The following is a 93,586-nucleotide window of genomic DNA, read 5'->3' as shown; positions in this document are numbered from 1 at the left end:
GAGCGAATAAACCTCAAAACCGAAAAGCTGCGGGATAAATACGAGCGCACATTTAAATTTGATAAGATAAACACGGCGTGGGTAAGCGATATTACCTACATCGCAACGGATGAAGGCTGGCTGTATCTGGCGGGGATTATGGATTTATGAGGCAAGGAAATCGTCGGCTGGGCTATGGACGCCCGGATGACGAAGGCGCTTGTCATAAGATGCTTTGCAAACGCCAGAAGGAAGCGCGGCAGCCCCAAGGGTGTGATTTTGCACAGTGACCGGGGCAGCCAATATTGCAGCAAGCAATATCAGAGGCTGCTTAAAAAGCATGAATTCAAGTGCTCGATGAGCCGGAAGGGCAACTGCTGGGATAATGCTCCCATGGAAAGCTTTTGGGGCAAGCTCAAGCAGGAATGGCTGAACGACCAGCATTTCCGAACCCGTGAAGAAGCGAAGGTGGCGGTCTTTTGGTACATAGAGGTTTATTATCACCGGAAGCGGCTGCACACCGGGAACGGCTATCGGACCCCGGCTTCGTTTAGCGGCCACGTTGCTTAAAGCATTAATTAGAGCCGCTGCAATCTTATGGTAAAAGCCAATGGCATCGAAATGCTGAAATGAACGCAACTGGGCTTAATTCAGAGCAAAGCTGCAATAAATAACGAAAACTTGATGTTTTCTTTGTCTTTAAAACTTAGGCCGGGCCAGATCCATCTTTATTAGTATAACTAGAAATTTTATCATAGGCATCTACAACAGCTTTCATTATCACCAAAACCTTGGCCCAACCATTATTACCATTAGGATCGAATCCAAACTTTTTCCACCCAGGAATATGTTTTCCTTTTGTACCTTTCAAAATATGGTTTTTATCCGTGGATTTGGTACCAATTCTTTGGCTCATAGGGCGGTTTTGGTAGGCTTTAATCTTTTCATTGATATATTTAATTGTCTTTGTATAAATGCTTTTAAATGCAGTACTTAACACTAAACAGAAATTAGACCAACTTCGTATTCCGCTTGGCGACGAAAAGTAGGTTATAAGTGTTTGAAACGTAACCAGAGCACCTGTAATTATAAAAAAGGCTGCTATAGCGGCTTCTTCAATTCCAGTAAAATAGCCAGAAGGATCACTCATATTTGTTGGATTATTTAAGCAGTAAGTAAATAAGTTATATTGAATCAGACTATCTTGGTCAATACCTAATATATTCGTATCATCCGCATTAATGAACCTACCAATCTCCGGCTCATAATACCTGCTATTAAGATAATACAGCCCCGTCTCGGTATCATACCGGTACCCGCGGTAGGGGTTCTTTACACCAACAGTATCGGCAAGCGAACCTGTAATCCCAAGCAGCTTGCCCCAAGTATCATAACTGTATGATACAACCTCGCTTCCGCTGGTGTCAAGGATGCCGGTAATATCATTCTGCCCGTTGCGGATATAGTAATACTCGGTGCCGTTCAACTTAAAGCCGTAAAGGTTGCCATCGGCGTCATAGAAAGAAGCTGCGCCACCATAAAGACGACGCAGTTTACTTATCTATCACTATTTATTGTTTGCTTGTTCTATTAATACTTTAATTAATCAGAATCATCATTCCAGTCTATTTTTTTACAACGTATAAATACCTCATTTGATTCGTTAAAGATAAAATTATGTGTCCATGAATCTTGATTATTCAGTATTTCGCCATATAAATATTCAGAAAGGCTAATATACTTATCAAAGTTTGCCATTTTAATCCAATACTCAGTCACTCCATAATGTGTAAAACTACCAGAGAATTTCTCGTTTCTAATTTTAACAATTACATTATAGCTTATTTTAGTTTTTGAGTAGTCGCGTACATAAGTAATACACTCTATCTCTGAGTCATGTAAATGTTTGCTGGAAAATTTGTTAACAAGTCTTTTAGGTAATTTATTGCTAATCTTATTGAATTCCTCCCAATATTCATTTAAATTTTGTAACCAAGTGTTCTGCTCTAATCCAATTAAAAAATACCTCAATTTTTATCCTCCTAGAAAATAAAAATAGGATCACCAAGAGGGCCAGGGATAAAATTAAAGTCAGGAATAGAGTAAGTTCCGGAACCTGGTACAGGGGCATAAATGAAACCCGGTAACCCGTAGGGTACTTCTATGTTGACTGCAATTTTATTTACATTAGCATCCCAATCCCAGCCCGTTTTTTCTTTTATTTCTTTCTTAATGCTGTTAGGCGGCTCGCCTTTCTTGTTCTTGTTTTTATGATGTGGCGTTCCGTCTTCATTTTGATTGGCTACTTCTGATTTATTTTTTTCTACGTGAATATGCTTTTGATCATTTTTTACACGCGGTTGATCAATCCGGACTGAATATCCCTTTGATAGGGGTATGGAAGTACCAATGATAGCAGGTGCAGCAGATGTAATTGCATCAACTTGTTTATCATCAATACCAAAAAACGACTTTATAAAACCTAAAAACTGATCCCACAATTTAAAATGTCCTGATGGATCACGATATATTATGGGGTTATTATCACAATATGCGAATAGATTATAAGAAATAATACTCCTATTGGAACCAAGGTATGCATCTACATTAATGAACCTACCAACCTCAGGATCATAATACCTGCTATTCAGGTAATACAACCCCGTCTCGGTATCATACCTATACCCGCGATAACGGTAGGGGTTCTTCACACCAACCGTATCAGCTAAAGAGCCAGTAATCCCCAGCAGCTTACCCCAAGTATCATAACTGTATGATACAACCTCGCTTCCGCTGGTGTCAAGGATGCCGGTAATATCATTCTGCCCGTTACGGATATAGTAATACTCGGTGCCATTCAGCTTAAAGCCGTAGAGGTTTCCGCCGGCGTCGTAGAAACAAAAGCGCCACCCACAAGGGCAGCGCTTTTTTAAAACCGACAATTCTTTTTGTTGCTTCTCTTATAATCATTTTACATGATTAGGTTTCCAGTAATAATGTAACAAATATTAGAGTGAATTTTTCTTTGACTCATGAGATTAATAAACTCATTGACTGTAAAAGTTCCTAAAACAATTTCCTTATCATAAGATTGATAGCGTGCAAGAACATAAATCATTTTAACTGGTGATTGTTGTACTAAGTGATTGAGTATGGCTATAAAACTATCCATATATTGATTTTCAATTGTATATGGCGTAATATCTTCGAGATACTTTTTTTCAACCCAATCAAGAGTAAGGCTGCATTTTTCGTCTATATATTTACATATTTTAGTCCCACCCACTTCATCTTTGTCGGCTGATAAATTATACCATGTTCCATCTGATAAGGTCATAAACTTCCAAATGTCACAATATTTTTGATTGTATTCTAGATAGATATTTGTATTATTAAGTATCTCCTTGCTCTTTGTTTTTTGATTAACAGAAAGGATTATTAAATCAAACATATAACACCTCAATACCATTTGATGTTCAAATCTGTAACAATGCTAACCCCTTTATTAACAGTAGATACCAGTTGTATTACCCCCTTACTATTCACATAAATATCTGGATTTTTGCCAACCTTTTTCAAAATACTTGGCGATACATCTTTTAAAATGGCGTTTTTTGCCCCACTAACTCCATGAAAATTACCAGATACCATTTTTGATAGTTGTTGTGCTGAATATTTGGTAAAACCGCCACCACTACAAGAGTTATGTACCAAAATACTTGAATTTGACACATAATAAGTATGGAAATCCTCAACTTCAAAATTATAGACTGTTGCAGGCGTTTCCAAGATTTCATGCTGTACTTGTTCAACAATTACAATTTTCCCAGATTGCAAAACTAGCTTGTCACCAGCATTAAGTTCTATTGCCTTAATCCAGCCCTTTTGCGGAACATAAAATGGGTGTTCTGGCGTTGTTGTTATATTTTGCCCGTCAACTTTTAAGTGAACAAATTCATCTGTTTGACGTATAAAGTTTTGCACAACCCGCTTTAGCCCTTTTTCACCTGTTTCCGGATTTTCAGACCAAACCAAATCTCCAGTTTTTATCTGCTCTATTGGCTTATATCCATCTTTTGCAGCAACCAAGGTTCCGGCGACGAAACAGGCTGCAGTAAGTGCTTTTGCAGTCTTAGCACCTTTAATTGCTTTACCTACAACCGAACCAGCTGCACCAATACCGCCCCACATAAAGCCATCTGCGGCACCATCTATTAGTCCTTTTTTTAGCCCCATCTTTCCGCCGGTTGCATATCCAACGGCTCCTCCGATTGCAGCACTTGAAACTGTACTTATTGCAACTCCTATTAGTAATGGTGCTAATGCTCCGCCAGAACCAACCGTTAAAACTATAGCAGCAGTTAAGGCAACTGCTCCGATAGCCAGTTTAGCCCAGTTCGGCAATTTCCAAGTACCCTCAAGATCTAAATGGTTGACAGGATTATTGGTACAATAAGCGAACAGATTTCCACTTAAAAGGTCATCGCTGTTCTCAATAGTATTATCAAGAGTATCCGCATTAACAAACCTGCCAACTTCCGGGTCATAATACCTGCTATTCAGGTAATACAACCCCGTCTCGGTATCATACCTATACCCGCGATAACGGTAGGGGTTCTTCACACCAACCGTGTCAGCCAGAGAGCCGGTAATCCTCAGCAGCTTACCCCAAGTATCATAACTGTATGATACAACCTCGCTTCCGCTGGTGTCAAGGATGTCGGTGATATCATTCTGCCCGTTACGGATATAGTAATACTCGGTACCATTCAGCTTAAAGCCGTAGAGGTTGCCGTCGGCGTCATAGAAGTAGTCAAGCGTATCAGTGCCGTTGGTTTCACGAACCACATCGCTGCCGTTTAAATAGTAATTGGTCGTTACGCTGTTGAATACCTTCTTAGTACGGATGCCGCCGTCGTTGTATTGATAGGTGAGGGAATCGCCGCTGCCGCTGTCTGAAAGCGCTGTGAGCTGTCGGCCCTCCCATGTGAAGGTCTTGGTACCGAAGGTGAGCATGTTGCCGATCTCATCGTAGGTAATGGCCTGCCCGTTGTAGGTCGTCAGCTTGTCCTTCCAGTTGTTATCGCCATAGGTGTAATTGATAGTGTCGGTGGCGTTCGCAGGCTCCACCGCCGGGTCGGTATATGCGTATGTTGTTTTACTCTGAATGTTACCGCCGACATCGTAGGCGTAAACGATGGTTTCATCCTGCCACAGGTTGTCCTCTCGGGTCAGCTGGCTTAACGCGTCGTAGTGGTAGGTGGCCTTCAGATTAGCATTCTCGCTGATGGTCTCGATGTTCCCCAGCTTGTCGTAGGTGTAGCTGAGCGTACTACCGCCGTTGTTAATGCTGGAGAGCAGGGTAGTCGTTTTGCTGTCGGATACATCCTCATAACTGTAGCCAACCGCGTAGTTGTTCGCCCCGTTGATGGTCTTGGTGGTTAATCTTGCAAGAGAATCGTAGGCATACGAAAGCTTCTGTACATCGTTGAGCTTAATGCCGTAGATTAGGGTGGGCGACTGCGTTGCGGCACTACCGTATACATAGCTGGTTTTGTACGAGGTGGTGCCGAAGATGTTAAAGAAATCTGCCAGACGGTTTTTGGTGTCGTATACAAACTTCATGCGGTGACCGTCGCTGCCGCTTACGCTTTGCAGCCTCTTTGCGAGGTCGTAGGTGTAGCTGTAGGTCGTATTTGCCTGCAGGTTCTGAGAACTGTACAGGTTGAACTTCCTATAATGAGTAGAGAATTATCCGAGCAAAGGCAGAAAAAAGGCAACTGAGAGAAAGAGCTCAGATGCCTTTGGTTGGATAATTCCATTGCGCGAAACCGCGGATGGATTGGCAGAGGCTATGGGGAAAGTATCTTTGAATTTCACACAAAAATGTTTTGATAAGTTCATAGCGCAGGTATTTCGATATTTGTTATTGTAAAACTGTGCCATTCTCTGATAAAATGGATACAGCAAAGCAAGCCTGTCGTGTTAACAGACTTCAAAAGCTTTGTAGTTTTAGACCGCAGGTGGAGATAGACCGGTTCTGAGCAAACCGGAGTATCCGCACCTCGGGCACTGTGAGGGCTTTCTGCCGATGAGTTTTTGGATCAGCTGCTCGGCAGAAAGCTTTTCTTTTGGAATCAGCTTAGTTCCGGTTTGCAGCTTGCAGATTCTCAGCTTTTTCTGTTTTCCACGGCTGGAGAGGAAACCATAGTGACGAATTTTTGTGAAGCTAGACGGCAAGACGTGCATCAGGAACCGCCGAATAAACTCCTCTGCACTTAACGTCATCTCTTTCCAGTGGCTACTGTCCCGGTAATCCCTCCATTTGAACGTAACGACACCATTTTCAAGCTTGAGGATTCGGTTGTTGGAGATGGCTACCCGGTGGGTATAACGACCAAGGTATTCCACAACACAGGCAGCATCCTTAAACGGCGGCTTGCAGTAAACCACCCATTCCTTCCGGTAACAGACATTCAGCAGATTCTGGTCAACATCCGGAAACTGCAAGTTCAGTAGCGCCAGAAACTTCCCCCGGAATTTGCGGGATAGTACTCGTACCGGGAGAAAGAACTTCTTCCGTGAAGCTTGCCATCTGCCCAGAGCGGTCAGTCCGCCGGACGGAACAATGCAGTGGATGTGGGGGTGAAAGCAGAGACTCTGTCCCCGGGTGTGCAGAATAGCGGTGTGACCAATTGTTGCTCCCAAATACTTCTTGTCTTTGGCTAACTCCTGTAACGTCTCTGCCACGCAACGAAACAGCAGATTGTAGCAGTCCCTTTGGTTTCGGTGAATTAGGGAATTGAGCTCCTGAGGCACCGTAAATACCACATGAAAATAGCTGACATCCAACAGATCCGCTTTCCGGGCGTCAATCCAACGCTCTTTGGCAAGGGTTTGGCATTTGGGACAATGCCGGTTACGGCAGGAATTGTAGGAAGGCTTTGTATATCCGCATTCAGGACAATAATCCATATGTCCGCCAAGGTGGGCGGTTCGACAGTTCTGGATAGCATTCATGGCTTTGAGCTGTACAAGGGACAGTTTATGGCCTTGGCGGTAAGCCGCACCGTATTGTGTAAGGATATCCTGTACCTCAGGCATCGGACTTCACCCTGGGGTTGCGTCCTTGCCCTTTTTGTAGCGAATCCAAAGGGCTTTCAATTGCCTGATTGATATTGCTTAAATGCAGATAGAATGCTGTGGTTTGGATAAAGGTATGTCCCAGCAGCTCTTTGATTTGGCATACTTCCACACCGGACTCCAACAGATGCGTGGCAAAGCAGTGCCGTAATGTATGAACAGTAAACGTGTCTGGCAAATTGGCCTTTTTGCAGTATCGATGGAATGCGTCCTGAATAGCCCGCGTGGTCATGATGCTATTCTTCCGTCCTCTGGAATAGAACAGATATCCATCTGGATGACTGGGACGATATTGTTTCCAATACGTACGCAGAAGCTCCAGATTGCGCTGCGAAAGCACAGTAAAGCGGTCTTTGCCGCCTTTTCCGTGAAAGACAAAGATGCGCATTTGTTCGCTGTCAATATCCTGAACGCGCAGGTGTGCAACTTCAGATATGCGCAATCCTGCGCCGTAAACAGTCTCAAACATTGCTCTGTCCCGCAGGTTGTCTATCACAGAAAAGAAACGCGTAAGCTCTGTTTTGCTCATGATGGAAGGGAACTCACGGTATTGGCGGCGTCTGGGAATGATCTGATAATTCAGATTTCGACCCAATACAGCGCCAAAGATAAAACGGAGAGCGCTGTTGTGGATATTTACTGTGCCAGAGGCTTTTCCGCAATCCAATTGGTGTAGCAGAAACTCTCGAATTTCAACCTCACCCATTGTTTCTATTGGACGGTTATCAAAGTAGCGGAGAAACATCGTAAGCTTGCCGAGATACTGTTCTACCGTACGGGGTGACAGTCCTCGCAGTTTCACCTCGTCATATGCTCGCTGATAGACCTCTTCGTTTGTCATGGAATCATCTCCTTAAAAAGTGATGCTTCCATTGTAATATACATGCGAAAAACCTGCCGCTCTTGCAGCAGGTTTCGTAGAGTTGTGAGTTATGGCCGTAATAACCACCGCGTTAGCGGTTTAGTGCTATGTTTATACAAGAAAATATACCAAAAAGCAGGGATAAGTACAGCTTTTGTACCTATCTCTGCTTTTTTCTGGGGCTGACTTTTGAGCTGCCTCGCTTTTTGCAAAAGTTACAGTTAATTACTGGCTAATAACACAACGAATCACTCCAATATTTTCTATGATGCTTATGTGGCAGACACCTTAAAAAAATAGCGGTTAAATCAAACCAATAAAACTTGAATAATGTGCGCCACAGTGCAAATAATACTATCAACAACAATACTGCCGGTATACTTCAATGTAAACTCTTAATATTCTAAAATGAAATGAAATAAGGGAGGAACTATAATCAATGAAAGCTACCGGGATCGTGAGACGTATTGACGATTTGGGCCGGGTTGTTATCCCAAAAGAGATAAGAAGGACGATGCGAATCCGTGAGGGCGACCCCCTAGAGATATATACCGATAACGACGGCGAGGTTATCTTTAAAAAGTATTCTCCTATCGGGGAGCTATCCTCGTTTGCTACACAGTATGCCGATGTGCTTTATAAAACGGGCGGCGAACCAGTTGTGGTGTGCGATCGTGACCATGTAATCGCTGTATCCGGAATTCCCAAGAAGGAGCTTCTGGAACGCCGGGTTTCCCCGCAGCTGGAGGAGCTCATGGAGCAGCGTAAAACCTACTCCTTTACATCCAAGGAACAGCGGAAGATGCAGCCGGTGGAGGGCGTGGAGCGTTATGCGCTGGTTTGCGCGCCCATTATCGCGGCAGGCGATGTGGCAGGCTCGGTAATGTACTTGTGTAACGAGAACCAAAACCCCGCGGGGGATGTAGAGGTAAAGCTTGTGCAGGCGGCAGCGGCCTTCTTAGGCAAGCAGATGGAGGAATAACAGCCGGAATATTTAAGTTTTGTGCGTATTTCTGCCGTTTAGCCCTTGCATTCGCAGTATAAATGTGGTATCTTTATTAAGGTAATGATGTTCGTATTGAAAGAGTGGGTTGCCCCACTCTTTCATGCGTATTACGGGCTTATACTAAAGCCCGCGGCAGACATCTGATACTTATATTCGTCTAAGAAATGTACAAATAATCGAGCAAAAGCTTTGATATATGCGTTATGCAAAGATTATTTCGCTGCATCTCTAACGAGGACTAGTATCAAATTAGGCGGTTGTGAATCGTCAGTGAACGGAGGGTTTGCTTGGCAAAGAACAAGGAACGGAAAAGCACGGTTGAGGTGGTCTACGACCTTTGCGCGCCTGTTGCGGAGCGTATGAGGTTTGAGATTTGGGATATCCGCTTTGAAAAAGAAGGCGCGTCGTGGTTTTTGCGCGTTTTTATTGATAAAGAGGGCGGTATCACCATCGACGACTGTGAGGCCTTCAGCCGAACCATTGATGCGATGCTTGACGAGGCCGATCCTATCGAGCAGAGCTACTATCTGGAGGTATCCTCACCGGGGCTGGACCGGGAGCTGATAAAGCCCGAGCACTTTGCCCGCTATCTGGGAAGTCTGGTGGATGTTCGAACCATACGCCCGGTTGACGGCATGCGCGATTTTACAGGCACGCTTACCGGTTATGAAGACGGGCAGGCCTTTGTAAAGCTGGAAGACGGCGAAACCTATACCTTTAAAAAGGCTGATACCGCGTTTATACGCTTGAATATTGATGATATCGATACCGATATTAATTTTGGAGGAATAGACGACAATGAATAACGAGTTTTTCGACGCGCTGAATCTGCTCGAAAAAGAGAAGGGTATCCCCAGCGACCTTTTGATTGAGAAGATACGAAATGCCATACTCAACGCCGTGAAGCGTGATTACGGCGCATCCGATAACGTCATCGTAGAGATCGACCCTGCCGAGGGCACTTTTAACGTAGCCATCCGCAAGCAGGTGGTAGAGGTGGTTGAAAACAATGCCACCCAAATTCAGCTGGAAGAGGCCAAGAAGTACAGCAAACGCGGCAAGCTTGAAGATTATGTCGATGTTAAGCTCGAAACCAAGCAGTTCGGGCGTATTGCCGCGCAAACAGCAAAACATATTATTCGTCAGGGCATCCGCGAGGCAGAAAGAAGCCAGACGTTTAAAGATTTTCAAAGCAAGCACCACGAGATAGTTACCGCTGTGGTGCAGAAGGTTGACCCTAAGAAGGGCAATGTTACCCTTGAGATCGGCAAGAATGAAGCCGTTCTGCCAAAGAGCGAGATGGTACCCGGCGAGGTGCTGCGTGAGGGCGACCGCGTGAAGGTGTACATTGTTAATGTAGAAGAAGGCGATAAAGGCCCGAAGGTGATGATTTCGAGAACCCACCCTGGGCTGGTGAAGCGCCTGTTTGAGATGGAGGTGCCCGAAATCTACGACGGCACCGTTGAGATCAAGGCCGTTTCGCGTGAGGCCGGTTCCAGAACCAAGATTGCCGTTTACAGCAAGGATGAAAACGTAGATCCGGTAGGCGCCTGCATTGGGCCCAAGGGCACCCGCGTTTCCCGTATTGTTGATGAGCTGGGCGGCGAAAAGATCGACGTGGTGCGCTACAGCGACAGCCCCGAAAAGTTTGTGGCCGGTGCGCTTTCACCCGCCGACGTGGTGAGTGTGGAGGTATTAGACCTCAACGCCCGTTCCTGCCGCGCAACCGTGCCCGACAGCCAGCTTTCACTTGCTATCGGCAACAAGGGGCAGAATGCAAGGCTCGCAGCAAGGCTGACGGGCTATAAGATAGATATCCGGCCGGAAAGCGGCCCGATCGGCGAAGACCTGCCCAAGGGCGAACAGGAGTAATTGATAAGGTGTCGGGGGCAAAACCCAGTCAATCGTAAAAGAAGGAATCTTCAAACTCCGGAAAGGTATGATTTAGACTATGCAGACAAAACGTGTGCCGCTGCGCATGTGCACCGGGTGCGGCGAAATGAAGCCGAAGCGGGAGCTTGTTCGAGTGGTGAAGAGCGCCGAGGGCGAGGTGTCGCTGGACCTGACGGGGCGCAAGGCGGGCCGCGGAGCGTATGTATGCAAAAACCCCGACTGTTTGAAAAAGGCACGTAAATCAAAGCGTATTGAGCGGGCATTCGCAAGCGCCATTCCCGACGAGGTTTACGACCGGCTTGAGGAGGAATTGCGAAAAGATGGATAGCGATAACGCAAAGCTGCTTGCAATGATTGGCATGAGCAGGCGAGCAGGCAAGCTGGTGCTGGGCTTTGATGTTGTGGCCGATACGGTTCGCTCCGGTAAGGTGCAGAGTGTATTCTACGCCTCGGATATCTCCCCAAAAACATTAAAGGAGCTGCGCTTCTTGTGTGAACGGGAGAGTGCCGAAGCGGTTGCGGTAAACGCCACGATGGACGAGATTGGGCATATCACCGCCAAACGGGTGGGGATATTTGCGGTAACCGACGCGGGATTAAGACGTAAGATCAGTGAACTGGCTGAATGTGGAGGTAAGATATGATAAAACATAAATTATTCGAGGTTGCAAAGGACTTAGGGCTTCAGAGCAAGGATTTAATGGATTTTCTTGCTCCGCGCATGGAGCTTGATAAAAAACATATGACGTTGCTCGATGAGCCGACGATGAACCTTATTTACGATCATTTTACAAAGCTTTATGCGGTGGAGGGCTACGAGCTGCCACTGCCTTCTGGAGCAGCCCCGGCGGGTAATCCCCAGGCAGGCAATACAACAGCAGCCACTTCCAGTACGGCACCTGCCGCGGCCACTCCGGTTGCTGCTGCACAGCAAAAGGCTCCTGCTAGCGGCTTTCAGGGGGGGCAGCCTAACAGGCCCGCACAGCCGAAGCCCGATCAGCCGCAGCAGAATTCCAGCAAGGGGCAGCCAAAGGTTACCCGCCATGTGGATACCCGCGCCGCAAACGTAGACCTTGAAAAGTATAACGAGAAATACGAAAAGATAGCCCCTGCCTCCAACATTGTCAAGGACAGCGTGCAGAATAACAAACAAAAGCTCACTCAGAAATCCGCGATGAGGGGCAAGCAGAAATACGGCAAACGCGAAACAGAGGCCGATAAGCTCAAGAAGCTTGAGATGATTAAGAAAAAGCGGCAGGAGATTAAGGTTGTTATACCCGATATGATTACGGTAGGGGAGCTTGCCTCCAAGCTGACGGTAACAGCCTCCGAGGTTATCAAAAAGCTGATGCACCTCGGCATTATGGCCAGCATTAACGAGGAGATCGATTTTGATACTGCTGCGACGATTGTTTATGAGTTCGGCGCGAAGGTAGAGAAAGCGGTTGTCGTTACCATTGAAGAGCGTTTAATCGACATTACCGAGGATGCCGAAGAGAATCTGGTGGAACGCAGCCCCGTTGTGGTGGTTATGGGCCACGTAGACCACGGCAAAACCTCGCTGCTCGATGCTATCCGCAACGCGAACGTTACCGCTACCGAGGCTGGCGGTATTACACAGCATATCGGTGCATACCGTGTAATGATTAACAACCGTTATATTACCTTCTTAGATACCCCGGGCCATGAGGCGTTTACCGCAATGCGTGCACGCGGCGCTCAGGTTACCGATATCGCCATTCTGGTGGTGGCCGCCGATGACGGCATCATGCCGCAGACCGTAGAGGCCATCAACCATGCCAAGGCAGCCGGCGTTTCAATCATTGTAGCCATCAACAAGATGGATAAGCCGGGCGCCACCCCCGACCGCGTAATGCAGCAGCTCACCGAATACGAGCTGGTGCCCGAGGAATGGGGCGGCGACGTAATCTGTGTTCCCGTTTCGGCCAAGAACCATACGAATATCGATAAACTGCTGGAAATGGTACTGCTCGTTACCGACATAAAGGAACTCAAGGCCAACCCCGACCGTCTTGGCAGAGGTACGGTTATCGAAGCGAAGCTTGATAAGGGCCGCGGCCCTGTTGCTACGCTGCTGGTACAGAATGGTACCATGAAGGTGGGCGACTTTGTAATCGCAGGTACCGCTGCGGGGCGTGTCCGCGCCATGCTCGATGACCGCGGCAATGCTTTGGCCTCCGCCGGCCCCAGCGTTCCTGTCGAGATCACCGGTCTTGACGAGGTACCCAGCGCGGGCGATGTATTTAACGTAGTAGAGGATGAACAGCTTGCCCGTAAACTGGTGGAGCAGAGAAAAGATACCGCTCAGGAAGAGAAATTCAGCCGATACACCAAGGTTACACTCGATAACCTGTTTGCCCAGATAGAACAGGGCGCAGTAAAGGATTTAAATATCATCGTAAAAGGCGATGTGGCAGGCTCGGTAGAGGCAGTACGCCAGACACTGGAGAAGCTTTCGAATAACGAGGTGCGTGTTCGTGTCATCCACGGCGGCGTAGGTGCGGTAAACGAATCAGACGTGATGCTTGCCAATGCCTCCAACGCCATTATTGTAGGCTTTAACGTTCGTCCCGATCCGGTGGCGCGCGCCAATGCCGAAAGTCTGGGCGTAGAGCTTCGCCTGTACCGCGTAATCTACGATGCGATAGACGATATCAAGGCCGCAATGAAGGGCATGCTTGCGCCAAAGTTCAGGGATGTAGACCTTGGCCGCGCCGAGGTGCGCCAGACCATCAAGATTACCAATGTAGGCACCATCGCGGGCTGCTATGTGGTGGATGGCAAGATTACCCGTACTGCGCAGATACGCATTGTGCGTGACGGTATTGTTATCGCCGACGATAAGATATTGTCGCTGAAGCGTTTTAAGGATGACGTAAAGGAAGTTGCGCAGGGCTATGAATGCGGCATCGGCCTTACCAAGTTCAACGATATTAAGGAAGGTGACGTACTCGAGGCCTACATGACGGAAGAATACCGCGAAGATTAGTTTTTAACTGCGGCTTATACTTATCTCAATGATAAAAAGGTTTAATAAGAGATTGGTATTGTCTCCGTATTTTGCAGGAAAGGGCATGGATCTTAAAATGGGAAACCATAAAGTAGAACGAATCGGCGAGGATATCCGCCGCGAGCTTACTGATATCATGCGTTCCCTCAAAGACCCGCGTATCACCGGCTTGCTCAGTATTGTAAAGGTGGATCTATCCGGCGATATGTCTCACGCCAAGGTATATGTCAGTTCGATGGACGGCTTTGAAGCCGCCAAGGAGGCGGTGAAGGGCCTTCAGCATGGCGCGGGGTTTATTCGCCGCGAAATCAACGAGCGCCTCAGTCTTCGAACCTCTCCGGAGCTTAAGTTTATTGCCGACAACTCCATTGAGCACAGTGCGGAAATCAGCCGCCTGCTCAAAGAGGTGGAGCCCGCGTCCCGTGCCGAACAGAGCGGGGAGAATGCGCAGCAATAGCCCATATAACCATACATGCTATTTTAAGGGCGCGCATTGTCGCGCCCGCGGTTTATCTCTCGGGTTTTCATATGCGTAATTAAATTCGTATCTTAAAGGTGGAACTGCTGAATGAATATCGGCTTGAAAAAGGTCTGCGAAGCACTTCTTGCACACGACAGGTTTCTGATTATTACCCATCAAAGCCCGGACGGTGACACGCTCGGCAGCGGCTTTGGCCTTTATTACGGGCTCAAGCAGCTGGGCAAGCGCGCAAGGGTGGTTTGCTCCGATGAGTTTCCGGCTAGGTACAATTTTCTGTTTCAGGATTATCAAGACGATTCCTTTGACCCCGAATTTATTGTAGCGGTGGATTTAGCCGATAAACAGCTGTTCGGCTCCCAATATGCAAGCCTTGCCGATCGTGTGGATATCTGCATCGATCATCACCCCTCCAACACCCGCTATGCACGCGGGGTACTTTTAAAGCCCAAGGCTGCGGCCACCTGTGAAATCATCTATGAGGTGCTCAAGGGCATGGGGGTTACGTTTGATGAGCGCATTGGCACCTGTATCTACACCGGCATTGCCACCGATACCGGCTGCTTCCGCTTTTCGAACACCACTGTAAACAGCCACCGCATTGCCGCGCATATGATGCGGTATAACGTAAAGATCGGTAAGATTAACCGCCTGATGTTTGAAACCAAAACTCAGAGCCGTATTGCCATTGAACAGCAGGTACTCAATTCAATTGAGTACTATTTTGACAACCGCTGCGCCATGATCTCGGTAACAGGCGATATGCTCAAAAGCACCGGTGCCACCGAGTGCGAGCTGGAGGGGCTTTCCACCCTTCCGCGGCAGATTGAGGGCGTACAGATCGGTGTAATGCTGCGCGAAAAAGAGAACGGCGATTTCAAGGTTTCCATCCGCTCCAACGACGGCTTCGATGCCTCAAAAATCTGCGGGCTGTTAGGCGGCGGCGGTCATGTGAAGGCGGCCGGCTGTGTGGTTAAAGGCGGGCTGGAGAATGCTAAAAAAGTTCTTATAGAAACGATAGCGCAGTTTGTTTAAAGGGCTATACCCATATAAGATAACACATAAGAATCTTGCTGTAATATCAAGGAGGAAGTAAAAATGGATGGCATTCTTTTAATGAACAAGCCGCAGAACTTTACCTCCTTTGATGTTGTGGCCAAGCTACGGGGTATCTTGAAAACCAAAAAGCTCGGGCATGCCGGAACGCTTGACCCGATGGCAACCGGCGTGTTGCCGGTGTTTGTGGGAAGTGCCACCAAGGCATGTAACCTGCTGCCCGATTCCGATAAAACCTACATAGCCTCCCTTCGGCTGGGTATTACCACCGATACGCAGGATATCTGGGGTAAGGTAACGGCCGCGCGTCCCCACTCTGTAACTGCCGCTCAATTTAGGGCAGCGGCGGCACGGTTTGCCGGTGAGATTACCCAGCTTACCCCGATGTACTCTGCCGTAAAGGTAGACGGGCAGCGGTTGTATGATATCGCGCGTAAGGGCGGCGAGGTAGAGCGCCCCACCCGCACCATTTATATCCATAGCCTTGCTGTTTTGAATGAGGACGAGCAGGCAGGGGAATATACCATAGAGGTATCCTGTTCCAAGGGCACCTATATCCGCACCCTGTGTAGTGATATCGGCGAGAGCTTAGGCTGCGGTGCCGCAATGACCTCGCTTGTTCGCACCAAAGCGGCGGGTTTTACACTAAACGACTGTCTTACCTTTGATGATGTTCAGCGGCTGATGGAAGAAGGAGCTCTTTCTGAGCAGCTGATTGATGTAGAGCGGGCGTTTATGAGCTTACCCTCGGTAAGGCTCAGCGAGGAAGATACCCGTCGGTTTAAAAACGGTGTAAAGCTGGATATAAGCGCACTTACCGTTCCGCTTACCGAGGACAATATCAGGGTTTATGGCTTTAACGAAGAGTTCATAGGGCTTGGTTATATTGAGCAGGATACACAGCTCTTAAGGGTACGTTCATTCTTTGAGAACAATATGTATAAAAAGTAAGAATAATGGAATAATATAAGTTGTATGGGCTAAAATTCACTTGCATTCTAAAAAGAAAGGGCGTTTGCAACGTTGATTACGATAACAACCTTAAAAGGCAAGCCCCCTAACGTTCCGTGTGCTGTAGCACTTGGTTACTTTGACGGGTTACATATCGGGCACAGGGCGGTTATCCGTAAGGCCAAAAGCTATCAGGCCAAAGGGTTGAACACCTGTGTTTTTTCATTTTCCACCACCACCGCTAACCCCAAAAGCGGTAAAGGCAGTCAAAACCTTATCACCCTTCCCATGAAAGAAAGATTACTGCGGCGTATGGGCGTTGATTACCTCTATGTACCTGATTTTACCGAGTTTAAAGACCTTGAGCCTGAACAATTCGTTAAAAAGATACTGCAGCAGAGGCTCTGCGCTAGGGTAGTGTGCTGCGGTATCAACTTTCGCTTTGGCAAGGGGGCACAGGGGGACGTAAAACTGCTGGAACGCCTTTGCAACGAGCATGGTATTACGCTTCATGTGGTGCCTGATGTGCTGGTAGATGGAGAGACTGTCAGCACCACCCGTATACGAACGCTGATGGAGGAAGGCGAGACGGTGCTTACTGCCAAGCTGCTGGGCAGGCCGTTTTCCTACGACTACCCGGTGGTAACAGGCAGGCATATCGGCCGAACCTTAGACTTTCCCACCATCAATCAGCAGTTTTCAGAGGGGATGTTCCTTCCGCGCAAAGGGGTATATGCCTCTTATGTAACTCTTGGCAGCAAGCGCCTGCCGGGGGTTACCAACATCGGCGTGCGCCCCACCATCGAGGGAGGTCTTCAACCCAACAGCGAAACCTATATCATCGGTTATACCGGAGACCTTTATGGCAAGCGAGTGGAGGTGCACTTGATTAAGTATCTGCGAGAGGAGCAGCGGTTTGAAACTCTTCAGGCGCTTAAAGACGCCATTGCCAACGATACCGCCGCCGTACAGCAGAATTTTGACCGCTGGTTAAAGGAAGTACGGTGGAAATGAAATGATAGCATTTGGGCTGGGTGCGGGGTATTTACTTTGTCCTTCAGTTGTGCTATAATAAACCAATAATGTGTGCCGTAAAATTGGCCGCATTCCATGCCACGTCTTCTTGGCTTAGGGGTTAAGCCTTGTATTCAAGGAGTTTTGCCCGCCCTAGGCTATGATTCAGTGGACTATTTTAAAGAGGTGAAAGCTATGTTAAAAGAGCAGAAGACACAGGTTATTCTTGAGAATGCCAAGCATGAGGGTGATACCGGTTCCCCCGAGGTACAGATTGCGATTCTTACCCAGCGTATCAACGACCTCACCGAGCATCTCAAGGAGCACAAAAACGACCACCACTCCCGCAGAGGCTTGCTGAAGATGGTTGGCCGCCGCCGCAATCTTTTAAACTATCTGATGAAGAAGGATATCGAGAGATACCGCGAAATCATCAAGAAGCTCGGCATTCGTAAGTAATTTTATGAGTATGAAGGCAGGCGGAATCTCCGTCTGCCTTCAAACAAATAGTGTAAACATCACCCAATGTTTATTTTGTACGGCGTTTGTGCAAAATAAAAATAATAAGTTTGTTTTTTGGGTTGTGCCGCTTAGGTTTTAGCAGTGAATCGGGTGCTTAAGCACTCGGCGTTTAAGCATCGGATTTATTGCTAAACCGCGGCTGCCCCAATACAATATAAATTTAAGGGGGCGCCCTGTGCTTTTAGGGAGCCCTGAAAATTGGAGGTAGCATATGTCACAGTTCAGAACCTTTGAAACTACCTATGCAGGCGGCAAGCTTGTAATAGAAACCGGCAAGATGTGCGGGCTATCCAACGGCTCCTGCCTTGTTCGTTACGGTGAAACCGTGGTGCTGTGTAACGTTACGGCATCCCAAAAGCCCCGCGAGGGCATCGACTTCTTCCCCCTTTCGGTGGATTTTGAAGAGAAGCTTTACGCGGTAGGCCGTATCCCCGGCTCGTTCTTAAAGCGCGAGGGCAGGCCCACCGATAAGGCCATTCTTGCCTCCCGCCTGGTAGACCGCCCCATCCGCCCGCTGTTCCCCAAGGATATGCGCAACGATGTGTCGGTGGTTATGACGGTAATGAGTGCAGACCCTGACTATTCCCCAGAGATTGCCGGTATGATCGGTACCTCTATCGCTATCTCGATTTCCGATATCCCGTGGAACGGCCCCATCGGCGGCGCAAATGTTGGCTTGGTAGACGGCCAGGTTGTTATTAACCCCAACGCTGAGCAGCGCGCGAAGAGTGAAATGAGCGTTACCGTTGCCGCTACCCGCCAGAAGATTGTTATGGTAGAGGCCGGTGCCAATGAAGTGCCCGAGGATGTAATGCTCGACGCCATCATCAAGGCGCATGAAGAGATTAAGGGTATCATCACCTTCATTGACGGTATCGTAGCCGAAATCGGCAAACCCAAGTTTACCTTCGAGTCTATGGAGGTAGACCACGACCTGTTCGAGGCAATTAAGGCGTTTGCCATCGATAAGGTAAAGTATGCGCTGGATACCGACGACAAGAACGTGCGTGACGCTCGTCTCGCCCCGGTTGTAGATGAGGTAACCGCCAAGTTTACCGAAGAATACCCCGACCTCGCGGCACAGATCCCTGAGGTAATGTATAAATTGCAGAAATACGTGGTTCGCCGCTGGCTGCTTGATGAGGGCAAGCGTGTAGACGGCAGAGGAATTGACGAGATTCGTCCTCTTTCCGCCGAGGTTGGCCTGCTGCCGCGTGTACACGGCTCCGGCCTGTTCACCAGAGGCCAGACACAGGTGCTCACCATCGCTACCCTTGGTCAGGTTCGCGACGCCCAGATTCTTGACGGCATCGACGAGGCCGAGAGCAAGCGCTATATGCATCAGTATAACTTCCCTTCCTACTCGGTAGGTGAAACCAAGCCCAGCCGTGGCCCCGGCCGTCGTGAGATCGGTCATGGCGCACTGGCAGAAAGAGCGCTCGAGCCGGTTATCCCGTCGGTAGAAGAGTTCCCCTACGCCATCCGTATGGTGTCTGAGGTGCTTTCGTCCAACGGCTCCACCTCACAGGGCTCCATCTGCGCCTCTACCCTTGCACTCATGGATGCGGGCGTGCCTATCAAAACCCCGGTAGCGGGCATCTCCTGCGGCCTTATCACCGAGGGTGACCGCTTTATGACGATGGTGGACATTCAGGGCCTGGAAGATTTCTTCGGCGATATGGACTTTAAGGTAGGCGGCACCCACAAGGGTATTACCGCCATTCAGGTAGATATTAAAATCGACGGCCTTACCCCAGAGATTATCAAGGAGGCCTTCGAGAAAACCCGCAAGGCTCGTCTCTATATCCTTGATGAAATCATGGCCAAGGCGATTGCTGAGCCGCGTAAGGAGCTTTCCAAGTATGCGCCTAAGATGCTCACCATGAAGATCGACGTGGATAAGATTCGCGAGGTAATCGGTCAGGGCGGAAAGGTTATTCAGAAGATCTGCGCCGAGTGCGACGTTAAGATTGATATTGAAGAGGACGGCAGCGTTTTTGTTTCATCTATTGATATCGATAATGCCCGCCGCGCTATCCGCGTTATCCAGACCATTGTAATGGACCCTGAGGTAGGCGCATTCTATAAGGGTAAGGTTACCCGCCTGATGAACTTCGGTGCATTCGTAGAGATTGCCCCCGGTAAGGAAGGCTTGGTACACATCTCTAAGCTCGACACCAAGCGTGTGGAGAAGGTGGAGGATGCCGTTTCGGTAGGCGACGAGATTGTGGTAAAGGTAACCGAGATCGACCAGCAGGGCCGCATCAACCTCTCCCGCCGCGATGCGCTGCTTGAGATGGAAGCCAAGAAGAAGCAATAATCACATTGTAATCTAAGCGGAGGCGGATGTGTGAAGTCATCCGGCCTCCGCTTTCGTCTATTATATAGAGAATTAAGACTTTAAAGGGAAGGCGTAGTTTAATATGATGGAAAAACTTACTTGTAAACTGCTCCCTATTGTTTTTTCGGCTTGCATGGTGCTTGGGCTGGGCGGTACACTTTATGCCGCCAATACCTTCAGCGCAAGGCATTCAGCCCTTACAGCCACCTCGTCAAACGAAACCAGCAGCTCTGTCAGCAGCGGCGGCCCAAGAGAGGTTACCGATACCACAACACAGGTAAGCTGTGATGTATCGGCGCTTACCTTACCCAATGGGGTTACAGAAGCTTGGCCGGGGGTGGGCGAGATTATCGAGAGTTCGGTAAGCGATAAGATTGCCTCGCTGGTAAAGGACATAGGCCCCTTAAGCTTTCATGTGTTGAAGACTTATAGGCTGAGGATTCTTAACCAGTCCGCCATCGAGTTTACCGATTACAAGGGCCTGGTGAAGGTGCGTTTCCCCATCCCAAGGGGAGCAGACGGAACACTAAAGGTATACCGCTATGATACAACCGCTTTAACCGATATGGCGGCTGTAAAAGACGGCAACTATCTCCAGTTCTTTGTACACGATATGGGCTACTTTGTTATCGTTCAGAGCAACGGTATAGATGAAGCCCAGCTAGTCGGCGGTGTTACCGAAGCGCCTGCCATTCCCGAAACCGGCGCACCTCATCAGTCGCTGCTGCCCATAGTTATCGCAGGCTTTAGTTTGATCATCTGTGTGGTATATGTTGCCTGCCGCAGAAAGCGCGGCTAATACTAATCACCGATAAAGTATATTCAGATAATGCGCTGGCATCATCATAAAAATCTTTATCAAAACCCATATACGAAAGGCTTGGATTTGTTTTTTTATATACTTTTTAATCGGATATAAGTGTAAGTGTATTCTGGGCTTAGGCAATAGGTAAGCAAAAGGAAAATTCATGACAAAGATAGGCACCATCCAAACGGAAACTCCGAGGATGGTGCCTAATTGTTTTTCAGTATTCACTAGCGTTGGAAGTCATTTATTGAGCAATCTCCGCATTGGGGGTATGCACCGGTTTTCGGGCAAAGGCGGTATTCAGTGCGGTACAGAGCATTACAGCGGCAACGGTGAGGTCGGCAATACGGGTGATAAACCAGTAAGGCTCAAGAGCATAGAACGCATTTGCAGCCGCAGCAGTGAGCATACCCAACGCATTTGCTGTAATAAGCACAAAGCCCATAATACCGCTTATAAAAAAGCAGCGACGGGAGAATTTGCCCTCATTGCCTGATACAGCAAACGCAAAATACAGAAAATATACCGTCATAGCGATAAGAGAAAGCAGGGTGAGCAGGTTTTCACTGATCGGCAGAACGGTGGCGTTATGCATAAAGGCATTTAACAGCCTGATGGTTGCCCATGCCGCGGGCAGAAGCGGAAGGAACTTACTGCTCCCGGTAAGGGAATGGCCCGAAACAGCTCGAACACCAAGATACAACAGCACAGCGGATGCAATAAGCCCCAAAATAATGGCAATCATATCCTTTGGTTCCTGCGAGGCGTTTAAAAAGGCGTCCGGCGTGCCAAAAGCAGAGGAGAACAGGTTCACGGCACCGGCAAGCAGAAGAAAGAAACCTAAGGCGCGCCCGCGATGGGGCAGGGCAGGGGTTTCCTCAAAGAAGCTTTTGTCCAGAAAAGAAACCGTAAACGTTACGATAAAAACCGCCGCCAGCAGCCCATATAATATCGGAATGGTAGCGCTGAAGCTGGCGTAAAATCCGGTACTAACATCAATAATCCAAAGATACTGCCAGAGCCGCAGAGCGGCAAGGGCGGCGGCAGAGGCCACAGCCAAGCCGCAGATAGTTCGATATCTCAATTATAACATCTCCCAAACAGACGGCCTCCAGAGAAACGTCACATAATGTTTCAGAAAGCCCAATTAATAATCGTAATTCTAATCATAGCACATTCTTATGGCAATTTCAAACAAAATGGTTTTTGTCAGCCCATTATAAATGAATTTATCTATGTTAAGTGCCTAATAAGGCTTCTGACTATATTTTAGTTCATTCTATGGTAAATTATTCTTTTCTGTGTTCAGCGGCCTTCGTAAAGGACGGATAATCACTTAACAACAGCCGGCTATGGCCGGTTCCGCCAGCAACCGCACGATAAATATTTATATTCCTAACTGCAAACGAATATCTTAATTAACGCCTCCACCTTGCCTTACTCCAATGGTTTGCCGAGTTTATTGATATTCTCTACTGCATACAGCGGTAGATTCACAATCCACTCTTCTCTCTTGTAATCTGCCATAGATGTACGGACGGAAAGTGCGGGATTGTATTTATCCTTATATACCCGCAGACTTTTGGCTTTAAGATTAACTTCCGCTTTAACTTCAACCGGAATGATCAGCTCGCCAGTATCGATAACAAAATCAATCTCGCAGGAACCTCGGTCATTGGTATAATAATAAACGCCTAAATCGTCAATTGTTTTCAACTGCTGACAGACATACTGTTCTGTCAGTGCACCTTTGAATTCGGTAAACAAATCATTGCCGTCAAGCAGCGTGCTCTGACGTAGCCCGGTCATACAGCCTAGAAGTCCTACATCAACTATGAACAGCTTGAAGGCCTTCAAATCTTCATAGGCTTTCAGTGGGAAGCCCGCCGCGCTCACACGGCTGACCCTATGGATAAGCCCGCAGTCGGAAAGCCACATGATTGCCGTTTCATATTCCTTTGCCCGTCCACCTTCACGCACAAGGCCATAGACGAATTTCTTATTTTCTTTAGCAAGCTGTGAGGGAATACTGTTCCAGATCATACGGATTTTTGGCACGATTTCATAGGGTGCGTGCTTGAAAAAATCCTGTTCGTAAGCTGCAAGAATTCGCTTGTGAATATTACGTACTTCGTTGAAATCTTTATCATCAGCAAAGCTCTGTACCGCCTCCGGCATACCGCCGACGAAATAGTAATGCTTGATTGCATCGATATAGTTCTGCTTGAAAGAGGTTATCATCGGATAATCCTGCTTGTCAAGCAGCTCTGCGAAACGCTCGTTTCCGGTTGCCATCAAAAACTCTTTGAAGGACAGCGGATAAAGTTTCAGAAAATCTACCTTGCCTACGGGGAAAGAAGTCCCCTGATGCAAAGCAATACCCAGGAGTGATCCAGCACAAACAATATGATATTGTGGTGCGTTCTCGTAAAAATATTTTAGAGAGGAAAGTGCTCTCGGAACTTCCTGCACCTCGTCAAAAATCAGCAGCGTATTGTCCGGATTGATTTTTCGCCCGGCATAAAGCTCCAGCCCCATAATCAGACGGTCCGTATCAAGGTCTGATGCAAACAGCTCCGTCATTCTGGAATTAGAATCGAAGTTAATATATACAGTATCAGCATAGGCTTTTTTGCCGAACTCTTTCATTAGCCAAGTCTTACCAACCTGCCTAGCACCTTCAATAATTAGTGGCTTACGATGCTTGCTTTCTTTCCATTTATATAGATTTTCGATTGCTATTCTGTACATACTCGCAACCTCCATTTAATGTTACAAGTATATTATAGCACTGAATTACAAAAATAACAATGAATAATAGGATATATTCTACAATATTTACAACAAAAATGTTTTACATACGATATGACAGAGGCTCAAAAAATATCATGGTCAAACAGGGTCAAAAAGTTCGCTGCTCATCCCGAATCAAAAAAACACTTCTCAAACCCGCATAGTGGTGAGAAAAATCGAGGTTCTCCGCGTACAAAAACTCCTTTCTATATATTAGTAAAAATCAATATGATTATAATCAAAAGCTTCTGTTCTTTCGCTTACTAAACTAACTTCTTGTCATTTAATCGAATGTTTAACAAGTCTAATCAAGAAAGTGATATGTATATTTTGCCAAGCCTAATGCAGTAGAGATATTTGAAAAGCATGTCGAATCAATCGACGAATTATCTTATGCTGCCATTCAAAGAATGGTTGATAGAATAACCATAACAAGGAATACAGAAGGTGAACTGGATTTTGATTTTAGTATTACAGCACAGTTTTCTTACTCGGAAATCAAAAAACCTCTTGCACTACTTATTTCTCAAACTGCATAGAAGGGAAAGTTTCCTAACGTGTCCCGTGGTACATGTTATACATTTTTTATCAATGAATTGTTATCTAGCACTCAATATAGATACAGCAAAGGAAGACCCAACCTTTCGGTTGGGTCTTCCTTTACAGTAAACACTAGCTTTTAGGCTTGTGTTTATTATTGGTGCGGCAAACGGGACTTGAACCCGTACGTCAGAGACACACGCCCCTCAAACGTGCCTGTCTGCCAGTTCCAGCACTGCCGCACATCGCGAAATTTATTATAACATTAACCTTGGGCGTTCGTCAATAGCAATTTTCTCTTTTTCTCGTTATTTTTATTTGTAAAAATCAGGCTGTCAATTGTGCGGGTTAAGTGGCCGACGATACACCGGCTGCTACAAGATTCTGCTGGTGCTCCTCCCATGTTGCGGCATAATAATAGTTGTTTTTCTTGTCAGTCACAAAATAAAGATAATCGGTCTGCGCGGGATTAACAGCTGCCTTGATGGCATCCAACCCCGGGTTACAGATGGCTCCGGCCGGCAGCGCAGCGCACTTATAGGTATTATAATACTTGTTGTAACGATTGATATCCCCCGAAATAAAGGGCTTGATGGCGCCCTCTACATAGGTAATGGTTACATCACACTGAAGCTTCATTTTATCGCTGAGGCGGTTGTGCAGCACTGATGAAATCTTTGGCATCTCTTCACTGCCGAAGGCCTCTTTTTCAATAATCGAGGCCATCGTGATGATCTCATCCACGGTAAAGCCGCTATCCTTAATCTGCGCACGCAGGGTATTGTCTATCTTCTCTTCTGTATGGGCAAGCATCCGGCGGATAATGGCGTCCGGCCCGTCGCCGGTATAAATCTCGTATGTATCGGGGAATAAAAGCCCCTCCAGCTTAAAGCATCGGTTGGGGTTTTCGGTCTGCTGTGCTACCAAGGGGAACTCACTGAAATCCCCTGTCTGGCTCGCATTAATGAATTCGTCCGTCGTGCAGATACCCTTCTCCTCCAGCAGCATACCGATACGGGCAAGAGTATACCCCTCGGGGATGGTAACCGACATAGTAAGAGGCTCTTCGGAAGAGGATTGCTGTGAGGCCGTTGATTCTTCAGACGTTCCCGCCGTCAGGGAAGTAGTAACGGAGCTTTGAAGTGACCAAATCCCCGATGAGCTGTTTAGGCTTTCGGCCGAGGAACCGATATTTCCCGTTGACTCACCGCAGGCAGTGAGTACAAGTGCTGCCGCGAGAGCTAATATTCCTGATGATAAAAACATTTTCTTCAAGGCTGGCACCTCTAATTTTATGCATGGGGTTGCAGGCTTTTACCTGAATTTCGACCTTAATAATTATATCATATTCTAATTTAAAAGTATATCTGCAAATACGCCTTTTTTTACCTCAATTGCACATATAATCCTGAATACTTGCATTTTGTGCCCTGCCCGAGTATAATGCCCATATACTTTAAACTGCTTATAAGGTAAAATTGGTACTGACATCAGGGAGGTTTTCGTATGACTAGGAACGAGATTTTTGAGGCAATCACCAAGCATCCGTCTTTTTATCTGGCAACGGTAGAGGATGACCAGCCCCGAGTGCGCGGCATGCTGCTGTTTAAGGCCGATGAAAACGGCATCATCTTTCACACCAGCTCTAAGAAGGATTTATTCAAGCAAATCATGGCAAACCCCAAGGCCGAGCTCTGTTTTGCCTGCGGAGCCGTACAGATTAGAATCAGCGGCACGTTGGAGCTTGTAAAGGATGCCGGCCTGAATGAGGAGATCTTTAACCACCCGACCCGCGCCTTTTTGCAGCCGTGGCGGAGCAATCCCGGCTTTTTGGAAACCTTCTCTGTATTCAGGCTGAAAAGCGGTACGGCGGTTACCTGGACGATGGAAAACAATTTTGCCCCCAAAGAAAAGATTCAGTTATAAAGGACGTTATGTATGTCAGTAGAAAAGGTAAAAAAATATCTTGCCCAGTACGGTAAAGACAGCGCAGTGACCGAGTTTTCGGTTTCAAGCGCCACCGTTGCGCTGGCGGCTGAGGCGCTTGGCGTAAGTCCCTCCCGTATCGCAAAAACCATCTCGTTTACGAACGGTAGCGGTGGCTGCACCCTAATTGTCGCGGCGGGTGACGCAAAGATTGACAACAGCAAATACAAGGCTCATTTTGGCATCAAGGCTACCATGCTTACCCCGGAGGAGGCCTTACAGCTTACCGGCCATGCCGTGGGCGGTGTTTGCCCCTTTGCGATAGAAAACCCCGATGTAGCGGTGTATATCGATCTGTCGCTAAAGCGATTTGATACTGTTTATCCTGCTGCTGGCAGCAGCAACTCAGCTGTAGAGCTCACCTGTGAAGAACTGTTTACTATTTCCCGAAGCCGTGAATGGGTGGATGTGTGCAAGGGCTGGCAGGAAGGATAATCCACGTTAACAACGGGGCAGGCAGAAACAATAGGCCGCTTCTGGTTTTTACCGGAAGCGGCCGCTGTTTTATGGTTATGAAAGGCTGTTGCGCTGACGATACTCAGCCAGCATTAGGTCTACCATTCTGCCGTAGCTGAAAACCCCGTCGCTCTGGTTGTTGGCCTTGAGGTAAGCGTTGTTAACCGAGGTGGATACCTGGCTCACCACCCCTTCATACTTATGCCAGTAGCGGTTGTAGGCGGCAAAATCTTGCTTAATCCCTTCAGAAAGCTGGCCGTACAGCTCATCATAAGCCGCCGGATCAACACCCCGGAGTGAATCAAACGCAAACGAGATGGCACTAAGTGTTCCGGAATAAATAAAATATGAATTGTTTGAGTTTCGGCAGGCCATGTAAGAGATAAAGTTTGCTTCATCCTCCCGCATAAAGCCGCGCTGGTGAGCGAGCTCATGGCACATCGTGGCCGGGATGGCATAGTCGGGAACATCCACATTCACGTTGGCCTCGAAGGTGAATGGGAAGTAGATACCGGTAATATTGGCAAGTGACATCAGCTTTGATGATAGCACCGGCTTGGGCCTAGAGTAGAGCCCGCGCATAAAGGGGTATTGCTTTGAAATGCTCTTCATGGCGGCTACCGCATTGTCGGCAGTTTGAAGGTCACTTACCGGAAGCTTGGTTTCACCGTTCTCATCTGCCGCAATATACTGCGACTGCGTGTTTGCTTTGTTTACAAGCTCAGTACAGAGCGCCTTGAGCTCCTCGGGGGAGGATTCACGTACCGTAAGGCCCGCTGTCTGGGCAAAGGGCACACGGTAATAATTCAGGCCACAGCCAAACACAAAGCAGGCGTACAGCACCGCGGTAATTACTGCAATATTTGCAACATATGTATAAACGGTATAGCCTCGTCGATCCTGATCCTTAACGGCATTACGAACCGTTCGAACCGTTATAATAATTAAAGCCAGTATGCCGCCATAGATCAGCAGTTCGCTCACCGAAAAAGGGAATAAGCCTGAAAGTGAGGTGAAGGCAGGGCAAAGGATGATATATAAGCCCCTGGAAAAGTACTCCTCAACCCATGCGGAGTTCTTGGTGGCAATTAATATTACAATCATCGAAGCCGGAATAAGCAGAAGCAAAAAGAGTCTTTTTAAACCGTAGCGGGGCATAGGTCTGCCTCCTCAATCTCATGGCGGTCTGCATACTTAAACGGCGATTTACTCTATTTTACTCTATTTTCAGTACAAAAAGCTACCCATCAAATATGACAAATTCACAGGGTTTTCTTTGGTATTCATGCGAATTTAATGCATTATGACGGTTTTTCAGCAATAGATATAAAAGAAAAATAAAATACGAGGCTGAGCAATACCTGCTACCTTTCCTTTCGGGTTACTGCCCTATATAAGACTTCTATCACCTGAATAGCCCACAAAACCGCACCCAGCACGGCGGTAACCATTACTGCGGCACCCCAATGAACAAAGCTTAAAGGAGTTACCCCCAACAGTGCCGCAAGCGAGCGCCAAAAGGCAATTCCAACTGCCGAAAGCAGCGTAATAAAAACAGCCAAGCCATAGCTTGCGCCGGATGAGCCTGTACCAGACACGCTGTTAGTTTTAAAAACTGATGCCAATAGCGGTTGTGCCAGCAGCAGCACCAAAAACAGCATGGTACTTCCTGTGGCAGCGGAGGGTTCTTGAAGGTCGGTGATAAACAGTCTGCTCCCAATCAGATAAGCGCCCACAGCGGCCAAGGCAGTTATTAAGCCCTTCAGTCCGCAGCTCAACACCGCTCCCATGGAAAGCAGGCTTTGGCTGGGTAAGGGCACCAACTCGGTACGTTCTGCCTTTTTAGGGGCCTGTATGCTGAGCGCCAGCGCAAACGGCAGGCTTATGAAAGCACCGATAAACAGAGTTTGTGCCAAGAGAGGCAGCCCCCCCGCACCAAGCCAGATCAAGGCCGCAGCCGTAAAAGCGAGCGCGCAGGCGCATACACAAAGGTAGCCGGCTGGCCTTTTAAGGCTTATAATCATGCTTCTTGCCCCGCGCAGGGCTTCCGCCACCGGCAATAGACCGCCCTTTGCGGTGATGACATCTGCCAAGGCTTGCAGTGCCTGGTCCGAACTATCCTGCGCGCAGCAGGCCGAGTCTGCTGTTTCGAACGCTGGCAAAGAGCCGGTGTCGCTGCCGACAGCAAGCACTGTGTGCCCCTTTTTCTGCCACGCGCGCACCACCCTTGCCCGGTCAAAGGCAGAGATACCCGAATAGACGGTAAGTGTTCCCACCACCGCCGAAAGCTCCTCATCGGTAAATGCAGCAATGTCTGCGCCTGAGATGGCCTGCCGTTCGTTCTTAAGAATACCCAAGGCTTCCGCAGCGTAACAGGCCGATTCGGTATCCTCACCGGTTAACAGAATCGGTGTAACACCCATTGAAATAAAATCCTCAATGGCGGCCTGCGCATCAGCCCTTAACGGGTCGTACAAGCCGATAAGCCCCGCAAGAGTAAGCCCTTTCAGTGATGCAGTTAGCACACCCGATGGCTGATAGGCGACAGCAACAACCGTCAGGTTCAAGTCGCACATATTTCTGTATGCCTTTGCGGCATCCTCGGCAAGGCCTCCCGCACAGAGCGGAGCAACCGCCTCAAAGGCACCCTTTATAATGGGCAGCGGCACGCCGTTCACATGACGAACAGCGATTGTTCTCTGGGCTTCACAGATTACGGCGTTTTCCTCCGCCAGCGGATAGGCTTCGTCCAGCCGCTGCTTCTTCAGCCCGTTACGCATCGCGGCGTTCATCAAGGCAGTATCGGCAGGGCTGAGGGAAGACTGGTAATCCTGCTCATCATTACAGCATAAGACAGCAAGCTTAAGCAATGCGAGCACGTTTTCAGGCAGCTTGGCGCTGAGCGAAAACGGTCTGTCTCCCGCCCAAAGCTGCTTCACAACCATCTCTCCCTGCGTGAGGATGCCGGTCTTACCGGTGCAGAGCACGGTGGCTTGAGCAAGGGTTTCGATGGCCTTAATATCTTTAAAGGCCGCACCGTTTTCAGCCAGATGTTTTACCCCTGTTTTGGCTGAAATGGCAGCCGCTGCAGTCAATGTAAAGGGAATTGCGGCAGCTGCTGCGGTAAAAAGAGTTAAAAAAAGCTGTGAGGGACTCGTATGCATAAACAATGCTCCAATAACCGCACCAGCTGTGGCAATAACCAGAATTGCTATGGCTATTAACCCCGCTTGAGAAAGGCGCTTTGTTGCTGCAGATGGCTCACCCCATGCGGATTCCTCCGCCTGGATTGCAAACTCTGTATCGGCACCGGTGGCGGTAACCATTGCACGCGCGGTGCCTGCCTGCACCATCGTATTGCAATAAACCATATTTACCCGCTCTGCTAGGGGGGTATCCTCTTCCAGTACTACTCCCGCGTTTTTGACAACAGCGCTATGGCTGTATGTAAGTGCGTATTCATCGCAGGTAAGCCGGCAGCACTCCAGCAGACGGGCATCGGCCGGGATGCGTTCGCCTGCACTTAGCAGAATAATATCCCCGGGCACCAGATCCTCGGCAGGCACGTTTACGGTCTGCCCCTCGCGCACCGCACGCACCGTCGCCGCAGTTATCCGGCTGAAGCCCTTGAGCGGTACCCTTGAACGGTATTCCATAGTAGCGCCCAGCAGGATATTTATCGTCGCGGCAAGGCCGGTAACCCACACGGCTCCCGCAGTGCCTATACCAAGGCAAAAGAGCAGTAAGGCAAGTACAAAAACCACAGCCATAAAAAGGTTCAATACGCTTTTGAGCTGCAGGCAAAGGCAACAGAGAAAACCCTTCTTCCAGGGCCTTCTTATTTCGTTCTTACCGTATTTTTGCAGAATAGTTGTATAACGCGCTTGGGTAAGCCCCTTTTCTTCATCGGTGCCATAGATTGTGCAAAGCTGCGCCGCCGCGGCGCTGTGCCATTTCATGCATTGACCAAGCCTTTCCGGTTTATCTTAGCTTATAAAAAATAATGCAGGCATAAAAGTTTACAACTATAAAAAAATCAGATATAATGGTTAAGATTTCTACATACAAGTGAAACGTTGATTCAAGTAATAATAATGTAATCAAATCCGCATTTTCCCCAGTAGTTCCTGAGAAGCCACCGGTACATTTGGTATAAGTATATCGTTTTACGAGCCGATATGCAAGTAAAGCAGGATAGGAGCATGAGTAATATGGACGTTATGAAGCTGTATGAAACCTGGAAGAATGCACCACTTTCCGACCCTGATTTAGTTCAGGAGTTAAGCCGGATTGAGGGTAATCAGGCCGAAATTTCCGATAGATTCTACCGTGAGCTGGAGTTTGGCACCGGCGGCATTCGCGGTGTGCTGGGCGCCGGCACCAACCGTATGAATGTTCATGTAATCGGCAGAGCCACACAGGGCCTTGCCAACTACCTCACCCAACGGGTGAAAAAGCCCTCGGTTGCCATCGCCTACGATTCACGCAATAAGTCTGACCTGTTTGCCAAGCATGCGGCCTGCGTATTGGCGGCAAACGGTATTCGAGTACACCTATACCCATCCCTTGCACCCACCCCCATGCTATCGTTCGCGGTGCGGGAGCTGAAATGTGATGCCGGTATCATTGTTACCGCCTCGCACAACCCCGCGAAGTACAACGGCTACAAGGTTTACGATTCGCTGGGCTGCCAGATTGGCCCCGAGATTGCCGATGTGGTGCTGGAGGAGATTGGTAAGGTAGACTATTTTACCGGTGTTTCAATCATGAGCTTTGACGATGCGGTAAAGTCGGGCGCAATTTTGTTCATCAAGCAAGAGGTATATGAGGCCTACTACCGCTGTGTGCTGAAGCAGCAGATAAACCCCGGCCTTTGCGAAAGCGCAGGGCTAAAGCTTGTGTATTCCCCTTTAAATGGTGCGGGGAACGTTCCGGTACGCGAGGTGCTCAAACGTATCGGTATCTCGGATGTAACCGTGGTGCCCGAGCAGGAGATGCCCGACGGCAACTTTACCACCTGCCCCTTCCCGAACCCTGAGATGAAGGAGGCGCTTTCACTGGGGCTAAAGCTGAGTGAAAGCCTAAACGCCGATATGCTGTTGGCGACCGACCCGGACAGCGACCGCGTGGGTATTGCGGTAAAGGGAGCAAACGGGCTGGAGCTGTTTACCGGAAACGAGGTTGGCGCGCTGCTGCTCGAATATATCTGCAGTTGTCGCATCGCTAACGGCACCATGCCTAAAAGGCCGGTGGCGGTAAAGACTATTGTAACCACCGAGCTTGCCGCAAAAATCTGCGAAAAGTATGGTGTTGAGCTGCGAAATGTGCTCACAGGCTTTAAGTTTATCGGCGAACAAATTGGTCTATTAGAGGCAGACGGTGAGATTGACCGCTACATCTTAGGCTTTGAGGAAAGCTACGGGTATCTTGCGGGCGGCTATGTGCGCGATAAGGACGCGGTAGTGGCCTCGATGCTTATCTGCGAGATGGCGGCTTACTATAAAACCCTGGGGAAATCGCTGATTGACGTACGGGAGGCTATCTACGCCGAGCACGGGCGGTATGTAAATGTCATCAACAACTTTGAGTGCGAGGGCGAAAGCGGCATGGCACGCATGAACACCATCATGAGTACCCTGCGTGAGAATCCGCCTGCCGCCGTAAACGGCAGCAAGGTGGTATGGCTTGCCGACTACCAGAAAAGCGTGGAGCACGATCTGGTAAAGAACACCGAGATTAAGATAACCCTACCCAAGTCCAATGTACTTTCGTATAAGCTCGCCGACGGCAGCTCGTTTATTGTGCGCCCCTCCGGCACCGAGCCGAAGATTAAGGTTTACTACACCAACAAGGGGGCTTCCCTTGTCGAGGCGCAGGCTTTAAGCAAGGCATTACAGGCTGAGGTAACCAAGCTGCTCGGTTTTTAGTTCTTAGTATTTAATTCTAACACTTATTGGGTGAGAAAGCTTATTATATCTCGATTATGTAGGTCAATAGCCCTTTCTGCCCTCCATTTCGTTTATAAAGAATGCCGTCTATCAGTGAATATGCTGAAGACGGCATTTCTGCTTTTCAGCGGGCATTACTTAGGATAATTTTCTGGTAATTATATTGACAGTTGAGTTTCGTTTTGGTATTCTTATATAGTTAGAATTCTTATTATAATAATTCTAACTATTTTGGCACTTGAGTAAGGCTTTTTGCATATGGAAGGAGCATATATGTTAGTAACAATTAAACAAGGGGATTTTGAATCATTAAATGATGTATCACTCATATGGGCTTGTATTGAGCCTACTATTACACAGATACGCGGCAAGAGCTATATAGTAAAATCAGAGGCCTACGCGACTTTAAACCCTGGACAGCGTGCATTATTAATGTTTCAAGTGCTTTATGGTCATACTTCCAATGGGATTGAAGAATTCTATTTTCATCTATCCTATCTGTTATCAAACAAGGACGTTTGGTCACAACTGAAAAAGGGGATGCAATACTTTGAGGATTTTGATATGCTACAGATTCTTGAAGACATGGATGTAATTTTTCAAAGTATGAAAACGGAAGAATTTAAAAATAATACAGAACAGCGTAATACTTTAATCACAGACATTGATAGAAATGCTGAATTATTCGCATCAATGAATCTTCTCAATAAATCGTTCAGCGTTACTCTTCTATCAACAATTCAGCGGGTTGCCGCATACATCCGTAACAATGCAAATGAGTTTGTGCAGTTAATAGATTAGTATTGTTTAGGAGTGAGAATAGTGGAAAACGATAAATTACAAGAACTGCATAACTTATTCTTAAGCTTGATACCATTATTTAATAAATGTAAGAATTATATTGAGAAAAACAATGCGGGCCCTTTGTGTAATAAGAATCAAAGTATGGCAGTTATGATCATTGGTAAAGCAGAAAGTATTACACCTACTACACTCAGCAAATTCATCAATATGGAGAAAGGAAGCTTAACCACTTTAATTGACTCATTGGAAGAAAAAGAGTTGGTTACAAGATTCAACGATCCGAATGACCGAAGAAAAGTGCTACTCTCCTTGACTACTAAAGGAATAGAATATATGGAATCCATTGAAGAGCAATCACGAAATGGGCTGACTTTAATGGTTAGAGATTTGGAGGATGATAAAATTGACCAAATGTATGCCAGTCTTAAAACGCTCGTAGAAATATTAAGGGAGATCTCGGGCAGTATCTAATCGTCAGTAATTAAAACAGCGCAGTCTCTGCCATGTTGGGTTGATTCATTATTTGGGGCCATTTTTAGCAGGCTGTTCACTCTACTCAAACATCCCGTGGTGCGGCGGTTTTTCATCCTTAAAGAATACCGAGTCAAAGCGAACAGTTCCCTGCGTTAATGGGGGTTGTTCGCTTTTTTATTATCTATCACTGTTATCAACTGTTATCTGTTTTTCACAATTCTTCTTGACAAATGAGCATATGCACAATATAATTCTATTTGTGCATATGCTCATTAAAAAAGGGGGACAAAATGCCTAGAGGAGTAAAGTGCCGTAGGGTTTGCGCAATACCGGAAAACCGTTTGTTCATCCCGAGCAAGCCATACAGTGAAACCGTTTTGCTGACAGTAGAGGAATTGGAAGCAGTTCGGCTGTGTGATTTGGAAGGGCTGGAGCAGGATGAAGCTTCTATAAGAATGAATGTTTCGCGGGCTACCTTTCAGCGAATGCTCTATTCGGCCAGAAGGACGATATCTAAAGCACTCTGCACCGGCTGTGCGATTGAAATAGGCGGTGGGCACTACGCACTGGCCGAAAGCCGATGCTCGAACCACGGAAGGTGCAAAAACTGTAGATTTGAAAAACAAACGGAACTATCGGAGTGATGAAATGGAGAATAAAACTTTGCTGGCTGAGCAGCTTTTTACGCAGGGGTATAACTGTAGCCAGTCGATATTTGCAGCTTTTTCGGACGAGCTTAATCTGGATAAGGAAACTGCACTGAAGCTGGCTTCCTCTTTTGGGGGTGGTATGGGCAGGCTGCGTGAGGTATGTGGGGCGGTTAGTGGTATGTTCATGGTAGCCGGTCTCAAATACGGATATAGCGACCCGAATGACTATGCCGCAAAAGCGGACCATTACAAACGAATTCAACTACTTGCACAAAGATTCAAGGAGGAAAATGGATCCATTATATGCAGAGAACTGCTTGGCCTGCAAAATGGACCTGACACCCCAATACCTGAAATAAGAACATCTGGTTATTACAAAAAACGCCCTTGTGTGGAGCTTGTTAAAAGCGCCGCTAAAATAATGGAAGAATACATGGAGGAAGATAAATTATGAAAATTGCAGTAACAACACAGGATAATCAGGTTTTTCAGCATTTCGGTCAATGCAGCAGCTTTACCGTTTTTACGGCAGAAGACGGTGCAATTAATAATAAAGTAATACTTGATGCTTCACAGCACGGTCATGCAGCACTTGCAGGATTTTTAAAGGCAGCAGCGGTAGACGTTGTGATTTGCGGCGGTATCGGCCAGGGTGCAAGACAGATGCTATCGTCGGCTGGCATTGAGCTCATCTCGGGTATTGACGGTAGTATCGAAGATGCGGTGAAAAACTATCTTTCGGGGCAGCTAAACGATATGGGTGGCAGTTGTAACCATGAGGAGCACGAACATAATCATGTGTGTAACTGTGAAAAACACTGCAGCTAATTTCTTTACTACTGGCATATAATTGATCAAACTTCATTCAAACATCCCGTGGTGCGGCGGTTTTTCATCCTTAAAAAATACCGAGACACTTCCGGTACTGTCGCAGGTGGCAAGCAGGATATCCTCCACTTTTTTTATCTTCTGCTCCTCCAGCTTTTTCTTCAGCCATTCCTCGTTGCGGCCGATACCCTTGAGATTGTTGTACATGATATTGCCGTCGATTACCACATTTGCTAAAACCCCCTCCTCGGCAGGGGTAAGGTTCAGGTCGCTGGGCGTTACCGGGCGATGGGCGGTTTTGGGCAGAATGCTAAGCTCCCCGTTGGTTTCGAGTATTGCGTAGCTGATATCGGAAACATTATAAAAACCCTTGGTGCGGCAAATCGAGAGCAGGTCGTTCATATCATAATGGGTGTGCACCATATTCTCGCGGATAATCTTGCCGTTATCAATGATAATAGTGGGTGTACCGGTAAAGAAACGGCGTGCAACGATGGATTTGTTGGTGATTACGGATAATGCAAGGTCAAGCAGGGCATAGATAACCATTGCGGCAATCGGGTATACCGCCGGAATCTGGTCATCAATCGCCAGCACCGCAGCAATCGAGCCGATGGAGATTCCTACGATGTAATCAAAAAATGTCATCTGAGAAATCTGCTTGGCACCCATCAGCTTTGCCAAAAGCAGCATCAAAACAAAGGATATAAACGCCCGAAGTAAAATAGGCAGCATCTCGGCAAACGAAACCATGAACAATGCCTCCGTAAATCGAAGTAATACTCTCATAAGTGAAACAGTCTGCTTCTTAGTGTTAGCCTAACAGCACAGAAATATAACAAAGCCCGAACCTTGAAAATCAGGTTCGGGCTTTGAGTTTCTGCTGGTTTTAATCGGGCAGTCGCTCTGCCGCTGATTAGGGAGTGGCTAGTACTTTACCGGCTGGGGCTCGTCAAAGATAAACTCCTTCTTGCCCTTGGGCAGGTCTTTAAAAAGGCCTGTAAAGTCAAAGGTGGCAAAGTAGTCGGCCGGGGTTTCGGCGCGGCGGATAAGCTCCGCAGTACCGTCTTCCTTCAGCAGCACCTCGGCGGAACGCAGCTTGCCGTTATAGTTGTACCCCATCGAAAAACCGTGCGCACCGGTATCGTGGATATAGAGCAGGTCGCCGAGCTCTATCTTCGGCAGCATGCGGTCGATTGCAAACTTATCGTTATTCTCACACAGGCCGCCTGTTACATCATATTTCCGGTCACACGGCGCGTGCTCCTTGCCCATTACAGTGATATGGTGGTAAGCGCCATACATGGCGGGGCGCATGAGGTTGGCGGCACAGGCATCGAGGCCGATATATTCCTTGTGAGTATGCTTTTCGTGGATAGCTTTGGCAATCAGCGCGCCGTTTTCGGCAAGCATGAAACGTCCAAGCTCGGTAAAGATGCGGATATCCCCCATACCTGCGGGCACCAGCACCTCTTCAAAGGCCTTGCGTACCCCTTCGCCGATTACGAAGATGTCGTTGCGCGGCTGGTCGGGGCGGTAAGGGATGCCTACACCGCCCGAGAGGTTGATAAACGCGATATGAGCACCCGTTTCACGTTGAAGCTCCACGGCAGTTTCAAACAATATCTTTGCAAGTGCGGGGTAGTAGCCGTTTTCGGTGGTGTTGCTGGCTAAAAAGGCATGCAGGCCGAAGGTCTTAACGCCCTTCTGCATCAGCTTCTTAAAGCCCTGTGTAAGCTGCTCGCGGGTGAAGCCATATTTGGCCTCTCCGGGGGTATCCATAATCGAATTGTTCAGCGTGAAAGAGCCGCCGGGATTATAGCGGCAGCAGATGGTTTCGGGAATACCCGCCACATCCTCCAAAAATTCAATGTGGGTGATATCATCAAGATTAATGATGGCACCCAGCTTCTTCGCAAGCTGATAATCCTCGCGTGGGGTTACGTTGGAGGAGAACATCATCTCCTCGCCCTGAAAGCCCACGGCATCGGAAAGCATCAGCTCGGTAAGCGACGAGCAGTCGGTGCCGCAGCCCTCCTCACGCAGTATCTTTAAGATAGCGGGGTTGGGAGTAGCCTTTACGGCAAAATACTCCTTAAAGCCCTTGTTCCAAGAAAACGCTTTATAAAGGTCGCGCGCCGTCTGGCGTATGCCCTTTTCATCATACAGGTGAAAGGGCGTAGGGTATTGGGCGGTAATTGCGCAAAGCTGCTCATGATTTACAAACGGTTGTTTCATCTTAGGTTCAAATCCTTTCGTTCTTTTATCAGATGCAAATAACCGTTTGGGGCGGTGCTGTGCTCCAGCGACATTTTCTGATGGTATTCAGATTTCTCATCTTCTCCGCCACCCTTTTATACTTCCTGAATTTCTATGATTTATGCCATTTAGGCTTAAACCGTCTGAATAGTATCAGCACCCTGAACCCAGCAATCTGGTTGAGGTTGATTATTCCTTATTGTATCCTATGTGAAAGGCTCAGCTTCTGACAAAGCGTATGAATTCCGTACCCTGAAAGGTCAGCTCCCCGATGTCAAACTGTACAAGGTACCCAATCTCATTGGCGGGAATCATAAGCTCTATGCGGTCGCCGCTTTCCACCTCAAAGGTTGCATAGTAGCATGTATAATCTCTTACCGTACGGTGCTTGTGAAATACCCGCCGATCCTCGTAAATAGAGGCTCTTCCCCCATCCATACGAGTAGAAACAACCTTGGCCCGTACCGTGAGTACCGGTTGAGAACGGTTATAACGGTCACGTTTTGCGGTTTTAGAAATCGAATAGATAATAAATCCAATAACAAATGCGAAAACCAGCAGGGTAAACACAGGAATTACAAAGGCTAAAATGCCAAACATGCTGTCGTACGTCATTGTCTTACTCCTCTGCCTTCTCAATCATTCGCGTATAAATCTCACTGCGCTTAAACCCCGTTTGCTTTGAGACCCGCTTAGCCGCTTCAGAGGGGGGCACACCCTCCTCCATTAGCCGCTTAGCAATCTCTGCCGCTTCTTCAAGGGTAGTTTCCTGCGTCAAGGCTTGCTTCGGTGCACCCTCTATAATCAGCACAAACTCCCCTCGCGGCGGGTTCTGCTCATAAAATGCTATCGCCTCGCTGAGGGTGGTGCGGCGAACCTCCTCATATACCTTGGTAAGCTCGCGTGCAAGAGTGATTTTACGGTTGCCAAAGGTGTTCAGCATATCGGCAAGGGTGGCCTGTAGCTTGTGCGGTGCCTCATAGAAGATAAGGGTGCGCGGGTTGGTTTTAACCTCTTCCAGGTGCTCAAACCTTGCCTTTCGCGAGGTGCTTAAAAAGCCTTCAAACGAGAAACGGGAGGTAACAAGGCCCGAAACCGCAAGTGCAGAAATCGCTGCAGAAGGGCCGGGTACCACCGCCACTTCGATACCGTTCTCGGCACAGAGGCGCACCAGATCCTCGCCGGGGTCGGAGATGCAGGGCATGCCTGCATCGGTAACCACCGCGCAGCTCTCACCGGCAAGAATACGGTTTATAATTATCTCGCCGCGTTCACGCAGGTTGTGCTCGTAGTAGCTGATCATCGGCTTTTTTATATCAAAATGGTTTAACAGCTTTACGGTAACGCGGGTATCCTCGGCTGCTATAAAGTCAACCGTGCGCAGGGTTTCTATCGCGCGCGGCGACATATCCGAAAGGTTGCCGATAGGCGTACCCACCACATACAGCTTCATGACGCTCTCCTTTGATTAAAACAATTACCCCTGCTGCGGGTTGTTGTGCGGCAGGTTGTGCTGCTTGCCGTAGCAGGCCAGCATCTCTTTAGAAAACCCGCCCTCGCCCTCAACGTAAAACGGCTCGTCCACCTTTAAAAAGGGCTTTGCCCCTTTTTTGCCCTCCACCAGAAACAGCCACGGCGGGGTTTCGGGGCGCTGCTGCACAAAACGCAGACGTTTGGGTTCAATATCACAGCGGCGCATGGCCTCCAGCACATCGCACAAGCGCTCGGGACGCTGGCAGAGGCAGAGCCTGCCGCCGAACTTCAGCAGCTTTGCGGCGGCGCTTGTCACGTCGCTTACGGTACACATCAGCTCGTGGCGGGCAATCTTATCACTTTGCGTCTCGCTGATTATTCCGGTATCGGCGGCTTTATAAGGCGGGTTGCAGGTTACCAGATCAAACGACCCGAAGGGTATCTTTCCTTCTAAGTGTTTCAAATCGGCCAGTACGGGAATCACCGCGCTCTGTAAGCTGTTTTGCTCCACCGAGGCCATTGTCTGCTCAATGGCCTGCGGTTGGATATCCACCGCAAAGATGACGTTTGGCTTGTGCCGCTTGCACCAGATAAACGGGATGATGCCGCAGCCGGTGCCAAGGTCGCAAGCCCTATCCTTATGGCGCGGGTTTGCAAAGTTGGCGAGCAAAAAGGCATCAGTGCCAAATTTATGTTCGGGGCTCACAAATATCTCAAGCTCATCGCTGAGCCGTTCGGTTGTAAAGCGCTTGGCCAAAGGTTTCTTCACCTCAAAATATATTTATGTTTTATAGTAACATTTTTTTCCGAGACGGTCAAATTATTATTTTAATCTCTTTTGAGAAAGAGCTCTTTAATGATATTCAACAGGCATTTTTGGTGCAGAGAGTTTTTGATACAGTGGGGAGAAATGCAAAGTAATTGAAGAAACAAGGGCATGAAAAACGAGCAGCCGCTTTAGCGGCTGCTCGTAATAGTAATGCGGTTGGTGGATAATTCAGTGCGTCTTGAGAAGCTGCGCCGGTAATATGCCTTTTTAGGGCTTGGTGCATACCACCGGTTTGACCAGTGGTTAAGTAAGGCTTGCACTGACGCGCAAGCCCTGATTGTTTTTAACAGCGCCAACCGCTGCTGCAGCTATAGCATGAAACGCATCTGCAGCATCTTACTCGTCTGTAGCAGCCCATTGTTACACTTCCGTTCTGTTAAATATAGCAGGAATACGAATCTTCTTCTGAAGATAAGCGTAAAACTTCTGCCGCTTTATCTTATGCCGAAAAGTAACCGTATGCTACTTAACCTTGGCGTTTGATTATAACTGTTAGTGGAAAGAAGGTTGTACTATGAAATATATAATATCTTCCCCACACCAAAACGGTGCTCAATTTCCTGCGTAAAGAACTGCTCCGCGTCGGCACGCACATCATTTTTATAGCAGTACTTTCCGCGCCCGCGCCCTGTCATTAGGTCTTTGTCATAGAGCTCCACCGCGTTGGGAAATGCCTCATTGTTAATGGCGCGGTGAATATAGCTGTAGGTCATAAGGATAATTTCGATAAACATACTGTTTTTCAGCTTCTCGCTTAGTTCTGCCTGCAGGGTATCCAACAGCCCGGTATACTGCTCGCGCCAGTTCTCAAGCAGCACCACCGGTGCAATCAGTAGCCCGCAACGGTAACCGGCCTCGCATAAGTTATTAATTGCGGCAATCCGTTCTTTCAGCGGCGCGGTGCCAAACTCTACGCGGGTGATAATCTCCTGCGGGTTTACACTCATCCTCACCACCGTCCGCCCGCGATGGTTTAAGCCAAGCAGCGGCTCGGTATCGGCAAACTTGGTGGGAAAGGTAATAAACCCGCGCTCGTTTTTGCCAAACTGCTCGATTGTCCACGGCAGATTTCCGGTAAGCCCGTTTTCCAACACAAGATCGCTGTTGCTGCCAATTTCAAAGGTTAGCTCCCGGCCGGAATCGTTGGCGGTTTTTATCAGCTTGCCCAGCATCTGCTCGCGGTTTACAAACAGCCTTAAATAGGAGCACTTGTTGTAGTTACACACCAGATAGCAGTAAAGGCACGCAGCACTGCAACCCGAGGAGGTATAGGGTACCAAAAAATCGGAGGACTTATGGTTTGGCACATAGTTGTGGGTTTTGCGCACCCCCAGGATGATATGCCGCTTCATCAGGGCAAAGGCACTGTTGGGATTGTTTCGCAGCTCTTCGATGTTGTTGTGGCTTTCGATGGGCTGCCACGGAAGATCGCGGTATTTATTACGAAGCACCCGCCCCAGCTCGTAGCCAAGAACGGCAGGCTCGTAGTAGATTTTATCGGGCTTGAACATGTAAAGGCCTCCTGCCAAATCTATCAAGTAATAAGATTGATCACTTCTACTAACTTAGTACACCAAGGGTTTTAAACAAGCTTACAGCTCTGCCGGCAATACGGTTTTATCCGCCCAATTAGTATGTACCGGCAAATTTATGTTAAACAGCGTACAAGCGCGTTTTCATATCACCAATCGTCAACTCCTGTCATATTGTATATAAGAGAGTTTTCAAACAGTTTGTAAAGCTGCAGTACGATTATAGACCCTGCATAACCGCACCGTGGTTTTTCGGGTGTTGAAATATTTAATCGCAATCTTTTAAACTCAAAAATGGGCAGCCGGATGATCTGCTGCAGAGGCATAGACAAAAGAAAGGGTATGAACGATATGACTAAGCATTACGATTTCGCCGTAGTCGGGGGCGATCAGCGACAGGTATATATGGTTAACGAGCTTATCGCCAGGGGTTATACGGTGATATATTACGGCAGGCCCGACGAACGGATAACCCCCAAAGCTTCGGAGGCCGATTCACTGGTACAGGCGCTGGCAGGCAGCTACATAATACTTTGCCCGGTGCCGTTTACCCGCAATAAAACAAGTATCGCTACCCTCGAAGAGTTTACGGACGGCGGGGTAGATTATCTGCTTTCCAACCTTAAACCAAGCCACACTCTGTTTGCGGGAAACATTCCTGCCTATGCCGCCGATTACTGTACGCATGAGGGCATTGCCTATAACGATCTTATGCGGCGTGATGACGTAGCTATTCTGAATGCTATTTCTACCGCCGAAGGCGCCGTTGCAGAGGCGATCATCCGCAGCGATATAAACCTGCACCAGAGTAATTGTCTGGTAACAGGCTTTGGGCGGTGCGCAAGGGTGCTTGCCAAGAAGCTGGGCGGGCTGGATGCGCGGGTTACCGTTGCCGCACGCAGCCGCGACGCACGGTTATCTGCTCAGGCCTACGGCTATGATGCCGTATCCTTCGAGCAACTAGAGGAACAGCTGAATCGCTTTGACTATATTTTTAATACCATTCCGGCGGTTATCCTGGGAGCAGATCAGATAAAAAAACTTAACCCGCAGGTGACGATTATTGATATTGCCTCGGCACCGGGAGGCATTGATTTTGAGGCCGCAAAGAAGCTTCATATAAACGCCGTGCTCTGCCCCGGCCTGCCCGGCAGATATGCACCCCAAACCTCCGGTATTATTTTAGCCGACGCGATAGAAAACATCTTGAAGACAAAAACAGAAAAAGCCGTGTAAACTCACCGCAAGCAAACATCACAGCAATTATCTGCAAGAAGAAGCGATAAAACCGGAAAGAAGTAGGTTTATAGGATTGCTTCAAACAATTTCCGCCAGAAAGGAATGGTTTACAATATGAAACTGGAGGGCCTTCACATCGGCGTTGGGCTTACCGGATCATTCTGCACCTTTGACAAGGTGATTACTGAAATAGAGAAGCTGGTTAATGAGGAAAAAGCCATTGTTCACCCAATTTTATCCGACGCAACACAAACAATAGACACCCGCTTCGGCACCGCCGAGGATTATATAGCAAGGATTACTAAGATTACCGGGAACAAACCCGTGACCACCATCGAGGGCGCGGAGCCACTGGGGCCGAATAATGTGCTGGATATCCTGCTGATTGCCCCCTGCACCGGCAATACCGCCGCCAAGCTGGTAAACGCGATTACAGATACCCCCGTGCTCATGGCCGCCAAGGGACATTTAAGGGGCGGCAAGCCGCTGGTGATTGCACTCTCATCCAACGATGCGCTGGGATTTAATTTCAAGAACATAGGGCAGCTGCTAAACTCAAAAAATATCTACTTTGTACCCTTCGGGCAGGATAACTACAAGCTTAAGCCTAATTCTATGATAGCACACATGAATCAGATTATCCCCACACTTGAGCAGGCGCTTGACAGAAAGCAGATTCAGCCTGTCATCCAGAGCCCGCATTAAAAAGGCGAGTAATGCAAAGAACAACCTTTTACACTCATAAATAGATGAAGGGGCAGATCCGTTGGTCTGCCCCTTTACTAATACCTATAAAACAATATCCACCCCGTAATGCTCCAACCAGAAATTAATCTCAATCAGGTAGGCGTACATCTGCGGTACTGCCATAAGCTGCCCGAACCACGGTCTGCCGTAATCACTCTCACTGTTCATCAATGCCTTGAGTGCATCGGCGTTAATCAGGCGGTGGATGGGCGCGTAACGATCGCTTAGTATCAGCCGCAGCTCATACTTTAAGCCCTGCTCATACTCTGGATGATAGGTTTTGGGGTAGGGGCTCTTCTTTCGGCCCAGAACCTCTTCGGGCAGAATGTCCCGCGCTGCGTCCTTCAGCAGCGCCTTTACCTCCTGCTCGTGGTACTTAAATTCCCACGGAACGTTATACAGGTAATCCACCAGCCGGTGGTCGGCAAACGGCACACGAACCTCCAAGCCGTTTGCCATCGTCATGCGGTCCTTGCGGTCGAGCAGGGTAGTCATAAACCAGGTGATGTTTAAATAGCTGATCTCGCGCTGGCGGCTATGCAGGGCATCCTCACAGTCAAGCTTCGGGGTGCGCGCAATGCTCTTCTGGTACTGCTCGTGCACATAGTCCTCCAACGGTAGCTTTCTTAGCAGTTCGCAAGAGAGCACCTCCTTGCGTAGGTCAAGCTTTTTCGACCATGGGAAGGCGGGGGTATCATATACCTCCTGATCCCTGAACCACGGGTATCCGCCGAATACCTCGTCGGCACATTCGCCCGAAAGGCATACGGTGTGGTTTTCCTTAATCCGGCGGCAGAAGTAAAGCAGGGAGGAATCGACATCCGCCATGCCGGGCAGATCCTTCGCCAGCACCGCACCGTACAGCCCGCTGATGAGGTCGTCGTTATCGCATTCCAGATACCGATGGTTGGAACCGATAGCCTTTGTCATAATATCCACAAATGGGCGATCCTCCGAGGGCTGGAAGGAGGATGCCCGGAAATACCGTTCGTTATCCACAAAATCGAAGGAATAGGTGTCCAGCGTCTTGCCGTTCTCGCCGAGCGCCTTGGCCGCTACGGCAGAAACCACGCTCGAATCCAATCCCCCTGAAAGCAGCGTGCAGATGGGTACATCCGAAACCAACTGCCGTTTTATCGCATCAAACAGCAGAGAGCGGGTAGTCTCTACCGTCTGGGCGTAGCTGTCGGTATGCTCGCGTGCGGTAAGCTGCCAGTAGGGGGCAATCTTCAGCCCTTCAGCGTTAAATTGTGCGCTGTACCCGGGCATCAGCTCATAGATATCCTTATAAACGCCGCAGCCCGGCGTACGTGCGGGGCCTAGGCCGAAGATTTCACACAGGCCGTAGCGGTCGATCACCGGCTTTACACTGGGGTGTTCAAACAGCGCCTTCAACTCGCTGCCGAATACCAGTGTGCTACCCCGAACGGCATAAAAAAGCGGCTTCACCCCAAAACGGTCACGGGCCATGAAACATTGCTGTTTTAAAGAGTCCCATACCGCAAAGGCAAAAATGCCGTTTAAATAGTCCACACACTGCTCGCCATACTGCATATAGGCCCGTAGCAGCACCTCGGTATCGGAGGTTGTATCAAATACATGCCCCAGCTTCTTTAAGCCGTTGCGAATCTCATCGGTGTTGTAGAGTTCGCCGTTGTATATCAGGGCGTATTCGCAGCCATCCTGCATACGAATCATAGGCTGCAGGCCGCCCACGGGGTCTATTACAATCAGCCGCCGGTGTGCAAACACCGCGTGCTCCGCTATGTATTCGCCGCTTGCATCCGGCCCGCGATAACGCAACGTCGCCCCCATCTTCTCCGCAAGGGCCTTATTTTTATGCTGGGCCAGCCGAAAATCCTCTTTAAAGTCACAGAAGCCCGCAATTCCGCACATCAAGGCATCATCCTTTCTCAAAGGGGCAATTAGGAAGTTCAGCCTCATCATTGCCCTTGATTTCGCTCATAACCTATTATATGTAGCCGGTACATTGATGTGAAATTGTATAGGGAACGGTTGTGCGGATTGACGCGGCACATGGATTCCCGTATAATCGTTAGCATTAAGAGAATATACTATACAATAGAATTGATGTAGAGGAGTGTCAACTCATGAAGGTTCTGGCCTTTAACGGCAGCCCGCATAAAAACGGCGGCACCTATACCGCCATCCGCATGATGGCTGATGAGCTTGAAAAACAGGGCATCGAAACCGAGATTATCCATGTGGGCGGCAGTGTCATCCGTGGCTGTACGGCCTGCGGCTGGTGCGGCAAAACGGGCAGCGGAGCGTGTGTGTTTAATGATGACCTTGTGAACGAATGCATTGAAAAATCCAAATCTGCCGACGGTATTATTCTGGGCTCGCCCGTATACTATTCGGGCATTGCGGGCACCATGAAGTCGTTTTTGGATCGTTTCTTCTATGCCGGAAAAACGCTGCAGTTCAAGGTAGGGGCCTCGGTGGTATCGCTCCGCCGTGCCGGTGCGGTAGATACCTTTCAGCAGCTTAATAACTATTTTCACCTGCGCAATATCATCCTTACCCCGGGTCACTACTGGAACGCTGTGCATGGCTCCTTTGCCGAACAGGTGCAGCAGGATGAGGAGGGCGCACAGCTGATGCGCGCACTGGGCAGAAATATGGCTTGGCTATTGCATGCACTTGAGTACAGTAAGGGAACTGTTCCCCTGCCTGAGGTGGAACCGAGAATTTATACAAACTTCATCAGGTAGTTTACAGCCAGTGCAGATAATGCACAGAAGCTGCACTTATTTAGCTTTAATAACAAAACGCCGCCGGAGAAATCTTCCGGCGGCGTATTCGTTTAGATGGTTATTAGGGTAAATTACGCGTTCTCGCTCTTATTCTTCCCGATGTTTACAAGTAGGTTCAGCAAAATACCGAATACCGCTGCAGTGGCGATAGCGGGAAGCTTTACACCGAACATCGGAATCATGCCGCCTTCAAACGCGAAGCTGCCGCCAATGCCAATGATAAGAATGGTAGAGATAACAGCAAGGTTGCGGGAATCGAACAGATCCACGTTTCTGGTATGCATAATCGTAATACCCTGAGAGGCGATAACACCGAACAGGTAGATAGAGATACCGCCGATTACAGCGCTGGGGATAGAGTAAACCGCAGCGGTAAGCGGAGTAAAGCAGGAGATTAGCATGGTAATACCAGCGGCTACAATAAGCACCGGGGTGGAGAAGTTGCGGGTAATTGCCATAGTGCTGAGGTTTTCACCGTAGTTGGTTCCCGCGGGGCCGCCAATCATGGCAGAGATCATATCGCCCAGGCCGTCGCCGATCAGGTTAAGCCCAAGCTTGTCCGCGATAGGGTATTTCTTATCGGAATTTTTCTTCTTGGCAAGGTCGTTAACATAGATGTCAAGCTGATAAAGATGCGCGGTGGATTCCGGAATGGTTGCTATGGCAATGGGCATGATAGCCGCTACCGCCGCAAGGTTTGGCAGGGGCAGCGTAAAGTGCGGCAGCGCAAACCCGATGGCGGGAATGGCAAACAGCGAACCGGAATCGGTAATCTTGTTAAAGTCAACAAAGTTAATGTCGTTGAGCAGCCCTAAAACCAGTGCTACCACATAGCCGGTGAGCAGGCCGAGCAGAATCGGAATCTGCGACCAGGTGCCCTTGAGGTATACCGAGAATAGGATGGTGGAAAGCAGTGTAACAAGGCAGATTACCCATGCAAGGTTCAGCGCAAGCGGCTGGTTTGCCTCGGTTACGTTGCTAGGAAGGCTAACGGGGTTGGATATGGCACTTCCCGCAAGTGAAAGGCCAATTACAATCGCGATACTACCCGTTACAGTCGGGGGAAGAACCTTTTCGATGGCTTCCTGCCCGAACTGCTTGATGATGAGACCGGCTGCGATTGAAACAAGGCCGGAAAGCACAATGCCAAACTGTGCCGCCGCAATCTTATCATCCGCAACGGGGCCGGCAAAGGCCTGCGCGCCGGTGATGGAGCAGATGGCGGCAATGTAGGAGAAGCTGGAGCCGTAAAAGAGGGGAATCTTTCTGCCTGTAACCAGAATAAAGCCCAAAGTTGCAAGGCCGCTGGCGAAGATGGTGGTGGATACATGGAAACCTGTGAGCAGTGCCACCAGAACTGTTGCGGGGAACATAACGATAATCTGCTGCAGTGCAAAGAGGATGAGTTTGCCGACCGGTGGCCGTTCGTCCGGCAGATAGCCTGCCGGTAATTTTTGAGCTGTCAAGGATTTTTCCCTCCTGTTTTATATTCAAGGCGATTCAAAATCCGATAAGACTATGAAACGCCTTATGTCTGTTGAGATTAGAAATATAGAATGAATTCAAGAAAAAATTGGATTTATGCATTTTCTGAAGAATCAGTCGTTATATTCCTTATCGAAATTGGCATAAGTGCCGTACAAAATTATACTGCTTAAAAGGATGTTTCGCAATCCTTTTCGGCATACTGTGCGAAGATTTTTTAATATACCAAACGAAAAACTGAAATTGATATTACACAGCGCCGACAGATGTTTCTGCCGGCGCTTGAAACGATTAGTTATTTAAAGAGCGAGAAAGCAAGGAACAGGGTAGACATCAGGGATGAAACCAGCGATACAACGGTAATCTGTGTGTTAATGGACGGACCGGCGGTATCCTTAAACGGATCGCCTACGGTATCACCAACAACCGCGGATTTGTGGGCCTCGGAGCCCTTGCCGCCGTTATGGCCGGATTCGATGTACTTCTTGGTGTTATCCCACAGGCCGCCCGCATTGGACATAAACAGCGCAAACAACAGGCCGCTTACGATATTACCGGTTAAGAAGCCGCCGATTGCCTGAACGCCGCCGATGAAGCCAACAAGCAGAGTAGCGATAATAGCCATCAAACCGGCAGGAACAAGCTCTTTAATGGCACCGGCAGTTGCAATCTCAATGCACTTGTCATACTCTGGCACAACGCCCTCTTTGCCTTCCTTCAGGCCGATAATCTCTTTAAACTGGCGGTGAATCTCGGCAACCATGCGCTGGGCATTGCGGTCAACACCCAGCATCAGCATAGCGGAGAATACTGCGGGGATAGCGGCGCCCACCATCAGGCCGAAGAATACGGTGGGGTTCATAATGTCAAAGCCGGTTATGCCAGACTGTCCAAGCTCGGCAGCAGCGTCGTTTACCTCGCTGATGAATGCGCCGAGCAGTGCGATAACGGTAAGACCCGCAGCGCCGATAGCAAAGCCCTTGGTAACAGCCTTAACGGTGTTGCCTGCACTGTCGAGCTGATCGGTGATATCCAGCACCTCGTCGCCAAGGTTACCCATCTCAGCAAGGCCGCGCGCGTTGTCAACAATCGGGCCGTATGCGTCATTGGAGATAATCATGCCTACAATAGAAAGCATGCCAACCGCCGCCATCGCAATACCGAACATGGCGTAGCCCGGGCCGAGCGGTTCGCAGAGCTTAAAGGATACAAGTGCCGAAACCGCAATACCGATCATAGCGGGAAGGGCACTGATAAGGCCGTAAGAGATGCCGGAGAGAATGGTGAACGCAGGGCCGCTCTTGGCAGCCTCAGCAACCATATGAACAGGCTTTTTGGTATCGTCGGTGAAATAGTCACTGGCAATACCGATGATAACGCCAACCGCAAGGCCGATAGCGCTGGCAGCCCATATGCGCCATTCAAAGCCGAACAGCCAGGTTGCGCCTGCGGTAAGTACTGCATAGATGCCGGTGGTTACATAAGTACTCATATTCAGTGCACGGGTTGGTCCGCCCTTTTTGCCCATTCTTGCGGTAGCAACACCGATAATAGAGGCAAGCAGGCCGATAGCGGCATAGCAAAACACCATGCTTGCGTTCACAGAGCCGCCACCGAGTTTATCCAAAGAAACTGCCATAACCAGTGCGGCGGCCATCGAAGCCACGTTAGAATCAAAAAGGTCGGCACCCATACCGGCTACGTCGCCTACGTTATCGCCAACATTATCGGCAATAACAGCGGGGTTGCGGGGGTCATCCTCGGGGATGCCGAGCTCCACCTTGCCAACCAGGTCAGCACTGATATCTGCGGTTTTGGTAAAGATACCGCCGCCCGCTTTCGCAAACAATGCAAGTGAGCTTGCGCCGAAGCTGAAGCCTAAGAGCGCTGTTGTGTTGCCGGTAATTAAAAGAACCAGCGAAACACCCAGCAGGCTGCTGCCAACAACGGCCATGCCCATTACGGCGCCGCCGCGGAAGCCAGCCATGAACGATTTCTTAATACCCTTGGTTGCAGCCTCAGCGGTTTTAATGTTGGCAATGGTTGCAATGCTGATACCTACCTTGCCTGCAACAGCCGAGAAGGCGGAGCCTGCAAGATAAGCAATAGCCATCGTTACGTTTTCAAGTACATCACCCTGCCAGATGAACTTGGGAAGGAAGATGAGAATAAGTAATGCAGCAACGCCGCAGAAGCTCAGAAGGGTTTTATACTCCTTCGCTAAAAAGGTGTTAGCGCCCTTTTTAATCAGATCACCAACCTCTTTAATGCGTGCGTTGGAAGAGGGCTGCGATTTTACCCAGTAATACAGCCACAGCGCCGCACCAAATGCCAGAACCGAAACAATAATTGATGCAACTTGAAAGAACAATACATCAGCAATCATTGACAATCATCCTTTTCATAGTATTTTACCGCATCTTAAAAATGCGCTTTTGCGATTATTCTAGCACCATAGTATTGTTTGCGCAAGATATATTTTGACATGTTGAAAACATAGTGCAACATGCACAATTTGTTTTGGTTTGCTTATAAATTGTTAATAAATCTGTATTTTTATGGGTATTTCTGCGGCTGATTTTAAAGCATTATTTCAATATTAAATAGTATATGCGTTAATGGTAATTTTAGCAGACATCATCCCTGAATAAGCACCAAATGGCGGCAGGTAAAATACACTGCAGGTATTCTGCCGGATATTATGAAAAACAAGCCACGCACGCTATTTGAAGCCGGAAGCGGTGTGGCTTAAGACGGTTTTTTCGACGCTCTGAAGCGCAATTTAATAACGACGCTTATAACTTGGAAGAAAAGTTGCATTACTTTCTGCAAAAAAGCAAATACTATCGGTGAATACCGAATGAAGAGCAGAAGGACGGTGCTGGGCAGTGAGTACAAGGGCTAAAACCCTAAGGCTGAAGCTTGTCCTGGCGTTTTTAGATCTTTTATGCGCCTATGTTAGCGTTGTTACCGGCTTCAAGCTGAAGTTCGGGTTTCTTGGCACAGTACCCACGCACTATATTGAAAATACCAACTTCTATATTCTTGCGGTCTATATCTTTGTCCTGCTCTATAACATTGCTTTTAAGGTGTATTCCACCCAGCGGCAGAGTATCGACTTTGCGCATATCACATCGCTGGTGCCTTCTGTAGCGCTGGTGCTGGTATCCCTTTTGGTATTTGACCGTGCGCTGCGGCTGGGAATGCCAATCGAGATGATGATTATTATCTGCGCGCTGCTGCTGTTTTTTATGCTGCTCTGCCGAATCGGCATCAAGGGACTGCGGTTTATACTGGTGCGGTACGAGAGCCTGCACGCCAAAGAGCTTCGCCGCGTGCTCATCTACCCTGCGGGTGAGATGGGCCGCTACCTCTGCGACAAGCTGCTTTCAAACCCAGCCGAGCCGCGTGTTCCGGTGGCATTTATCGATGACAATAAGGCGCTGCACGGCAAGCGGTTTAACGGAGTAAAGGTGGTTGGCGGGTTTAAAAGCCTTGGGCTTACCCTGCGCAGCCACTCGGTGGATGAGGTGATTATCGCTCTGCCCGGCGCCGATGCCGAACTGGTAAAGCGCATTGTTACCGTATGCCGCCAGCAAAGGGTAGAGGTTTCGCGTTTTGGCACCATTGAAAATATTGACGACAGCCCCGAGAAGGCAAGCATCAGTGACATCAAGCTGGACGACCTTCTGCGGCGAGACCGTGTGCACCTGAATATGAATGCGGTAAGACGGTTTATCGAGGGCAAGACGGTGCTGGTTACAGGCGGAGCGGGGTCTATCGGCTCAGAGATCTGCCGTCAGGCGCTTACCTACGGCGCAAAAAAGCTGATTGTTTTTGATTTTGACGAAAACGGGTTGTTTGATATCGGTAACGAACTGGGCGCAAGCTTTTCCGAAAGCCGGTTTGAGCTGCGCATCGGCTCGGTGCGCGATAAGGTACGGCTCAATGAGCTGTTTCGCGAATTTAAGGTTGAGGTGGTTTTTCACGCCGCGGCGCATAAGCATGTGCCGATGATGGAACTAAACCCCGTAGAGGCGGTAAAGAACAACGTGTTCGGTACACTGAATGTGGCCCAAACGGCCTCGCGCTTCAACTGCGAGCGGTTTATCCTTATCTCCACCGATAAGGCCGTAAACCCCGGAAATGTAATGGGCGCCTCCAAGCGCATCGCTGAACAGGCTATTCAGATGCTCAATGCCGTAAGCAATACCGTTTTTGCGGCGGTGCGGTTTGGCAATGTACTGGGCAGCAGCGGAAGTGTGGTGCCGTTCTTTGTTAAACAGATTGAAAGCGGGGGGCCGGTAACCGTTACCCACCCCGAGATGCGCCGATATTTTATGACCATCCCCGAAGCGGTGCAGCTGGTGCTGGAAGCAGGAAGCCTTGCCAAGGGCGGGGAGATCTTTGTGCTGGATATGGGTGAGCCGGTGCGTATCTACGACCTTGCCTGCGATTTGATTATGCTTTATGGCTTAAAGCCCAACACTGACATTAAAATCGAGTTTTGCGGGCTAAGACCGGGAGAAAAGCTGTTTGAGGAAATCCGGCTTGCCGAGGAAGACGTTTCAAAAACGGATAATAATAAAATTTATGTACTCAAACCCGTGGAGTTTGACTTTCACACCTTTGCCGATGAGGTAAAGCAGCTTGAGAGGTGCTGCAGTACCTACCGTCAGAAAGAGCTTTTTGAACACATGAAACGTCTGGTGCCAACCTTTAACCACCAATAAAATAAATGGGGTGAGCGCATGTTTGCCGACCTAAGAAACCGAATAGCGCACAACCCCTTTTTCACTAGCGTATTGATACTCATGAGCGGGTCGGTACTGTCACAGGCTATCCCTTTCCTGGCCTCGCCCGCTTTAGGCCGCCTCTATAGCCCCAATCAGTTTGCTACCTATACTCTTTTTCAGTCTACCGTAAATATCCTTGGGGTAATCACCACCCTGAAGTACGATATGGCTATTGTGGTTGCCAAAGAGGATGACGCTCCAAGTGTATTCTGGCTGTGTATGGCTCTTTCCGGCCTGCTTACGGTAGTTTTGCTGGCAGCGGCACCTGTGGCTGTATATCTTCTGCCGTGGCTGAATAAAGGGCAGGGGGCAGGCTGGGTATATCTCGTGCCGTTTTCGGTGTTTATTACCGGCCTTTTCTCCACACTCGATTTCTATAACCTTCGTTTAAACCGCTACCGCGTGATTACCAATGCCAATATAGTCAGGGCACTGGTTTCTGCCGCCGTTCAGATATCCCTGGCACTGCTGGGCTTCGGGGTTTACGGGCTGCTGCTCGGGCAGCTTTTGGCTTATTTTGTGGGGGACATTATACTGGCTTCTAAAATTATCCCCCATATTCCACGGCCCGATAAAAAACGTATTCTCGTGGTGGCAAAGGAGCACAGGGATTTCGCACGGTTTACCATGCCCGGAACCATGGCAACCACCCTAAGCTATAACCTTATCTCCTTCTTTCTGCCGTCTTTTTTTAGGGCGGCAGAGCTCGGGTATTATTCTATCATCAATCAGGTGCTCAGCGCCCCGCTTACGGTAATCTCCGCGGCGGTGGGCAATGTTTTTCTAAAAAAATCCTCTGATGAAGCTGCAGAAAACCGCATGTCGGCAAAAACCTTCTCTTCGGTAACGCGGGTGCTCACGCTGTTGGCCGTGCCGGTTTTTACGGTACTATTCTTGTTTGCCGAGCCGATGATCCGCGTATTTCTGGGAAAACAGTGGGTACCCGCCGCCGCTATGGTGAGAGCCCTTACACCCATGTTTCTGGCGCGCTTTATCATTACGCCTGTTACCTCAAGCGCCATTGTTGCAGGGCGGCAGGGGGCCTCGATGCTATGGCAGTTTTCACTGCTTGCGGCCTCGGTACTCCCCGCTGTGGTTCAGAGTATCTATCCGCTAACCGTATTGTCATATCTAACACTTCTGTCACTGCTGATTGCAGCCTGCTACATTGTTTTCTATCTATACTGCCGGCAGCTTTTAAACCATCAAACCAAAGCGAAACTACGAGGCAAGTTTGAAAGATAAATCTTTCAAATAACAAAATAATTGCTGCCGCAGCGAGGCTTCTCCTGCGGCAAAGCCGCATCGCAATTTTTCATAGCGTTTTGTGTCTTTCCGGCACAAGCGCCGGAAAGGCATGATTATAGCATGAAAATACTATCCGCTGCGTCAAAACGAATCAGGTCGCAGATTGCCCCTGCATTTGAATTATTATATCTGTCCTGTGTGTGTCTGATGATGCTTGAAATCGCCATGCCTCTGCCGGTCAGCCTGTACAAAGGGTTATATGTAGCTACCTTTATTACGCTGGGGCTTAAACTTTTACTAAAACGAAAGCTCGGTATTAAAGGCTATATTACGGCAGGTCGCAGGTATCTCGGGGTGCTAACCCTGTTTATTTTGCTTTTTCTTTATATACTGGCCGATACGGTGGGTGTACTTTATTCGCCCGTTCCTGATTTTGCGCTTTCGAAGTATCTGGTCATCATCCCCATGCTGCTGTTTTTCATCCCAACCTTCTACTACGCTAGAACACAAAATAAGTTGGATAAGCTCTATAAAACACTGGCGCTTTCGGGTGTGTTGGTGGGCCTGCTTTCGCTCTCCAACTACTTTATCTTTGAATTTATGCCGCTTGCCTTCATTCGCCGTCTTTCAATGATAGCCGATTACAACCGCTATGCCGAAAACCTGTTTGTCAGCCTGATACTCGGCTCGTTCTTTGTGTTAAATGCCCGCTTTAAACCCCGAACCCAGACGGCGCTGTTATTTTTGAACCTCACCTTTCATTCCATCATCATCACCATTAGCGGTTCCCGTCGCACCATGATTTTGCTTATCCCCTCCATCGCGGCGGTTCTGCTGTACAAAGCCTTTTATGTTGCCCGCTACAGCGCCACCGAGCGGGCGGCCTTCAGGCGGCTGGCCACCGGCGCCTTGCTCACGGTATTCTGCGTCGGTGTGGTGTTTGCTGCCGAACGGGGGTTTGAGTGGTATTCCAATATAAAATATCAGCAGGTACTGGCCGACGGCCACAGTATTCCCGAAGAAAACAGCGTAGAAAATGTTATCGAATCCATTGGTACCGGCGGCATGTTCAGCAAGCGACTGGTGATCTGGCGCGTCGCCTGCGACGAGGCAAAGACATACGGCTTAATGGATATTCTCATCGGGCGCGGCAGCGGGTATGAGGTTTATTTTTATGATGTAACCCAAAGCAAAGAGCTTGCCGCGGAATACAGTGACCTGAAGAATATGCCGAAGTACTGGATGAGCCCGCACAATTTTGTGCTGGCGGACTTTTTAAGCGGCGGCATAATTAAACTTGGCCTCTCGCTTGCATTGATGGGTGCCGTTGCTACTCGGCTGGTACTGCTTTTTGCCCGCCGCCCAGGGCGCGCACTGCCTCTGCTTATCACGATGGGGCTGCTTTATTTTAATGTGTTTATCTCGGGCAGGTACGGCATTGTTTACGATAAATTTTTCTACCTTCTGTTCGCGGCGCTTGCGGTTGAAAGTGTGCTGGCAGCCAGGGCGCAACAGGGCGACGCTTTGCAATTCAAGGGTTAATCGAAAGGAAGAGGGGGGGTATTGCCATGATCATGTTTATCAGTTATGTAGATTTTGACGACAGGCGTTCCGGCTCCTCCGTACGCCCGCAAAAGATGTATAATGCCTTTCTCAAGCTTGGGAGCAAGGTTTTTTTGGTTACCGGCGCTCAAAATAATCGTAAGAAACGGCGTAAAACGGTATTGGCGGCATTAGAGCAGCTTAAGACGTTAAAACCAAAGTTTTGTTACATCGAGCTGCCGTCCGGCCCCATTTTTAATATGGCAGACAGGCTGCTGATTCTGCGCCTGCACCGCATGGGAGTACCGATTGCGGCATTTTACCGCGATGCGTTTTATAAATTTGCCGCTTGGTGGCAGGTAAGCCCTCACAAAAAGGCTGTGATAAACCTGCTGCACAAAATAGATAACCGCCTGCTGGCGCGTTGCTGCAGTATGGTTTACTTTCCGTCGCAAAGTATGGCTGACCTTTTTTCGTTTCCACAAAAGGGTGTTCTGCCGCCTGCGGGAGAAGCGAGGTTTCTGCCTGTCAGGAAGCAGGCGCGCACCTGTATCTATGTGGGCGGTCTTTCCAAGCGTTACGGTACCGATATCCTGCTAAAAGCCTTTGAGCAGCTCAACCGCACCGGCAGCTTTCCGCTGATTATTATCTGCCGCGAGGCGGAAAAGAAGGAGATTGCAGCGCGGTATCTTTCTATGCCGTGGCTTACCGTTGCGCATGCTGCGGAGGCCCAATTGAAGCAGTACTACACCCGTGCCGATATCGGTCTTTACTGTGGCAGGCGAGATGTTTACATGGATTTCGCCATACCGGTAAAGGTGTTTGAATACCTTTCCTACGGCCTGCCGGTGGTTACCACCAACTGCACCGAGATTGCTGCGTTTGTAAGGCGCAGCGATGTGGGGGTAATCGTTGAAGATAACGCAGCCGCTATTGCCGATGGGGTTAGTCAGCTTATCGAAAATCCGCAGAAGTATCAAAAGCTTTGTGCAAATGCGGTACTTGCCATCAACAGTGAAAATCTTTGGGAGCATCGCGCGGCAAAGGTGCTTACCGACCTTTCTTCGTTCGTTAATCCGGCCGCAAAGCGCAAAACAAACCAGAAGGAGTAATGCCCCGTATGAGGATACTTTTTTTGTCGGCGGCAAACTCTTCCCATACTGTCAAATGGGTGAATCTATTAGCGGAGCGTGGGCATCAGGTGCTGCTGGCCTCACAGATTAATCATCGGGTGGAGGAAGGGGTGCTCTCACCGCTCGTAAAGCTGGAGTATCTGGTGTACGGCGGAAGGATGGGTTACTATCGCAACGCGGCACAGCTGCGAGAGCTTGCTGCCGTTTATCGCCCCGATGTGGTCAATGTGCATTACACCTCGGGTTATGGTACCCTTGCGCGGCGGGCACGGCTAGAACCGGTGTTGCTCTCGGTGTGGGGGAGCGATGTATACGACTTCCCGCGGCAGGGCTGGCTGCAGCGCAATATCATTGAAAAAAATCTCCAAAGCGCCGCGGCAATCGCCTCCACCAGCCGCATCATGGGGGAGGAAGTGAAGAAATACCTTCGCGGTGGGGAAAAACCCGTTTTAATCACCCCGTTTGGTATTGATACCAATCTGTTCCAACCGATTCCGCGCATTGAATCAGGCGAGTTTGTCATCGGTACCGTAAAACGCCTTGCTCCCGAGTGCGGTATCGACATTCTGCTTAAAGCGTTCAAAATCTTCCGAACCACCGTGCGAATCAATGAGCCGCTGAAAAAGCTGCGCTTAAAAATTTACGGGCAGGGCAGCGAATATACCCCGCTGCTCGGCCTTGCGCGAGAGATTCTGATTAACGACGAGACCGACTTTATGGGCCAGATTCCCAACAACGAGGTGCCGCAGGCGATTTCACAGATGGATATTGTCTGCTTTCCCAGCAAGCGCGAAAGCTTTGGCGTGGCAGCGCTGGAGGCGATGGCCTGCGCCCGTGCAGTGGTAGTAAGCGCGGCCGATGGTTTTCTTGAAACGGTGCAGGACGGAAAAACGGGTATTATTGTGCCGGAACTTAACGAATATACCCTTGCCGAGGAACTGTTTAAGCTGTATCAGAACGACATCCTCCGCCGTGCACTGGGGTATGCGGGCAGGCAGTATGTGCAGGAGCAATACAGTTATGAATATTGTGCCAAGCAGATGGAAGAGGCACTGGTTTATGCGGCCTATGCGAATATACGTCAGAGCACAAAATGATACTGTATAACCCCAACAGAAAGGCAGATAGCAGTAATTTTATGAATATAGTCATCATCAATCATTACTCGGGCAGCGAAGCGATGGGTATGGAATACCGCCACTTCTACCTGGCAAAGGAACTTATCAAGCAGGGGCATCAGGTGGTTATAGTTGCCGCCAGCTTTACCCATCTGCGCGGTAAAAACCCTCACCCTGAGGAGCCAATGGAGGTATACACCGAGGATGGCGTGGAATTCTTGCTGTTGAAAACCCCACCCTACTATCGCAACAACCTCTATCGGGTAAAGAACGTGGCGGCTTTTTTAATGAAGCTCCGGCACTACTCGCGGCAGATAGCTCAAACCTATAAGCCCAATGTGGTAATAGCCTCCTCAACCTACCTGCTGGATATCTACCCCGCGCAGAGGATTGCACAGCTTTCTGGGGCCAGGCTGGTTTTTGAACTGCATGATATTTGGCCACTCAGCCTTACTGAACTGCATGGGATTAAAGATTTACATCCGTCTATATTATTGCTAAAGCGAGCCGAGAAGGATAGCTACCAAATAAGCAGCAGCGTCGTATCCATCCTGCCGCGGGCCGACCTGCGCGCGTTGGAGCTTGGCGTAAGGGGCAAACGGATTACCTATGTGCCCAACGGTGTTTCCCCGTCAGCGGAGGAATCGCAGCTTGTCAGCGAGGCGCAACGGCGGATACAGCAGTTAAAGCACCAGAATATATTTACAATAGTCTATGTAGGCGGATTTGCTCGGGCCAACGCGCTGGAAACCATCATCGAGGCGGCCTCCCTGCTGCCGCAGGGGGTGGCGGTGGTGCTGGTTGGAAAGGGCGACTGCAAGGGGGAGCTTGCCGCGCTGGCTGCGCATAAAAACCTGCGTAACGTCTATTTTGAAGAGTATGTTGCCAAAAATCAGGTGCAGGCGGTATTGAGAGAGGCTGATTGTCTGTATATCGGCGCACGCAAAAGCCGCCTCTACCGTTACGGCATCAGCATGAACAAGCTGTATGACTACATGCTTTCGGCCAGGCCTATCCTTTTTGGCATCAACGCCCATAACAACGAGGTTAGCGACTGCGGCTGCGGGCTGAGTGTTGAGGCCGAGGATGTGCGCGGGCTTGCCGCAAGCATTGATAAGATGCGTGCATTAACACCCGAACAACGCAGCGAGATGGGCGCGCTCGGGCGCGACTATGTGCTGAAAAACCGCAATTACAAGGCACTTGCACAGTCTTTTATCAAGGCAATTCAGTAGGAAAACCTATACCGGAAAGGTATGAACCAATTGATGCTAGCAAGGGATGTTCACGCGCTGCCGCAACAAATGCAAAACCGCGAAACCGAAAAGTATCTGCTGCTGTTAAACCGCCGCAGGGGCACCTTTGTGCGCAAACGTGTTTTTGATATTGTTGTTTCTGCCGCACTGCTCATTGTTCTGCTGCCGCTTATGCTTGTTATCGCGCTGTTGGTGGGGCTTACCTCACGCGGCGGGGTTTTCTTTATGCAGCAGCGGGTAAAGCAGAACCTTGAGCTCTATCATATTTTAAAGTTCCGTACCATGCGGGCAGACCTGAAGAATACCCTTCAGCTTACTACCAAAAATGACACCCGCATCACCCCCGTGGGCCGATGGCTTCGCAGGCTGCATCTGGACGAGCTGCCCCAGCTTTTGAATGTGCTGAAAGGGGATATGTCGCTGGTGGGGCCGCGGCCGGAGGTACCGCGCTATGTAAAGCAATACAGGGATAAATGGCTTGCTACACTGCTCGTTCCCTGTGGCATTACCTGCACCTCCAGCCTGTATTTTGCATACGAAAGTGAATTGATGGAAAAGAGCGAGGATGCCGAGGCCTGCTATTTAAACGAGATACTGCCCGCAAAGATGGAGCACAACCTGCGTTATCTGCGAGACATCACCCTGTGGCGGGATATAAAAATATTACTTCAAACAGCGCTTTCTGTTTTTAAATAACATCGCCCTGTGCCACTTTAAAAATCTTTCAGACTATGGTAAATTATATAGTATAGAACCATCGAACTGAAAGGGGATAAGCGTATGCCTTACGATGCTTTTTCAGAAGGAGTGGAGCTCGGCGGGCTCCGCACTACCTATGAGATCAATATACTGGTGTGCTATGTGTTAAAAAGTGTGGGCACAGCCTTTACCAAGCAGCAGCTATGTGACGTGCTGCAGCAGGACGGGCTGGTAAACTATTTCGAGCTTACCAACTCTATCAACGAGCTGGTGAAGCTGGAGCAGATTAAACCCGAAAAGAATGCTAACGGTGAGGAAGCCTACCGTGTAACCGAGCTTGGCGCAAAGGCCTGTGGCGTGATTGAACGCACCGTATCGGCCTCCGTACGCGATAAGGCCGTAAAGGCCGCCATGCGGCTGATGGCACGCGAGAACCGCGAGCGCATGAACAAGGTGGATATCACGCAGGTGAAAGACGGCTGCATCGTAACCATGCGCATGCTAGACGTGGGCTCCGACCTGATGGAGCTTAAGCTTTTTATGCCTGACAAGCTGCAGGCCGACCTGGTAAAGCGTCAGTTTCTAAACGATCCGCAGCTGCTATATAAGGGTGTGCTGTCACTGCTGCTGCGCGATCTGGACGATTTCAGCGGCCTTGAACCCTCCGAGGAGGAGCCCCTTTATTAGAAGTAGAAAACAGTATTGACCGTTTTGATAATATAAGCATATTAATTGAACCTGCTAAGCCTTAAGAAAGGGCGGGTGCTTTTGTATGAGGATTGTACATATCGCCGACCTGCACCTCGGCAAAACCTTGTTTGATATCCCGCTAATCGAGGATCAGCGGCTGTGGCTCTGCGCCCTGACGCAATTTTTGAAAGAGCAGCAGGCTGACGCGCTGGTGATTGCGGGGGATGTATATCAGCGTACGGTGCCGTCTGCCGAGGCAGTAACGCTGCTCGATGACTTTCTAAACGAGGTAGTGCGTAAGCTGCGCATTCCAGTATTCATGATTGCGGGTAACCACGATAGCGGCGAACGCCTGGGCTTTGCCTCCCGCCTGTTCGAGGAGAGCGGGCTGCATGTTTCGGGCAATGTGCAGAAACAGCTGAAAACCATCACCCTGCAGGATGCCTACGGGGTGGTGAACTTTGTGCTGCTGCCTTATTTTGAGCCGTACCCCATTAAGAAGCTATATGACGACGAGAATATAAAAACAATGAACGATGCCTTTATGCGTATCTGTGGGGAATCAATAGAGCCGATACTTGATGCGTCCGCGCCGGATACCCGCAACGTGCTGGTTGCCCACGGCTTTTTTGGGCTGGACAGCTCGCTTGCCTGCTTTTCCGATTCCGAGCGCAGTGTAGGCGGCAGCGATATGATTGACTATACCCTGCTCAAGCGCTTTGATTATGTGGCGCTCGGGCACCTGCACGCCCCACAGACCGCGGGAGCGCCTCATATCCGCTACGCAGGGTCGCCGCTTAAATATTCACTTTCGGAGGCCACTCAGCAAAAATCGGTTACAATGGTGGAGCTGCTTGAAAAGGGAAATGTCACCATTACCAAGCATGTCCTCTTTGCATCACACGACCTGCGCATCTTAACCGGAACAATTGAAGAACTTATCACTCAAGCCCCTAAGGGGAAAACGGCAAACGACTATGTTTATGCCGTGCTTACCGATAAGGGCGAGGTTTACAACGCCATGGAAAAGCTTCGTGCGGTATACCCGAACATCCTCGGGTTAAAGCGCGCGTCCAGCGACGTTGAGGTGTCGGTGGTGTCGGCGGGGCTGGAGCTCAACAAAAAAACGCCGGACGAGCTTTTTGGCGCGTTTTATCAGGAACTGCTGGGCGAGCCTATCACCCCGGAGCGTGAGGCGCTGATGCATGAGGTGCTTCAAGAGGCACAGAGGGAGGAGTCGCTGCTGTGAAACCGCTTACGCTTACCATAAACGCCTTTGGCCCCTATGCGGGCAGGCAGGAGATTGATTTTGAACAGCTTGCCGGGCAGAACCTGTTTTTGATTACCGGCCCCACCGGTGCAGGCAAAACCACGGTGTTCGACGCTATTACCTTTGCCCTTTACGGCAGGGCAAGCGGCGAGAGCCGAAGGGATGCCGAGAAGCTAAAAAGCGACTATGCCACCCCCGACGAACCCTGCTTTGTCAGGCTTAGCTTTCTGCTGCGCGGCGAGGTTTATACCATCGAGCGCCGCCCCAAGCAGCAGCGTATTACTCGCGGCGGAGGGATATCCACCGCAAACGGCGATGCCCTGCTCACCCTGCCAAACGGTACGGCGATAAAGGGTATCAGCGATGTTAACGCAAAGGTCAACGAGCTGCTGGGGCTTGATTGCAGCCAGTTTCGGCAGATTGTTATGTTGCCGCAGGGTGAGTTTAAAAGGCTTCTGGAATCGGGCAGCGACGAAAAGCAGGTGATCTTTCGCAAGATATTCTCCACCGGCCTCTACAGCCTTGTGGAAGCCAAGTTAAAGGCGCGCTGTTCCGAGCTTAAGCTGAAGCTGGACGCTGCGTCTGCCAACCTCGGCGAGTATGCCCGCATGCTGCTTGCAGCGGAATTTCAGCCCTTGCAGCAGGCACTGGCGCAGCCGAGCATCAACTACCCCGAGGTGGTCGCGCTTACGGAAGAGCTGATTGACGCGGATACCGAACTTCTTGCGCAGACAAACCAGCTGCTGGAGAAGGCGCTGAATGAGAAAAGCCGTATTGATATCGAGGGTGCCGCGCAGCACAACGCTCGGCTTGACCGCTTAGAAGAGCTTAACGTTATTCAAACAAAGCTCACAAACGAGGCACCCGTTCAGCAACAGCGGCAGCGGGCCTTAGCGCTTGCGCGGCGGGCTAACGAATTGATGTTTATTGAACGTGAGATTACAGCCGCTCAGCAACAGGCCGTAATCAACCTCACCGCCGCCGGGGAACTGCAGCAGCGCATAAACCAGAGCGACGAACGCCTCAATAAAGCCCAACAAGGGTTGACACAGGCCGAGAAGGTTAAAGAAGAGCAGCAGCGGCTGATTGAAAAGCGCGTCTGGTTTACCCAGCTGAATGAACAGCTTTTAACCGCCGAGCGGATTGCAGCGCAGGCCGAACAGTTAAAAGGTAAGCTGGCGGCTCAAAACGGGTATATCGAAGCGCTTGATATCCTGCTCAAACGCGCGCGACTGAAAGAGGAATACGACCGGGCACACACACTTGCTGCCGCATGCAGCGAGCTTGTTTCGGGTGTTCAGGCCTACCGTATGGCGGCGCAGGGGTGTGCGGAGGCAAACACCCGTTACGCGGCAGAGTTTGAACGCTTTTTAGCGGGGCAGGCGGGTGTTCTGGCAAGACGGCTTAAAGACGGTGATCCCTGCCCGGTCTGCGGCTCGGTGCATCATCCCGCCCCCGCGTCGCAGCCGGAGGAGCTGCCGGACGAGGCGGTAATCAACCGCCTGAAACAGCAGGCCGATACCCTGTATACTCACCAGCTGTCGCTGCTCGGCGAGGTGAAAGCCAAGGCAGCAGCCATCCGCGCACAGGGCGGAACACTTACCATATCCGACGATGTGCTCACCTTTGCCGAAGAGGAGCTTTTAGCGCTTTGCCAGACGGCAGATACTTCATTGGCAGCTGTAAAAATGGGCTACGATACCCTGTCACTGCAGGCAGATTCGAGCCTGAGAAAACTGAATATGGCCGATGATAAACGGTTGTACGATATTGCCTACCTTACCGAGAAGCGCACAGCATTTGAACTGCAGCAGGCCTCGCTGCGGCAGTCGCTTTCAGAGGCCGAGGTCCGCGCAGAAGAAGAACGGGCAAAGGTTCCAAAAGAGCTTGCAGACAGGGCGCTTCTGCAAAAGGCTGAGCAGGAAAACGAAAATAAGATACATACGCTGCAACACCTTGCCGAAGCCGCGCAGAATGAGTTTGTGTCGGCATCCAACGAGCGGGAACGTCTGAACGAAGCATTGCGCGGAGCACAGAATGCCGCGGCAAACGCCCAAGCCGCCGCAGAAAAGAGCAATGAAAAGCTTCAGTTCAAAATGCAGGAGTATGGTTTTTCCGCACAGGAGGAATACCGCAAAAGCAGCCTGAATGAGGATGAGTATTTGGCGCTTGAACAAGCAATCAAGGGCTATGACGAGAGCCTTGCTAAAACTTTTGCCGAGATTCAGGCGCTGCGTCAGGCGTGTGCGGGCAGGGAACGGGAAGATCTTGAGGCGCTCAAGGCACGCTTTGCAGCCGCCGCCGAGCGTGCAACGGAACTGGATAAAGCCAAGACCTCACTTAACCTGAGGGTTGATGCCAACACTCGCGCCGTTTCCCGTATTAAGGCACTGCTGCAGTCAATGGGCGAGGAGGAGCGGCTATACAGCGACATAGCGGCTCTGTATGCCCTTGCGAAGGGTGATAATCCCGCCAAGCTTTCGTTTGAGCGCTATGTGCTGGGTGCCTATTTTGCCGATGTGGTACGCGCCGCCAATCACTGGCTTACCGATATGACGGGTGGGCGGTATCTTTTGCTCCACCGGCAGGAACGGTTAAAAGGCAACGCCGCCGCGGGGCTGGATTTAGAGGTACTCGATGCCCAGAGCGGCAAGGAGCGCCATGTAAGCACCCTTTCGGGCGGGGAAGGCTTCAAGGCATCGCTTTCGCTGGCGCTGGGGCTTGCCGACGTGATACAAAGCTACTCGGGTGGGGTGAGCATCGAAACCATGTTTATCGATGAGGGCTTCGGCTCGCTGGATGCCGCCTCGCGCGAGAAGGCGGTGGATACCCTGTTTGAACTGGAGAAAACCGGGCGGCTCATCGGCATTATCTCACATGTGGAGGAGCTGAAGGAGCGTATTCCGGCGCGCCTTGAGGTTACGCCCTCGGCTTCGGGCAGTACTGCACGGTTCGTTTAATAAGAAAACACTATTTATCAACTTACTGTTTCAAAAATACCGCTTTCGCTTGAATTAATACTTGATTTTTGCCTGCGGTTGTGATAACATACTACTGTTACGTTGGTGAACGGAGCTTCCTTACGCGGTTTTGCGTACAGGCAGTTTCTCCAATAAACGCAGGGCAGAGGTCGCTTCGCTTTCTGCCGTCGATGCGAAGGTCTTTTAAGACTTCCAGGTACTGCGGGGCGGAATGGAGGGTATCATTGTGAAAAAAGGCATTCATCCTGATTATAAGCCCACAACCATCACATGTGCTTGTGGTAACGTTATTGAGACAGCTTCAACCAAGCAGAATATCCGTGTTGAAATTTGCTCAAAATGTCATCCTTTCTTCACCGGAAAACAAAAGCTGGTAGATTCCGGCGGCCGTGTTGACAGGTTTAACAAGCGTTTCGGGCGTGACGAAAAGGCTGCTAAATAATTTTGCGGCTCATTGAACAGTTCATTAGGCGGTGTGCATGTACACCGCCTACTTTTCTATCTCTTGAATTCTTGGGTATGACAATATTCTACTCAAATCGGCAGGTGAAGCGTTATGGCATATACAACCATCAAGGCCTTTGCCGAAGATGAGTTTATTGAGCAGAAGTCGCGGTTTATAGGCTATATCGCACCCACAGACAGCGAGCAGGCTGCGATGGAGTTTATAAACTGTATTAAAGCCCGGCATAAGGACGCAACCCACAACGTGTTTGCCTACTCCCTTAAAAACGGGGCGCGGCGCTGTTCGGATGACGGCGAGCCCTCCGGCACAGCAGGTGCACCGGTTTTGGATGTGATACTGAAAGAAGGCCTAACAGATGTGGCAGTGGTGGTTACCCGCTATTTCGGTGGCATTCTGCTTGGCGCGGGCGGGCTAGTGCGCGCCTATTCGCACGGGGCAAAGCTTGCAGTCAATGCCGCCGAGCGCACAGAGATGACCGAATGTGCCATCCTTCACCTCACAATGGCCTACAACTGGTATGCACAGGTGCAGCGCGTACTGCCAAGATACAACGCGCAGCTGCAGGCAAGCGACTTTACCGCCGAGGTAAGCCTTACGGTGCTCATCCGTGTCGAGCGTGCGCAGCCGTTTATCAAAGAGCTCACCGAGCTTTCCGCAGCAACCATTAAAATCGAGCAGGAAAATATCGTTTTTGCATCAATTGCATAAAGTAAACGCACATTTTAGATGTAGTGCAAAGGCTTTTTATAAATATTTCTCCTTTTGGTGAAAATAAAAAAGGGTTTTCATCGTTTTCAGAGTATAAACAGAATGAATACAAGTTTTTATTCGTTTTAAAACTGTTTGTCGGACGTTGTCCTCCTGCCGCTATGCGGCAACGGCAATTTACGAATTTTATTAAGAAAAGGAAGCCGTATACGCCTATGACCATCCGCGAGCAAACGGAACAGTCTGAACTGCAAACCCTTTCGCAGGGAGCCGCCAAGGCATGCCTTTCCCGCGGGCGCGATCTTGAAGAGCCCCAGTGCGAGCTTCGTACCGTTTATCAGCGCGACCGTGACCGTATTTTGCACTGCAACTCCTTTCGCAGGCTGATGAACAAAACGCAGATGCTTTTAAGCCCTCAGGGTGACCATTACCGTACCCGGCTTACCCATACACTGGAGGTTTCGCAGATTGCCCGCACCATCGCGCGCGGTCTGCGCTTAAACGAAGACCTTACCGAGGCGATTGCGCTCGGCCACGACCTTGGGCATACCCCCTTCGGGCATGCGGGGGAGCGTGCCTTAAACGAGGTGTGCTCCTTTGGCTACCGCCACTATGAGCAGAGCGTGCGCGTGGTGGAAAAGCTTGAGAAGGAAGGCAGAGGGCTTAACCTTACATATGAGGTGCGCAACGGCATTGCGTGCCATACCACCGGCCACAGCGCCGACACTCTTGAAGGGCAGACGGTGCGCGTAGCCGACAAGATTGCCTACCTCAACCACGATATCGACGATGCCATCCGCGCGGGGATTCTCAGCGAAGAGAATATCCCGTGGGAGGTACATGTTCATCTGGGCAACAGTAAAACTCAGCGTATTACCTCTCTGGTAACCTCGGTGGTACACAATAGCATTGACTTTATTACCATGGATAAGACCACGGATGATACCTTCAACCTGCTTCGCACCTATATGTTTGCTACGGTATATGTCGACCCGGTGGCCAAAGGGGAAGAGAGCAAGGCCGAGCAGCTGGTAAAAACCCTGTTTGATTATTACCTTAAAAAGCCCGAGTGTCTGCCCGAAGCCTACAAGATGATTGTGGAGCGCGACGGGCTGGAAAGAGCGGTATGCGACTACATCTCCGGCATGAGCGACCGTTACGCTACCGCCGTATATGATGACATTTTTATCCCAAAACCCTGGCAGGTTACCCCATATGACTAAACCCACGCTTAAAATGGAATAATTATACCGTAAGGGTACATTATATTGATAAGTGTTCCTTTCGGTATAGGTTGAAAGAGAATCTTTCAACCATTTGCAGGTGAATGCCCGTATCGGCAACGAAAGGAATATCCGCGATGGCGATATCCGACCAGTTTCTTGCAGAGCTGAAATACAAGAGTGATATAGAACAGATTATCTCCTCCTACGTGACCCTAAAACGCGCAGGGCGCAACCTGACAGGGCTTTGCCCGTTTCACAGCGAGAAAACACCGTCGTTTACCGTTTACCCCGAAAACCAGTCTTTCTACTGCTTTGGCTGCGGCGCGGGCGGCGATGTGGTTAGCTTTATCAAGCGCATTGAAAACCTTGATTACCTTGAGGCACTTAAGTTTCTGGCCGACCGCGCGGGTATGCGTCTGCCGGTAGACGGGCAGGATGAGGCCGCCTTGAAGGTGCGCGCAAAGGTACTGGAGATGAACCGTGAGGCCGCGCGATTTTACTACCACATGCTCACGGGTGATCAGGGCAAGGGGGCGCTTGCCTACCTTCATGGGCGCGGGCTTACCGACAAAACCATTACGCGCTTCGGCTTGGGGTATGCGCGTGATAACTGGGACGACCTTTTACGCCATCTGCAGCAAAAGGGCTTTACACCCGAGGAGATTATCTCGGCTAATCTGGCCAGCCGCTCACAAAAGGGCGGGGCATACGACCAGTTCCGCAACCGAATCATCTTCCCGATTATTGATATACGCGGCAATGTCGTCGCGTTCGGCGGGCGCAACCTTGGCGAAAGCGGGCCGAAGTACCTCAACTCCTCCGAAACGCCGGTGTACAACAAAAGCCGCAACCTGTACGCTTTAAATATCGCCAAGGCTACCAAAGAAAAGCGGTTTATACTGGCTGAAGGGTACATGGACGTTGTCGCTATCCATCAGGGCGGGTTTGATAACGCAGTGGCCTCGCTCGGCACCGCGCTTACCTCCGAACAGGCGCGGATGATTGCCAGCTATACCGGCGAGATTGTGGTTTCTTACGATGCCGACGAGGCAGGGCAGAAGGCCACCAAGCGCGCTATCGGCATTCTGGAGCAGGCCGGCCTTACCGTAAGAGTACTGAAGGTAGAGGGTGCCAAAGACCCGGACGAGTTTATTAAAAAGTACGGCTCCGCACGGTTTAGGATGCTGCTCGACGGTTCTTCGGGTGCCACCGAGTATGCGCTTTCCAAGCTGAAGACAAAATACAACCTTGAGCTGCCTGACGGCAGAGTAGGCTACCTAAAAGAGGCCTGCGGCTTGCTGGCCTCGCTCAAAAGCCCGGTGGAGCGTGATGTATACGCAGGCCGGCTTTCTGCACAGCTAAACGTACAGAAGCAGGCCATCGAGGAACAGGTGAAGGGCTTTATTGAGCGCGATAAACGAGCAGCCGACAAAAAGCAGCGGCGCGATGTGCGTGTGATGAGTGCGGTTGCGAGCGGGCCGGATAATGTAAACCCGCAGCGGCAGGCAAACCTAAAGGCCGCCGTGGCGGAAGAAAACCTTATCGCTATGTTGTTTAAGCACCCTGATTATATCGGTACTATTGAAGAAAGGCTTACAGCCGAAGACTTCGTAACCGATTTTAATAAAAGCGTTTACGAACGCATGCTCGATAAGCTGCACGCCGGAGGTGAATGCAGCCTGATGGCATTATCCCCCTTCTTTACCGATGCGCAGATGTCGCGCATCTCGTGGATGATTTCGCAAGCCGCCGTAAAAAGCTATTCCAAAAGTGATGCCGAAGCCTATGCCGACACCCTGCTGCAGTGCAGGCATGAAAAATCGCCCGAGCAGGTGGCAAAGCTCAGCGGCAAGGAGCTGGAGGATTACGTAAAGAGCCTGCAAGCTAAAAAAAGGTAAGTCAGCCAATGCATTATTTTAAATTTTACCGCCAAAGCAAAATCAGCCAAGGGGAGCTAATAGCCTCCTATACTGCTTTGAGATGCGGAGATGGGATGAAGAAATGAGTATTCAAGACAAAAAGAATCTGCTCGCAGACCTCATTGAGCAGGGAAAAGCCAAGGGAAAGCTCACCACCAAGGAGATTAACGACGTTCTGGAAGAGCTGGATTTTGATGTTGATCAGGTAGATAAGCTCTACGACGCGCTGGAAAGCAACAACGTTGACATCATTGAGGATTTTAACGCGCCGTTGGATTTTAACATTGACATGCAGGATGAAAACCTCGAGTATGCGCTGGCCTCCGAGGGCATCAGCATTGACGACCCCGTAAAGGTATACCTCAAGGAGATCGGGCGTGTGCCGCTGTTATCTCCTGAGGAGGAAATCGAGCTTGCTACCCGTATGGGGCAGGGTGATGAATATGCCAAAAAGCGCCTGAGCGAGGCCAATCTTCGCCTCGTTGTAAGTATTGCCAAGCGCTATGTAGGCCGCGGTATGCAGTTCTTGGATCTCATTCAGGAGGGTAACCTTGGTCTTATCAAGGCAGTGGAAAAGTTCGACCATACCAAGGGCTTTAAGTTTTCCACCTACGCTACATGGTGGATTCGTCAGGCTATCACCCGCGCGATTGCCGATCAGGCGCGTACCATCCGCATCCCCGTGCATATGGTGGAAACGATTAATAAGGTTAAAAAGGTAACCAGTCAGCTGCTGCATAAAAATGGCCACGAGCCCACTGCCGAGGAGATTTCAATCGAGCTGGACATGCCTGTGGACAAGGTGCGCGAGATTATGAGGGTTGCGCAAGAGCCGGTTTCACTTGAAACCCCTATCGGTGAGGAGGAGGACAGCCACTTAGGCGACTTCATCCCCGATGAGGACGCCCCCGCACCTGCGGACGCTGCCTCGCATACATTGCTGAAGGAACAGCTTGGCGATGTGCTGCAAACCCTTACCCCGCGAGAGGAAAAGGTGCTCAAGCTGCGTTTCGGGCTGGAGGACGGGCGTTCCCGCACACTTGAAGAGGTGGGTAAGGAGTTTAACGTTACCCGTGAGCGTATCCGTCAGATCGAAGCCAAGGCGCTGCGCAAGCTGCGTCATCCCAGCCGCAGCAAGAAGCTCAAGGACTTTTTAGACTAGTGCGGATTGACAACCTTAGAAAACCCGAGTATAATTTAATTTATAGCATTTTAGTATATAATTTAGAGTTTTTTTGACGTACCGAAGGCCTCGTACCATTAACCGGAAAGGACATGAATCTCAGTATGCATATCACGTTGGAATCGGATTATGCCGTTAGAATTGTATATTGTCTGGCGAAAAACAGCGGAAGAATGGACGCAAAGAAGATCTCTGAGAAATCCTGCGTTACGCTGCGTTTTGCACTTAAGATTTTACGCAAGCTGGTTGCGGGCGGCATTGTAAAGTCCTTTAAGGGTACGCAGGGCGGTTATGAGCTGGCGAGAAGCGCCGCGGATATCTCTCTGAGAGATGTTATCGAAACGGTGGAGGGCCCCTATGCCATCAGCCGCTGTGTGTGCGGTGAGGGCGAGTATGAGTGTACCCATACCCATGAGGACGGCGCATGCCCGTTTCACTCGGTGTACGAGTCTATCTCCAGCGATGTGCGCGAAAAGCTGCACAACGTGACCTTTGATAAGATGCTGAAGCAGAAACAATAGGAGCCCCGCAGCTACATAAGAAGGGACGACAAAAAGACTACATGGCGCGAATTAGCGCTTATTATAGTACCCAAGCTATTAAATAGCCTTTTGCATGGCGTGCATGTCGCGCCATGTATTTTCTTATCCGGTATCTATTATGGCAGTAAGGGAGAAGATAACTTGACCAATCTCTTAATCAAGTTGTTTATAAAAAACAGCGAAGATGTTACCAATGAGAAGGTGCGCACGCGCTACGGTATGCTTAGCGGCGCGGTCGGCATCTGCACTAACCTGTTGCTTTTTACCGGGAAAATTACCGCCGGGTTGCTTTCAAATAGTATCTCCATCATCGCAGATGCTATTAACAACCTCTCCGATGCCTCCTCGTCAATAATTACGCTGCTTGGGTTTAAGCTTTCCGGCAAGCCTGCGGATAAGGAACATCCCTTCGGGCACGCACGGTTTGAATACCTTTCGGGCCTTGCGGTTGCCATTATTATAATGCTGATTGGTGTTGAGCTCGGAAAAACCTCTATTAATAAAATTATCAACCCCGAATCAGTGGCCTTTAATCTTCTTTCCCTATGCGTGTTGATAGGCTCGATGCTTTTAAAGCTGTGGCAGGGGCTTTTCTACCGTAAAATCAGCAAGAAAATCTCCTCCACCGCGCTCATTGCATCGGCTACCGATAGCATCAGCGACGTAATTACTACCGGTGCTGTTTTAACCTCGGCGCTGATTGCCCATTTTACCGGTTTAAAATTAGACGCCTTCATGGGCCTTGCGGTAGCGGCATTTATCCTTTATTCGGGCGGAAAGCTTGTGGTTGAAACCATCAACCCCATCCTCGGTGAGGCGCCGGATAATGAATTGGTAGAGGCTATCGAAGACAAGATTCATTCCTATCCAGGCGTTTTGGGTATTCACGACCTTATGGTTCACAGCTACGGCCCGGCCAGAATCTTTGCCTCGGTGCATGTGGAGGTTTCGGCGAGCGAGGACATTATGCTCAGCCACGACCTGATTGATAATATTGAGCGCGAGGTGGGTCAGGAGCTTGGCATCCAGCTTGTGGTGCATCTTGACCCGATTGTGGTGGATGACCCGCAGGTGAATGAGCTTCGGGCGTTTGTTAAGGGTGTGGTTTCGGATATCGACAGCCAGGTTACCATGCATGACTTTCGGGCAGTGCAGGGGCCAACCCATACGAACCTTATTTTTGATATTGTAGTGCCAAGCGGCAGCAAAATTAATAAGGATGTGCTCGTAAACGAGATTGCCGCACGCATCAAGCAGCGCGATGAGCGTCTGTTTGCGGTAATTACCGTAGACAGCAGTTATGTTTCCGTTAATATGCCCGCCAAGTAGTTATTAAGGATAGAGATTTTTACTAAGACAATTATAAACTATCCCCGGCAGATAAACTTTCACAAGGAAGAGTTCATCTGCCGGGGATAGTTATTTATGTAGCAGTTTCGTTATAATCCTTGAAGCTAACCGGTAATTCTCTCATCGATTCGCCTTGTAACTGAGAATACATAGGGCGTAAAATGCTTCAGCCAGAAGCCGCGCGCCGTGGGGTTAAAGCTTTCGCAGTCTACCCCAAGCCTTGTATAGCCTTCGGACTTTAGTGTTTTTATTGTATGGTTTAACAATTGTGTGTATATGCCGGTGCCGCGATAGGGCTTCTGCATATACGCTCCGCAGATGTTCATCATCGAGGCATCCTCGCCTACAAAGCTTTCCCCGTCACAGGCGACCTCCAGAAAAGCAAATACGTCACCGTTATCTTCCGCAACAAAAAAGCGCGAATCATCAAACATCTCCAAGAACTGCGCCTCGGTAAACGGAGGAAGAGGGATAAACATCGGGCTTGCGTTTAAGTGTTCCACCAGCGCATTCTTTAGGTGAAACGCTTTTAGCTTCTCCGTTTGTACAAGCTCTCTGAAAACGTAATCGGTGCAGGACGCGACGCTCAGTTCTTCCATCGGACGAATAGCGTCTACGCATCGAAGACCAAAGCCGTTCCAGAAGAAACTGTTTACCACTTCGCTATCGCTTGAATACAAGGCAATGGCATAGCTTAATATACCCTGCCGAACCAGCTTCTGGGCGGCATGCTCAAACAGCAGCGAGTAGATTCTGCCGCGGTTTTCCTTAATCGCCCCGTGGGCATGAAGAGGAGAGAAGGTTCCCGCTGTTTTGCCGAAATGCTGCTGCCATGGCCTGTACCAGCACAAGAACCCTACCAAACGTCCGTCCTTATAGGCCGATACGCCAAGCCCGTTCTCTGCAAACTCATCTAAAGGCGGGCAGTTGCCAAAAGGGGGAAGAACGGGATTGCTGACCGTCAGCTCTTCATAGTTTGTTTTAATAAGCTCAAGAGCGCAGGGGATATCCTTGCGGGCAAAATCGCTCAATGTAATCATAGTTTAAAACTCCTTGTCATTTGTACCTTCACTGAAAAATAGGCGCAAAAATACCGCAGTACAACAGCCTGTACAATGGCTGCGGCTCTGCGGTTAAAAACGAGCGCATAATCCAATGAAGGTTGTGGTGTTTTACAATCCGGCTTAAGGCAGGACTGTAATACTAATCACGCATTAAAACCTTTATAAATAATTTCGCAAACAAACCATAAATTTAAGCTTTTGCTCGATTTTTTATACGAAATATTGTTCGCATGGTTTTCTATAATCGTGATAAGTATCAGCTGTTCAGTTATACCAAAGAAACCTCAACAGTATTCTTCATTTCCGAACACACCCTAACGTTAGAAGTTTTGGTAATTAAATCACCAAATGCATTATATCGTAAGCGAATTGTATTGTCAACCGCTTGCTTTTTGAGGGTTGACAAGGGTTACATCAAGCTGGTTATATGGAATGGTTATGCCGTTTCTATCAAATGCGGTCTTTACTTGTTCATAAAGATCATATCTTAGATTAAGGTAATCACCACTGTCTACCCAAACAAGGCAGCAAATATTGATCGCGTGTTCTCCATGCCCGCTCACCCTCACCACCGGTTCCGGTGTTTTCAGTGCATAATCGTTATTTCTTATAATTTCAAGAATCAACAGCTTAGCCTTTTCAAAATCATTTAGATAGCTTATGTTAAAGACCAAATCTAACCTGCGTGTTTTTTCACTGGAGAAGTTAATAATATCAGTGGAGGATACCTGGGAATTCGGAATGAATATCACCTTATTATCGATGGTTCGAAGCTTGGTGTAGGTGTAATTAATCTCTAAAACCGTGCCCTGTCGCCCGTTTACCTCTACAAAGTCTCCATGCTTGAAAGGGTGGTTATACAATAAAACAATGCCGCTGGCCACGTTGGAAAGGGTGTCCTTTAAGGCAAGTGAAAGAGCCAAACCCGCTGCGCCCAATAAGGTTACCAGCGGAGTAGTAGGTACCCGGAGGGTAGATATAATCAGCAAGGCAAGCACGGTATACAGGGTAATCTTTATGGTAGAGGCTATAAAGTGGTGCATTGTCGCGTCTACACGGCTCTTTTTTAAACCCTTAACCAGCAGCTTTACCGCAAAATGAACAAACAGCATGCCTGCCGCCAGCAAAAACAGTGCTCCGATGAGAGAAGGGTAATAGTTAATCAGCCACCTCTTGGCATCCTCCAGAGTTGGTAAGGTATTAGGCATAATAGTAAACCTCACTTTAAACATATCTTGCGGGGCTGACACCCTTGTGCCGCTTAAACACGCGGGAAAAATACAACTGGTCGTCAAACCCCACCGAACTTGCAATCTCACCAATCGAAAGGTTGGTGCTGCGTATCAGCGCGCAGGCCTTGCTAATGCGAAACTCGGTGAGAAAATCGTTCGGCGAAAGCCCCAGGTGCTTAATAAACAGGCGGTACAGGTGGCTGCGGCTTAAGCCGATGTGAGTGGCAATATCATCCACCCCAATATTGGTTGAGTAGTTGTATTCGATAAAGCGCAGCGCAAGGTCTATGTATTCTCTGCCTCCTGCACTCTGTCGCGGTTTGCCGAACACCTCAATCAGATGTGCTAAAAACAGGTACAGGTACCCGCTCATCCGCGTCTCCTGAAAAGGCGCTGAACCAACAGAGGCGTAGATATCACCAAGCAACCGCTCGGCTGTTTCCCCATCGGGCAGGTGACAAACGGGGTTTTCGGGGGTGAATCCCATAAGCATTACGAGGCTTTGCGCGTCATTGCCATTAAAGCCCACCCAAAGGTATTCCCACGGTTCGTCGCTATCGGCGGTATAGGATACCGGCTTGTTTGGTGTGATTAAAAAGGCATCCCCTGCAGCGGCCTTAAAGCTTTTGCCTTCGATATAAACGGTGCCCTTGCCGCCTGTAACGTAATGAATCAGGTAATGGTCGCGCACACCGGGCCCCCAGGTGTAGGAAGGGGTACAGCGCTGCCTTCCGGTGTTAAATACAGAAAGCCCGAGATTTTCGCGCAGCTGTGTTTTATAAGAGTACTTATATACGCCGTTATCCATCCTCAGCCTTGTCCTTCCGTTGCATACCCACGAAGTTTATTTTGATTATAAAACTGCTGGAATAAAAATGCAAGTTTATTACAACCTATGTAATACTAATTACTCATTAGCCTCTTTTTATAATTTGTAATAAGTATAGATGAATAAAGTGCTACCGAAACCTTGTTTTTAATGGCGGCTTATAGTATAATATCTTTAATTTCGGTTAACACGCTGCCATAAGTTCCCCTTTATATTCTTTTATTATTTTAACGGCTTACGGTTATCCGATGGTTAATTTTCTGCAAACAATCACAACCTATTAACAAAAACCGGTTTTTGAGAGGGAGTTTTCGCATGGGAATTGAACTTACATCCAACGTAGTTCTTATCGGGTTTGGAATTGTTATTGCCGCCTTGATTATACTCATTTGCCTCATGGCTTACTTGGGCAGCGCGATAGGCCGCCTGACTAAGCCTAAGGATAGCGATACCGCGCAGTATTCCACAAATCCTGCACTGTCTGTTGTTCCTGCGGTAGAGCAGGGCATCAGCGACGAGGTTGTGGCGGTAATCGCTGCTGCGGTAGCCTGCATGATGGGTGAAGGCACCGGCTTTACCATCCGTTCGGTAACACGCGCACACCGCAAAGAGTGGCAGATGGCGGGCATGGCGCAGAATACCCGTTCGTTTTAGTCTGAATTTAGTCATTCAACAGCCGTCCGTTTTATCGGGCGGCTGTTTTGCTTTACTTTGGATAATTACTTTGCAGAAAAAGCCGAATGTGCTACAATATTTATATTATTCTGGCTTTGATGCATAAGGGGGCAAGGCACCATGCTGAAGCTGATATTGGGCCGTTCGGGCAGCGGAAAAACCCCAAAAGTACGAAAAGAGCTTGCCGCGGCGGTGGAGAGCGGCCGGTACAGTAAGGTATACCTGCTGGTACCCGAGCAGTTCTCGTTTGAAAGCGAGCGCGTGCTTTACTCCCAGCTTGGCGCGCAGAAGAGCATACAGGTAGAGGTGGTAAGCTTCACCCGCCTTGCCAATCTGGTGTTTCGAGAGTATGGCGGCCTTGCCAAAAACTATGTGGGCGACGGCGCGCGCACCATGCTGATGAGTATGGCTTTAAGCGAGCTGAAGGACAGCCTTTCGGTTTATAAAAAGCACTATGCAAACCTTGCGTTTGTCACCGGAATGGTAAATGCCGTAACCGAATTCAAAAATGCGGGTGTTACACCGGAGCAGCTGTATCAAGCCAATGAGCAGCTAGAGGAGGGCGTTCTCAAGGCCAAAACCGGGGAGCTGGCGCTTATTTATAACGCCTACGAAGCACTGCTTGCCAAGGGCTATGCCGACCCGTTGGATGATCTGCCTGCTGCTAACCGCCTGCTTGCTGAAAATGATTTTTTTGCTGGCTCAGCCGTATTCATTGATGAATTCAAGGGCTTTACCGCTGTGGAATATGAAACACTGGGGTATATTCTAAAGGGTGCCGAGCAGTGTGCCGTTTCGCTCTGCACCGATTCGCTTCAGGATAACTCGCACGGCCTGGGATTGTTTTCACCCGTTACCGAGGCAGCCAACCGGCTGGTGCGTATGGCCAAGGAGCGAAAGGTGACGGTAGCAGCCCCCGAGGTACTTTCAGAACCCCTGCGCTTTGCGGGCAAAGGGATTTCGGCAGTGGAGCAGGGTATCTTCAGCTTTATACCGACTGTCTGCGATGCTGCGCCCGAGGATGTCCGTATCTTTTCGGCTTCGAACCCCTATGAGGAGCTTGAACTAATTGCAAGTGAAATCAAGCACCTTGTTTTAGAGGAGAACCTTCGCTATCGCGATATCGTCCTCATCGGGCGCGATGTAACTGCCTACAAAACGGTGCTGGAATCGGTGCTCCCGCGCTATGACATTCCCTATTTTTATGATTTTACCGAGAGTATTGAGCGCAGCCCGTTGATTTTGTATATCCTCAGCGCTGTTTCTGCCGCGGCAAACCGTTTTGATAGCGACAGTATTATAGCCATGCTGAAAACCGGCCTTACGCGCTTTGATGCCTGTGAGGTGGCACAGCTTGAAAACTATGTTTTCCTGTGGGATATCAAGGGGTTTGTGTGGTGCGATCCCTTTAAGAATCATCCTCGCGGCTTTGTAAATGGTATGACCGAGGGGGATCATGCTTTGCTTGAAAGGCTCAATACCCTGCGACATCAGATTATTCCCCCGCTTGAAAGGCTTGCCGCGGCTATCAAGTCCGCAGACGGTGAGGCCTTTGCGCGCGCGGTATATGAGTACATAACGGCCTGCGGTCTGCAAAACCGTGTGCAGGAACAGATTGCGAACTTAAAGAACGAAAATGATTATAATCAGGCGCAGAGTGTCGAGCGGGTATGGGGGATTGTGATGGATATCCTCGACACCTTTGCCTCGGTGCTGCGCGGCACGGTGCTGGATGCCAAACGAAGCCTGGAGCTTCTGCGCCTTGCAATTGGAACCTACGACATGGGAAGCATTCCGCAGACGCTTGATCAGGTACTCATCGGCAGCGCCGACCGTATCCGCGCCGCATCCCCCAAGGCGGCCTTCATTTTTGGTGCCAACGAGGGGGTGTTCCCGCTGATCCCACAAGGGGGCGGCCTGTTTACCGACAGTGAGCGCGAGGCGCTTGCCGCCCTTGGGCTGGAGCTCGCCGAGACTCAGACGAAAAAAACGATTGTTGAGCGGTTTATCGCCTACAAGGCATTAACCTGCCCTTCACATCTGCTGGCCGTTTCCTACCCGCGCACAGGTATTAAGGGGGAGGGGCTGTACCCGTCGCAGATGGTGCGCCAGATTTTGCTGATTCTGCCCTGCTTGCAGGTGCAGGATGCCGCTGCGTTTGAGCCGCAGCACTATATCTGGAACGAGCGAACGGCACTGAAGGCCGTCGCATTACATAGCAGCGACAATGCTCCATTCGCTGCAACGCTTAAAGAGCTGCTGCAAAACTCTGCCGCCGCGCCGCTTTATGAAAGCCTGCTGTTTGCGGGGCAAAAGGTACATTTTACGATCGACGACAGCAACACCGCCCGAAGGTTGTTCGGTCAAGACCTTACCTTATCGCCTACCGGCCTGGAAACCTACTACCGCTGCCGGTTTTCCTACTTTTTAAAGAACGGTATCCGGCTTAAAAAGCGCGAGCAGGCAAAGCTCACGCCACTCGAGGCGGGGTCACTTATCCATTACGCCCTGCAGGAGCTGCTTACCAGGCACACTATTAAAGAGCTTGCAGCCCTAAGCCCTGCTGCCCTGCGCACAGAGGTGGGAGAGGTACTGAACCACTACCTGCTGGAAAAGATGGGTGGGGCAGAGGGCAAGCCCGCGCGCTTTCAATACCTGTATACCCGCCTTTCCGCCACGGTGCTCAAGCTGATAAAACAGCTGATTACCGAGTTTTCGCAGAGCGATTACACGCCAGAAGCCTTTGAGCTTCCCATCAAGCAAGGCGGGGCAGTAGAGCCGATAGAGTTGATTACCCCCATCGGCGCCCGTGTGCGGGTAGAGGGCACCATTGACCGGCTGGACATCATGACAAAAAACGGCAAGCGTTATGTGCGCGTAGTGGATTACAAGACCGGACATAAAAGCTTTAACCTTTCGGATGTTTATTATGGACTAAATATGCAGATGCTGCTCTACCTGTTCACCGTCTGCCAGAACGGGCGCTACGCCGGGGCTGCACCCGCGGGTGTGCTGTACATGCCTGCCAAGAATCCGGTTGCAGAGGTATTGCGCGAGGCGGATGACAGCGAGGTACAGCTTAAGCAGTCTGAGGCGCTCAGGATGAGCGGGCTTTTGCTGGAGGATGAAAACGCCATCACGGGGATGGAACACGGCGGTGCGGGGATATTCATCCCGGCGCGGTTTACCGAGGGTACCGACGAAAACGGCAACCGTGTGTGGGTGCTCGATAAAAAATCCAAGGTAGCTAACCTTGAGAATATGGGCCGGGTGAAGCGCCACATCGAAAAGCTGGTAGGCGATATGGCATGCGCGCTGTACGAGGGGCAGATTGATGCCGTTCCCGCGCAGGGCGGCAGCTACAGCCCCTGCGATTACTGCGAATTCTCACATATCTGCGGGCACGAGCCAAACGACGAGTACATTAAGATTCAGGATATCCCCGAAGAGGAGCTGTTTACAAGAATGGAGGAAGCAAGCGGTGAGCAGAAACTGGACAGCTGAGCAGTTACAGGCAATAACAGCGCGTGGCGGCAGTCTGCTGGTTTCCGCCGCTGCAGGCAGCGGCAAAACCGCAGTGCTGGTTGAGCGTGTGATTCGCCGCATTGCCGACCCTGTAAACCCTGTGGATGCCGATAAGCTTGCGGTGGTTACCTTTTCAAACGCCGCCGCCGCCGAAATCCGTGAGCGGGTGGATACAGCACTTTCCGCGCTGCTCGCCGAATGCCCGGACGATTACGGCCTGCGCCGCCAGCAGATGCTGCTCGCCAAGGCACATATCTGTACCATTCACTCCTTTTGTATGGATGTGATACGCCAGAATTTCCAGCAGCTTGCCGTTTCGCCCGATTTCAGAATCGGCGATGAAAACGAGCTCGCGCTGCTGCGTGCCGAGGCCGCCGCCGAGGTGGTGGAGGAATACTACGCGGGGGGCAATGAGGCGTTCTTTGCGCTGGTGGAGATGGTAAGCTCGGGCCGCGACGACAAGCGTCTGATGCAGACCGTCGAGCGTTTGCATACCTTCGTTCGCTCGCACCCCTTTCCCGAGCATTGGCTGGAACAAAAACTTACCCTGTACGACCCAGATATCCCGGTAAGCGCATCGGTATGGGGGCAGACAATACTTGCGTATACCGAACAGGCGATGACGCACTGGGCACACCAGCTCAGGCAGGCGCTATTGGTGATAGAGGGGGACGGCACCCTCGCCAAGGCTTACGCAGTGCGGTTTAATGAAGATGCCGCTTATGCCGGGAAGCTGCTGGATGCCGCGAAAAACGGAGAATGGGATACAATCTACAAAGCCCTGCGCGGCTATGAGTTCGGTTCGCTCGGGGCGGCGCGCGGGTTTGACGATAAGGCGCTAAAGGAACGACTGCTCGGCACCAGAAACGGCTTCAAGGCGGCGGTAAAAGCCCTGCGTGAGCGGCAGTTTTGTGCTACCGAGGCGCAACACCGGGAGGATATGCTTGACCTTCTGCCCAAGATTACCGTGCTGTTTGAGTTGGTAAAAGCCTATGCCGCACGCTACGAGGAGAAAAAGCGCGACCGCAACCTGCTCGATTTCACCGACCTTGAGCAGCTTGCGTTAAAGCTGTTGGTGCAAAGCGAGAACGGGCAGACAGTAAGAACCGAGGTGGCGCGTTCTCTTTCGCAGAGTATCGAAGAGATTTTCATCGACGAATATCAGGACGTTAACGAGGTACAGAACGAGATCTTCAAGGCTATCTCGCGCGAGGAGCAGAACCTGTTTATGGTGGGGGATGTCAAGCAGAGCATCTACCGTTTCCGGCAGGCGATGCCCGAGCTGTTTTTGCACTATAAAGAGGTATTTGCTCCGTTTGATGAACAGCATTTTCCCGCAAAGATTACCCTCGGCCGAAACTTCCGCAGCCGCAGCGGGGTGACCTCTGCGGTGAACTTTATCTTTACGCAGATTATGAGCCGTAAAATGGGCGAGATTGAATACGCGGGTGACGAGCTGCTTATCCCAGCGGCGGTTTACCCGGAAACCCGGCTGCCGCAGGTCACCCTTGACGTGGTGGATGCCTCACAGCTGGAGGACGACGAAACCGCCGCTCAACTGGAGGCACGGCATATTGCGGGGCAGATTAAAAAGCTGCTTAGCGATGGGCTGATGGTTACCGAAAACGGCGCACTCCGGCGGGCTTCGTTTCGGGATATCGCCATCCTGCTGCGTTCAGTAAAGGGTAAGGCACAGGTGTACGCAAATGAGCTCGAAGCCTGCGGCATCCCCGTTTACAGCGATACCTCGGGCGACTATTTCAAGGCTCGCGAGGTAGCGGTAATGCTCTCGCTGCTGCGCACGGTGGATAATCCGCTCTCGGATATCGACCTTGTCGCTGTTATGCTTTCGCCCATGTTTGCTTTTACCGCCACCGAGCTTTCAGCCATCCGCTTGGCAAACCCTCGTGCACCGCTTTATCTTGCGGCGGCGGTGTACGCTAAGGAGAGCGAGAAGGCTGCGCAATTACTTCAAACACTTGAAAAACTGCGCACTGCCGCTGTTTCGCTTTCACCCGACCGGCTGATTGAATATGTATACACCCTTACGGGTTATGATTTGATGGTGCTTGCCATGCCAAACGGCCTCAAGCGCCTTGCCAATCTGCGCCTGCTCTCGGAGTATGCCAGAGGGTACGAGCAGAGCGGCTGCAAAACGCTGGCGGGGCTGGTACGCCTGTTTAACCGCATGATGGAACAGGGCCTTTCGCTCGGCGAGGCACCCGCGTTTGCCGATACCGCCGACGTGGTGCGCATCCTCAGTATGCACAAATCCAAGGGGTTAGAGTTCCCCGTCTGCTTTGTGGCCGATTGCTCCAAGCAGTTTAACCGGCAGGATTTAAACGAGCCCAGCCTGCTGCATTCCACGCTGGGCTTTTCCTGTAAACGCCGCGAGCCCGAAAGCCTCAAGCAGTACACCACCGTGCCGCAGGAGGCGCTCAAGCTTGAAATATCAAAAGGCATGCTTTCGGAGGAGATGCGCATATTATATGTAGCGCTCACCCGCGCAAAGGAGTACCTATATATTGTTACAGCCGAAAAGAAGCCTGATAAAAGGCTTGCCAAGCTTGCCGAGAACCTTACCGACAGTGTGAAGCTTAACCCCTTTACGGTGCAAGGCGCGCAGAGCTTCTCCGACTGGATACTGACTGCCGCGCTGCGCAAAAAAGAGGCCGCCTGCCTGCGTGAGCTTGCGGGGTTGGATGATTCCTGTGTGTTGCCCGATGACGGCGTATGGCAGGTGCGTTTGATTACCCCTGCTGCTCCCGAAAACAAGCAGACCGAAGCCGCGGAAGAAACGGCGGTAATCGTACCAAAGGCAGCTTCGGCAGATATGCCGCTGCTTTATAAACTGCGCGAGAGAATTGATAAAGTATACCCGTTTATACAATCGGTAGAGATTCCGACCAAGCTTGCCGTTTCGGATATCGCGGAGCGGCAGACGGTGCTAACCGAACTGCGCGGGCCGTCCTTCACCTTCTCGGGCGGGCTTACCCCCGCGCAGAAGGGCAGTGCCCTGCATAAATTCATGCAGTTTTCAGATTACAGGCAGGCAAGTCTTGACCTTGCCGCGGAGATTTCACGTATGCAGCGGCAAAGCTATCTCTCGCCGGAGGAGAGCGCGGTTATCGACCAAAAGAAGCTTGCCACATTTTTTGAGGGCGCGCTTGCCAAGCGCATGTTTGCTTCCCCCAAGCTTATGCGGGAATTGAAATTTATCTCGCAGCTTGATGCTAAAGAGTATTCCACCGCCTGCGCCGAAAGCGGGGAGGATGACTATATTGTGATACAGGGTGTTGCCGACTGTGTGTTTGAGGAGGACGGCGCCCTTGTAATCGTAGACTATAAAACCGATGCGGTAAAATCGGCGGAGGAGCTTATAAAACGTTATTCGCTTCAGCTTCATTATTACAAGCGAGCACTGGAGCAGAGCCTTGCCAAGCCGGTAAAGGAGTGTGTGCTCTATTCCTTTGCGCTCGGCCGCCCCATCAGTATCTAGCTTAAGCTACCGTAAAGCCCAGTGCCTCGATAACGTCGATGATATCCTCGCGCGAAAGCTCCGCTCCAATAATGCTTACGGTGTTGCGCTCCTCGTTGACGATAACGCACTCCACCCCGCTTTGAGTGCTGATGGAATCGCGCAGCAAGGCCCCTTCCTCGGGAGAATTGATCTCATAAAGGTTCAGGACGATTTTATTCTCGTTTTCCATAAAGACAATCCTTTTCCTATACTAATCTCGATTATGTGAGAAACTAGTATTATAGTGCTTGCAGGTTTCTTATCGTTATTATTGTTGCAGCTGTTAAAATAAACATTCACGCCAATTATTGCAGTACGTTTCTGGCTGAAGGATTCTTTTGAAAACCGGAGTTTCTTATGATTTACACTTTTTGTACATTATCGTGGGCACCGTGCCGGATGTACTGATTGATAAAACTGTTCAAGAGACTGCAGCTGAGCGCCATACCACTCGTTTGAAAGCCATCCTTGCCTACGGCTCGTCTAACCTTTCTTTATACAAAATTGGTTCACATCATTGACAATCACAGAATTAACTGCACGATCAGCAACCATTTCAATTGACAATTAGAAGCCATCCTGTTATAATAACTCTGTTATAGCCTTTTTAGGCTTTACCAATCCTTGCCCCGAAAGGGGCCTTAAGTCCAAAAGGAGGTGTAAACAATGTCAAAAGCTTCGGTTGCTTATGAGACCATCATGGTGCTTAGTACCAAGTTAGGCGATGAGGGTATCGGCGAGCGCGTTGAGAAGTTCAAGGCGCTGATTGAGCAAAACGGTACGATTGACTCTGTAAACGAATGGGGTAAGCGCAGGCTTGCATACCCGATTAATGATGAAACAGAGGGTTATTACTACCTGATTGAGTTCAAGAGCCCGTCCGAATTCCCCGCAGAGCTCGACCGTATCTACAAGATTACGGACGGCGTGCTGCGCAGCATCATTGTAAACAAAGAGGACATGTAATAAGGATAGGAGGTAGCGTTTATGCTGAACAAGGCCATTCTTATGGGCAGGCTTACGGCTGACCCCGAGCTTAAACATACCACGTCCAACTTTGCGGTAACGAATTTCCAAATTGCCGTAGATCGTTCTTATGCCAAGGCGGGTACCGAACGTCAAACCGATTTTATCACGATTGTAGCGTGGAGAAATACAGCCGAGTTTGTCTGCAAATACTTTAAAAAGGGTAACATGATTGCTGTTGAAGGCTCTATCCAGACTAGGAATTACAATGATAGTCAGGGCAATAAGCGCACAGCTGTTGAGGTTCTGGCGGACAATGTATTCTTCTGTGAAAGTAAAGCCGCAGCCTCTGGCCATGCGAATACCGGTACAAGCACCTTCGAGGCGCCTCCCATGCCTGTAGCCTTTGAAAGCGGAAGCAGCGAAGATTTCTCGGTTGTTCCCGGTGACGACGACCTGCCGTTCTAACTTTGTTTCTAACTAAAGTACAAGTAAGGCAGACAGGAAAAGCCCCTGATACTGCCGCAATCCATGAAAGGGAGGTTTGAATAATGGAAAGAGATCGTAACGATAGAGATCGCAATGATAAATTTCCCGGCCGCGGCCCCAGAAAGAGCCGCAAGAAGGTTTGCGCTTTCTGTGCCGAGAAGAATTCGGTGATTGACTATAAGGATGTAATGAAGCTCAGAAAGTACCTTTCCGAGCGTGCGAAGATCGTGCCCCGCCGTGTAACCGGTACCTGCGCGCGTCATCAGCGCCAGCTTACCATTGCCATCAAGCGTGCACGCCACATCGCTCTGCTGCCTTATATCAGTGACTAAAACTTAAGCGTGATACAAACAAAGCCCATGATAGGATTTCCTGTCATGGGCTTTATTCAATTAATGATTGCGGTTATCTCTGCGCAGCTTCTGCTCCATTTTCAGCCTAACGACACTGTAAGTAAAAGCAATAATATCTGCCAGCATAAGAATACCAGTTACCCTGATTACCATATCGGGCAACGGTAGTATAAACCAGTTGACACCTATGATTATTACAGCGGCAATAAGAATAATCAGGCTTACCATAAATACTGTTTTTGTTTTCATGTTTTGTCTCCAGTTGTCCTATTTAATATTACCCAAGCATGTCCTTGATGATCTTTACCGACTTCTTATCAAGCACACCGCCGGTCAGCGCCCGTGCGATATAATCCGCCGCGGCTTCATTGGCGGTCTGCTTCTGAATCCGTACTAAAATCCCAAGAATATCTAAAAGAATGAGCTTTTGTTGGGTATCCTTTAACGACGCAATATCAATATGGGTAAGGGTATCAACAATCAGCGGGTGCAGATTAGGTTTTAGCTCTACCCAAACAGCAATGCTCTGGATGGTTTGCCGAGAGGTTATAAACTTTTCGTCGCTGGTACGGGCAAGGTAGCTTTCGGCAATCTTATCAAAGCGGTTGGCCGCATCCCACCGTACATTTTCGGCCAGCAGCATCACGCCAAGGCTCCGCTGGTAGGAGTTTTCGTCATCCAGCTTCTCGCATAAGCCATCCCAGTAGGGGTAAACATCTGCATGGGCCTTGCTGCGTTCCTGCAGCAGCAGAAACGCCGAATAACGCAGTTCGTTATCCTTCTCACGCAATAGGCCAAACAACTGTGCGATATCCTCTGCGGTAAGCTGCTGTGCAAGCTCTGAAGGAGTTCTGCCGTTTTGAAGAATCTGTTCATAGCTTAACATATCAATCACCCCTTGCGCAATATTTCATCATACCGCTTCTATCATATCAGGTTATTATGACATCCCGCGTCAAGTTATAGACTGAAGATATAAAATTCCTTAAATATGATTGATCTACCGCAACGGGGCTAATCGCTTGCCGACTTTAGATTTTTCTTTTCCTCCTGCCGCTTACAATAGGGCAGGGGATGTTTCGGATGGGTTTTATGATGCTCAACGCATTCTGAGCACTGCCCATGCCGTTTACAACTTTTATACCTGCAGGTGCAGGCTTCCTTCCCGTTTTCAAGCATACGGTTAAATCCCTTCCGCCGGTTAATATAAATCATGATACGCCATCAATGGGCAAGCTCGAAAACGATTGTTTGATTAATCCCGATTACATTAGTTAAATCACAAAGCCGCCGTTAGGGCTTAATACCTGCCCGGTAATGAACCCGGCATTGTCAGACACCAAAAACGCTGCGGCCTGTGCAATATCTTCAGCACTTCCCAGTGTACCGAGCGGGGTTTCTTCTTTCAGCACCGCGATAGTTTGCTCGTCCAGTGCCCCGTTCATCTCGGTGGCAATCACCCCTGGCGCTATGCAGTTTACGCGGATGCCTGAGGGGCCAAGCTCCTTGGCAAGTGCCTTGGTAAACCCAATCACCCCTGCCTTTGCGGCGGAGTAATGTACCTCGCAGGAGGCGCCCGTTATCCCCCAAATCGAGGATATGTTTACGATGTTTCCGGCCTTCCGGTGGATCATATGCGGCAGTACCGCCTGCGCGCTGTAGAACATCCCGCACAGGTTTACGCCCAGCATACGGTTAAATTCCTCTGCGGTAATGTCGGTAAACAGCTTCTGCTGGGCAATACCCGCATTGTTGATGAGCACATCAATACCGCCGAATTGCGCTTTTATTCTGCCAACCATGGCGTCCACCTGTGCCTTGTCCGATACATCCGCATGAAAAGCGGCGGCCTGCCCGCCGTTTAGCCGGATACTGCGCACCACGTCCTGCGCGCGCGCCTCACTGTGCAGATAGTTCACCGCAACACAAAAACCTTCTTGTGCAAGCTTTATCGCAACGGCAGCCCCGATGCCGCGGGAAGCACCGGTTACCAACGCGGTTTTTGGCATGACGAATCCTCCTTGCCTAGAAGAATACTGAAAAGGCAGAAGGCCGAAAATGCCGCCCTCTGCCTTCTGATTCTTACGCCTTAGGGGAGCCCTCTTGGGCCTCCCCTAAATAAGATTATAACTGACGCAATAAAAAGTTCATGTAGCTGGTGAAATGCGAGAACACGATGCCCGGTTCCTGCAGGTCCGGGCACCAGCGCTTTACCCATTCCAGCGTAACAAAGCCGTCGTAGCCGTTATCGTTTAAAATCTTCAGGGTGTCAAAGATAGGCACATCACCATAGCCCATCATGCGGTATATCACCGTACCATCCACCATTACAGAATCCTTCACATGGGTGTAGCGTACCCACGGCCCGATATTCGCGTAGGTCTGTGCAGGGGATTCATCGAAGAAGCGGTAGGGGTGATGGATATCCCACAGCACACCCTTATTAGCACTTTCTATGTTTTCCATAAAGGCCTTCATTGCCGCAGAGGACGCAAACGGCCCGTTGGTTTCAATCAGCGGGGTAACGCTGCGCTCCTCGCCGTAAGAGCATAGCTCCTCATAAGCAAGGCGGGCGGTTTCCATGTCCGCGTCGTCGGTGGGCTGGGGTACGGCGGTAATCATTACACGCACATATTTTGTACCAAGCTTGTGCGCAAGGTTTATATAGCTTTTTGCCTCGGCCACCGCGTCGGCAGCCTTGGCCTTATTGCCAAGTACTGCACCGGAGGTCAGCATCGGAATCTGCATGCCGGCCTTATGAAACCGCTGTATGGTCGCTTCGATATTTTCGGGCAGAAAGGGTTTGGCCTGCGGGGCAAACATCTCGCTGCCGATGCCGCGGATCTCAATGCCATCTAGCCCTAAGTCCTTCGCCGTAGAGAAGATTTCCTCAAACGGCCACCCGGGGCAGCCAAGCGTAGAAAAAGCAAGCTTCATAGGTCATCCTCTTTTTCTTATGTTAATTAGAGTTGGTGCCAAATATCTTCCAATATTCCTCGAAGGTCATGCCGCCGTAGCCGCCGGAACCGGTTGAGGCACCGTTCATACTTCCCTGGCTGATGAACAGCATTACCTCGCCGGGCAGTCTGGTTACCTTGATTACATTGCCTGCGGGAACGGTATCGTCATACATCTGAACAACCTGATACTTTATTTTTAAATCATCGAGTGTTTTCTGTGCGTCCGCCTGCGCCATACCAACGATAGTATCAGGAATAGGAGCGGGACCCTTACTTACCTTCACGGCAACATTCACCGAATCGGTAACAGGAGTATTGGCGATGGGGTTTTGTTCAAAGATTACACCGGCCGGCTGTTCATCGTTATACTCTTCGGTTTCGGTCAAAAAGTATTTCTTTTGAAAGTCTTCTTTGCTCTTTACAGAGTCAAGATAACTCCCCACAAAGTCGGGCAAAAGATAAGGAGCCTCAGATGCGGTTGCATCACTTGATACATCAATGATACTGGTACCAGGGGTATTATCCTTTGCAAAAACCAGCAGGCTGCTGTCGATCTCACTCAAGATAACAAACATCAGGGTGAGAAGAACCGCGGTGGTGATCAGCATTGAGCTCATCATATAGATAAAGTTTCTTTTTCGTACCTTCCATTTATGTGCCGATTTTCTCTTGGCAGGCTGTTCCTGATACATGTTTTCACCTCGTTTATCGCTGTTTTCTGTCATTACTCCACCGGGTGCTGCAGGCTGCGTAAGCGCCATAGAGAATGCTCCGATGGTCTGGGGGCGTTCCTTAGGCTCAAGCGCCATTGCCTGCTGTAAAACCAGCGAGATAAACTCCGGTACAGCCGGGTTTACCTCCGAAGCAGGCTTTAAGGTATCGCCTGTCAACCGGGCAGGTGCCTCGGGGGGAACTACACCGGTAAGCGCGGTGTAGATTACCGCAGCAACCGAATAAACATCTGTCCAAGTACCCTGCCAGCCGGTCAGGCTGTAAAGCTCGGGCGGGGAATAACCCGCAAACAGCTCGGCGGCAAGCTCACACTTGGCGGTTCGAGCGGCGGGAATAGAGAAACCGAACAGCCGCAGCGTACGGTCCTCGTTAACCAGAATGGTTTCGGGGCTGATTCCGCGGTGAATAACACCCAGCGCGTGCATCGCCTCTACCGCTGCAAGGATGGGTGCAAGCCTCTCCTTGAGGGTTTCGATGGTAAGTACCCCATTCTCTTTAAAAAACGAGGAAAGTGTCGTTTCGGCTACAAACTGATATACCGCATAAACGGTATTATTCTGTTCAAAAAAGTCGGTAAGCGAAAGAAGCCCCGTATATGTACGCAGCTTTTGTAACTGACGGCAAAGGTCGCTAAAATCAGAAAGCAGCGCCTTATATTGTGTTTCTTTACCCTTGAGGGTTATTACATGCTCGCCGCCGGTCTCGCGAACGGCCAGCGCATCAGGCATGTATTCACGTATCAGTACCTTATTGTTCTGGGTAAGGTCACATCCCAGATAGGTGGCACCTTCACCGTTATAGGCAATCAGCTTTCCAACGATATACTGCTTGGAAACAAGCGTACCGGGCTTTAGATACAGGGGGTGGTGGGGGGTATTGACGTCAAAGCCGCAAAATGGGCAAACAGCTTCTTTGCCTTGTTTCTCGCGCATGCAGCCCATGCACAGCTTAATGTCAGGGGAATCCATCAAATTATCACCTGCCTGCCGATTATACTTATTTCGACCTGAAATAGAGATGAGTGCGGAGGTTACCCTATTTCTATCGGAATCAGTATTACACTGTTGCGGAAAAAGTATCGGATTTAAAACCGATGCTATTGCATAAAAGGATTCAGAAAAAAAGCTCATACTGGACTATGGCCCAAGTAAGAGCCAGATAATGAAACCTTTAGAATAACTCCATTATAACCTAATACGTAAGAAAATGCTACTGCTCTTCGGAATTTTTGGCATCAGAAGGGGCGGTAAAGTCTGGGCTATGCGGTCTCAATATTCGCCGCGTCCTGCAGACCGAGATGTTCCACTGCCCACTCACGCATCTTAAACTTCTGGATTTTACCGCTTGCCGTCATGGGGAAGGAGTCCATAAACGCTACATAACTGGGCACCTTATGGCGCGCCATTGAGGCGGCAACACAGCTTTTTACCTCCTCTTCGGTAAGCGACATACCCTCACGCAGAATAATACAGGCCATAACCTCTTCACCGTACTTCTTAGAAGGTACGCCGATTACCTGCACATCCTTTACTGCGGGATGGGTATATAAGAATTCCTCAATCTCCTTGGGGTAGATATTCTCGCCGCCGCGAATAATCATATCCTTTAAGCGGCCGGTAATCTTATAGTAGCCGTGTTCATCCACTTGGGCAAGATCGCCGGTATGCAGCCAGCCATCCTTATCAATTACGGCAGCGGTGGCCTCCTCCATCTTGTAATAGCCCTTCATGATGTTATAGCCGCGCGCGCAGAACTCACCGGGCTTGTTGGGGCCTAAGGTCTCTCCGGTTTCGGGGTCGACGATTTTGGCCTCCATGTGTGGCAGCACCTTGCCCACGGTAGCCACACGAACCGCAATACTGTCATCGGTGGTGGTCTGGGTGCAAACGGGCGAGGCCTCGGTCTGGCCGTATGCAATGGTAATCTCGGTCATGTTCATCTCGTCCACCACCTGCTGCATCACCTTCACTGGGCAGGGGGAACCCGCCATGATGCCGGTACGCAAGCGCGGGAACTTGAATTTCTTGAAGTCGGGGTGCTCCAGCATGGCAATAAACATGGTGGGCACACCGTGCACCGCGGTACAGCCCTCGTTTTGGATAGCCGACATAACGGGAACGGGGCTGAAGTGGTCAATCGGCACCATAGCGGTGGCATGCGTAATACTTGCCATAATGGCAAGCACAAGCCCAAAGCAGTGGAAGAACGGCACGGGAATGCAGAGCTTATCATCGGGCGTAAACTTCATGCAGTCACCGATGCTTTTACCATCATTAATGATATTGTAGTGGGTGAGCATTACCCCCTTGGGGAAGCCGGTAGTACCAGAGGTGTACTGCATGTTCACTACATCATGGAAGTGCACTGTATTTGCTATGGCTAAGTAATCCTCGTAGCTTACCTCTTCACTGCGGGTATAGAGGTCTTTAAAGTTGTACATACCCGCTGGGGTATCGTCCCCGGCATAGACAATCGACTTTAAGTAGGGCAGCATCGGGTGGTTGAGCTCACCGGGCCTGGAATTCTTCAGCTCCGGGATAAGCTCGTTTACAATATCCACATAACTGGTGGATTTGATGCCATGCATCATTACCATGCATTTGCTGTCAGACTGCCGGAGCAGGTATTCCAGCTCAAACACCTTGTAGTTGGTGTTTACGGTTACCAGTACCGCACCGATCTTTGCAGTGGCAAACAGCGTGAGCATCCATTCGGGGGTGTTGGTAGCCCATATGGCCACATGGTCGCCCTTTTTAATGCCGATAGCCATAAAGCCTCGTGCAAGGCGTTCCACCTCTTCATCAAGCTGTTTCCAGGTTCTTTCAAAATCACGGTCAGTGTATTTTACGGCAAGGCGGTCAGGGTATCTCTCCCCAAGGTCTTTGATTAAGTTACCCAAGGTAATCTCGATTAAATCATTCATAGCAAACCATCCTTTCTTGCTCAAACCAATCTTTCAAACTTATTTGCCCGTGTAACCATATGTGAATGGAGCGTAATAGGGAAAAACTGCAATAAAAAAGCTTTCGTCTCATACAACGCGTATAAAAAATACGCTTGCATGGAGACGAAAGCATACAACTTCCGTGGTACCACTCCGATTGATGTGCAGGGCACATCCGCTTAGCAGCGTGTCGTAGGCTTAACAGCCCCAAAACCCGCCTTCCCGTTAACGGAGGAAAACCGTTCACACCTACTGGCTGCTACAGCAGCGTTGGGCTGACCGCTCAAGGGCGAGTTCATTGCTGCTACAGGTACCGCATCACAGCATCGCGGCTCTCTTAAACCTGCTAAAGTCAACTACTGCTCCCTATCATCGCGTTAGGCATATATAAAAATATAAATTAAGAATAGCAGAGAAGCATAGGGATGTCAAGATGCAATTTCACACATAAAAGCGCTAAACAAAACGATAAAAAGGTTTACTTCCAACAGAAACCGATAGGGATTGCCGGTTATTCCCTTATTCCTTCTATATGCAGAAACCTAGCCTCCGCGTAATAGTAGGTGTCCAGCGCGCGGCTGTCGCTGTCGTAGGTGTGGGTTGAAATCAGAATGCCGCTCGGGGTGGGCTCGGATACCGCAACCACCAATAAAGAATGCGTGAATGCCGCCCCCTCAAACCGCAGCTGGATAACATCGCCCGGTATCATTGCGGAAATGTTCGTTCTTGAGGCAAACGGCCCGGTACTTGCCGTTGCGCGGGTAAGAAAGTTATAAAAAAATTCCACTCCTGTCCAAGAGGGGGAACGACGGCTTAGGTTTACATAATACCAGCCGTATACCGGTTTAAAATTCATATGTCCGCCTCCAGCATACAGGCACTGCGAGATAAAGTTGGTGCAATCGCCGCCCAAGGCCTCAAAGTCATAGTACCGTGGATTACGGCTATACGCCCACTGGTGCGCGTATGCAATAGCCTTCTCACGGTTGTACGGCAGCACCTGCGGCATATTGAGCCCCCTTCCAATATTCACATTTACAGTTTATGAATAAATAGGAGGGGGTATGATAGTTGCTACAATATCTTTTAAATTGATTACTTAATATCCCGCAATTTAGCTATTTGATTTTTTCAAGGACTATTTTCTTTTTTTCATTATACTCTTCTTGTGTTATAGCATTACTTGCACGCAGTGAAGCAAGCTTTTCAAGAACATTCAATTCTTCTAGGCCATTTATATTAGCTTTAACTATTGAAACACCTGTACCATTTGCCACGATTCCAATCATATTACCTGAGAATAATATATAATTAAATGATAATCCAATAATAGCATTACAACCATGTTCATATGCGTTATCAATAAGATTTTTGATTACTTGGTTTCGGGCCTCATCAAGTTTTTGGGCGAAGAGTCCGCTCGTTGTTCCTAATAAATCAGCTAGATTAGCAGATAATTCACTTAAAAAACCAGTTCCCAATGCAATTTCAGCACTGATGATACCATAATAATTCTTGATATCGTACCCTTTCATAGAATGCGTAGTTGTTATCATAAATTCTTTGTAACGTTTCACATTTAGCTCAAGTTGTTCTTTCATCTCAAACTCTTTTTGATGGCGGATTTTCAACTCATTTTCTAATATTTCTTGATTTTTAGAAATAAACGAAAGCAAATATTCTCTAACAGGTCCTTCACATGAACAGCTATAAAAGAATTCTTTAATTGAATTAAATTCATCTATGTTACTATACCCAACGCTATATGTTAAGTCCCGTTTTCTTTGATCACAGGCTGAGCAAATGCGATAACTGTTCAATTCCTCGGTTAAAGGAAAATCGCTTATAAAACTACTTTGCTTTTTCCCACAGATACAACACAACATTACAACACTCCCTTTCAAATACTAGTATAAGTTGTTTTTATTGTAAGCGCAATCATTTTGAATTTGTAGGTTTGTCAAACATCTTGGACAGTGTTAGGAAAGAGCAAGCTTTTCAAGTGGCGAAAGCCAGCAAAGTGGGCGCATCGGTATGTTATTGGAACGATTTTGATGTGCAGCTAGCTGCACATCAAAATCGGCGAGTGAATAAAAGTGGTGTATGTCATAGAAACGCTTTTGGTCTTCACGGTGGCTACGTTCTACCTTGCCGTTGTGTCGGGGTGTATAAGGACGAATAAGTTTATGTCTGATACCCAGTTTCAGTGCCGTTTGTTCAAACAGGGTAAAACTATCTCGCTTGCTGCTGGAGAAACGATTGGTAA

At 49.4% G+C, this 93,586-nt stretch carries 82 protein-coding genes, 1 tRNA gene, 1 pseudogene and 1 other annotated feature; of the genes and pseudogenes, 49 read left to right on the top strand and 35 right to left on the bottom strand.

Annotated features, from left to right (window positions below; all coding sequences use genetic code 11):
• Positions 1-549 (top strand): annotated as a pseudogene (locus BLR50_RS03190) (IS3 family transposase); the annotation flags it as partial.
• Between the two features lie 136 nt (positions 550-685).
• Here the strand turns inward: BLR50_RS03190 and BLR50_RS03185 are convergent.
• The 7 genes from BLR50_RS03185 to BLR50_RS03155 all read right to left on the bottom strand — a co-directional run bounded on the left by BLR50_RS03185 (position 686) and on the right by BLR50_RS03155 (position 7,963).
• The gene (locus tag BLR50_RS03185) at positions 686-1,531 is read right to left on the bottom strand and encodes an RHS repeat-associated core domain-containing protein (RefSeq protein ID WP_092638482.1); all 846 of its coding nucleotides are present in this window, start codon (positions 1,529-1,531) and stop codon (positions 686-688) included.
• 50 nt (positions 1,532-1,581) lie between these two features.
• Complete coding sequence (locus tag BLR50_RS03180) at positions 1,582-2,010, bottom strand: hypothetical protein (RefSeq protein ID WP_092638480.1); 429 nt, start codon at positions 2,008-2,010, stop codon at positions 1,582-1,584.
• Positions 2,011-2,021: 11 nt separating this feature from the next.
• A complete protein-coding gene (locus tag BLR50_RS03175; protein ID WP_092638440.1) occupies positions 2,022-2,921 on the bottom strand; it encodes an RHS repeat domain-containing protein in 900 nt (299 codons plus the stop codon).
• A gap of 29 nt (positions 2,922-2,950) precedes the next feature.
• The gene (locus BLR50_RS03170) at positions 2,951-3,430 is read right to left on the bottom strand and encodes a hypothetical protein (protein WP_143008030.1); all 480 of its coding nucleotides are present in this window, start codon (positions 3,428-3,430) and stop codon (positions 2,951-2,953) included.
• An 8-nt stretch (positions 3,431-3,438) separates the two neighbouring features.
• On the bottom strand, positions 3,439-5,604 hold the full coding sequence (locus tag BLR50_RS03165; protein ID WP_092638438.1) for a polymorphic toxin-type HINT domain-containing protein: 2,166 nt from the start codon (positions 5,602-5,604) through the stop codon (positions 3,439-3,441).
• A gap of 387 nt (positions 5,605-5,991) precedes the next feature.
• Positions 5,992-7,083: an IS91 family transposase gene (locus tag BLR50_RS03160; RefSeq protein WP_092638437.1), complete on the bottom strand. Its 1,092-nt coding sequence runs from the start codon at positions 7,081-7,083 to the stop codon at positions 5,992-5,994.
• Positions 7,076-7,963, bottom strand: a complete 888-nt coding sequence (locus BLR50_RS03155; protein ID WP_092638436.1) for a tyrosine-type recombinase/integrase — start codon at positions 7,961-7,963, stop codon at positions 7,076-7,078. Before BLR50_RS03155 ends, BLR50_RS03160 begins: the two co-directional genes overlap by 8 nt.
• Before the next feature lie 460 nt (positions 7,964-8,423).
• Here BLR50_RS03155 and spoVT point away from each other — a divergent pair, with 460 nt between their 5' ends.
• The 13 genes from spoVT to BLR50_RS03090 all read left to right on the top strand — a co-directional run bounded on the left by spoVT (position 8,424) and on the right by BLR50_RS03090 (position 21,075).
• Positions 8,424-8,966, top strand: a complete 543-nt coding sequence (spoVT, locus tag BLR50_RS03150; RefSeq protein ID WP_092638435.1) for a stage V sporulation protein T — start codon at positions 8,424-8,426, stop codon at positions 8,964-8,966.
• 311 nt (positions 8,967-9,277) lie between these two features.
• Positions 9,278-9,796, top strand: a complete 519-nt coding sequence (locus BLR50_RS03145; RefSeq protein WP_092638434.1) for a ribosome maturation factor RimP — start codon at positions 9,278-9,280, stop codon at positions 9,794-9,796.
• The gene (gene nusA / locus BLR50_RS03140) at positions 9,789-10,862 is read left to right on the top strand and encodes a transcription termination factor NusA (RefSeq protein ID WP_092638433.1); all 1,074 of its coding nucleotides are present in this window, start codon (positions 9,789-9,791) and stop codon (positions 10,860-10,862) included. The genes BLR50_RS03145 and nusA overlap by 8 nt, the downstream gene beginning before the upstream one ends.
• Positions 10,863-10,941: 79 nt before the next feature.
• On the top strand, positions 10,942-11,211 hold the full coding sequence (gene rnpM, locus BLR50_RS03135) for an RNase P modulator RnpM (protein ID WP_092638432.1): 270 nt from the start codon (positions 10,942-10,944) through the stop codon (positions 11,209-11,211).
• Positions 11,204-11,527 carry a L7Ae/L30e/S12e/Gadd45 family ribosomal protein gene (locus tag BLR50_RS03130; protein ID WP_092638431.1) on the top strand — a complete coding sequence of 108 codons (324 nt, stop codon included), beginning with the start codon at positions 11,204-11,206 and terminating at the stop codon, positions 11,525-11,527. The genes rnpM and BLR50_RS03130 overlap by 8 nt, the downstream gene beginning before the upstream one ends.
• Positions 11,524-13,893, top strand: coding sequence for a translation initiation factor IF-2 (gene infB / locus BLR50_RS03125; protein WP_092638429.1), 2,370 nt, complete (start codon positions 11,524-11,526; stop codon positions 13,891-13,893). The genes BLR50_RS03130 and infB overlap by 4 nt, the downstream gene beginning before the upstream one ends.
• A gap of 97 nt (positions 13,894-13,990) precedes the next feature.
• A complete protein-coding gene (gene rbfA, locus BLR50_RS03120; protein ID WP_092638427.1) occupies positions 13,991-14,371 on the top strand; it encodes a 30S ribosome-binding factor RbfA in 381 nt (126 codons plus the stop codon).
• A gap of 111 nt (positions 14,372-14,482) precedes the next feature.
• Positions 14,483-15,427 carry a DHH family phosphoesterase gene (locus tag BLR50_RS03115; protein ID WP_092638425.1) on the top strand — a complete coding sequence of 315 codons (945 nt, stop codon included), beginning with the start codon at positions 14,483-14,485 and terminating at the stop codon, positions 15,425-15,427.
• A gap of 63 nt (positions 15,428-15,490) precedes the next feature.
• The gene (gene truB, locus BLR50_RS03110; RefSeq protein ID WP_092638423.1) at positions 15,491-16,399 is read left to right on the top strand and encodes a tRNA pseudouridine(55) synthase TruB; all 909 of its coding nucleotides are present in this window, start codon (positions 15,491-15,493) and stop codon (positions 16,397-16,399) included.
• A 72-nt stretch (positions 16,400-16,471) separates the two neighbouring features.
• Positions 16,472-17,413 carry a bifunctional riboflavin kinase/FAD synthetase gene (locus BLR50_RS03105; RefSeq protein ID WP_092638421.1) on the top strand — a complete coding sequence of 314 codons (942 nt, stop codon included), beginning with the start codon at positions 16,472-16,474 and terminating at the stop codon, positions 17,411-17,413.
• 195 nt (positions 17,414-17,608) lie between these two features.
• The gene (gene rpsO / locus BLR50_RS03100; protein ID WP_092638419.1) at positions 17,609-17,872 is read left to right on the top strand and encodes a 30S ribosomal protein S15; all 264 of its coding nucleotides are present in this window, start codon (positions 17,609-17,611) and stop codon (positions 17,870-17,872) included.
• A gap of 274 nt (positions 17,873-18,146) precedes the next feature.
• Positions 18,147-20,255: a polyribonucleotide nucleotidyltransferase gene (locus BLR50_RS03095; protein WP_092638417.1), complete on the top strand. Its 2,109-nt coding sequence runs from the start codon at positions 18,147-18,149 to the stop codon at positions 20,253-20,255.
• A gap of 103 nt (positions 20,256-20,358) precedes the next feature.
• Complete coding sequence (locus BLR50_RS03090; protein WP_092638415.1) at positions 20,359-21,075, top strand: hypothetical protein; 717 nt, start codon at positions 20,359-20,361, stop codon at positions 21,073-21,075.
• Positions 21,076-21,328: 253 nt separating this feature from the next.
• On the opposite strand, the gene BLR50_RS03080 is transcribed toward BLR50_RS03090, so the two are convergent.
• The 4 genes from BLR50_RS03080 to mltG all read right to left on the bottom strand — a co-directional run bounded on the left by BLR50_RS03080 (position 21,329) and on the right by mltG (position 25,683).
• Positions 21,329-22,168: a hypothetical protein gene (locus tag BLR50_RS03080; RefSeq protein WP_143008029.1), complete on the bottom strand. Its 840-nt coding sequence runs from the start codon at positions 22,166-22,168 to the stop codon at positions 21,329-21,331.
• Positions 22,169-22,521: 353 nt separating this feature from the next.
• A complete protein-coding gene (locus BLR50_RS03075) occupies positions 22,522-23,835 on the bottom strand; it encodes an ATP-binding protein (protein WP_092638409.1) in 1,314 nt (437 codons plus the stop codon).
• A 740-nt stretch (positions 23,836-24,575) separates the two neighbouring features.
• Positions 24,576-24,659: transfer RNA gene (locus BLR50_RS03070), tRNA-Leu, on the bottom strand.
• Positions 24,660-24,765: 106 nt separating this feature from the next.
• Positions 24,766-25,683, bottom strand: coding sequence for an endolytic transglycosylase MltG (mltG, locus tag BLR50_RS03065; protein ID WP_242871677.1), 918 nt, complete (start codon positions 25,681-25,683; stop codon positions 24,766-24,768).
• A 240-nt stretch (positions 25,684-25,923) separates the two neighbouring features.
• Between mltG and BLR50_RS03060 the strand changes: the two genes are divergently transcribed.
• On the top strand, positions 25,924-26,343 hold the full coding sequence (locus BLR50_RS03060; RefSeq protein WP_092638405.1) for a pyridoxamine 5'-phosphate oxidase family protein: 420 nt from the start codon (positions 25,924-25,926) through the stop codon (positions 26,341-26,343).
• A gap of 12 nt (positions 26,344-26,355) precedes the next feature.
• On the top strand, positions 26,356-26,838 hold the full coding sequence (locus tag BLR50_RS03055) for a YbaK/EbsC family protein (protein WP_092638403.1): 483 nt from the start codon (positions 26,356-26,358) through the stop codon (positions 26,836-26,838).
• 75 nt (positions 26,839-26,913) lie between these two features.
• Here the strand turns inward: BLR50_RS03055 and BLR50_RS03050 are convergent, their stop codons facing one another.
• Both BLR50_RS03050 and BLR50_RS03045 read right to left on the bottom strand, forming a co-directional pair.
• Positions 26,914-28,017, bottom strand: a complete 1,104-nt coding sequence (locus BLR50_RS03050; RefSeq protein ID WP_092638401.1) for a DUF3810 domain-containing protein — start codon at positions 28,015-28,017, stop codon at positions 26,914-26,916.
• 206 nt (positions 28,018-28,223) lie between these two features.
• Positions 28,224-30,818 carry a P-type ATPase actuator domain-containing protein gene (locus tag BLR50_RS03045; protein ID WP_092638398.1) on the bottom strand — a complete coding sequence of 865 codons (2,595 nt, stop codon included), beginning with the start codon at positions 30,816-30,818 and terminating at the stop codon, positions 28,224-28,226.
• Positions 30,819-31,070: 252 nt separating this feature from the next.
• Here BLR50_RS03045 and BLR50_RS03040 point away from each other — a divergent pair, with 252 nt between their 5' ends.
• From BLR50_RS03040 to BLR50_RS03015, 6 genes are all read left to right on the top strand, one after another.
• A complete protein-coding gene (locus tag BLR50_RS03040) occupies positions 31,071-32,786 on the top strand; it encodes a phospho-sugar mutase (protein ID WP_423230277.1) in 1,716 nt (571 codons plus the stop codon).
• 294 nt (positions 32,787-33,080) lie between these two features.
• A complete protein-coding gene (locus BLR50_RS03035; RefSeq protein WP_092638394.1) occupies positions 33,081-33,608 on the top strand; it encodes a DMP19 family protein in 528 nt (175 codons plus the stop codon).
• 21 nt (positions 33,609-33,629) lie between these two features.
• Positions 33,630-34,082, top strand: coding sequence for a MarR family winged helix-turn-helix transcriptional regulator (locus tag BLR50_RS03030; protein ID WP_092638392.1), 453 nt, complete (start codon positions 33,630-33,632; stop codon positions 34,080-34,082).
• Positions 34,083-34,375: 293 nt separating this feature from the next.
• A complete protein-coding gene (locus tag BLR50_RS03025; protein WP_092638390.1) occupies positions 34,376-34,729 on the top strand; it encodes a DUF134 domain-containing protein in 354 nt (117 codons plus the stop codon).
• Between the two features lie 4 nt (positions 34,730-34,733).
• Entirely contained in the window at positions 34,734-35,189 is a 456-nt protein-coding gene (locus tag BLR50_RS03020) for a C-GCAxxG-C-C family protein (protein ID WP_092638487.1), read from the top strand.
• The gene (locus tag BLR50_RS03015) at positions 35,186-35,563 is read left to right on the top strand and encodes a NifB/NifX family molybdenum-iron cluster-binding protein (RefSeq protein ID WP_092638388.1); all 378 of its coding nucleotides are present in this window, start codon (positions 35,186-35,188) and stop codon (positions 35,561-35,563) included. Before BLR50_RS03020 ends, BLR50_RS03015 begins: the two co-directional genes overlap by 4 nt.
• A 33-nt stretch (positions 35,564-35,596) precedes the next feature.
• Here the strand turns inward: BLR50_RS03015 and BLR50_RS03010 are convergent, their stop codons facing one another.
• The 6 genes from BLR50_RS03010 to BLR50_RS02985 all read right to left on the bottom strand — a co-directional run bounded on the left by BLR50_RS03010 (position 35,597) and on the right by BLR50_RS02985 (position 41,635).
• The gene (locus BLR50_RS03010) at positions 35,597-36,352 is read right to left on the bottom strand and encodes a DUF421 domain-containing protein (RefSeq protein WP_092638386.1); all 756 of its coding nucleotides are present in this window, start codon (positions 36,350-36,352) and stop codon (positions 35,597-35,599) included.
• Positions 36,353-36,490: 138 nt separating this feature from the next.
• On the bottom strand, positions 36,491-37,801 hold the full coding sequence (locus BLR50_RS03005; protein ID WP_092638384.1) for a diaminopimelate decarboxylase: 1,311 nt from the start codon (positions 37,799-37,801) through the stop codon (positions 36,491-36,493).
• Positions 37,802-38,041: 240 nt separating this feature from the next.
• Positions 38,042-38,437, bottom strand: coding sequence for a DUF2500 domain-containing protein (locus BLR50_RS03000; protein WP_092638382.1), 396 nt, complete (start codon positions 38,435-38,437; stop codon positions 38,042-38,044).
• Positions 38,438-38,441: 4 nt separating this feature from the next.
• Positions 38,442-39,275: a 16S rRNA (cytidine(1402)-2'-O)-methyltransferase gene (rsmI, locus tag BLR50_RS02995; RefSeq protein ID WP_092638380.1), complete on the bottom strand. Its 834-nt coding sequence runs from the start codon at positions 39,273-39,275 to the stop codon at positions 38,442-38,444.
• 24 nt (positions 39,276-39,299) lie between these two features.
• Positions 39,300-40,052 (bottom strand): tRNA1(Val) (adenine(37)-N6)-methyltransferase, encoded by a 753-nt coding sequence (locus BLR50_RS02990; RefSeq protein WP_092638378.1) that lies wholly within the window; start codon positions 40,050-40,052, stop codon positions 39,300-39,302.
• A 584-nt stretch (positions 40,053-40,636) separates the two neighbouring features.
• Positions 40,637-41,635, bottom strand: coding sequence for an SPL family radical SAM protein (locus tag BLR50_RS02985; RefSeq protein WP_092638376.1), 999 nt, complete (start codon positions 41,633-41,635; stop codon positions 40,637-40,639).
• Positions 41,636-42,007: 372 nt separating this feature from the next.
• Between BLR50_RS02985 and dpsA the strand changes: the two genes are divergently transcribed.
• Positions 42,008-42,892 carry a dipicolinate synthase subunit DpsA gene (gene dpsA, locus BLR50_RS02980; RefSeq protein WP_092638374.1) on the top strand — a complete coding sequence of 295 codons (885 nt, stop codon included), beginning with the start codon at positions 42,008-42,010 and terminating at the stop codon, positions 42,890-42,892.
• A 117-nt stretch (positions 42,893-43,009) separates the two neighbouring features.
• Positions 43,010-43,600: a dipicolinate synthase subunit B gene (locus BLR50_RS02975; RefSeq protein WP_092638372.1), complete on the top strand. Its 591-nt coding sequence runs from the start codon at positions 43,010-43,012 to the stop codon at positions 43,598-43,600.
• Positions 43,601-43,684: 84 nt separating this feature from the next.
• Here BLR50_RS02975 and asnB read toward each other — a convergent pair whose 3' ends face one another.
• Positions 43,685-45,538, bottom strand: coding sequence for an asparagine synthase (glutamine-hydrolyzing) (asnB, locus tag BLR50_RS02970; protein WP_092638370.1), 1,854 nt, complete (start codon positions 45,536-45,538; stop codon positions 43,685-43,687).
• Positions 45,539-45,753: 215 nt separating this feature from the next.
• On the opposite strand from asnB, the gene BLR50_RS02965 reads away from it, so the two are divergent.
• A complete protein-coding gene (locus BLR50_RS02965; protein ID WP_092638368.1) occupies positions 45,754-46,377 on the top strand; it encodes a flavodoxin family protein in 624 nt (207 codons plus the stop codon).
• A gap of 113 nt (positions 46,378-46,490) precedes the next feature.
• Here the strand turns inward: BLR50_RS02965 and BLR50_RS02960 are convergent, their stop codons facing one another.
• Both BLR50_RS02960 and BLR50_RS02955 read right to left on the bottom strand, forming a co-directional pair.
• A complete protein-coding gene (locus tag BLR50_RS02960; protein ID WP_242871675.1) occupies positions 46,491-47,885 on the bottom strand; it encodes a uracil-xanthine permease family protein in 1,395 nt (464 codons plus the stop codon).
• A gap of 314 nt (positions 47,886-48,199) precedes the next feature.
• Positions 48,200-50,290: a sodium-translocating pyrophosphatase gene (locus BLR50_RS02955; protein WP_092638366.1), complete on the bottom strand. Its 2,091-nt coding sequence runs from the start codon at positions 50,288-50,290 to the stop codon at positions 48,200-48,202.
• Positions 50,291-50,792: 502 nt separating this feature from the next.
• Here BLR50_RS02955 and BLR50_RS02950 point away from each other — a divergent pair.
• The 17 genes from BLR50_RS02950 to BLR50_RS02870 all read left to right on the top strand — a co-directional run bounded on the left by BLR50_RS02950 (position 50,793) and on the right by BLR50_RS02870 (position 72,010).
• A complete protein-coding gene (locus tag BLR50_RS02950) occupies positions 50,793-52,637 on the top strand; it encodes a polysaccharide biosynthesis protein (RefSeq protein ID WP_092638364.1) in 1,845 nt (614 codons plus the stop codon).
• Positions 52,638-52,655: 18 nt separating this feature from the next.
• A complete protein-coding gene (locus tag BLR50_RS02945; protein WP_092638362.1) occupies positions 52,656-53,945 on the top strand; it encodes an oligosaccharide flippase family protein in 1,290 nt (429 codons plus the stop codon).
• Between the two features lie 123 nt (positions 53,946-54,068).
• Positions 54,069-55,490, top strand: coding sequence for a hypothetical protein (locus tag BLR50_RS02940; RefSeq protein WP_092638360.1), 1,422 nt, complete (start codon positions 54,069-54,071; stop codon positions 55,488-55,490).
• A gap of 32 nt (positions 55,491-55,522) precedes the next feature.
• Positions 55,523-56,602 carry a glycosyltransferase family 4 protein gene (locus tag BLR50_RS02935; protein ID WP_162840303.1) on the top strand — a complete coding sequence of 360 codons (1,080 nt, stop codon included), beginning with the start codon at positions 55,523-55,525 and terminating at the stop codon, positions 56,600-56,602.
• Between the two features lie 8 nt (positions 56,603-56,610).
• The gene (locus tag BLR50_RS02930) at positions 56,611-57,720 is read left to right on the top strand and encodes a glycosyltransferase (RefSeq protein WP_162840302.1); all 1,110 of its coding nucleotides are present in this window, start codon (positions 56,611-56,613) and stop codon (positions 57,718-57,720) included.
• Positions 57,721-57,761: 41 nt separating this feature from the next.
• A complete protein-coding gene (locus BLR50_RS02925; protein WP_162840301.1) occupies positions 57,762-58,976 on the top strand; it encodes a glycosyltransferase family 4 protein in 1,215 nt (404 codons plus the stop codon).
• A 21-nt stretch (positions 58,977-58,997) separates the two neighbouring features.
• Positions 58,998-59,693, top strand: coding sequence for a sugar transferase (locus tag BLR50_RS02920; protein ID WP_242871674.1), 696 nt, complete (start codon positions 58,998-59,000; stop codon positions 59,691-59,693).
• Positions 59,694-59,777: 84 nt separating this feature from the next.
• Positions 59,778-60,383, top strand: coding sequence for a DUF4364 family protein (locus BLR50_RS02915; protein WP_092638352.1), 606 nt, complete (start codon positions 59,778-59,780; stop codon positions 60,381-60,383).
• 85 nt (positions 60,384-60,468) lie between these two features.
• On the top strand, positions 60,469-61,635 hold the full coding sequence (locus tag BLR50_RS02910) for an exonuclease SbcCD subunit D (protein ID WP_092638350.1): 1,167 nt from the start codon (positions 60,469-60,471) through the stop codon (positions 61,633-61,635).
• Positions 61,632-64,616 (top strand): AAA family ATPase, encoded by a 2,985-nt coding sequence (locus BLR50_RS02905; RefSeq protein ID WP_092638348.1) that lies wholly within the window; start codon positions 61,632-61,634, stop codon positions 64,614-64,616. Before BLR50_RS02910 ends, BLR50_RS02905 begins: the two co-directional genes overlap by 4 nt.
• A 247-nt stretch (positions 64,617-64,863) precedes the next feature.
• Complete coding sequence (gene rpmE / locus BLR50_RS02900) at positions 64,864-65,079, top strand: 50S ribosomal protein L31 (RefSeq protein ID WP_092638484.1); 216 nt, start codon at positions 64,864-64,866, stop codon at positions 65,077-65,079.
• Positions 65,080-65,193: 114 nt separating this feature from the next.
• Positions 65,194-65,811 (top strand): YigZ family protein, encoded by a 618-nt coding sequence (locus tag BLR50_RS02895; protein WP_092638346.1) that lies wholly within the window; start codon positions 65,194-65,196, stop codon positions 65,809-65,811.
• Between the two features lie 215 nt (positions 65,812-66,026).
• Positions 66,027-67,034 (top strand): deoxyguanosinetriphosphate triphosphohydrolase, encoded by a 1,008-nt coding sequence (locus BLR50_RS02890; RefSeq protein ID WP_092638344.1) that lies wholly within the window; start codon positions 66,027-66,029, stop codon positions 67,032-67,034.
• Positions 67,035-67,171: 137 nt separating this feature from the next.
• Positions 67,172-68,935 carry a DNA primase gene (gene dnaG, locus BLR50_RS02885; RefSeq protein ID WP_162840300.1) on the top strand — a complete coding sequence of 588 codons (1,764 nt, stop codon included), beginning with the start codon at positions 67,172-67,174 and terminating at the stop codon, positions 68,933-68,935.
• Positions 68,936-69,038: 103 nt separating this feature from the next.
• Positions 69,039-70,118 carry an RNA polymerase sigma factor RpoD gene (gene rpoD, locus BLR50_RS02880; RefSeq protein ID WP_092638340.1) on the top strand — a complete coding sequence of 360 codons (1,080 nt, stop codon included), beginning with the start codon at positions 69,039-69,041 and terminating at the stop codon, positions 70,116-70,118.
• Positions 70,119-70,231: 113 nt separating this feature from the next.
• Complete coding sequence (locus tag BLR50_RS02875) at positions 70,232-70,660, top strand: RrF2 family transcriptional regulator (RefSeq protein ID WP_341465404.1); 429 nt, start codon at positions 70,232-70,234, stop codon at positions 70,658-70,660.
• Positions 70,661-70,822: 162 nt separating this feature from the next.
• Complete coding sequence (locus BLR50_RS02870; RefSeq protein WP_092638336.1) at positions 70,823-72,010, top strand: cation diffusion facilitator family transporter; 1,188 nt, start codon at positions 70,823-70,825, stop codon at positions 72,008-72,010.
• A gap of 125 nt (positions 72,011-72,135) precedes the next feature.
• Here the strand turns inward: BLR50_RS02870 and BLR50_RS02865 are convergent, their stop codons facing one another.
• The 3 genes from BLR50_RS02865 to BLR50_RS02855 form a co-directional block, all read right to left on the bottom strand.
• Complete coding sequence (locus BLR50_RS02865; RefSeq protein WP_092638334.1) at positions 72,136-73,071, bottom strand: GNAT family N-acetyltransferase; 936 nt, start codon at positions 73,069-73,071, stop codon at positions 72,136-72,138.
• A 401-nt stretch (positions 73,072-73,472) separates the two neighbouring features.
• Positions 73,473-74,303, bottom strand: a complete 831-nt coding sequence (locus tag BLR50_RS02860) for a mechanosensitive ion channel family protein (protein ID WP_162840299.1) — start codon at positions 74,301-74,303, stop codon at positions 73,473-73,475.
• A 16-nt stretch (positions 74,304-74,319) separates the two neighbouring features.
• Positions 74,320-75,135, bottom strand: coding sequence for an AraC family transcriptional regulator (locus BLR50_RS02855; RefSeq protein ID WP_092638330.1), 816 nt, complete (start codon positions 75,133-75,135; stop codon positions 74,320-74,322).
• Positions 75,136-75,471: 336 nt separating this feature from the next.
• On the opposite strand from BLR50_RS02855, the gene BLR50_RS02850 reads away from it, so the two are divergent.
• The 3 genes from BLR50_RS02850 to addA all read left to right on the top strand — a co-directional run bounded on the left by BLR50_RS02850 (position 75,472) and on the right by addA (position 82,855).
• The gene (locus BLR50_RS02850) at positions 75,472-75,810 is read left to right on the top strand and encodes an OadG family transporter subunit (RefSeq protein ID WP_092638328.1); all 339 of its coding nucleotides are present in this window, start codon (positions 75,472-75,474) and stop codon (positions 75,808-75,810) included.
• A 141-nt stretch (positions 75,811-75,951) separates the two neighbouring features.
• Positions 75,952-79,335: a PD-(D/E)XK nuclease family protein gene (locus BLR50_RS02845; RefSeq protein WP_092638326.1), complete on the top strand. Its 3,384-nt coding sequence runs from the start codon at positions 75,952-75,954 to the stop codon at positions 79,333-79,335.
• The gene (gene addA / locus BLR50_RS02840) at positions 79,313-82,855 is read left to right on the top strand and encodes a helicase-exonuclease AddAB subunit AddA (protein WP_162840298.1); all 3,543 of its coding nucleotides are present in this window, start codon (positions 79,313-79,315) and stop codon (positions 82,853-82,855) included. The genes BLR50_RS02845 and addA overlap by 23 nt, the downstream gene beginning before the upstream one ends.
• A gap of 1 nt (position 82,856) precedes the next feature.
• Here the strand turns inward: addA and BLR50_RS02835 are convergent, their stop codons facing one another.
• A complete protein-coding gene (locus BLR50_RS02835; protein WP_092638322.1) occupies positions 82,857-83,066 on the bottom strand; it encodes a hypothetical protein in 210 nt (69 codons plus the stop codon).
• A gap of 148 nt (positions 83,067-83,214) precedes the next feature.
• On the opposite strand from BLR50_RS02835, the gene BLR50_RS14240 reads away from it, so the two are divergent.
• From BLR50_RS14240 to rpsR, 4 genes are all read left to right on the top strand, one after another.
• Entirely contained in the window at positions 83,215-83,397 is a 183-nt protein-coding gene (locus BLR50_RS14240; protein WP_143008028.1) for a hypothetical protein, read from the top strand.
• A gap of 145 nt (positions 83,398-83,542) precedes the next feature.
• A complete protein-coding gene (gene rpsF / locus BLR50_RS02830; protein ID WP_092638320.1) occupies positions 83,543-83,842 on the top strand; it encodes a 30S ribosomal protein S6 in 300 nt (99 codons plus the stop codon).
• Positions 83,843-83,863: 21 nt separating this feature from the next.
• Complete coding sequence (locus BLR50_RS02825) at positions 83,864-84,310, top strand: single-stranded DNA-binding protein (RefSeq protein WP_092638318.1); 447 nt, start codon at positions 83,864-83,866, stop codon at positions 84,308-84,310.
• Between the two features lie 83 nt (positions 84,311-84,393).
• Positions 84,394-84,663: a 30S ribosomal protein S18 gene (gene rpsR / locus BLR50_RS02820; protein WP_092638316.1), complete on the top strand. Its 270-nt coding sequence runs from the start codon at positions 84,394-84,396 to the stop codon at positions 84,661-84,663.
• Between the two features lie 60 nt (positions 84,664-84,723).
• On the opposite strand, the gene BLR50_RS02815 is transcribed toward rpsR, so the two are convergent.
• The 9 genes from BLR50_RS02815 to BLR50_RS02775 form a co-directional block, all read right to left on the bottom strand.
• Positions 84,724-84,933 (bottom strand): hypothetical protein, encoded by a 210-nt coding sequence (locus tag BLR50_RS02815; RefSeq protein ID WP_092638314.1) that lies wholly within the window; start codon positions 84,931-84,933, stop codon positions 84,724-84,726.
• A gap of 28 nt (positions 84,934-84,961) precedes the next feature.
• Positions 84,962-85,570 (bottom strand): hypothetical protein, encoded by a 609-nt coding sequence (locus tag BLR50_RS02810; protein ID WP_092638312.1) that lies wholly within the window; start codon positions 85,568-85,570, stop codon positions 84,962-84,964.
• A gap of 388 nt (positions 85,571-85,958) precedes the next feature.
• Positions 85,959-86,693, bottom strand: a complete 735-nt coding sequence (ymfI, locus tag BLR50_RS02805; RefSeq protein ID WP_092638310.1) for an elongation factor P 5-aminopentanone reductase — start codon at positions 86,691-86,693, stop codon at positions 85,959-85,961.
• A 115-nt stretch (positions 86,694-86,808) separates the two neighbouring features.
• A complete protein-coding gene (locus BLR50_RS02800) occupies positions 86,809-87,621 on the bottom strand; it encodes a sugar phosphate isomerase/epimerase family protein (protein WP_092638308.1) in 813 nt (270 codons plus the stop codon).
• Positions 87,622-87,643: 22 nt separating this feature from the next.
• Entirely contained in the window at positions 87,644-89,344 is a 1,701-nt protein-coding gene (locus tag BLR50_RS02795; RefSeq protein ID WP_162840297.1) for a protein kinase domain-containing protein, read from the bottom strand.
• A 290-nt stretch (positions 89,345-89,634) separates the two neighbouring features.
• Entirely contained in the window at positions 89,635-91,299 is a 1,665-nt protein-coding gene (locus tag BLR50_RS02790; protein ID WP_092638304.1) for an AMP-binding protein, read from the bottom strand.
• Positions 91,300-91,436: 137 nt separating this feature from the next.
• Positions 91,437-91,702: a binding site (T-box leader), on the bottom strand.
• A gap of 129 nt (positions 91,703-91,831) precedes the next feature.
• Entirely contained in the window at positions 91,832-92,329 is a 498-nt protein-coding gene (locus BLR50_RS02785; protein ID WP_092638302.1) for an amidase domain-containing protein, read from the bottom strand.
• Between the two features lie 109 nt (positions 92,330-92,438).
• The gene (locus BLR50_RS02780) at positions 92,439-93,206 is read right to left on the bottom strand and encodes a heavy metal-binding domain-containing protein (protein WP_092638300.1); all 768 of its coding nucleotides are present in this window, start codon (positions 93,204-93,206) and stop codon (positions 92,439-92,441) included.
• 93 nt (positions 93,207-93,299) lie between these two features.
• Positions 93,300-93,586 (bottom strand): integrase core domain-containing protein (locus tag BLR50_RS02775; RefSeq protein ID WP_143008027.1); only part of this gene is annotated, 287 nt, incomplete at its 5' end.

Source organism: Acetanaerobacterium elongatum (assembly GCF_900103835.1).
In the GTDB taxonomy this organism is placed as follows: domain Bacteria; phylum Bacillota; class Clostridia; order Oscillospirales; family Ruminococcaceae; genus Acetanaerobacterium; species Acetanaerobacterium elongatum.
The sequence above is the reverse complement of the archived record's forward strand: the minus strand, read 5'-3'. Positions and strand labels throughout refer to the sequence as shown.

Coding starts and splice junctions, on each gene's coding strand:
- rpoD (WP_092638340.1), top strand. CDS start 69,039: ATGAGTATTCAAGACAAAAAGAATCTGCTCGCAGACCTCATTGAGCAG.
- BLR50_RS02785 (WP_092638302.1), bottom strand. CDS start 92,329: ATGCCGCAGGTGCTGCCGTACAACCGTGAGAAGGCTATTGCATACGCG.
- BLR50_RS02965 (WP_092638368.1), top strand. CDS start 45,754: ATGAAGGTTCTGGCCTTTAACGGCAGCCCGCATAAAAACGGCGGCACC.
- rbfA (WP_092638427.1), top strand. CDS start 13,991: ATGGGAAACCATAAAGTAGAACGAATCGGCGAGGATATCCGCCGCGAG.
- BLR50_RS03005 (WP_092638384.1), bottom strand. CDS start 37,801: ATGAAACAACCGTTTGTAAATCATGAGCAGCTTTGCGCAATTACCGCC.
- BLR50_RS03010 (WP_092638386.1), bottom strand. CDS start 36,352: ATGAGAGTATTACTTCGATTTACGGAGGCATTGTTCATGGTTTCGTTT.
- BLR50_RS03060 (WP_092638405.1), top strand. CDS start 25,924: ATGACTAGGAACGAGATTTTTGAGGCAATCACCAAGCATCCGTCTTTT.
- BLR50_RS03020 (WP_092638487.1), top strand. CDS start 34,734: ATGGAGAATAAAACTTTGCTGGCTGAGCAGCTTTTTACGCAGGGGTAT.
- BLR50_RS02925 (WP_162840301.1), top strand. CDS start 57,762: ATGAATATAGTCATCATCAATCATTACTCGGGCAGCGAAGCGATGGGT.
- BLR50_RS02915 (WP_092638352.1), top strand. CDS start 59,778: ATGCCTTACGATGCTTTTTCAGAAGGAGTGGAGCTCGGCGGGCTCCGC.
- BLR50_RS02835 (WP_092638322.1), bottom strand. CDS start 83,066: ATGGAAAACGAGAATAAAATCGTCCTGAACCTTTATGAGATCAATTCT.
- BLR50_RS02845 (WP_092638326.1), top strand. CDS start 75,952: ATGCTGAAGCTGATATTGGGCCGTTCGGGCAGCGGAAAAACCCCAAAA.
- BLR50_RS03155 (WP_092638436.1), bottom strand. CDS start 7,963: ATGACAAACGAAGAGGTCTATCAGCGAGCATATGACGAGGTGAAACTG.
- BLR50_RS03040 (WP_423230277.1), top strand. CDS start 31,071: ATGGACGTTATGAAGCTGTATGAAACCTGGAAGAATGCACCACTTTCC.
- BLR50_RS02875 (WP_341465404.1), top strand. CDS start 70,232: ATGAATCTCAGTATGCATATCACGTTGGAATCGGATTATGCCGTTAGA.
- rsmI (WP_092638380.1), bottom strand. CDS start 39,275: ATGAAGCTGTATGTGGTGGGTACGCCTATCGGCAACCTTTCGGATATG.
- dnaG (WP_162840300.1), top strand. CDS start 67,172: ATGGCGATATCCGACCAGTTTCTTGCAGAGCTGAAATACAAGAGTGAT.
- BLR50_RS03050 (WP_092638401.1), bottom strand. CDS start 28,017: ATGCCCCGCTACGGTTTAAAAAGACTCTTTTTGCTTCTGCTTATTCCG.
- BLR50_RS02815 (WP_092638314.1), bottom strand. CDS start 84,933: ATGAAAACAAAAACAGTATTTATGGTAAGCCTGATTATTCTTATTGCC.
- BLR50_RS02955 (WP_092638366.1), bottom strand. CDS start 50,290: ATGATTGCTGATGTATTGTTCTTTCAAGTTGCATCAATTATTGTTTCG.
- BLR50_RS02940 (WP_092638360.1), top strand. CDS start 54,069: ATGAAAATACTATCCGCTGCGTCAAAACGAATCAGGTCGCAGATTGCC.
- BLR50_RS03015 (WP_092638388.1), top strand. CDS start 35,186: ATGAAAATTGCAGTAACAACACAGGATAATCAGGTTTTTCAGCATTTC.
- rpsO (WP_092638419.1), top strand. CDS start 17,609: ATGTTAAAAGAGCAGAAGACACAGGTTATTCTTGAGAATGCCAAGCAT.
- asnB (WP_092638370.1), bottom strand. CDS start 45,538: ATGTGCGGAATTGCGGGCTTCTGTGACTTTAAAGAGGATTTTCGGCTG.
- BLR50_RS03025 (WP_092638390.1), top strand. CDS start 34,376: ATGCCTAGAGGAGTAAAGTGCCGTAGGGTTTGCGCAATACCGGAAAAC.
- BLR50_RS02800 (WP_092638308.1), bottom strand. CDS start 87,621: ATGAAGCTTGCTTTTTCTACGCTTGGCTGCCCCGGGTGGCCGTTTGAG.
- truB (WP_092638423.1), top strand. CDS start 15,491: ATGGATGGCATTCTTTTAATGAACAAGCCGCAGAACTTTACCTCCTTT.
- ymfI (WP_092638310.1), bottom strand. CDS start 86,693: ATGCCAAAAACCGCGTTGGTAACCGGTGCTTCCCGCGGCATCGGGGCT.
- BLR50_RS02810 (WP_092638312.1), bottom strand. CDS start 85,570: ATGTTAAGCTATGAACAGATTCTTCAAAACGGCAGAACTCCTTCAGAG.
- BLR50_RS02855 (WP_092638330.1), bottom strand. CDS start 75,135: ATGGATAACGGCGTATATAAGTACTCTTATAAAACACAGCTGCGCGAA.
- BLR50_RS03035 (WP_092638394.1), top strand. CDS start 33,081: ATGTTAGTAACAATTAAACAAGGGGATTTTGAATCATTAAATGATGTA.
- BLR50_RS03075 (WP_092638409.1), bottom strand. CDS start 23,835: ATGTACAGAATAGCAATCGAAAATCTATATAAATGGAAAGAAAGCAAG.
- BLR50_RS02985 (WP_092638376.1), bottom strand. CDS start 41,635: ATGTTCAAGCCCGATAAAATCTACTACGAGCCTGCCGTTCTTGGCTAC.
- BLR50_RS03115 (WP_092638425.1), top strand. CDS start 14,483: ATGAATATCGGCTTGAAAAAGGTCTGCGAAGCACTTCTTGCACACGAC.
- BLR50_RS03055 (WP_092638403.1), top strand. CDS start 26,356: ATGTCAGTAGAAAAGGTAAAAAAATATCTTGCCCAGTACGGTAAAGAC.
- BLR50_RS02860 (WP_162840299.1), bottom strand. CDS start 74,303: ATGCCTAATACCTTACCAACTCTGGAGGATGCCAAGAGGTGGCTGATT.
- spoVT (WP_092638435.1), top strand. CDS start 8,424: ATGAAAGCTACCGGGATCGTGAGACGTATTGACGATTTGGGCCGGGTT.
- BLR50_RS02865 (WP_092638334.1), bottom strand. CDS start 73,071: ATGATTACATTGAGCGATTTTGCCCGCAAGGATATCCCCTGCGCTCTT.
- BLR50_RS02780 (WP_092638300.1), bottom strand. CDS start 93,206: ATGTTGTGTTGTATCTGTGGGAAAAAGCAAAGTAGTTTTATAAGCGAT.
- rnpM (WP_092638432.1), top strand. CDS start 10,942: ATGCAGACAAAACGTGTGCCGCTGCGCATGTGCACCGGGTGCGGCGAA.
- BLR50_RS02920 (WP_242871674.1), top strand. CDS start 58,998: ATGAACCAATTGATGCTAGCAAGGGATGTTCACGCGCTGCCGCAACAA.
- BLR50_RS02930 (WP_162840302.1), top strand. CDS start 56,611: ATGAGGATACTTTTTTTGTCGGCGGCAAACTCTTCCCATACTGTCAAA.
- BLR50_RS02935 (WP_162840303.1), top strand. CDS start 55,523: ATGTTTATCAGTTATGTAGATTTTGACGACAGGCGTTCCGGCTCCTCC.
- nusA (WP_092638433.1), top strand. CDS start 9,789: ATGAATAACGAGTTTTTCGACGCGCTGAATCTGCTCGAAAAAGAGAAG.
- BLR50_RS03170 (WP_143008030.1), bottom strand. CDS start 3,430: ATGTTTGATTTAATAATCCTTTCTGTTAATCAAAAAACAAAGAGCAAG.
- mltG (WP_242871677.1), bottom strand. CDS start 25,683: ATGTTTTTATCATCAGGAATATTAGCTCTCGCGGCAGCACTTGTACTC.
- BLR50_RS03095 (WP_092638417.1), top strand. CDS start 18,147: ATGTCACAGTTCAGAACCTTTGAAACTACCTATGCAGGCGGCAAGCTT.
- BLR50_RS02895 (WP_092638346.1), top strand. CDS start 65,194: ATGGCATATACAACCATCAAGGCCTTTGCCGAAGATGAGTTTATTGAG.
- BLR50_RS03130 (WP_092638431.1), top strand. CDS start 11,204: ATGGATAGCGATAACGCAAAGCTGCTTGCAATGATTGGCATGAGCAGG.
- BLR50_RS03165 (WP_092638438.1), bottom strand. CDS start 5,604: ATGAAGTTTGTATACGACACCAAAAACCGTCTGGCAGATTTCTTTAAC.
- BLR50_RS02890 (WP_092638344.1), top strand. CDS start 66,027: ATGACCATCCGCGAGCAAACGGAACAGTCTGAACTGCAAACCCTTTCG.
- BLR50_RS02850 (WP_092638328.1), top strand. CDS start 75,472: ATGGGAATTGAACTTACATCCAACGTAGTTCTTATCGGGTTTGGAATT.
- BLR50_RS02790 (WP_092638304.1), bottom strand. CDS start 91,299: ATGAATGATTTAATCGAGATTACCTTGGGTAACTTAATCAAAGACCTT.
- BLR50_RS02825 (WP_092638318.1), top strand. CDS start 83,864: ATGCTGAACAAGGCCATTCTTATGGGCAGGCTTACGGCTGACCCCGAG.
- BLR50_RS03045 (WP_092638398.1), bottom strand. CDS start 30,818: ATGAAATGGCACAGCGCCGCGGCGGCGCAGCTTTGCACAATCTATGGC.
- BLR50_RS02910 (WP_092638350.1), top strand. CDS start 60,469: ATGAGGATTGTACATATCGCCGACCTGCACCTCGGCAAAACCTTGTTT.
- BLR50_RS03090 (WP_092638415.1), top strand. CDS start 20,359: ATGATGGAAAAACTTACTTGTAAACTGCTCCCTATTGTTTTTTCGGCT.
- BLR50_RS02795 (WP_162840297.1), bottom strand. CDS start 89,344: ATGGATTCCCCTGACATTAAGCTGTGCATGGGCTGCATGCGCGAGAAA.
- BLR50_RS03160 (WP_092638437.1), bottom strand. CDS start 7,083: ATGCCTGAGGTACAGGATATCCTTACACAATACGGTGCGGCTTACCGC.
- rpsF (WP_092638320.1), top strand. CDS start 83,543: ATGTCAAAAGCTTCGGTTGCTTATGAGACCATCATGGTGCTTAGTACC.
- BLR50_RS02975 (WP_092638372.1), top strand. CDS start 43,010: ATGAAACTGGAGGGCCTTCACATCGGCGTTGGGCTTACCGGATCATTC.
- infB (WP_092638429.1), top strand. CDS start 11,524: ATGATAAAACATAAATTATTCGAGGTTGCAAAGGACTTAGGGCTTCAG.
- dpsA (WP_092638374.1), top strand. CDS start 42,008: ATGACTAAGCATTACGATTTCGCCGTAGTCGGGGGCGATCAGCGACAG.
- rpsR (WP_092638316.1), top strand. CDS start 84,394: ATGGAAAGAGATCGTAACGATAGAGATCGCAATGATAAATTTCCCGGC.
- BLR50_RS02945 (WP_092638362.1), top strand. CDS start 52,656: ATGTTTGCCGACCTAAGAAACCGAATAGCGCACAACCCCTTTTTCACT.
- BLR50_RS03000 (WP_092638382.1), bottom strand. CDS start 38,437: ATGACGTACGACAGCATGTTTGGCATTTTAGCCTTTGTAATTCCTGTG.